We start from the raw sequence: 113,618 nt of genomic DNA, 5'->3' as shown, positions 1-113,618 counted from the left end.
CCGATCCTGGAGGTTCACGAGCTCACGTTCCGTTATGCGGCGCGGCCGCAGCCGGCCATCCATGACCTCTCGTTCGCCCTGGAGGAGGGGGAGATGGCCTTGATAGCCGGCCCGAGCGGCTGCGGGAAGAGCACCCTCCTGCGGGCGTTGAACGGGCTGATCCCCCGCAGCTACAAAGGGGAGCTGCGAGGCACCATCCGCATCGGGGGCCACGATCCCCGCGCATGGCCCATGGCCCGGCTCTCCCAGCAGGTGGGAACCCTGCTTCAGGATCCGGAGCGTCAGATTGTGGCCGCCGACGTGCTGCACGATGTGGCCTTCGGGCTGGAGAACCTGGGCTGGCCACGGGCGAAGATCCTGGAGCGGGTGGAGGAGGTCCTGCACGCCCTGGGGATCGCCCATCTGCGTGATCGTCCCACGTTCCAGCTCTCCGGGGGGGAGAAGCAGCGGGTGGCCCTGGCGGGGGTGCTGGCCATGGCCCCGCGCATCCTGTTGCTGGACGAGCCGCTCGCTTCCCTGGATCCCCAGAGCGCCCAGGAGGCCCTGGCGGTCTTCCGCCAGCTTCATCGGGAGGGTCATACCATCCTCCTGGTGGAGCATCGGGTGGAGGATGCCCTCCAGGCGGGCCCCAGGCGGGTGCTGTATTTGGAGGACGGACGCTTGGTCTTCGATGGGGATCCAGAGTCCTTCTTCGAACGTGTGGATCCGACCGCGGTGAAGGTTCCATTCCGGGTCTGGCTCCAGCGCTGGTCGACGCTGAAGGGGCGCCCGACGCCGGGGGTGGAGATCCCCCCGGCCTCTCCTAACGCGCCCCCGCTGGTGGTCTTCGAGGACGTGTCCTTCGGCTACGGCGATGGCCCGGACGTGTTGCGGGGGATCCAGGCGGAGATCCGGAAAGGGGACAGCCTGGCCATCCTCGGCCCCAATGGCGCGGGCAAGACGACATTGCTGAAGCTGGCCATGGGGCTGCTCAAGCCCCGAAGGGGCCGGGTCTGGGTCGGAGGAAAGGAGACGCGGGCGCAGACGGTGGCCAGCATCGCCCGCACCATCGGCTATGTGTTCCAGAGCCCCAGCCATATGCTCTTCGCCCCCACGGTGTGGGAGGAGGTGGCCTTCGGGCCCCGGAACCTGGGCCGCCCTCCCCATCAGGTCGAAGCCGACGTCCGCTGGGCCCTGGAACAGGTTGGGTTGCTGGACCAGGCCCGCTCCTCCCCATGGGCCCTGAGTTTCGGTCAGCAGAAGCGAGTGACCATCGCTTCGGTCCTCAGCATGCGGAGCCGGATCCTGGTGATGGACGAGCCCACGGCGGGCCAGGACTATCAGACCTGCATGCGCTTGATGAACGCCATCGCCGAGCTGGTCTTCGGGACGGCCCAGGCAGCGGACGCCCTGGTGTTCATCACCCATGATCTGGATCTGGCCCTCTCCTTCGCCAATCGCATCTGGGTGATGGCGGATGGTCAGCTGATCGCCGACGGCCCCCCGGAGGCCGTGTTGAGCGATCCGGAGGTGATGCGCCGGGGGCGGTTGGTCCCGACCTCTCTGCTGGAGGCGAACCGCCAGCATCTTCCCCGAACCGGCCGCTTCATGCGGGCCGATCGTCTGTGCGCCTGGCTCCAGGGTGTTGATTGAGTGTAAGGAGCGATTCTTTATAATTGAAGAGAAGCCAGCCCTCTTTCTTTGAGAAGGTGGAGCATCCTTATCTCAGGAGGCGGCCATGGCGCGCAAAGCTCTGACCTGGTTGATCTTATTGATCGTGGTCGTCCTGTTGATGGCGCTGGCCAGCCTGATGACCGGGCCGGAGGGAGTTCGGCTACAGGGCTTCGGCTGGCTGCTCTGGGTGGCCATCGGGGCCGTGATCGTCTACATCGTCTACTTCGCCACCGCGGATCATCCGGCCTGGCAGATCGGCACCCGTGAGGTGGTGTATATGGCCATCGGCGCTGCCCTCTACGGCGTCTTTTCGTATCTTTTCAACGGCACCGTCTTCGTGGTCCCCTCGGTGAGTCAGGTGGCGCTGCGCCCGGCCATCGTCTTCCCGGTCTTCTTCGGCTACGTCTTCGGGCCCGCTGTCGGCTTCTTCACCGGGGCCGTGGGCAACATCCTGGGGGACTTCCTTACCGGATGGGGGGTGTTCCCCGCCTGGGACATCGGGAACGGCCTGATCGGCCTGGTGGCCGGGCTGCCGGTGATCCTGGGGCGTGAGCGGGCTTTGAACATCCTCACCGGCCTCGTGGCGGTGGTGGGCGTCGCGCTGAGCCTGTGGGCGATGACCACCGAGATTGAGAGCCCCTTCTTCGGCGGACCCCTCAGCCCGCTGATGCGCTGGGTGCCGCTGATCGGGGCGGCGCTGGTGGTGGCCCTCCGGTTCGCGCTGGGGCGGAACATCGCCCTGGCCTCGGTGATCGTCTGGGGAGCGGTGGCCAACATCGTGGGCATCGGCTTCGCGGCCATCGCCGACATCTGGATCAATGGCTATCCGCCCGCGGTGGCCCTGCTCGGGGAGTTCGTGCCGGCAGCGGGACCGAACATCCTCCACGCGGCCATCCTCACCCCGTTGCTGGTGGGCGCCTACAACGCCCTGCAGCAGCAACTGGGCCGGGGCGCCGGGGTGGCATGAGCCAGGGTCCCCGCGTCTGGAGGAGGAGGGCCTGGTGCTGGTGACATGGCCCTATCGACGGCGGGGCAGCTTCCTGGAGGCCTTCGACCCGCGGGCCCGTCTGCTCGCCGCCCTCTCGTTGATGCTCTCCACCCTCTTCTTCTGGGACGTGCGGGTGCTGGCGGGCCTGTGGGGCCTGGCCCTCCTCTACTTCCGGCTGAACCGGCTGACCTGGCGGGAAACCCGTCGGGCTTGGCTGTTCACCGGCTTCGTGGCCTTCGTGTTCGTGTTCATCACTTTCCTGACCGGCCGTGGAGGCTTCGAAGTCTATCAGACGGAGCGGCTGCTGGCCCGCCTGACCCTGCCGATCTCCCTGTTCGGATGGACCCCGGCCATCCCCATCACGGTGGAGCGCCTCTTCTTCGCCCTCAGCCAGATGTGCCGGATGGGGACGGTGATCACCGCGGCCATCCTGATCCCCTACACCCTGGATCCCTCCCAGTATGGCGTGGTCTTCCGGGGCCTGGGTCTGCCGGACAAGATCGCTTACGCCATGGACCTGGCCTTCCGCTTCATCCCCACCCTGGGACGGGACGCCATGCAAACCATGGATGCCCAGCGGGCTCGGGGGTATGAGCTGGAGAACGTGCGCGGCGGCCCCATCGCCCAAATCCGGCGCCTCGCCCCCCTGGTGGTCCCGGTCACCCTGCACGCCCTGATGGCCGCCGAAGACATCATCGACGCGATGGACCTGCGGGCCTTCGGCGTGGGACGCCGCACCTGGCTGACGGAGCTGCGGTTCCGGCGCCACGATTTCCTCCTCCTGGGCCTCAGCGCCGCCCTGTTCTTCGGGTCCATGGCCGCCGCCGCCCTGGGCTTCGGCCGGTTCTGGACGCCGTGACCTCACGGATCCTCGTGGGAAAGGGCCTGTCGGAACCACCGGAAGTGCCCAGGCGTCTCTTTATCGGAACCATGGGCTGCCGCTGGCGGGAGGAGGCAAACAATGAGGAAAGCGATCCTGGCGGGTCTGCTCTGTGTTCTTGTTTCCTGCGCCCCGAGGCCACCGGTGTCTCCCTCGAACGGCACCATCATCCCCACACCGGCCTTCTGGGAGTCCGTCACCCCTATCGGCGAGATCCTCGCGGATCCCTCGGGCTACCAGGGGCGGGAGGTGACCATCCTCGCCTATTACCGGGGGTGGGATCTGCTGGGGGAAGCCGGGGTGGGGCCGCCCCTTACCCGCAGCGACGTCGCCGTCGCCGACCCGACCGGCTGCATCTACATCGTGCCCGCCGGGGAGGAGGCGCTGAAGGACATCCCCCTCCGCCCGTTCGACCGGGAGGCCACCGAAACGCTGCTCCGGCTGCGCGGACAGGTTCGGCGGAACCCCCGCGGTCAACCCTACATCCTGGTGACGAAAGGGGAAGTGTGGAACGGGTTGCCGGCCCGCGTCCTCCTGCGGGTCCGCCGAACCGGTGGCATCGCCGGGATGGACCACGAGCTGATGGCGATGGCGGACGGCACGCTCTATTTCCTGGATCGGAAAAACCGTCTTCATGTTCGCTGGAACACGACCCCGGATGCGGTCGCCCGGGCGGTGGAAGGCCTCCGCCCGTTCCGGGATCAGGAAGTGGGCACGCCGGTCCCGGACGGCTTCGCTTACGCGGTCACGATTCAGGAAGGGGAGCAGATCCGGAAGGCGATCTTCCACGAGGGGGCGCTCCCGGCAGCGGCGGATCCGGCGCTGGCCCCGATCCGGGAATGGCTGAGGGAAGCGATGGAGCGCGCGCCTGATCCCACCTCAACCCCTGCCACGCAGCCAGAAGCGGTGATGGCGGCGGTCCGGTTCCTGGCCATGCAGCTGGATCTCCCCCCCGAGGCGATCCGGGTCGTCGCATGGGAGCCGGTGGACTGGCCGGACGCCGCTCTGGGATGCCCGGAGCCGGGGAAGGTGTATGCGCAGATCCTCACGCCGGGCTACGTGGTCTTCCTGGAAGCCCGCGGGGAGACCTTCCGCGTCCACACCGACCGGACAGGGGAACGGGCCTGTCGCCCGTGAGCCGGCTCAGGGGAGCCGAGCCGCGAGCCATCCGAGAACCAGATGGGGGGTCAAATAGGCTTCGATCCAGGCCGCCAGCAGGAGCAGCGGGATCGCCAGCCCAAAGAGCTTGATCCAATCCGCCAGAGCCAGCAGCAGGCGATCCCGCAGGCTCCGGGGATGCGGCGGGGTGAGCAGCGTCAGGCTCAGGCGTAACGCGCCCGCGAACACCAGGCCGACGGCGGGCAGCTCGACGAGCCCGTGGGGGAGCACGGCCAGGATCCCCGCCATCCCCAGCGAGGGATCGATGGTGAAGAGCATGCGGAGCAGCATCCCGATGAACCCCATCAATCCCACCGGGTAGAAGGCCACCCACAGGCCCAGGCTGAGGGCCCCCAGGAGGGTGTTCACCAGCACCGCCCGCAGGTTGTGGATGAAGATCCCCCACGCCGTCAGCGGGAAGGCCAGCGAGCGCGAGAGGTTCTGCCCGCCGGGCCCCAGCCGTTCCAGGATCGCCTCCGCGGGGAGGGAGCCTATCCCGGGCGTCAAGGACCACCCGAGGGCGAACCCCATCAGCCCCAGGAGGGCCAGGGTCGCCAGCGCCCCTCCGGAGCGGCGGATCGGCCCCCAGAGCCCATCCCATCCGCTTCGCGGCAACCCCTCGGGATCTCCTATCCGTAGCGCCTGCCAGAACCCCCGCGCCATCCCCCGCAGATCCAGGGTGTCGAACTCCGCGCTGAGCAGCTGCTCCCGGTTGAACAGGGCGACTCCCATCCGGACCAGCAGGACGGCGTAGGCGAGCAGGATGCACAGGATGATCATCAGCATCCGGTAGCTGCCCCAGAAGAGAAGGGACGATTCGAAAACCAGCAGCATCGAGAGAGGGAGGATGATGAAGCTGGCCAGGAGGTTGGCTCCGCGCACGCTGTAGGATTGGGTGGAGATCACGATGGCCCCTGCCACCATCACCACCGCGTGCAGGCTCAGGATGCCGTAAAGGGAGAGGAGGAGCGCCGGATCCGGAGGAAGGGCGCGCCGCGCGATGAGGATGAGCAGATATAAGGTGACTCCGAGCAGCGAGGTGACGGTGGGGACGATGAGGGCGGCCAGCCCCTTGCCGACATAGAGCTGCAGGTCGCTCACGGGGGCCGCCAGCAGCGGCTCCAGGGTCCGCCGTTCCTTCTCCCCCACGAAGGTCTCCAGAGGGATGATGAGACAGACCGTCAGGGGCAGGAAGCCGGTCGCCAGGGCCAGGAACGGCAGCAGGCGTTCCGCCACCAGCTGGGCGCCGAACTGAGCCATGTAGCGGGTCGCGGCCTCCGCGGAGAGCAGGGCCAGCACCGGAAAGATCAACAGGAGCAGGACCAGGGGCGAGACCAGCCGCCAGTCCCGCAGGATGTCCAGCAGATCCCGCCGGAAGATCACCCACGCCCCCCGCAGCCAGCGTTGACCTCGCTTTCCCAGATCCCGGAGCCCCGTCCCCTCGTTCACGAGCGGCATGCGTGCTCTCCCTCGGATCGGGCCGCTGGATCCGGTGAAGCGGGCGGAGCGGCCCCGTTCAGGATGCGGAGGTAGAGGTCCTCCAGGGGGCGAGGGACTTCGGACAGGGAGACCACCGGCAGGCCGTGGGCCAGCAACGCTTGCAACACCCGCGGGTTCTCCCGCTCCGGATCCGAGGCCCGGTAGCGAACCCAGTGGCTTCCCCATTCCACAACGGCGAGGCCCTCCGGGAGGAGCTCCAGGACCTGCCCCGCCGGCGCGGCGAGACGCAGCTCGTAGACCGGCGGCCCCAGGAAGCGGTCCCGCAGCGCCTGAGGGGTGCCCTCCACGATGATCCGGCCGCGGCAGAGGATGGCGATGCGGTGGGCCAGGGCCTCGGCCTCGTAGAGATTATGGGTGCACAGCAGAACGGCATGACCTTCTTGCGCCAGGCTGCGGATCATCTCCCGGGCCACCTGGGCGCTCTGCGGATCCATCGCCGAGGTGGGCTCGTCCAGCAGGAAAACGGGCGGCAAGGGGAGGAACGCTCGCAACAGCGCCAGCTTCTGGCGCATCCCTTTGGAATACGTGGCGATGCGCTGGTGGAGGGCGCCGCGGAGCTCCAGGCGGTCCAGCCAGGCCTCCAGCCGTTGCTTCAGGAGCGGACGGGGGACCTCGTAGAGATCCGCGAAGAAAGCGAGATACTCGTAGCCGGTCATCCGCAGGTAGAGGCCGGGCAACTCGGTCAGCAGCCCGACCCGCCGGCGGACCTCCTCGGGCTGGCGCAGGACGTCGTAGCCGGCGACCAGGGCCCGGCCGGCCGTCGGCCGCAGCAACGCGGCCAGCATCCGGACGGTGGTGGTTTTGCCGGCGCCGTTGGGGCCCAGGAGGGCCACGATCTCCCCCGGGCGCACCTCCAGGGAGACCTCCTCCACGGCGGTGATGTCCCCAAAGGTCTTGCGAAGCCCTTCCGCCTGGATCACGGTGAACGCTCAGAAGGGGAGCGAGCGTGAAGCATCCGCAGCGCCCGTGCGGCCCGCTGCAAGGCGGCCAGGTGGGCCAGGAGGGCGAAAAGCAGCAGCAACGGCCCATACCAGCCGGTGAGGAGGGCCAGGAGGATCAGGAAGAAGCGCTCCAGCCGGGTGAAGAAGCCCTCCCGGAGGGAGAGGCCCAGCCCCTCCCCGCGGGCACGGGCGTAGCTGACCATCAGGGCGCCCAGGAGCGCGAACCCGGCCACCCATCCGCCCCACGGGGCGCCGGCCCGTTGCCAGGCCGCCCCGATGCCGAGCAGGATCGCCCCATCGCTGTAACGATCCAGCGTGGAATCCAGGAAAGCCCCCGCCGGGGAGGCCTTGCCGGAGAGGCGGGCCAGCGACCCATCCAGGGCGTCACAGAGCCCGCTGAGGGCCCAGAGCGCCGCGGCACCCCATCGGAGCCCCAGGCCGACCAGCAGCCCGGCTCCCAGGCTGAGCAGGAAACCCAGGACCGTCACCGCGTTCGGATGGATCCCCAGCGAATCCAGCCCGCGGGCCAGCCGGGCCAGGATCGGCTCCGCCCACGCCCGCCATCGCTCCGCACCCATTCTCCGTCCTCATTCGCAAGAGATCGATCTTTGTAGGAGGGACTCTGGCCCCGAACTTCGGTCTTCGATGAGGCAAGGGTCGCGGCGAAAGCCTCCTACAAAGCAAATTTTTCGTAGGAAGGGCTTTCGCCCCGAACCTTGGTCTTGGTTTCCGATCGCGCGGCTGGGCCCCGGCTCAGTAGGGCTTGGCCAGGAGCCGATAGCTGTTGGGCTGGCGGGCCTGGAGGACCTGAAGCTCTTCCCGCTGGCGACGGACCTCCTCCAGGTCGATGCGGGCCACCACGTAGCCCTCCATCGGCTCATCCAGGGAGGCGAAGACCTGACCCCGCGGCCCGAGGATCATGGAGTCGCCGACGAACTCGTAAGTCACCTCCTTGCCGACGCGGTTGGCCGCCACCAGGAAGAACGTGTTCTCCAGCGCCCGGGCCCGGGTCACAATCCGCCATTCCTCCCGCAAGGGCTGCTCCCAGGCCGCCGGGACCGCCAGGAGCTCCGCCCCGCTGAGGGCCAGCACCCGGGCGGCCTCCGGGAACAGGAGGTCCCACCCCAGCAACACCCCCAGCCATCCGAAACCGGTCTCGAAGACAGGGAACCGGTAGCCGCCCCGGAAGAGCAGCCGCTCCTCCCCCTTCAGGTGCACCTTATGGTAAACCCCCAGGGTTTCCCCATCCGGCCCGATCACCACCGCGGAGTTGTAGAGGATGGTCTCCACCCGTTCCCGGACGGCCATCCCGAACACCACGTGGACCCCGAACTCTCTTGCCCGCTGGGCGATGCGGTGGGTGGAGGGACCGGGGATCCGCTGGGCCCATTCGGTGAAGCGGGCGCCGCATTCGTAGCCCGTGGTCACCAGCTCAGGGAAGACGATCAGATCGACCCGCTGCTCGCTGGCGACCCGGGCGATCCATTCCGCCATGCGGGACAGGTTGTCTTCCATTTCGTTCAGACGCGCGTCCATTTGCACAGCTGCCACGGTGATTTCGCGCATGGATTCCTCCCGACGGGATGAGGGGCTCCGGTCCCCTTGGATCTTTATTATTATAATGAACTTGAGGGCTGGGGGCCTCACGGGGCGGATCCCCAGCCCGTTTGATCCTCCGCTCAACAACGGGGTGCCCAGCACGGGTTTCCGGCGGTTCCGGAACATGGCGACGCGCAAGCCGATGGTCGCCCTGGTGGGGCGGCCCAACGTGGGGAAGTCCTCCCTCTTCAACCGGCTGATCGGTCAGCGGCTGGCCCTGGTGGACGAACGCCCGGGGACGACGCGGGATCGCCTCCACGGGGAGGTGATCTGGAACGGCTTCGCCTTCACCCTGGTGGACACGGGCGGGCTGGAGGTGTTGCCTCCCAAGGCGGAGGCCGGCCTCCGGCCGGCCCAGCCTCTGGCGGAAGACTCCGCCGCCTTTATCCCTCAGATCCGCGCCCAGGCCGAGATCGCCATCGCCGAGGCTGACGTCCTGGTCATGGTGGTGGACGTCCAGGCCGGCCTCACCGCCGCCGACGAAGCCGTGGCGGAGGTCCTGCGGCGGACGCAGAAGCCGGTGCTGGTGGCCGCGAACAAGGCGGATAACCCCGAGTTACGGGAAGCGGCGGTGGAGTTCTACCGGCTGGGATTGGGGGAGGTCTACCCCATCTCCGCCCTCCATGGCACCGGCATCGGCGAGCTGCTGGACGCCATCGTGGCTGCCCTGCCGGGCCTGGCCGAAGCGGAGGAGGAAGAGGGCATCCGCATCGCCATCGTCGGGCGCCCCAACGTCGGGAAGTCCTCGTTGCTCAACGCCATCCTGGGGGAGGAGCGGGTGATCGTCAGCCCCATCCCCGGAACCACGCGGGACGCCATCGACACGCCTGTCGAGTGGGAGGGGAAGAGGATCATCCTCATCGACACGGCCGGGATCCGCCGGCGGGGCCAAATCCGGCCGGGGATCGAGCGCTACAGCGTCCTGCGGGCCCTGCGGGCCATCCAGCGCAGCGACGTCGTCCTCCTGGTGCTGGACGCGCAGGAGGGCGTCACCCATCAGGACGCGGTGATCGGCGGGATGGTGGTGGATGAGGCCCGCAGCGTGATCCTGGTGGTCAACAAGTGGGATCTTATGCTGGACGAGCGGGGACGGCCCCGGGTGAAGCCGGAGGAGTTCATCCAGCATATCCGGGGGACCCTGAAGTTCCTGGATTACGCGCCGGTGCATTTCGTGTCGGCGAAGACCGGCTACGGCGTCCCGGCCCTGCTCCCCCTGGCCCTGCAGGTCTACCGGGAGCGCCATGTGCGCCTGAGCACCTCCGAGCTGAACCGGCTCGTCCGCGAGGCGCTGGAGGCCCAGCCCCCTCCGACGCGGAAAGGGAAGCCTCTCAAGATCTATTACGTGACCCAGGCCCGGACCGATCCTCCGACCATCGTGTTCTTCGTCAACGACGCGGACCTGGTCCACTTCTCCTATGAGCGCTACTTGGAGAACCGAATCCGGGCGCGTTACCCGTTCACCGGAACCCCTCTGCGGCTGGTCTTCCGAGGGCACGAGCGGGAATCTTCATAGCCGCTGTCCGCCCGGCGGCTCATCGCAACCGGCGGGGCCGGTGGATGGCCCGGTAGACCCGGTAGTGCCGGTCGTCGAAGAGGATCTCCACGTTCCCGAAGGCCCGCTCGATGAGGGCGCGGTAGGGGAGCACCACGGCTCCCACCAGATACAGCCGCCCGCCCGGGCGCAGCACAGCGGGCGCATCGTGGACGAACTGCATGGCCACCTCTCGCTCCACCCCGAACCCCTGATGGATCGGCGGGTTGGTCACCACCACGTCGAAGCGCTCCCCTCGCACCCCGTCGATCACATCGCTCAGGCGCACCTCGACGTGGGGCAGCTCATAGAGGGAGAGGGTGCGCCGGCTGGCCTCCAGGGCCGCGGCGCTGATGTCCACCATCACCACCCGCCCCTCCCGGGCCTCGTGGCCGGCGATCACCCCCACGATGCCATACCCGCATCCCAGATCCAGCACGTGGTCCTGAGGGCGGATCTCCATCTGCTCGATGAGATGACGGGTGCCCTCGTCCAGGGCGGACCAGGAGAACAGGCCGGGTCGGGTGATGAAGCGCCAGGTTCGGCCCCGGACGGTGGCCTCCCGCTCGACGAAATCTTCCCCGGGGGATTCAAGGGGGAGGTCCGGCGGGCGGGTGGCCACGGCCACCCGGTAGCCTCCGCCGTAGGCCCACACGGGGGCCTTGCCGAACAGATCCGCGGCGTAGGCGATGATCCCTTCGATCCCCCCCCGCTTCGGCCCGGCCAGATAGAGGCGCCCGCCAGGCTTCAGGGCCCAGGCGGCGATGCGCACCAGGCGCTGGGCCACCTCCTTCCCCTTCGGGATGTTGAGGAAGACCACATCGAAGGTCCCGGGCTGGAGCCCGGGGATCCCATCGCCGTGGATCAGGAGGGCGCGGCCCTCCAGGCCGTTCATGGCCATGGTGCGCCGGGCGGCCTCCACCGCCAGGCCGTGGTCGCTGGCCAGGACGATGCGGCCGGCAGTGCGCCGGGCAGCCAGCACCCCCAGCCAGCCCACCCCGCAGTTGAGATCCAGCACGTGATCCTGGGGCCCGATCTCCATCACCTGGGCGATGAGCGCAACCCCCGGGTCCACATGGCTCCAGATCTCCAGGCCGGGCTTGCCTGCCCATCGGATCCACTCGTTCCCGATGCGATCCTCAAACTCTCGCCAGACGTAGTAATCGGTCACGCCCATGCGAGCGTCCAGATGAGGGAGAGATTCGCAACATGCGGCTCCAAAAAAACGGGCGAGGCCCCTCAGGCCCCGCCCGGCTTCAGTGGAGGCGGCGGGAATCGAACCCGCGTCCGGAGGATTCAACCGCCGGTGCCTACCGGTGTATCCGGTTCTTCCTCTCGCCGGCCGGTCCTCCAACCGGCAAGGTCTCCGGCCGGCCAGCCCCTTCGATCTTAGGCAGCCCTCCGGGGCGCCGGGCCGCCGCACGCCGACTTTGTCACACCCGAGCCGGCCCCGTCGGCGATGGGTCCGGTCGAGCGGGTCCCCTCATCGGGGGACCGTCCCCTCACGCTGGCTTAGGCGGCCAGCGGGAGAGCCGCGTAGTCGCGGTTGGCACTTGTTTTTTGCTCGGGTTGTTCACGGGGTCCGAGCGGCCCCGACCGGCCACCGACGATCTGCCTCCCCCGTCGAGCCCAGTTCGCCCCCATCTGCATTACATATTATAGCGCAAATCGCGTGTGGATGCGCGATGGGGCGTCTCCCTCCCGGAGGGGGCTTTTCCCCGGCGGGAAGCCCCCATGTCACCCCATGGAGACCGCCGGCATCTAAGAGAAGTGAAGGGCCCTTTTCCAGGGCCTGCACGTGCCCTGGATGGTCCGCGCCATCGGGCCCTCCGACGGGGGAGGATGGGGGGCGCAACGCCCCCCATCCGGTCTCCCTCAGAGGGCGGCGGGCCGGGGCCTGTATCTTACCCCGGAGGAGGTCCGTATGGCGTTGCTGGACGCGCGCACCCGGGAGGAAGTCCGCCGGCTGCTGGCCGATCTGCCCCATCCGGTGCGGTTGCGGGTTTTCATCCAGCATACGGATTGCATCTATTGCCGGGAGACCCGACAGCTGGTGGAGGAGGTGGCGGCCCTCTCCGATCGCATCTCCCTGGAGGTCCATAACCGGATCACGGACCGGGAGGTCGCGGAGCGTTACGGGATCGATAAGGTCCCGGCCGTGGTCATCGAGGGGGACCAGGACTATGGCATCCGCTACTTCGGGATCCCGTCCGGCTATGAGTTCGGCTCGCTGATCGAGGACATCCGGATGGTGGGGGCGCGGGATTCGGGGCTCTCGCCGGCGAGCCGCCAGCGCCTGGCCCGGATCCAGACGCCGGTCCACATCCAGGTCTTCGTCACGCCCACGTGCCCGTATTGTCCGCGGATGGTCCGGCTGGCCCATCAGGCGGCCTTCGAGAGCCCATGGATCCGCGCGGACATGATCGAGGCGATGGAGTTCCCCGAGCTGGCGGATTTCTACGGGGTCTATGGGGTGCCCCGCACGGTGATCAATGAGGTCATCCACATCGAGGGGGCCGTGCCGGAAGGCTACTTCATCAACGAGCTGATGAAGGTGACGGATCCGGAGGCGATGGCGAAGGCCACGGCGGCCTGGGAGCGGATGCGCCACGCCATCGCCGCGGGTCATGCCCACTCTCATCACCACGATGATGAGGACTGAACATCCTTGTGCGCAGGAGGTGGATCATGGCGGTGAACATGGCCGGCTGGGATCGCATTGTGCGCCTGATCGTGGCGGTCGCCTTCATCCTGGTCTCGGCCTTCGTCCTCCGCTTCAACACCCTGGGCATCATCCTGACCGTCATCGCCGTCGTCTTCATCCTCACCGCTCTGGTCGGCTGGTGCCCGCTCTACACGGTCTTGGGCTTCCGGACGAAGCGCTGAGACGCCGCGGAAACCGGGCGGGGCGGGGGCACGGCGAGGCCGTCCCCCGCCCGCGCGGGGGGATTTGACAGAACGGCAGGGACCGGCTAAATTCTTAAATAGAGAAAGCGGGCGGGCGTAGCTCAGGTGGTAGAGCGTTGGCTTCCCAAGCCAAAGGCCGCGGGTTCGAATCCCGTCGCCCGCTCTCCTGCAAGGAAACGGGGGCAGATCCTGGATCTGCCCCTTTTGTTTTGATGAGGGGTGCGCCTCCCGGATCCCGGGCAAGGCGAGCATCCGTTGAGGTATCACGCGAATCATTCGTTCTCGGATTCCGAAGGAGGATCCTCCCGGATGGGCATCCTGCGTAGCCGGATGGGACGCCTCTTGGAAAACCTCCCGGGATGGCGTCGGGAGCCCTCTCCGTCCCCCACCCGTTCGGATGAGGCGCCCTCCGGATCCACCGGGACGGTCCGGGAGGAAGGGGCGCCTCCCGCTTCCCCTGAAGACTCGCTCCGGCTCCTGGAGGAGCGCCTGGGCTGGTCGTTCCGGAACCCCGAGTGGCTTCGGGAGGCCCTGACCCACCGCTCCTACGTCAACGAGCACCCCGGGGAGGGGGTCCGAGATAACGAGCGGCTGGAGTTCCTGGGGGACGCGGTGCTGCAGCTGGTCGTCAGCGCGGAGCTGTTCCGCCGCTTCCCGGATTGGCCGGAGGGGCGCCTGACGGCCCTGCGGACTGCCCTCATTCGGGGCGAGCAGCTCACGGCCTGGGCCGAGGCCCTGGAGCTCGGCCGCTTCCTCCGGCTGGGAAAGGGAGAGGCGGAGGGAAGCCGGACCCGGCCCTCCATCCTGGCAGACGCCTTCGAAGCCCTCCTGGGGGCGTTGTATCTGGACGGCGGGCTGGCGGCGGCCGAGGCCCTGCTGCGCCGGCTGCTTCCGGAGGCCATCGCGCAGGCCCTGGAGAACCTGGAGCGGCACGATCCGAAGGGGCGCCTGCAGCAGTGGAGCCAGGCGGTGCGGGGCCAGACGCCGGTCTATGAGGTGGTGGCGGTGGAGGGCCCTCCCCACGCGGCGCGCTTCACCGTGCGGGTGCGGATCGGGGAGGAGGTGGTCGGGGAAGGCCAGGGGACCAGCAAACGGGAGGCCACCCGGGAGGCCGCCCGGGATGCCCTGCGGCGCCTGGGCCTGGAGGACGCGTAAGCGGGTTAGGAGCAGGCGCAGCGGCGTTGCGCCTCTACCGGCTGGCCGATCGAACATCCGGATGAAGAGGGGTGTATGGAGCGCCGATGGCTGGAGAAACTGGAGGCGGTGGAGCGGCGATATGAGGAGCTGACGGCCCTGCTGGCGGATCCGGCGGTGGCGGCCGACCTCGCCCGGCTTCGCGCCCTCAGCCAGGAGCGAGAGGAGCTGGAGCCCATCGTGGAGACTTTCCGGCGCTATCGAACGGTAAGCCGTCAGCGGGAGGAGGCCCGACAGCTGCTGGAGACCGCCGAGGAGGAGGAGCTGGCCGCCCTGGCCCGGGAGGAGCTGGAGCGGCTCACCGAGGAGCAGGAGCGCCTGGAGCAGGAGCTCCTGCGGCAGCTGCTCCCCCGCGATCCGAACGACGAGAAGAACGTGATCGTGGAGATCCGGGCGGGAGCGGGTGGGGAGGAGGCGGCCCTGTTCGCGGCCGATCTCTTCCGGATGTATACCCGCTACGCCGAGCGGAAGGGCTGGGAGGTGGAGCTCCTCAGCGCCAACGAAACCGGCCTGGGCGGCTTCAAGGAAGTGATCTTCATGATCCGCGGCCGCGGCGCCTACTCCCGCCTGAAATACGAGAGCGGCGTCCACCGGGTCCAGCGGATCCCCATCACGGAGGCCTCCGGCCGCATCCACACCAGCACCGCCACCGTCGCGGTGCTCCCCGAAATGGACGAGGTGGAGGTCCAGATCGATCCCAAGGACCTCATCATCGAGACCTTCCGGGCGGGGACGGCGGGGGGACAGCATATGCAGAAGAACGAGACCGCCGTGCGGATCACCCATGTCCCGACCGGCATCGTGGTCTCCTGTCAGGACGAGCGCTCCCAGTTCCAGAACAAGCAACGGGCCCTGGCCATCCTGCGGGCGCGGCTGTATGAGCTGGAGCGTCGCAAGCGGGAGGCGGAGGTCCGCGAGGCCCGACGCAGCCAGGTGGGGACCGCCGAGCGGGCGGAGAAGATCCGCACGTATAATTTCCCCCAGAACCGGGTCACCGATCATCGCATCCATCTCACCCTGTATCGCCTGCAAGAGGTTCTGGACGGGGATCTGGATCCGCTGATCGAGGCGCTGATCCTGGACGATCAGGCCCGTCGCCTGGCTGAGCTGCAAACGGCCGGATGAGGAGCTCCCCGGAAGGAGGGCGTCCGGGCATGGAAGAGACCGGGCAGGTGTTCCAGCGTTCCTCCCGCTGGCTGACGGCCACGCGGGTGCACCGGCACTCGTGGGTGCGCCGTTTCCTGACCTTCCTGCTGCACCTCGCCTATCGCCTGGTGTTGCGCCTGGAGGTGGTCGGGCTGGAGAACATCCCCGATCGCGGGCCGGTCATCCTGGCCATCAATCACATCAGTTTCCTGGATCCCGTGCTGGTGGTCAGCGTGCTCCGCCGCAAGGTCCTTCCCATGGCCAAGGCCGAGGTCTTCCGTGACGTGGTGCTGGGCCCCCTGGTCAGCGCCTTCGACGCCTTCCCGGTCCGGCGGGGGGAGATCGATCGCCGGGCTGTTCAGACGGCCCTGGAGGTGCTCCGGATGGGTGGGGTGTTGCTCATTGCCCCCGAGGGCACCCGGAGCCCCACCGGGGCTCTGATCCGGGGGAAGGAGGGGGCGGTCTACCTGGCCTGGCGCACCGGCGCCCTCATCGTGCCCGTGGGGGTGGATGGGACCGATCGCTTCAAGTTCAACATCCGCCGGCTCCGGCGCACATCCGTGCGGGTGGTCTTCGGCCCTCCCTTCCGGGTGGAGATCCCGGAGGAGCGCAGCCGGGAGGCCCTGCGGGAGGCCACGGACGAGCTGATGGTCCAGATCGCCGCGTTGTTGCCCCCGGAACGGCGCGGGGTTTACGCGAACTTCCCCGCTGCGACCCCGCGCTACCTTCGGCCTCTAACGGCTCTGGAGAACTTCATGGCCCTGCGGACGCAGGAGCTGGCTCCATCCGAATTCGTTGAGCGAGCGGAAACCCCTTGACCTCGAGGCGGGATCGATCGACGAAGGCGCGCGCCTTCGATCTCAATGCCGACCACCCGATCATACGCATCGAAATCCAGCACGATCCCGGGGGCCACTTCTTCCGATTGTTTTCCTCCGTAATCATCGATCTTTTGTAGGAGGGGCTTTCGCCCCGAACCTCCGTCCTCGATGACGCAAGGGTCGCAATGAAAGCCGCTCCGATAACTCCCAACCTCTGGTTCTCGATGACGCAAGGGTCGCGGCTAAAGCCGCTCCTACAAAAAGATGGTTTCTGTAGGAGGGGCTTTCGCCCCGAACTTTCCGTCTTCGATGGCGCAAGGGTTGCGGTGAAGATTGCTCCGGCAACCCCGAGACCCCGGTTCTCGATGACGCAAAGGGTCGCGGCTAAAGCCGTTCCTACAAAAATGGGCTTCTGTAGGAGGGGCTTTCGCCCCGAACCTCCCGTCTTCGATGACGCAGGGTTGCGGCGGAAGCCGCTTCGGCAACTCCCAGCCTCTGGTTTTTCGATAACGTAAAGGTCGCGGCTAAAGCCGCTCCTACAAAGGGCTCTGGCTCTAACGCCATGCCATGGCGGCGATGTCTCCCTGCGCGGTGAGGCGGTCGATCCGGCCGGAGAGGAGGTTGATCCGGTAGAGGTCCCCCTGATAGCGGACCAGGAGGCTCTGGCCGTCGGGGGCCCAGAGCATATCCGGTGGGCCGCCGAACCCGATCTCCCCCTCCAGCGGGAACAGCCGCCGCCGGTTGCTCCCGTCGTGGTCCATCCCGTAGAGATCGTAGCGGGAGGCGTCTCCCATCTCGGGCTGCCGCGCCTGCCCGAAGAAGATCCCCCGCGGGGTCCACAGGATGGCCGCCCACATCCCGATGTCCTCCAGAAGCGGGCGCGCCCAGCCACCCTCGACGGCCACGATCCACAGATCGAAGCGCGTCGATTGTTCCGGCGGCTCCTCTCCTCGAGGCGGGCCGTGGACCAGGGCAGCCAGATAGCGCCCGTCGGGCGACCAGGCCAGAGCGGGCGTCCAGGCCCAGGCGCCTCCCGTCTCGTAAACCGGGAAGGTGATCCGGAGGGTGGCCCGGAGGCTTTCCACGTCCAGGATGCCGATCCCGTCGGTTCGCCCGAAGGCCAGGCGCCGGCCGTCGGGGGACCAGGCCCAGCGCATCCCCCATCCGTTGGAAGGTCCTCCTGTGGGGGAGGTGAACACCCGGCGCGCCGTGATGCGCCCGCCGTCCCAGCGGCCGATCCACAGGTCGTTGTTCGCCCGCCATCCCGGCGGCCCGGGGCTGGGCTCCCCGGTGGTGAAGGCCAGGCGGTCTCCCCGGGGGGACCAGTCCAGCCAGAGGATGTTCTCCAGGCCGGCAGGCTGGGAACGGGGCGGGTCCGCCCGGAGATCCAGTCCCCACAGGGTGTTCAGCAGGCGGGAGGAGGCCGTGAGGGGCGCCCGGGAGAACAGCAGGATGGATGCGTCCGGAGAGAGGGCGAAGACCCGACCGTCCAGGTCACCGAAGCGGGTGAGCGGAAGGATCCGGGAGGTCTCCCCGGACATCCGCCATGCGTCCCGACGGGCCAGGAAGACCAGGGTGCCGGAGATGGGGAGGGAGGCCACCTCGCCGCCCAGGCCCACGGCGAGGATCTCGGGCACCGGCTCCCGGAGGCGCTCCCGATGCACCTCCTGGCGCTCCACCAGCCGGCCGTCCGCCCATGTGAGGCGGACGGTGACCCGTTCCATCCCGGGCTCCCCACGGCGGATCAGGCGGGTCTCTCCGGGGGCCAGCCGGGCGTCCTTCAGGATCTGCTGGGGGAAGGGCAGGGGGATCTCCTCGACCTCCAGCGTCTGGGTGATGCGGGTGACGGTGATCACCATCCCGGGCTGGATGGGGACGTTCTCCGGTGGCGTGACGCGGTCCAGGTCCCGCAGCGGGATGCCGGCCTGGGTCAGGGCCTCCCGGACCGTGGGGCCGCGGACGTAGACGGTGCGGCGCTGGCCGTCGGCGACCACAGTCACTGGAGCAGGCCGGGCGGTGCAGGCGGCCAGCGCCATCGCTCCCAGTCCGATGATCCAGCGTCCCCATCCGTTCGGCATCGCGATGTGCGACTCCGAGAGGTGGGGAGGCCTGAGAACCTCCCCCGCCTGCGTATTTTACCGGAGGGAGCGACCGCCTGCCGGGCGGCATGCCTTCCGGTGCCGAGGGATGGGTGGAAAGGCCTTTCGCCCGTCGCCTTCGCTTTCGAGGATAGCGGTCGGGTCGAAATGAATTTCGACTTACGATTCTCCATTCTGTGGACGGCCTCGCTCCCTTACCATCATCCGTTGCGGCGGAAGCGATCCCGACGAGCGTTGATCTTTGCAGGAGGGGCTTCAGCCCTGAACCTGGATCTTCGGTAGCAGAATGTTCAAAGCTGAAGCCGCCCCTACAACGGCAATGGGGAGGAGCGTTCGTTCCCTGCTTCCAATGCCATTTACAACCGATCTACGGTCCGCCTCGCAGGATCAGGGGGAGGAAGACGGTGGCCGGGCAGATGGCGGTGACGTTGTTGTCCTCCCGCGCCTCCCAGACCCGCCCGGTGAGCGGGCTCTCCCCGTAGGGATCGACGTCGAGGTTCAGGAAGAAGCACCGACCGGGTTGGAAGGACGCGGTCCCGGTGATGGGGATCTCCTGACCGGGGGCCAGCGGGGGAAGCCAGACGCCGGAGGGTCCTTCCATCCACGCCGCGAAGCCTTCGCCGTCCCACGGCCCGGCCGGAGGGTTGCCGGGCGCGCGCTGCTGCAGGGCGGCCAAGAAGCCGCCGACGCGGGGCGGGATGGGCGCGGCGCCCGCGTTCCGGACCCATGCGTTCACCTGGGCCATTCCCCCGACCAGCCGGAGCGTAGGGCTGAGGAGGATCAGATCCGGGAGCGTCTCCTCCAGATTGCCGCGCAGATCGCCCAGGCGGATGGTATAGGTCACCCACGCCCGGCCCTCTGGGGTGGCAGTGAAGCGGGCCAGCGGCCACAGGAGACCCTCCGGTGTGTAGAGCGGAAAAGGATCGAGCCCCTCCTGGCTGGTGGAGACGATCCGAGCATAGGTGATGGTATAAACCTCCGTCGGCACGTGCACGGCCATCCCCGTGGCGAACTCGAAGCCTGTCCCCCCGATGGTCCCCACAGTGATCTCATACTCCGGCGGGTTATGCTGCGCGTAGGCTGTGGTGACCCACGAAGCGAACAGGGTATGTGTGGGTTGGACGTTGATGAACAGCACGCCGGTGGGCTCCACCGTCCAGGTGATCTCGCCATCGAGAGGATCGGCCCAGGCCTCCACCCGGGTGATCCAATCTGGATAGGTAAGCCCCCCGAAGCCGATGCGCAGACGATCCACGGTGGCGTTCTCGATCCGGTTCTCCCGGGTGATGGGAAGGTTTGGATCCCCCGGGCTCGTGATGCCGATGGTGAGGGTCTGCCATCGGGTGTTTGGGAAAACCTCAGCCGCGCGCAGGGCCGGCGCGGGGCGCGGGGTGGGCCACGGGGGAGGCGGAGGGGGTGGCAGGGCCCGCGCGGTCCCATGCCAGACGAAACCTCCCAACAGGCCCAGGCCCGCCAGGAGGAGGCTGAGCAGACCGAGGATCCGTCTGGATCGCGAGCCCATTTTCTCCTGCCTGGTCATTGCTCCCTAACCATTGGCATGGAACGGAGAGGGGGGATTCAAGATCTACCCTCTCCGTTCCATGCGAGGATACGCGGGGAGATCGTCACCCATCCCACCCGCCTGGTGTGCGGGTCGGCGTGGGCGTGGGGGTCCGGGTGGGCGTGGGCGTCCACGCCGGCGTAGGCGTCGGGGTGCGCGTTGGCGTGGGCATGGGGGTGCGGGTGGGCGTGATAGTTGGCGTCTGCGTCGGTGTGCGGGTCGGCGTGCGCGTAGGCGTCCAGGTCGGCGTCGGGGTGCGGGTGGGCGTAGGCGTGCACACGGATGGCGGGCACACCGTCGGTGTGGGCGTGCGGGTAGGCGTCGACGTCGGCGTGCGCGTGGGGGTGCGGGTGGGCGTGATGGTTGGCGTCCGCGTCGGCGTGCGGGTCGGCGTGGGCGTGCACACGGACGGCGGGCAAGGTGTCGGCGTGCGGGTGGGTGTGCGCGTAGGAGTCCGGGTGCGCGTGGGGGTGCGGGTGGGCGTGCGCGTAGCGGTGGCCGTCGGGGTGGAGGTCGACGTCGGTGTCGGGGTGGCTGTCGCCGTCGGGGTGGGCGTCGGCGTGTCGGTGGGCGGCGGGGTGGGCGTAGGCGTGTCGGTGGGACCCGGGGTGAACGTCGGCGTGGGAGGTGGCGGCACCGTCGGGATCTGCGGCGGCAGCCCCAGCAGACGGACGGTCCGGAAGCGCTCGTTGATGATCTCACGGCGGGCGATCAGCGGGATGTGGGAGACGATGGGCCGGAGGAAAGGCGTAATAATCATATGGTTATGGCGCACCACCACCACCACCCGATCTCCGGGCCCTCCGGCGTCGTTCCCCGGCTCACAGCGCAGCGTGATCGGGTCGAACTCGAAGCCCGCCCGGCTGCTGCAGATGGTCACGCCGTAGAAGCCCGGCGCATCCGAGCCCGGCCCTCCCGCTTGCTCCCCAAACTGGGTGATGAGCAGCCCGTAGAGGATCTCCCGGGCCCGCATCAGGCCGGCCTGCAGCCGGGCCTGCTCCCGGTCGGCCTCGTCCGCGCAGCCGCTGAGACAGAAGGCCTCATCATACTGTCCGGTGGAGAGGTAGCGGGCCGCCGCCCGGGCGTTGTTTTCAATGGTCGCCCAGGCGTAGAACACCCGGGCCAGCTCGACAACCATGAAGACCAGCATCAGGAAGATGGGCAGGGCCACGGCGAACTCCAGCGTCCCCTGAGCCAATCGGCGCATGATCCCTCCTTTGTTGCCCAAGAGAAGCCGTCTATCGGTTCAGGCGGGTGAAGATCCGGCGGGCGATCTCCCGAAAGATCTGTTGCAGCGCGCTGGCGTCCGGGGCGTAGAAGTAATTGCTGCACGGCTGCCCCTGAGACTTCCAGACCGCTCCGGGGCTGAACCAGTCGCTCCCGCCCTGCAGGCAATCCGCCCGGTTATCCCCATCCGTGCTGTCGGCCAGGTAGCGCATGAACTTCTCCCCGACATCGGGATCCCGCCCTCCGCCGGGCCGGACGTTCAGGTTGTGCATCCCGCTGCCGTAGCCGATTGAGAAGATCACCACGTTGGCCTCTCGCAGCACGTCCACCATGTCCAGCGCGGCGTCCTCCGCATCGTAACGGGTGCTCACGCTGGGATGGCGCTCTTCAAAGTCCCCATCCTGACAGAAGGGGCGATAGGCGGGATCCCCCCAATACCAGGTGGGCTCCCCCCACCCCGGGGGCGGTGTATATTTCGGGCAGAGCCCGAAGTCCTTGGCCGCCGGGTCCGGCGAGCTGGGAGAGGGATCTGTGGCGTTGGCGGCGGCATCGCTCAAGATCACGATGGCCCAAAGGGCGCCGGTCTCCGCCGGACGTCCCTGGGTGGCCAGGACGTTGTAAGCCAGCAGAAGGGCTCCCTGGACGTTGCTGCTGGGGCACGGACGCGGATCGTTGCCGGCCCCTGGCTCGAAGACAGGCACCGGGACGCAGTTCCCCGAGGTGCAATCCATCCCTGCGCATTTCGTGGTCTGCGGGTTTTGGGAAGGATCGTAAACCTGGATGCTCCGGATGGCGCTCTCCACGGCCGCCAGGCTGGTCCCCCCGTTCAAATCCACCCACAGACGAGCCTGGCGATCAAAGGAGATCACCGCTACGCGGTCATAGGGGTAATGCATCCGGGCGGCGAACTCCAGCGCCGCCTCTCGCACAAAGCGGAAAGGCTCGCAGGTGTCCGTCGGATTGCAGAAGTGCGGCCGCTGGGGCCGAGGGCATGCCGGATTGGGATCGGGGGCGTCTGTGGGGATGCACACAATGGGGTTCGCGGAGGCGAGGACCATCCGGGTGTCGTAGGCCATGGACTCCGAGTTGTCGATGATCAGCACCAGGTCCACGGAGGCAGCCTCCCCCGTGGCGGACCCGGAGAGCCGCGCGCTCCCCCATCCCACCACGCGCAGGAAGGTCATCGGGACGGTCACCTCCGCTTCCACGCGCACCAGCTTGCGCCGGGGGGTGGTGCAGAGCTCCGCGGCATAGGGGCCCGGATCATCGCAGGTGTAGACCCGAATGGTGGCGACATCGAAGCCCTGGGCAGTCAGGAAATCCCGAGCGGCCTGCTGGATGTCCGTCAGGGTGCGGCCGACGCGGAACTGGTTGGAGCCGGCCAGGGCGGCCCCGTCCAGGGCATGCTGCAGGCGGTGCCGGGCGGCGTAAAGCCGGGCGCCGTCCATGGCCAGGCCGGTCAGGGCCAGCAGCCCTACCAGCATGAAGGCGAACAAAACGACAATCTGACCGCGGCCGCGCATCTTCCTCCCTCCGATTGGCAACCCTGGAAGGGGCCGATGGACCATGGGTCAGGCTCATTCCATCGGATCCACCGAAGGCAACGGCATCCAGGCCGACGCATACATCGGGATGATTTCAGGGAATATCCAGGTGAACAGGCCCAGACGCTGACGATAGTGATAATAGGCCTCCACGATCAGGATCCCCTTGCTCGGGGAATGGCCGACCTGCGCGGCGATGGCCTCGTTGGTGACTCGAGAGCTTTGATTGTTGAACCGTGACCAGCCGTTGGGGGCGTCTCGGGGGAGTCGCCAGGCCAGTGTGCCATCCTGCCGGATGCCGAAGGCGGAGATCACCAGATCGTCCCCCAGGCCGGAGTTCAGGGCATATGGCTGGAATGCCTCGTCAAATCGCTGGGAGATGGGGTTCAGGAACAGGTCGCTGCCGCACACGGCAGCGGGATCCCGCGGATCCTCTTGGCGATCTGCGTAGAGGCAGGGATCCCCATCAGCGCCGAAGCGGGCGGCTTCCCGCACGGCGTCCTGCAGGGAGAGATAGGCCGCGATGGCGAACCCGATCTCGGTGAGCCCAGCGATGAGGATCAGAAAGAGGGGGAGTAGAATCGCCAGCTCCACGATGCTCTGGGCCCGCCGTCCTCTCCGTCCCCGCTCGCTCATAGACCCCCCCGTATCCAAAAGCCCATCCAGAGCGGTTTAAATCTGATCGAACATCCACTGCACTCCCCTACGGGGGATTATATTAAAAAATCTCAAACCGTCAATAGCCCGAAAGTCCGGGGTGGGGCGGGGAGGGGCCGTAACCTCCCCGCCCTTTTGGGCGGTTTACCTCCACGGAGGTAAGAGACATATGACCTCACGGATCCGAGAGGTGGGGATGCGGGGGGCGTCCTTCCGTCGGGGTCAGGGGCTGGTGGAGTTCGCCCTGATCCTCCCGGTGTTGTTGCTGTTTATGCTGGGGATCATGGAGTTCGGCCGCGTCCTCTACATCTACACTGAGGTCTCCAACGCGGCCCGGGAGGCGTTGCGGGCGGGGGCGGCGACCCTCCACCGGGCCAACGACGCCGACCGGGGGAAGGTCACCGCCGTGGAGTGCAATGAGATCCTGAACCGGGCTTACGGGACCCTGGCCCTGACGCCCCGAAGCCAGGTGACGATCACGGTGGAATACCGGCGCCCCACCTCCGGCGGGGGCAGCACCTCCCTGGGGGTGTGCGCTTCCGATCCCGCGCAGACCCAGCTGCCGACGGCGGTCCTGGCTCTGAACGATCAGGTGTATGTGGAAGTGCAGTCCCGGGTGAGGGCAGCCACCCCTCTGATGCAGCCTTTCCTCCCCGGCCTGACGCTGCGCTTCGCCGGGATGCGCTCGGTGGTCCCGATCAGCGGCATCGCGATGCCGAAACCGTAGAGGGAGCCCGATGGGGATCATGGGACGAGGACGTGGTCAGAGCCTGGTGGAGTTCGCCCTGGCGGCCACCGTCTTGCTGATCCTGCTCACCGGGGTGCTGGATCTGGGGCGGATGTATATGGCCTGGGTGGCCATCCAGGACGCCGCCGGGGAGGGGGCGCTGTATGCGGCGATGAACCCCCGCTGCATCAGCGCGGCGAACGGCCCGGATTGTCAGACGCCCAACAACGCCTACGATCGCACCTTCATCGCCATCCGCTCCACGCCCGGGACCCCTCTGGATCCCTATCGGGTGACGATCGTGATCACGCCGAACGATCCGGGGCAGATCTGCTTCGGCACGCCGATCACGGTCTCCACGCGGTATTCGTTCACGATGATCACGCCGGTGATGCAGGCGATGTTCGGCCCGGAGGTGGCGCTGCAGGCTTACGCGGTGCAGCGCGCCCTCAACAACGGCTCAAGCGGATGCCCATAGACCGGGGCGTCCGGGGGAGGTGGAAAGATGCACGGACGAAACCGAGGACAAGCGCTGGTGTTGATCGCGCTGGCCTTTGTGGGCCTTCTGGCCCTCACGGCCCTGGCCCTGGATGGCAGCAACGCCTACGGCCAGCGCCGGCGGGCCCAGAACGGGGCCGACGCCGGGGCCCTGACCGGGGCGCGTTTCCTCTGGAACCCCAAGCCCTGGTGCGGCAACCCCCAGGGCTACGGCTGCCCGGAGGCAGCGCTGTTGCGGGCGGTGAACAGCGCCGTGGAGGCCCACGGCCTGCCGGATACGGATGGCCAGCCCGGGAACGCGTATAACGCCAACATCCAGGTCTTCTACACCGACGCCGACGGGAACGTCCTCGGTCCGGTCGGCGGCGGCTTCGTCCCGGCCAAGATCGGGACGAAGGACGTGAAGGGCGTCCGCGTGGTGGTCTGGAACCCCTTCTCCGCCTTCATCGCCCAGATCATCGGTCAGGCGAACCTGCGCGTGAGCGCGGAGGCGGTGGCGGTCTACCAGCCGCCGATCTCCTGCAACGGCTGGGCCATCTTCGGCGGGTGCACCGGCAACTGTGCGCCTAACGTCCTCAAGGCCACCGGCGGCGGCCAGGCCGGGGTCGTCAACGGCAACATCCACTCCAACGCCGACATCAACATCAGCCAGCAGATGTATATCAACGGCGTCTGCGACTATGTGACAGAGAAGAAAGGGAACGGAACCTGCCAGACCGCCCAGCAGGGCGGCTACATCCCGATGCCCCAGTTCTATCGATACGAAGACTTCCTCCCCGGCGGCTCCAAGTGGAACCAGGTGGATGCGAGCCGGCGCTATTACTTCAGCGGCCCGATCACCCTGAAATCCAGCGGCCTCTGCCCTTCCCCCGGGAACAACGGCGGCGGCTCCTATAAGCTCTGCGACGGGCTCTACGTGGTCAACGGCGACGTCACCATCCAGGGCGGGGGAACCGTCACGCTGACGATTGTGACCAACGGCGAGATCAAGTCCACCAGCTCGAACAACGATGACGCTTACTTCAAGGGGTTCTACCGGGAGCCGGACGGCAAGGGGCAGCTCCTGTTCTTCTCGACGTCCAACGACACCAACAACGGGGCGATCCAGCTCTCGTATGCTCGAATCTCCTGGGAGGGCCTGATCTACGCTCCGAACGGCCTGGTCAACCTCTCGGGCAGCCGGGGGTTCACCGGGAACGGCGCCATCTTCGGCTACGAGGTCGACGTCTCCGGCGCCAACTTCCAGCTGACCTATAACGATAACGCCTGCCCGACCTCGCCTCCCCAGCTCTTCCTGTTCAAGTGAGCCGATCCCCGTCCCGGGAGGCTCCCGTTAACGGGCCTCCCGGGACCCTCATCTTCCCACTCTCAGCGCTCGGGATCCGGAAATGCGGACGCACAAAGGTTGGCATCGAGTTGGGGCAACGCTTCTCATCGCGGGCGCCGGGTTCCTCGCCCTGCTGCTCCTCTTGAGCCGTCGGGCCGAGGCCGGCGTCCAGGTCCTTTCCCAGACCACGCTGGCGGATTTCAGCGCCGGGGAGTTCCTCCGCACCGGGCTGGCCGGCATGGGGGACGGCGCGGTCTCGCTGCTTCGGGCCGGCTTGAGCGGGGAGTGGATCACCACGGTGGTGACAGCGGGCCTGGTCCCCCGATGGGGCCACGCCGCGGTCTACACGAACGGGCGCATCTATGTGATCGGCGGGCTCCACGATGCCACCGTGGGCAGCGCCCTGACGCGCTCCATCGTGCAATCCGCCACGGTCCTGGGCGATCACAACCTCACGCCATGGGTCACCGTCACGACCAACCTCACCGGGATCTTCCCTCAGGGCACCGCCTATGGGGGAGCGGCGCAGGTCGGTTCTTTCCTGTATGTCATCGGCGGCAGGCGAGCGCCGAACCCGGACTTCGGAGTGGCCCAGCGTCAGGTGGCCTACGCCCGGGTGAACCCGGATGGCTCCCTCTCCCCGTTCACGGAGGCGGTCTCCCTGCCCGTCGGGCTGGAGAGCATGGCGACGGTGGCGTGGGCGGGATGGATCTACGTCCTGGGCGGGATCGATGAGAACCTCCAGGTGACCGACACCATCTACGTGGCCCGGCCGGATCCGACCACCGGCGCCATCACCGGCTGGACCCGCCTCACATGGACCCTGCCCTATCCCCTGTGGCGGCACGCCGCGGTGGCCGAGCAGGGCTATCTCTACGTGATCGGGGGGATGACGGGAACAAACAACGTGGAAAGCCCGCCCCTCTATGAGGTCTGGTTCGCGCCCCTGGGGGATGGGACGCTGCTGGGGCCCTTCACCCGCACCGAGCCCCTGGACAACAACCTGGTGGAGCTGGCGGCCATCGGCTACAACGGCCTGCTGCTCACCAGCGGGGGATTGCAAAGCAACCTCAGCGATGTCAGCCGCGACGTGCGGGCGGGAGCCCTGGCGGACAGCGGGGCAGTGATCACCTGGACGGCCACCAGCCTGATCACCCCACCCCGCAGCGCCCACGCCATGGTGGTGCTGCCGGACGGATGGGTGTATGTGATCGGAGGGCGCGGCCTGCAGGGCACCGACAGCATCCCCCTGACCCACATCAACGCCGGCCGCCTGAGCGCAGAGGGGGCAGGGCTCTTCCTCTCCAGCGGGCGCTACCTCGCCCCGCCTTTCCATCTGGACCGGCGGCGGCTGCTGCTGACCCTGGACCTTCAGTTCCTGCGCCCGCCCGGAACCGACGCCGCGGTCCGCATCCGATCCCAGGCCCAGGACGGCTTTCCGTGGAGCGACTGGAGCCCGTGGACGCCGCTCACCGGGACAGGAGAGGTCACCCTTTCCATCCCCCTCAATTTCTATGTCCAGTCCCTTCAGTATGAGGTGGCCCTCAGCACCACGAACCCTCTCACCGCGCCCTTCCTGCTCCGCGCCGATCTGCGCTACGAGGTCCCGGACAAGCCGCCTGCCTGGGTCAAGCAGGCGATCCCGCCAGAGGGCAGCGCGGTGCGACCCGGGGATCGGATCACTTACACGGTGATCCTGACCAACGACAGCGGGGCCACCCTCCACAACCTCCGGCTGACGGATGAGTTCCCCGCGGGGACCGCCTACGTGGCCGGGTCGGCCTCCGCCTCCGCAGGGCTCTCATGGACAGTCTCCGCCGGCGGGTGGGTGGGGGAAATGTCGGCCCTCGCCCCCGGGAGCGTCCTGACGTTCACTTTCGCGGTCACCGTGACCGCGGGGGGCGGCCAGATCCAGAACCAGGCCGTTTTGCAGACCGATGAGTTCGGGCTGCTCGCCGGCAACGTTGTCGTCCATCCGGTGACGGCGTTGACCGGCACCCTCACCGCCCTCCCGCCCGCCGGGAGCGTGGTCTTCCCGGGAGATCTGCTCACCTACACGCTGCGGGTGACCAACCCCGCGTCCGCTCCGCTGGGGGCGGTGCAGATCACCGGGCAGCTCCCCCTCGCCGTCGTTCCGCTTCCGAACAGCCTTCAGGTCACCGCGGGGTCGGTGTTCACGGGATCCTGGCCGGTCTTTCGCTGGGACCTGCCCGGCCTGGGCGCGGGGGAAACAGCCGCCCTGACATGGACGGTCCGGATCACGGACCCGATGTGGATCGAGGACGGGGCCTGGCTCACCGCCACGGCGGCCCTCTCCGGCGCCTCGTCCCTCCCGCTGGGGGCTGTCACCCACGTGGTGCGCCAGCCGTATGCCCTCCAGATCGTCAAGACCGACGATCGAAGCCAAGCGGACATCGAGGAGATCCTCCGCTACACCATTACCCTCACCAACACCGGCTGGGTGACGGTGACGGATCTTCGGATCACCGACACGCTGACCGGATGGCCGTGGATCACTTTTGTGGATCCGCCGGTGGAGGCCGGGCAGATGGTGATCACGCTCCCCGCCCTGGGACCCCGGGCGACGATCTCCTTCGTCCGGAGCGCTCAGATCAGCGTCTCCGCCAACCTCTCGGACGTGGTCGCCTTCACCAACACGGTCACCGCCCGAGCCTTCGGGGCAACGGGAGTGCCCCTGGCGGACCGCTTCGAGGCCTCCGACGTCACCGCCCTGGCCGGGCCCGACCTGGTGGCCGCCATCCTGCCGGGTTCCGTCGTTTTCGATGGGAGCACGGTCACCCTCACCGTGGTCGTCACCAATGTCGGTCCGGGAACCGCCCGCCCGCTGTCCAGCGTGAACCCGTTGTGCGCGCCCCACTGGGTGCTGGTGGGGTTCTGGGTGAACGACGCCGTTTACGCGGACTATCTCTCTCTGGGAGCGCATCGGCTGCCCCCGGGCGCCGCGGCCTCCCAGGTCTTCACGCTGCCGCTCACGAGGGCCGCCTCGATCCGCGCCATGGTAGATGCTTATGCGCTCGGCTTTGGCTTCCCCGGCCGGGGATGTGTGATGGAGACGCGGGAGGACAACAACGTCACCGCGCCGGTGATGGTGGGCGGATATCGGGTGTTCCTCCCTCTGATCCTGCGAGGTCCGTGAGCCGATCCGTGAATCCATCGGCTGCCTGGCGGTTCCGGACCAGGGCTTCCCAGCGTAGTCGGTTCGATGGTAAGATCCCCTCAGCCGGAGGCTGGCGGGATCGCATCCGGAGGGAGAAGGTCCATGGCGTGGGAAGGCGCTCGCGTTCAAAGAATGCATAGGTGGGCGCGCGGCGGGTTGCGAGCCGGGCTGAGCCTGGCGTTGGGGGTGGGTCTCGCCCTGGGGTGGGGCGATCGGGCCAGCGCCCAGTTCCCCACCCCGGGCCCGACGCCCACCCCGTTCCCGACGTGGACGCCCACCCCGGTGGCGACCCCGACGGAGACGCCGGTTCCTTCGCCCACGCCGACGCCTTCGCCCTCCCCCACGTTCACGCCGACGTCCACGCCCGTGCCTCCTACGCAGCCCCCTCCCACGGTAACCCCTATTCCCTCGCCGACGGTTTCTCCCATGCCCACCGCTACGGCAGTCCCAGCCCCCCCGCCTCCGCCCCCGGGTCCATCGGGGGGATCCGATACGGGGAGCCGCGGCGTGGCCACACCCGGTTTGGATGCCGCTCGGTTGCCGCGGACCGGCGGAGCGCTCTGGGGGCCGGTGGCAGGGGGCGGCCTGGCCTTGCTGGCGGCTTTGCTGGCGTGGCGCCGCCGGCGATCCCGGGGGCGGCAGTAGGTGCGAGGGCGCAACCGGGGGACAAAAGGCCTATACGGAAAATTGGAAAGGGCCTATAATATTCAGTAACCGGGTGGCTTTTGACGGCCCCACCCGCTCCCGAATCGGGGAGTAGTGGGGTGCCGGGTTGTGCAGAGGCTCGATGAGGGCGGGTTGCGATCCGGAGGAGGCGGTGTGCTGTGGAGGGTGGTAGGATCCTGAACCGGAGGCAGAGGGATGCGCCGGCGCAGAAATCGAACGTTGTTGCTGCTCATCCTGCTGATCCTGGTCCTGATGGGGGCCGCGCTGCTGCTCGTGCCCCGCTTCGCCGCGGGCCCGGCCCCGACGCCAACGCCCACACCCCCTTCGCTGAAGCCCATCGTCATCGCGGCCCAGAGCATCCCGCGCGGGGCGGTGATCACGGAGTCGGATGTCACCCTGCGGGGATGGCCGGTTGAGGTCCTGCCGGAGGGGGCTTTCGCGGATCCGAAGGAGGTGATCGGGAAGGTCGCCCGGGTGGACATCCCCCGGCAGAAGCCCATCGTGCCGGAGGACCTGACGGTGCGGCCCGCGGAGGCGGCGCGGCGGGGATCGGAGGCCAGTCTCTTCGTGCCGCCCGGGAAAGTGGCCTTCCCCATCCCGGCCGACGAGGCGGGGGCCGTCGCCTTCAACCTGGCGCCTGGGGATCGGGTGGACGTGCTGGTGACGTTCCGTCTGGTTCCAGTCAAGGCGACCGCCGATGGGGAGTTCCGCCCGCAGATCCTGGACGAAGATCTGTTCAATCGGTTGCGGGCCCTCGGGGTGGAGCCCGGCGCCGCGGCGCAGGCGGCCGTGGTGAAGCCGGAGCAGCAGGTGGAATTACGGGTCAGCCAGCTGGTCCTTCAGAACGTGGAGATCCTTTCCATCGGACCCTTTGAGCCTCCGCAGCCTCCGCCCCCGCCCGGGCCGACGCCGACGCCGGGTCCCGCGCCCACGCCCACTCCGATGCCGCGCCAGCGATATATCACGTTGCTGGTCGATCCGCAGGAGGCGTTGATCCTGCAGTGGCTGCGGGAATCCGGGGCGGTGGTGGACCTGGCCTTGCGCAACCCGACGGATAACCAGCTGGTGCGGACGGACCCGGTGACCCTGGGATGGCTGCTCCAGCGGATCGGGATCACTCTCCCGCCGCCCGGGCGCTTCGGCCTTGCCCTGGATACGATCCCGGGTTGTCCGGATGCGTTCGCCCGGGAGCCGTGCCGGTGAGCGGCGGGGGGACGGGAGTCTATATTGATTGAGGAGATCCGATGGCGGACGCGCGGATTCGCGTGCTGATTGTGGATGATGTCCCCGAGACGCGGGAGAACCTGAAGAAGCTCCTCATGTTCGAGCCGGACATCGAGGTGGTGGGGAGCGCAGCCACCGCGGAGGAAGGGATCCGGCTGGCGCGGGATCTGCAGCCGGACGTGGTTCTGCTGGACATCAACCTGCCCGGGATGAGCGGCATCGCCGCGGTGGAGCGAATCATGGAGGTCGCTCCCCTCACGCAGGTGGTCATGATGTCTGTGCAGAGCGACGCGGACTACCTGCGGCGGGCGATGCTGGCCGGAGCCCGGGACTTCCTCCCTAAGCCCTTCTCGGCGGACGAGCTGGTGGCCACGGTCCGTCGGGTGGTCCGGACCCGGCGGCCTCCGGCGGTGCTGCCGCCCGCAGGCCCGCTGGGGGTCGCGGCCGGGCCGGGCGGCGCGCGGGGGAAGGTGGTGGCCGTCTACAGCCCGAAGGGGGGCGTGGGGACCACGATGATCGCGGTGAACCTGGCGGTTGCCCTCCAGAAGCCGGATCGCAAGGTGGCCCTCATCGACGCTTCCCTGCCGTTCGGGGATGTGGGGGTGTTCTTGAACCTGCAGGGGCCTCGCCATCTGGCGGATCTGGCCCAGATGGATGAGGTGGATCCGGAGGCGTTGACCTTGACGATGCTCTCCCACGCCTCGGGGTTGAAGGTGCTGCTGGCCCCGCCCCGCCCGGAGCTGGCGGAGTATGTGACCGCGGAGGCGATGAAGCGCATCCTGGGGTTGGCCCGCGGTCTCTTCGACATCCTGGTCATCGACACAACGACCCAGCCCTCGGATCTCACGCTGCAGATCCTCGATGAGGCCGATCGGATCGTGCTGGTGGTGACGCCGGACGTGCCCACCATCAAGAACGCCCGTCTGTTCTTCGATGTGGCGGCCCAGCTGGAGTACCCGCCCCAGAAGACCCTGATGGTCCTCAACAAGGCCGACCGGCGCTTCGGGATCACGGCGGAGATGGTGGAGCAGGCCCTCAAGCACCCGGTGGTTGCCCAGATTCCCTGGGATGAGACGACGGTGTTGCAGTCGATCAACAAGGGCAGCCCGCTGGTCGCCCAGCGGGCCCGGCCCATCGCCCAGGCCCTCCTCCAGCTGGCCGGGCGGGTCGAGGAGGCGCTCTCCGCCGCTCCCGAGGTGGAGGAGGTCCGGCGGCGGACTGGCCGTTAGGAGGCTGTTCCCATTTGCTTTCCGGAGGTGAAGGATGTCGCTCCTGCGACGGATTCAGGGAAATCAGAGCTCTCCTGCAGCCGCGCCGAGCCCCGAGCCGGCGCGCCCGGGGCCGGCCCCGGAGCCTCCGCCGCCTTCCGCCCCCCGCCGGCCGTTGCCCACCACCACCGGCCTCCGGGACGCCTACGCGGATCTCAAAAGCCGGATCCAGAACAAGCTTCTCGCGGAGCTGGAGCCCACCCTGGATCTCTCCCGCACCGAAGAGCTGCGGGCGATGATCGAGGAGAAGTTCGACGCCGTCCTGGCGGAGGATCACATCGTCCTGAGCCGCCTAGAGCGCCAGCGGCTGTTCGAGCAAATCGTGGCCGAGATCCTGGGCTACGGCCCCCTGCAGCCTCTGCTCCAGGATGACACCATCACCGAGATCATGGTCAACGGCCCGAAGAAGGTCTACATCGAGCGCAACGGGAAGATCGAGCGGACGAACGTGGTCTTCGAGGACGACGAACATCTGATGCGGATCATCGAACGCATCGTCGCCCCCCTGGGCCGGCGGGTGGACGAGAGCATGCCCTACGTGGACGCCCGGCTGCCCGACGGCTCCCGCGTCAACATCGTGATCCCGCCGATCTCCCTGATCGGCCCGGTGGTGACCATCCGGAAGTTCTACCGCACCCCTCTCACGGTGGAGGATCTGATCCGCCTGGGCTCGGCCACGCCGGAGGTGATGGAGTTCCTGAAAGCCTGCGTCCAGGCGAAGATCAACATCGTGGTCTCCGGCGGGACGGGCTCAGGCAAGACCACCCTGCTCAACATCCTCTCCGGCTTCATCCCGGAGGGGGAGCGGATCATCACCATTGAGAACGCGGCGGAGCTGCAGCTGCGCCAGGAGCACGTGGTCACCCTGGAGACCCGTCCGCCGAACATCGAGGGGAAGGGCGAGATCACCATGCGGGATCTGGTGATCAACGCCCTGCGGATGCGCCCGGACCGGATCATCGTCGGGGAGTGCCGCGGGGGCGAGGCCTTTGACATGCTCCAGGCCATGAACACCGGCCACGAGGGCTCCATGACCACCATCCACGCCAACAGCCCCCGCGACGCCCTGGCCCGCCTGGAGAACATGGTGCTGATGGCCGGGACGGATCTCCCCCACCGGGCGATCCGGGAGCAGATCGCCATGGCCATCGACCTGATCGTCCAGACCGCCCGCATGCGGGACGGCTCCCGCAAGATCGTCTCCCTCACGGAGGTCCAGGGCCTGGAGGGAGAGGTGATCACCACTACCGAGCTTTTCAAGTTCGAGCAATACGGGATGGAAGGAGGGAAGATCGTCGGCCGGCTGGTGCCCACGGGGATCCGGCCGCGCTTCATTGACCGCCTGGAGGAGGCCGGCATCCGGCTGCCGCCCTCGATCTTCGGCATCGGGCGTCGATAGGGGGAAGGGGATGGCCTGGCAGACTTATGTGCTGATCGGCGGGGGCGCGCTGATCGTGATCCTCCTGCTCCTCTACATCTTCGGAGGGGAAGAGGAGGAGGTGGTCGAGCGGCTGGAACGCTACGCCGCTGCCCCGCCCGTGCGCCGGGGCGAGGGGCCATCCCGTCCGGCGCCCTCCCGCCGGGCCATTCCCCTCACCGAAAGCCTGAACCGGGCCATCGCCGGGCGGGGCTTCGCGGAGGACCTGCGCCTCCAGCTGGCCCGGGCGGATCTCAAGATCACCCCCGCGGAGTTCCTGGTCATGCAGATCCTCTCCGCGGGGCTCGGGCTCCTGCTGGCCCAGCTGATCTTCCGCTTCCTGCCGCTCACGCTGCTGGGGGCAGTGGCCGGCTTCTTCGCCCCCCGCTTGTATGTGGCCTGGCGCCAGCGGCGGCGGCTGCAGGCCTTCAACGCCCAGCTGGGGGACGCCATCAACCTGATGGTGAACGGCCTGCGGGCCGGCTACAGCGTCCTGCAGGCGATGGAGGCCGTGGCCCGGGAGCTCCCCCCGCCGATCTCCGTCGAGTTCGATCGCGTGGTCAAGGAGCAGCAGCTGGGCCTCTCCCTGGAACAGGCCCTCCAGAACATGCTCCGTCGGGTCCGCAGCGACGACCTGGAGATGCTGGTCACGGCGATCCTGATCCACCGCGAGGTGGGCGGGAACCTGGCTGAGATCCTGGACACCATCAGCTTCACCATCCGCGAGCGCGTTCGGATCCAGGGGGAGATCCGGGCGCTGACCGCCCAGCAAACCCTCAGCGGCTATGTCCTGATGTTCCTCCCCATCGCCCTGGGCCTGATCCTGTTCGGGATCAACCGCAACTACATGTTGAATTTCTTCAACAGCGGGATCCTGGGCTATTTTATGATCTCCTGCACCCTGGTCATGATGCTCATCGGTTACTTCGTGATCCGCCGGATTGTCCGGATCGAGGTGTAAGAGGATGTTGAGCCTGATCGTGGTTCTGGTCATCCTGGCCGTGGGGGTGATCGCGCTGGCCCTGGTGATCGGCCTGGGGGCTCCGCGGGAGGAGGAGGTGCTTCAGGCCCGGCTGGCGGAGTTCGCCGCCCGGGACGTGCCGGTGACCCTGGAGGACATCGAGCTTTCCATTCCTTTCACCCAGCGGGTCATCGTCCCCCTTCTCCGCCAGATCGCGGCCTTCATCACCCGGTTCACCCCGCAATCGATCATTGAGGACACCCGTCGCCGCCTGGAGCTGGCTGGCAATCCCACCCGCCTGGGGGCGGCGGAGTTCTTCGTGATGCGTCTGCTGGTCGGGCTGTTCCTCTTCGGCCTCCTCCAGGTGCTGCTGCTGCGGGCCCCGCCGCTCCAGCGGTGGGTTCTCAGCCTGGCCGTGGGCGGGCTGGGTTTTTACTTTCCCATGCTCTGGCTCAACCAGCAGATCGCCCGGCGCAAGCGGGAGATCCTCAAGACGTTGCCAGACGCCCTGGATCTCCTGGTGATCTGTGTGGAGGCCGGGTTGGGCTTCGACGCGGCGATGCAGAAGGTGGCGGAGCGCTGGAACAACGAGCTGGGGCGCGCCTTCGCCCGTGTCCTCCATGAGATCGCCCTGGGGCGCTCCCGCAAGGATGCCCTGCGGGATATGGCGGCGCGGGTGGATCTGCCGGAGATGACCACTTTCGTGGCCGCCATCATCCAGGCGGAGCAGCTGGGGGTGAGCATCGCCAAGGTGCTTCACATCCAGGCGGATCAGATGCGCCTGCGCCGCCGGCAGCGGGCGGAGGAGCTGGCCCGCCAAGCCCCGATCAAGATGCTGTTCCCGCTGGTCTTCCTGATCTTCCCCGCCATGTTCGTGGTCCTGCTCGGGCCGGCCCTGCTCATCGTGCTCAAGCAGTTCGGCGGCGGGTTCCTCCCTTAACGAAAAACCTCCGGGTTGATCTCTCGCTTTGGGGTAGGATGTGCGTCGGATCTCCTTCCCGGTCCGCCTGACCCTGCCCTTCCGCATCCTGGAGGAGGCGCTGGATCTCCTCTTCCCTCCGCGCTGTGCCGGTTGTGGGAGGCCGGGAGCCCTCTGGTGCGCCGCCTGCACGGCGGCGGTCATCCCGATTATGCCGCCGGTCTGCCCGGGCTGCGGGATCCCGTGGCCGGAGGGGGATCGCTGCCCCGCGTGCCGGACCGATCCGCTCCGGCTGGCGGGGATCCGCTCGGCCTGTCTCTATCAGGGACCCCTCCGCCGGGCGGTGCACCGGCTAAAATTCCATGGACGCTATGCGGTGGCCCGGGCCCTGGCCCCGCTGATGGCCGACGGCTGGGCCCGCTTCGCCCTGGAGGCCGACCTGCTGATCCCGGTCCCTGCCCACCGGGGGCGGGAGCGCCAGCGGGGGTATAATCAGGCCGCCCTGCTCGCGGAGGCCCTGGCCGAACACCTGAGCCTCCCCGTGCGCCCGGAGGCGCTGCGGCGCGTGCGGGCCACGCCCTCCCAGGTGGGGCTGGACCACCTCGCGCGACGGGCGAACGTGCAGGGGGCTTTCCAGGCCGATCCCCGCTGGATCGCGGGCAGGCGGGTGGCGGTGATCGACGATGTGTGCACCAGCGGGGCCACCCTGGAGGCCTGCGCAGCGGCCCTCTATCAGGCCGGCGCGGTCGCGGTATGGGGGTTCACCCTCGCGCGGGTGATCCGACAAAGATCCCTTTCGATCCCCTTAGGAGGAGCCTATGGAGCTGATCGTGCGGGGACGGAACATTGAGATCACGGAGGCCATCGAGGCCTACGCGCGCAAGCGGATCGCACGGCTGGAGCGCTTCCTGCCCACGATCTCGCAGGCCGAGCTGGAGCTGGCCCAGGAGAACACCCGTAGCCGGGATCAACGTCAAATCGCGCAGCTCACCCTGCGGATGACGCCGGGCCTCCTCCTCCGGGCCGAGGAGCGCCACGCGGATCTCCTGGCGGCCATCGACCTGGTGGTGGACAAGATGGAGCGGCGCATCGAGCGGTTTAAGGGGCGGCGGGAGGGGCGCGCGCGGGCCGGCGCGGAGGAGACCGCCCCAACCGCGATCGGGGAAACCGAAGAGGGCGGCCGGATCGTGAAGATCAAGCGGTTCGAGGTCACGGCGATGACGCCGGAGGAAGCCATCGAGCAGATGGAGCTGCTCGGCCACGACTTCTTCATCTTCTACAACCCGGAGACCGCCAGCATCAACGTGGTCTACCGCCGGCGGGACGGCCATTACGGCCTGATCCAGCCGGAGCTGGCGTGAGCGGGAGGAGACCCCCGATGCCGGGGAAGAAGAAGAAAACGAAGGGCTCACGGGAGACCAGCCGGAAGACCGCCGGGGGGTTTACCGCCGAGGAACGGGCCGCGATGAAGGAGCGCGCTCGGGAACGGAAGGTGCCTGACAAAGCAGAGGGAGAAGGTGCCGTCTTAGCGAAGATCGCGGAGATGCCTGAGCCGGATCGCACGATGGCGACGCGGCTTCATCCCATCATCCGGGCTCATGCGCCCGATCTCTCCCCGCGGCTCTGGTATGGCATGCCGGCCTATGCTCGCGGCGGCAAGGTGATCTGCTTCTTCCAGGGCGCCTCCAAATTCCAAACACGGTATGCGACCCTGGGTTTCACCGATGCGGCGCGCCTGGATGAGGGAGCGATGTGGCCCGTCGCGTTTGCGTTGAGGGGGATGTCCGAGGCGGAGGAGGCCCGCATCATAGCGCTCATCCGGAAGGCGGTCGGCCTGTAAAGGACCTGCTCAAGGAGCCTGCGCCCGGAACCCGCTTTTCTACGGCGAAGAGAGGGGCTCCGGGGCCAGATAGGGCTCCGCCACCCATCCTTCCATACCTCCCTCCTCCGTTCGCGCCCGATACCAGCGGAGGCCGTCCGCTTCCTGGGGCTCCGGGAAGACCCATAACCGGGTGCCCTCCGGGAGCACCGCGACGGTCGGATGGTTCAGCCCCGGGCCCTCCCGGAGCCGCAGCCCGAGCCCCCCCGTCCCCGCCACGCGCATCCACCGCCCCTCCGGTGTGGGGGTGAGGAGGAGGGAAGGAGCCGGCGTCCCGCCGGGCTGCGGCGTCCGGGTGATCAGGATCAGCCGGGCGGGCTGGGTAGGGGGAATGGATCGAGCGGCCGGGCGCACCCGGGCCAGCCCGATCCCTAAGCTGAGGAGGAAGAGCCCGACGAGCAGGATCGGAAGCCCGCGTCGCATCCGCAGCCCTCACCGCCTGGTGGGCGGCTCGAAGAAGGGGGGCTGCTCCAGGCGCCAGAGGGCCCACAGGGCGAAGCCCGCCACCAATCCCCCGATCAGGTAGCTCTCCAGCGCCCCCGCCATGGCGACGAACATCGCCAGCACCCCCAGGGTCACCTGAGCCAGATACAGCGTCAACACCGCCTCCCGATGGGTCAGCCCCGCCCGCACCAGCCGGTGGGAGAGATGATCCTTCCCCGGCGTGGTCAGCGGGTTGAGGCCCCGCCGGAGCCGCGAGAGCACCACCAGGGCGGTGTCGAAAATGGGGATCCCCAGGACCAGCACCGGGACCATCCAGGTGACGAAGGCGACGTTGTTGGGGAAGCGGAGCTTGATCCCCAGAACCGCCATCAGGAACCCCAGGAACAGGCTCCCGGCATCCCCCATGAAAATCGAGGCCGGGTTGAAGTTGTAGCGCAGGAAGCCGATGCAGGCCCCCAGGACGGCGGCGGCCAGGGCACCCACCAGATACTGGCCGTTCAGGGCGGCCAGGAGCAGGAAGAAGGCCGCGGCCACCGCACCGATCCCCCCCGACAGGCCGTCCATGTTGTCGATGAGGTTGAAGGCGTTGGTGATCCCGACCAGCCAGAGCAGCGTCACCAGGAGGTTCAGGATCGGCCAGGGGAAGAGGGAGACGGTCACGCCCGTCGCCATCACCGCGCCGGCGATGAGCACCTGGCCGGCCAGCTTGATCAACGGGCGCATCCCCCAGCGGTCATCCCAGATCCCCAGGAACGAGATGGCGGTGGCCCCCGCCAGGATCCCGGCCAGCTGGGGAAGGTTGTAGCGGCCCTCGAAGAGCAACAGGGCCAGCAGCACGGCCAGGTAAAGGGCGAGGCCGCCCAGCAGCGGGATGGGCCGCGTGTGCAGCTTGCGCGGGGCCGGACGATCCACCATCCCCACGCGGACGGCCACCGCGCGGGCCACCGGCGTCATCACTAGGGCGATGGCGAGGGCGCCGAGGAAGATCACCAGCCAGGCCGTCTGCGCACGCATCCCTTCCCGCCTCCCCTCCGGGGCATTACCGGCAGACCTGCAGGCTCACGGCGTCGATCACCGCCGCGCTGCCCGGACGGCTCCCATTATTGTAAACGCCGATGGTCAGGGTGAGGATCTGGCCTGCATAGGGCGTGAGGTCCAGGCTCACCGGCTCCCACGCTCCGGTGTTCGCCGAGTCGACCAGCAGCGGGATCCATTCATTTCGGGCGTTCCGGAAGCCAATGTAGAAGCGATCGCCACTCTCCCGGATCTGAGGCAGACGCCACAGGCTCAAGGTGGCCCGGCTTCCATCCAGGCTCACCCGTTGCCAGAGGGTGGCATAGGAGGGGGAGGTCGCCTGCAGGTCCCCCAGGCGGACCGCCCACTGTCCCTCGTAAACCGGGCTCTGGACCCGGGCGATGGGCGCCGTTGGGTTGAGGATCTGCCAGGTCCCTGTTAGATCCGTCTCGAAGCCTCCGTTGACCAGGCGTTCCCCACAGGTCGGAGGGGGTGGCGGCGGGGGAGCGGTCTCCGCCCCGCGCATCACCAGAGGCAGGAAGACCTGACCGGCAGGCGGCGTCCCCCCCGCCACATAGAACCGCACCGGCGGAGGGGTCCCGGAGAGATTACCTGCCGCGTCGAAGGCGGCGACCGTCCACTGATATTCCCCAGGAGCCAGGTTGGCCAGGAAGGGCGGCGCAGTTACCGTGAAGCGGGCGGTGTTGATCAGCACCACGTATCCGGCCGGCGTCTCGGCGCCCGTAGGCGTCCACTCCATCCGGACCGGCGGGGTGTAGGTCATCGTCACCGTGGGGGTGATCAGGACCGGTGTCCCCGGCGGCGTGCGGTCCAGGGTGAAGGTCACCGCAGCGGGGGTGGGATCCACGATGGTGCCCCGGACCGCCCGGGCCAGCACCCCATACGTTCCATCCGCCAGATCCGAAGGCGGGGACCAGGACCAGGTGAGGCGGCCGGTGGCGGTCAGCCAGACCGGCCCGGCCCCCCAGCCCGAACCGTTCCACCACTGCTGGTCGCTCGTCCGCTGGAGCGCGACCTGAACCGCCGTGACATCCGACGGCGAGGCCGTCCCGGCGATGATGGGGATCCGGTTCAGCAGCGCGTTGGGGGTCGGCGCGGTGATGGTCGTCTCCGGCGGGGCCCCGCAGGCCAGCATCGCGTTCAGGAGGCGGTCCAGCAGCGCGGCTCGGGCGCTTATGGGCCAGGCGCTCTCCAGCGGGAACCCGAAGACGGCCACCTGGGGGCAGGGCGCGCCGAAAAAGGTGGCCGCCGCCCGTCCGTCCGGATACTGCATCAGGATCTGGGCTTCGGGACCCGGCGTCAGCACGTCCGGCGTGGTCACCCGGTGGCTGCCCATCGTCCCGTCGTCCAGCGTGAGATCGCCGATGCCGTCCAGCAGCCCGCCCGAGACCGGGCGCGCGGTTCGGGTCCCTGCGTCGTCGGCGGAGAACCCGGCCCGCAGGACGTCCCGCAGGAAGCCCGGATCTCGCTGGCTCAGGTCCTGGCCGACGTTCGAGCCGCTGAGGATCAGGCGGCCTCCGTTGCTGAGATAGGTCCGCAGCCGGGCCCGCGCCGCGTCGTCCAGGGTGGGCTCCGAGAAGCCCTCCTCTCCGAGGGCCCAGATCACCGCGGCGTATCCCTCCAGGGGGAGCGCGCCGCTGGCGACGGCTTCATCGGTCGCGCCATCGAAAGGCAACGAGAGGGCGCGGCCGATCCCCGCCAGGGCGTCGAAGCCGTTCATCCGGGCGAGGGGCATCCGGGTCACGAGGCCCAGGCTGCCGCCCAGATCCTCCACGGGCCGCATGGCCGCGTCCAGCCGGTCGAACCCGTCCACGATCAGCAGGCGCGGGGCACCCCACGGCCCTACCCGGACCCCGACGGCCGGCGTGGGGAAGGACTCGCCGCCTGCGTTCACGCCCGTCACCCGGAAGAACACCGTCCTCCCCTCCGGCAGGCCGGAGAGGGTCCACGTGGTGCCGTTCACCAGCACTCCGTCGCTCCACGCGAACCCATCGGTGCTGGTGTAGACCTTGTAGGCCGTGGCCGGGTGCCCCAGGAGGACGCCGCCGTCGCTGGGGGAGGGCTGCCAGGAGAGGGTCACCTGGCCCGGCCCGGTCTGGCGGGCGACCGGGGCCTGGGGAGGCTCGGGGAGGAAGACCGGGGTGCGGCCGTCCCGCTGGGCGTAGTAGCGCACGATCCCCTTGTAGATCGCCCGGGCCACGATCTGCGCGAAACGAGGATCTTTCAGGGCCGCCGCGTCCTGAGGGTTGTCGTGGAACGCCACCTCCATCAGGACGCCCGGCATGGTGGAGAGCAGGCGCAGCTCCCCCAGGTTGGCCTGTTTCTTCCCCCGGTCGATCCAGTTCGGATCCCACGCCGCCCGCAGGTCCTGGATGACCTGGGTGTGCACGGCGTTCTGCAGCTCCAGGCTGCCCGGCGTGCGCCGGTAGTTCGGGTCGCTGTTGTCGTAAACGTAGGACTCCGTCCCGCGCAGCGTCCCGTTGTAGGCGTTGGTGTGGAAGGAGAAGTAAACCGGGTCGTCGAAGGGCTCCCGCTCCCACTCGGCGTAGCGAGGTCGGGCGGTGACGTCGTCGATGGCGTCGCCGCAGGCGCTGAAGGTGCTGCACTGGAAGGGGTCATAAACCGAAGGGGGGGCACCCTGATACTTGGCCCAGTAGCGGGCCGCCTCCTCCCACCGGGGCCGCCCGCTGGGCCCGGGGCTGGGCGGCGGTCCATCCCCCAGGACGGTGCCCATTCCCCCACCGATCCGGACCGCGTCGGCGATCACCACCCGGTTCAGGTTCTCCGGCCGGTCGGTGCGGTTGGTGAGGATGACCCGGGCGGGTTGCCCGCCCCGGAAGGGGAAGGTGCCCAGGTAGCGCCAGGTGTAGCCGTGGCCCTGCTGGTTGATGCGGACCTCGCTGCGCCCGCCCGCGTGCTCGATCAGGAACTGGGCGTCCGTGCTCCGATTGGAGCCGCTGGCATACCACGCGTAAACCGCGTAAAGGCCATCCCGGGGTGGGATGAGGGTCCACACGGCCATCGCCGTGGCCGTCCCCAGCGCGGTGAGAGCGGTGCGATAGGTGCCGCCGTTGTAGCCGGGAAGGGTGCCCGGAGACCACGGGCCCTGTTCCTGATACGTGGCGGGGTTGTCGTTGTCGGCGATCCCCTCCCATGTGTTCATGTCCCGTTCGCGCACCGGCCAGACGTCCGCGCCGGCGTTGTAGAGATACTGGATCAGGAACTGGTTGACGACCTCCGCGTTGTTGAGGTCCTCCACCAGCCCGTTGGTGTTGCCCCGTTGGGTCAGCCATCGGCCTCCGGGGGCATACCAATACCAGCCGTGCCCGGCGCTGAGGTAGATCGCCTTCCCGCTGAGGAAGCCGGAGGCCTGAGGGCGGCTGTAGGCCGGCGGGCCGGAGACGCTTAGCGGCTGCAGGGTCTCCCCGCTCGCCTTCGCCAGCTCTGTCGGTTTGTTCAGGGGCGGAGGCTCTCGGAGGAACCCGGAGAGGGCATAGAACCGCCCGTCGGCCGGGTTGCGGGCCATCACCTGCACGTTCTGCACCCCGAAGGGCTCCAGATGCCGCAGGAACAGGTAAAGGGCCTGGTCCACAGTCCACGGGCTGAGGACAGGATCCTGCGGAGCGGTTCGCTCCAGGTAAGCGGCAGGCAGCTCCAGATAGAGGGTGAGGATCGTTCCGGACCACTGGAAGCTGGCCAGGCGCGCCCCGGTCGGGAGCGGGGACCAGAGGCCGGCGGCCCGCTCCTCCGGGGTGGGGCCGGCGATCAGGGCCTGCAGGCGCAGGGAGAGGCGATCGGTGATCGAGGCGGCCGCCTGCGGGAACGCGCGGGAGACGCAGCGAACCCGGCTGTCCCATGGGTCCATATAGAAGCACACGGAGGCGCCTTCGGACTGCGGGCGGACGACGGCGGCCATCCCCCGCCAGGCCAGCCCCAGCAACAGGAGGCTCAGGAACCCCCCACCCAACAGAAGCGCCGCACCGACCCGCCGGAGGCCCGAAGCCCTTCTGGACCGCTGGACATCCCTGTCCATCCCACCTCCCGCCGGGCGACCCGATTGGATGCTTCTCAGTGAGTGTAGCCGAGCCGGGGCGTGCCTGCAACCGACGCGACGGCAGTATGCTTGGAGGGAAGGGGAGGTGGGAGCGATGGGGGAGATCGTGCTGATCTTCGATGGACGGTGTGGCTTCTGCACCCGCGCAGCCCGCTGGATCCGGCGCTGGGACCGACGGGGGCGGGTCCGGCTGGTGCCCTGCCAGCGGCCGGGCGCGCCGGAGCGCTACGGCTTGACCCGGGCGCAGTGCGAGGAGGCGGCCTGGGCGATCACCCCCGATGGGCGGCGCCATCGGGGCGCGGCGGCGGTCCTGGCCGCCCTGGGCGGTGCCCTCGGCTGGCCGGGGCTCCTTCGGCTCTATGCTTTCCCTCCGATCCGGTGGCTTGCGGACGGCCTATACGAGCAAATCGCCCGGCATCGAGGGCGATTGCCCGGCGTGCGCCCGTATTGCGAGGAGCATCCGGAGGAGTGCGGCGCGTAGCGGCGGGACGAATGGGCGGGGAGATCCAGGACGGTCTCCCCGCCCGTTTCCCGGCTTATCGAAGCTCTCCCACCACGTCCGCCAGCGGTTGGCCTTTGGTCTCGTAAGGCAGGGAGAGGGCGGCCAGCCCGGAGAGGACGTAGGCGGCGGCGAAAACCGTGAGGGCCAGCGGCATCGAGACCCCCAGCAGATATCCGCCGAGGGTGGGGGCCAGGGCGCCGGCGATGCGGGTCATCCCGCTGGCCGCGCCCATCCCCGTGGTGCGCAGCTGGGTGGGGTAGGCCTCCGGGGTGTAGGCGTAGAGGGCGCCCCAGGCTCCCAGGGCGAAGAAGGACATCCAGATCGCCGCCGCGACGTAGGCGGGCAGCGAGACCGCCACGGCGAAGAGATACGTGAAGATACCGCTGGCGATCAGATACAGCCCCAGGGTCATCCGCCGCCCGAGGCGCTCCACCAGATAGGCCGCCGAGAAATAGCCCGGCAGCTGGGCCAGGGTCAGGATGAAGATGTATTCATAGGACCGCAGGAAGGTCATCCCCCGCTGCACGAAGAGGCTGGGCAGCCAGGTGAACACCCCGTAGTATCCGAGGGAGATGCCGAACCAGATCAGCCAGAGCAGCGCGGTGGTGCGGGTGTAAGGTTGACGCCACAGATCGCCCACGCTCACCTGCGGCGCGGGCGGGACGACGAGGCGGATGTCCTCGGGCAGCGCGGCTCCGTTCTCCCGGGCCACCTGGCGCAGGATCGCCCGGGCCTCCTCCTCCCGGCCGTGCACCAGGAGGAAGCGAGGGGACTCGGGGACGTAGCGACGGATCCAGAAAACGATGAGGCCGGGCAGGGCGGAGATGGCCAGCAGCGGCCGCCAGCCCACCCGGGGCACGATCAGCCAGGCCAGGCCGGCCGCGACCAGGGCGCCCAGGGCCCAGAAGGCCTCCAGATACACCAGGTAGCGCCCACGCTGCTTGCGGGGGAGATACTCGGCGAAGATCGCATAGTCCACCGGCAACGTGCCGCCCACGCCGAAGCCGGTGAGGGCTCGCAGGAGGACCAGGGCGGCGAAGTTGGGGGAGAAGGCTGACAGCAGGCCGAAGCCGGAGTCGATGAGCACCGTGAGGATGAACCCCAGCTTCCGGCCGATGCGGTCGGAGAGGGTGCCCCAGAACCAGGCCCCGGCCAGCATCCCGAGGAAGATGGCGGTGCCCAGGAGGCCGGCCTGGGCGGTGGTCAGCTTCCACTCCTGTCGGATGGCCGGCAGGGCGAAGGAGATCAGCAACACCTCCATCGCGTCGGCCGCCCACCCTGCCCCGCAGATGGCCATCAGCTTGTATTGAAAGCGGCCGAGGCCTACCCGATCGATGGCCTCCTCGAAGGTCCAGGTTGCTGGAGCGGCGGTGGTCATGGGAAGACCTCCTGCCGAAGTTTCACGCTCCGAAAAGGTGGCGTTTGGGTTCGGCCCATCGGGCCTTCTTATTCGACCAGATAGCCGCGCTGACGGAGGGCCTCCCGGGCGCGGGCCAGCAGCTCCGGGCTTCGGGCCTCCAGGGTGTGCAGGTGGAGCCCCTCCGTGAGCTCGCTCAGCAAGCGGGCGCCGGTCCGGCGGACGGCCTCTATGAACTGGCGGACGTCCTCCCGGGAGGCCACGTGGAGGCTGCCCCGCAGCTCCCCGTAGATGGGGTGCTCCACGATGACGTCCACGACCTTCACCCCCAGGTCCACCAGCAGCGTGAGCTCGTCCTCGGTCTGCTCAGGGGTGTGGCGGACCGCCACCAGGGTGCGGTGGGCGGGATGGGCGCGTGGGAGGAGATACCCGCGGGGGGTGGCGAGGATCTCCACCCCGGCCGCCCGCAGCACCGCGATGTCCTGCACGATGAGCTGCCGGCTGGCTCCCAGCCGGCGGGCCAGCTCCGTCCCGGTGAGGGGACGGTCGGCCGCTTGCAGGAGCTCCAGGAGGCGGGCCCGGCGTGCTTCCGGGCCCGCCGGCCGCTCGGCGATGGGCTGCTTCCGGAGGGCCATGTCCTTCCTCTTCAGGCTGCCGCAGGCGCGCGCACCCGCAGGGCATCCACCGTGGTCAGGGTGCCCCGGAACAGGAAGGCCGTCTGGCGGTTGGCGGCCTCCATGTCGAAGGGGTGCAACGCTGAGGTGGCATCCACCGGGATGATGACGTGGAACCAGCGCAGGGCCGCGCTGGCCGCGGTGTAATGCACGCAGATGCTGGCCACCGTCCCGCAGATCACCAGATCCCGGATGCCCCGCAGCCGCAGCTCATGCTCCAGAGGCGTCCCGTAGAAGGCATCGTAGCGGCGCTTGGGCAGCACCAGCTCCCCTTCCTGAGGCTTCAGCTCCTCCACGATCTCCCATCCCCACGTCCCGGCTACGCAATGTTCCCCCCAGATGGGGAACTCAGGGTCCCCGGGATAGTGAGTGTCCTGGGTGAAGACGACGAACATGCCGCCGGAGCGGGCCATGTCCAGGAGCCGCCGGATGCGGGGGACCGTCGCCGGGGCGTCAGGGACGAAGAGCTTACCCTGAGGGTGGACGAAGTCGTTCTGCATATCCACCACGATCAGCGCGGTGGTTCGGGGATCCACCTCCACCGAGGGCGCCAGCGAATACTCGGGCACCTCCACCATCCGCCCCATGGGGTCCTCCTTTTGTCGAGACATTTGACAAGTCATCTGTCATGACAGATTTTAGGCCAGGGGGAAGGATCCGTCAAGCGGCCGGGGGATTCGGGACATGGTAGGGCAACTGCGAGCAGTTGCCCTACATTGCTGGGGTCCCGGGTTCAGGAGCGGAGGGCTGGGGAGGCCCTGGAGGGCCCTTCCCCGTGAGCCTGATACCATTCCCATGCCCGCCGGATGGCCTCGCGGACCGGGATCTCGGGGCGGTAGCCCAGCTCGGCCTCGGCCTTGCGTCCATCGCACCAGATGAAGTGGGCGCTCAGCCAGAGCTGGTCTGGACCCACGGGCAGGGGGAGCCCGAGGGCCGCGGCGAGGCGGGCGGCCTCCGCCAGGGCTTTCACGATCCGGCGCGGAAGCACGCGGGAGGGGGCCGGGACGCCCACCACCTCGGCGATCTGTTGGGCCAGATCCCGGTAGGTCAGGTTCTCGCCGCCCAGGATGTAGCGCTCCCCGGGCCGCCCGTATTGCAGGGCCAGGAGGTGCCCTCGGGCCACGTCCTCCACCGCCACCACGTTCACCCCGCCGGGGGGGAGGGCGGGCACACGTCCCCGGGCCATCTCCAGGATCAGGCTCCCGGAGATGCGGTGGTGGTCGCGAGGGCCCAGGATGACGGAGGGGTTCACGATGACCACGTCCAGCCCCTGGGCGACGAAGACCCGGGCGATGGCCTCGGCCATCGCCTTGCTGTATCCGTAGAGGAAGCGTCCCGGCGGCAGGTTGTAGGGATGGTCCTCGGTCAGCAGGGTTCCATCGGCCGGCACCCCCAGGGCGGCCAGGGAGCTGGTCAGCACCACCCGCCGGATGTTCATCTCCCGGGCGACGGCGAGGACGTTCCGCGTGCCCTCGATGTTGACCCGCAGGATCTGCTCCCCCGGGGTGCGCCAGTAAGCGGAGACCGCGGCGGTGTGGAAGACCACTTCACAGCCCACCATAGCCGGCCGCAGGCTCTCCGGCTCGAGCACATCCCCGATAGCGTGCTCCACATCCAGGTCCTCCACCGCCTTCAAGGAGGACGTGGCCCGCCGCAGGATCCGCACCGTCCATCCTTGCTGACGAAGATAGGCGGCCAGGTTCGCCCCGACAAAGCCCGTCCCCCCGGTGATCAGCGCCCGCATCGCTTAATCCTCCTCGCCGGCGGATCCCGCGGGCAGCCCCGCCCACGCGCGGTAGGCCAGGGTCCAGACGGTCTCCGCATAGGTGACGATGGGCGCCATCAGCGCCCGGCTGAGGAGGACCAGGCAGAGGGCCCCCGCGATCAGAGCGACGCCGAACCGGAACATTGTGGAGATCTCCACAGGCCCTCCGCGCCCGAAGAAGACGGCCAGCGCGGCGCCCGTGAAGAGCAGGAGGGGGATCGCGCTCAGGAAGCTGAGGAGGAACTCCGTCACCCCCAGTACGCCGACGTCCAGGACCAGCCAGGTCAGGAGGAGGGCCCCGATGCGGCGCAGGCCGAGCTGCAGCCCCCGGCGCAGGGCGGCGATCCACGGCAGGTCCTCCAGCAACGCCGCCCGCAGGGCCAGGCGGGACCACAGGTGCATGACCGCCGTTAGGATCAGCAGACAGCCCAGCGCGAGGAAGAAAACGAGGAAGGCCAGGACCAGGCCGGCGATCCGCGCGCCTTCCTGGCGGGCGAGGAAGAACAACAACGTCCCGCCCACCATCCCGAGGACCAGGATCAGGGTAAGGAGGAAGCCGGGGGCGCCCAGCACGATCATGATCCCGATCAGTCGCAGGAAGCGAGCCGCCGCCCGACGCCCCAGGGGTGCGAGTTGCGGGGAGCGCCCCGCAGCGGCCTCGCCGGCTCCCAGGATCAGCGCCCCCTGGGCCCAGAGGGCCAGCAGCTGAAGCAGGAGGGAGAAGGCGATCAGCCCCAGGATCGTGAGCAGCATGAGGGGCCAGTTCTGATCCAGCCACCGGCGCACGGCCTCCGGGAAGCCGGGGGGCCACGGCTGAGGCGGCATGGAGGTTCTGAACGAGAAGTTGAAGTTGCCCGAAAGGCGCGGCGCGCCCGTGCCCAGGGCGGTCAGGACGCCGAAGAGCCAGAGGGATTTATACCGCCATGTCAGCGAGAGCCCGCGGGACAGCCACTCGCCCAGCTCCATCGTGACCCTCCTCGCCGGGGATGGGAGCGTCTCCGATGCGACCGGATCCTCTACGCCTCTATGATAAGGCGATCTCCCCGGAGGTCCCAGACGCTTGAGCGGGCAGGGATCCTGCTTCAGGCCGGTGATCGTTTCGCAAAGGGGCGTGGACGGTGATAAGATAGAAATGCCGCTCCCATGGGCCGGTGGCGGAATCGGCAGACGCGGCAGACTTAAAATCTGCTGCCCCGGGAGGGGCGTGCGGGTTCGACTCCCGCCCGGCCCACCTGAGATGCAGCGAGCCCGGGATCGTTTCTTTATGGAACCGGTCGCGACCCACACCGGGGAGATCTGGGAGGCGGTGCTCCGCTTCCTCAGCCAGCGCTCCACCCTCACCCTGGCCACGGCCGACGAGGCGGGCCAGCCCTACGCGGCTTCTCTCTATTTCGTCCACGACGATGGGTTACGGCTGTATTTCTTTTCATCCCCCGAGAGCCGCCACACCCGTCATCTCCTGAACCGCCCGGAGGTCGCCGTCACGATCCACGGGGAGCCGTGGGACTGGCGGACCATCCAGGGCCTCCAGCTGACCGGACGGGCGGATCCGGTGGAGGACCCCGAGGAGCAGGCGCAGGTGATGGCCCGCTACCGGGCCAAGTTCCGCTTCGTTGAGGAGCTGCCCCAGGCCCTGGCCCACGCTCGCCTCTACCGCATCACCCCGCGCTGGGTCCGCTGGATCGACAACACCCGGGGCTTCGGCTATCGGGTGGAGTGGCGCCTGGGATGACCTACCTGCGGGTTCTCCTCCGTTTCTTTCAGGCGAACCTCATGGCGGCCATGGAATATCGGGCGGACTTCCTGGCCAATGCCCTGGTGGCGGTGGCGTCCTCCCTCTGGACCCTGGCCGCGCTGCAGGTGTTTTTCATGCACCGGCCGCGGCTGGGGGGCTGGCGCTACGAGGAGGCCCTCATCGTGGCCGGGCTCTTCATCGCCTTCGAGGGGATCATGGCCGCTCTCCTGCGCCCCAACCTGGAGGAGATCCCGGAGGCCATCCGCCAGGGGACGCTGGATTTCGTCCTGCTGCGCCCGCTGGACAGTCAGTTTCTGGTCTCCTTCCAGCGGATGCAGATCTGGCACCTCACGGATATCCTGCTGGGTCTGGGGGTGGTGGCCTGGGCCCTCGCCCGGCTGGGCTGGCCCCCGGCGGATCGGCTGCTCCTGTTCGGGGTGATGCTGCTCGCCGGCCTGGTGATCTTTTACTCCCTCTTGATGATCCTCATCACCCTCTCGTTCTGGTTCGTGGAGGTCGGCAACATCATGGAGCTCATCTACACCTTCTTCGAAGCCGGCCGCTTCCCGGTGACGGCGTTTCCCACCTGGGTCCGGATCGTCCTCACCTTCATCGTCCCCATCGCCTTCATCACCACGGTGCCCGCTCAGGCGGTGCTGGGCTGGTTGCGGCCGGCGGGGGTCGTGACGGGCCTGGCCATCGCCGCCGTCCTGTTTGCCGTCAGCCGGGCCTTCTGGCGCTACGCCCTGCGCCACTACACCAGCGCGGGGGGATGAAGGGAAAGGTCGCGGCGGAAGCTCCTACGGCATTGATCTTGTTGATCTTTTTGCAGGAGGGGCTTTAGCCCCGAACTTGGGGTCTTCGATGGCGCCAGGGTCGGGGCGAAAGCGGCTCCTGCAGGAAGAACCGTCGTCCTTCATGGCGCCGCCGGTCGCTTCTGACGGGAGGGCCTTCAACTCTGAACCCTCGTCTTCTTCGATCCTGCGAAGGTCGCGGCTGAAGCCGCTCCTACAGAGCATCGATCTTTTTGTAGGAGGGGCTTTAGCCCCGAACCTTCATTCTTGAGACTTTGTAGGAGGAGATTCCGCCCCGAACCCCGGTCTTCGCTGACACAAGAGGTCGCGGCTACAGTAATTGGATTTGATCTTCCTACTTAGGAGCAAGAAGCGGGGGGATGAACTTCCATGTTCTGGTTGCGCTCAAATGGAACGAGGAGCCAGATCCCGTTGGGAGGGTCCGCCGAAGTCCTCCATCACCTTGAAATGAGAATCTCCGAAATGCCACACCTCACAGCCATGGACCAGGGCGACGCCTGCGATGAGGAGGTCGGTAGTAGGCACGCGGCGGCCACCCCGTATGTATCGATCAGAATCCGAGCCATTAGCGTCCCTCCCGCATGCGGCGGAGATCTTCCTGAGTGAGCTCCAGCTCTACCGCTCCGGCGTGGCCCGCGATCTGCTTTCGCCGGAGACGGTGGATCAGCTCATGTAATGCCAGCTCGATGATCTCCTCCTTTGTTTTGGCACCGCTCAGCCGCTGCGCTTCCTCCAGCAGCCGTTCATCGATACGGACGATGACCTGTGTCATGGGTTTCTCTCCTCTGAAGGGTTTCAGAGATCATTCTAACCCGTCTCTTCGGAAGAGAGGAAAAGGTGGCGGCGGAAGTCGCTCCTGCAAGCATGGATGTCGCGATGAATTTCGGCTCACGATCGGAGAGGCTTCCGCCCCGAATTTCGCGTCCTCGATGGCGCCAGGGTCGGGGCGAAAGCGGCTCCTGCAGGAAGAACCGTCATCCTTCATGGCACCGCCGGTCGCTTCTGACGGGAGGGCCTTCAACTCTGAACCCTCGTCTTCTTCGATCCTGCGAAGGTCGCGGCTGAAGCCGCTCCTACAAAAATCGATCTTTGGTAGGAGGGGCTTTAGCCCCGAACCCGCGTCTTCGATGACGCAAGGGTCGCGGCTGAAGCCGCTGCTACAAGAAATGGCTTTCCTTCACAGGAAGCGGCGGAGCTGCTCCGGGGAGAGGTTGCCGCCGCTCAGGATCAGGGCGATGGTCTTCCCACGCACCTGTTCCCGGAGCCGCAGGGCGGCCATCAGCGGCGCAGCGCCTGCCGGCTCCGCCAGCGTCTTGGCCTTCTCCAGATAGATCCGCACGCCTTCCACCAGCTCTTCATCGTCTACCAGGATGAAATCGTCCAGCCCCTCCCACATGATCCGCTGGGGCAGCATAAACGGACGCCGCGTGGCCAGGCCCTCCGCCAGGGTCTCCATCGGCGCCTCGGTCCAGCGCCGGTGGCGCCAGGTGAGATAGGCCGCAGGGGCGCGGGCGCTCTGCACGCCGATGACCCGGATCGACGGGTTCAGGGTCTTGGCCACCAGGCACGCCCCCGCCGCTCCGCTGCCCCCGCCCACGGGAACGAAGATCATCTCGATGTCCGGCTGATCCTCCAGGATCTCCAGGGTTTCCGTGGCCACCCCGGCGATGAGATCCGGCTCATCCCCCGAGGAGATGTAGCGCAGACCCTCCTCGGAGGCCACGCGCTCGCAGTAGGAGCGGGCGTCGTCGAAATCCCGCCCGTGGACCCGGATCTCCGCGCCGTAGCTCCGGATGGCCTCCACTTTGACGGGATTGGCGTTCTCGGGGACCACAATCACCGCCCGGACCCCGAAGAGGGCGGCGGCGTAGGCAATGGACTGGCCGTGGTTGCCGGTGGAGGCGGTGATCACCCCTCGGGCCCGCTCCTCCGGCGAGAGACGGGACATCAGATAGATCCCCCCGCGCACTTTGAAGGCCCCGATGGGCTGATAGTTCTCGTGCTTGACGTAAACCCGGGCCCCCAGCAGCCGGTCCAGAGCCGGGTAGCGATGCAGGGGCGTGCGGGGCAGGAAGCGCCCCAGGACCTGCCGGGCCCGCAGCACGTCGGCGAAGGTGGGCATTTGATGTGCCTCCATTGGGCACCTCCGTTCCGGTGAGAGTCCTACTTGAAACAACCCGATGCAGGTCGAAATCGAATTTCGGCCTACGTTCACCGCGCCAGCCGCACGACGGTGGCGCCGTCGTCCGGGGTGGGCTCGAACGCCTCCACGTGAGGATGCCCTTTCAGGCGCTCCCGCACGGCCCGGCGCAGCGCCCCGGTGCCCTTGCCATGGATGATCCGCACGAAGGGCATGCCGGCCAGGAAGGCGTCGTCCAGGAATTTCTCAAGGACGGGGAGGGCGTCCTCCACCCGCATCCCCCGCAGGTCGAGGTCCAGGGCCACCCCGGCCGGCGGCGGAGGGGAGGGGGCGGCGGCCGGGGGCGGGGTGGGCCGTTCCCGGCGCTCCAGGTCTGCGAGGGGCATCCGCAGCCGCCAGCGGCCCACCTGCACGTCCGCCTCCTCGCCCTCGATGTGGAGGATCTCGCCTTCCGCCTGGAGGGGGCGCACCCATACGCGGTCGCCGATGGCGAAGGCGGGCCCCGCAGGGGCCTCCGGCGCCGCGGGCGGGGACGTGCGGAGGCTCCGGGCGCGGGCCCGCAGGGCCTCCAGGCGCTGCCGGGCGGCCTCCACCTCCGCCTGATGGATCCGCCGGACCTGCCGTCGGACGCGTTCCACCTCTTCTTGCGCTTCCCGGAGCAGCGCCTCGATCTGCTCCCGGGCCTCGCGGAGCAGCCGCTCCCGCTCCGCCTCGATGCGGGCGATGCGCTCGCGCCATTCGGCTTCCAGGGCGCGGGCGGCGGCCCGGGCCTGTTCAGCCTCCTCCCAGGCCCGGGCGGCCTCCGCTCGCAGCCGCTCGGCCTCCGTTAGCAGCGCCTCCAGGCGCAGGGCCTCCGGCGAAACATAGCGCTGCGCGCGGGCGATCAGGGCTTCGGGCATCCCCAGCCGGCGGGCGATGAGGAAGGCGTTGGAGCGCCCGGGAAGCCCGATGCGCACCCGATAGGTGGGGGCCAGGGTCTCCGGGTCGAACTCCACGCTGGCGTTGACCGCCCCCGGCGTGGTCTGGGCCCACAGCTTGAGCTCCGGGAAGTGGGTGGCCACCAGGGTGGTGGCCCTCCGCTCGTGGAAGTGCTCCAGCAGGGCGCGGGCCAGCGCCGCCCCCTCCATCGGATCCGTCCCCGCCCCCAGCTCGTCCAGGAGCACCAGGGAGCGGGCGGTGGCTTTCTCCAAAAAGCCCAGGATGTTGGTGAGGTGAGCGGAGAAGGTGGAGAGGTTCTGCTCGATACTCTGCTCGTCCCCGATGTCGGCGTAAATGCCGTCGAACACCGGCAGGCGGGAGCCCTCTGCCGCCGGGATGTGCAGGCCGCTCTGGGCCATGATCGCCAGGAGCCCTACGGTTTTCAGGGTCACCGTCTTGCCGCCGGTGTTGGGACCGGTGAGGATGAGCATGAACGTGGCGGGGTCCGGCGTGATGTCAATGGGCACCACCCGCTGGGGATCCAGCAGCGGGTGGCGGGCCTGGCGCAGCCAGAGGGGCGACTGGGTCCGTCGCTCGGGGGGCTCCTCCGGCCACGGGACGATCTCCGGGCGCTCCGCGCGCAGATCGATGGCGTAGCGGGCCTTGGCCAGCGCCAGGTCGAGATCCGCCACGGCCTCCAGGGTGGCGCGGATCTCCTCCGCCCGGGCGCCCACGGCGGCGCTTAAGGCGGCCAGGATGCGGGCGATCTCCTTCTCCTCCTGGGCCCGGGCCGCGCGAAGCCGATTCCCCAGCTCCACCACCGGCAACGGCTCGATGAACAGGGTGGCCCCGCTGGCGGAGACGTCGTGGACCAGGCCCGGGATCTTCCCCCGATGCTCGGCCTTCACCGGGATCACGAAGCGGTCCCCGCGCAGGGTGATCAGGGGCTCCTGCAGATACGGCGCGTAGCGGGGGTCCGCGAGGTAAGTCTGTAGCCGGCTCTGGATCTCCTGGGTCAGGCGGCGGATCTCGGCGCGCAGAGCCCGGAGGGCCGGGCTGGCCTCGTCCTTCACCTCCCCCGCCTCGTCCAGGCAGCGGGCGATCTCCTCCTCCAGTTCCGGGAACTCCTGCATGCGGGCGGCATAGCGGGCCAGATGGGGCCACTCCCCGGATCGCCGCAGCAGGGTCCGGCGGGCGCGCCGGGCCGTCTGCAGGGTCTCCCACAGGGCGAGGAGGTCGGCCGGGGAGAGGGTCGCCCCGTGCCGGGCTGCCTCCAGGTGGGGGCGGAGATCCCGGACCCCACCCAGGTCGAAGCCGGGCTCCCGGGCGAGGAGCTGGCGGGCCTCCTCCGTTTCGGCGAGCCGGGCAAGGACCTCAGCAGGGTCGGCGGAGGGGCGCAGGGCGCGGGCCTTCTCCGCGCTCCAGGGGAAGGCGGTGTAAGCCGCCAGCCGCTCCCGGATCTTGGGCCATTCCAGGGTGATCAGGTCGTGCTCGCGCACTACATCCTCTTCGCTTCGGGGATTCCACGGCATGATCATAACCCGAGTCTTAAAGGCAAGGGGCCCATGGGTATAATCGGGGCGGTGAACTTTGGGATGGGAGGCTGGCCATGCGGCCCCATCGGATCGAGCGGCTGATCGGCGCGGAGGAGCTGGCGGCGCGGGTGCGGGAGCTGGCGGCGCAGATCTCTGCGGATTACCGGGGGCAGGAGCTGCTGGTGGTGGGGGTCCTCAAGGGCGCCTTCGTGTTCTGCGCGGATCTCCTCCGGCACCTGGAGGGGGTGCGGGCTCAGGTGGATTTCATCGCCTGCTCCAGCTACGGGACGGCCACCGAGACCTCGGGGGTGGTCCGCATCCTGAAGGATCTCAACGCCCCGGTCACCGATCGGGATGTGTTGCTGGTGGAGGACATTGTGGACACGGGGTTGACGTTGCAGTATTTGCAGGCCCATTTGCGGAGCCAGGGCCCGCGCAGCCTGCGCACCGCCGTGCTCTTAGACAAGCCGTATCGCCGCCAGGTCCCCGTCCCCGTGGACTACCGGGGCTTTGAGATCCCGGATCTTTTCGTGGTGGGCTACGGGATCGACTGGGCGGAGCACTACCGCCACCTGCCCTACATCGGGGCGGTGCGTTTTCTGTGAAGCGGCGAGATTGGAAGGATTAGCGGAGGATCGCATCCTGGAGGTCCTGGACTTCATCCGTTTCCTGAAGTCCAGACAGGTGGAACATCCGCCGCTTCCGGGCTGCCGACCGACCCCTCAACCCGGAGCGCTCCGGATCCTGACCGAACTGGATCACATTCGGGCCCAGACCGAAGCCCGCTACGGCGTCTATCCGGGCGATCCGGTGCGGGAGGTTCGAGAAGCCCACGTGCGTTAGATCGAGGAAGCCTCGATCACCGGCCGGCCACCTGTTCGTAGACGCGGAGGGTGCGCCGGGCGGTCTCCTCCCAGGTGAACTGTCGGGCCCGGGCCGGCCCCTCCTCCTGCAGGCGCCGGCGAAGGGATGCGTCCTCCAGGACCCGGAGGAGGGCCGCCGCCCAGGCCTCGGGATCCCCCGGCGGGACCCGCAGGGCGGCGTCCCCCACGACCTCGGGCAGGCTGGCCGCGTCCGCGCACACCACGGGCGTCCCGCATGCCATCGCCTCCAGCGGCGGCAGCCCAAAACCCTCATACCGCGAGGGATACGCGAACACGTCCGCCAGGCGGTAGAGGGCGGGCAGGTCCTCCTCCGGGACGTATCCCAAAAGATGCACGCGCTCCGTCAGCCCCAGGGCCCGGATCTCCCGAAGCAGCCGATCGACCCACCAGCCGGGCTTTCCGGCCAGGACCAGATGATGGGGGATGCGACCGGCGATCCGCCCGAAGGCCGCCACCAGGGTGTCCAGCCCCTTGCGAGGCCCGAGGGTTCCCACGTAGAGGATCACCGGGAAGGCCAGGCCGTATTTCCGTCGGGCCGCTTCCCGGGCCTCCGGGGGGATCTCGGGATGGAAGCGCTCATCCACCCCCAGGGGGATCACGGTGATCCGCTCCGGGGGGATCCCCAGCCGGCGCTCCAGATCCCGGGCGGTGTGCGAAGAGTCGGCGATCAGGTGGTCCGCCCAGCACAGGCTGCGGGGCAGCCACCAGGCCCAGTAGAGGCGGGAGATGGGCGGGAGCTGCTCCGGGAACAGCAGGCCGATGAGGTCATGGACGGTCAGGACCACCGGGCAGGGCCGCCAGCGCGGGGCGTCGAACCCCGGCACGTGCAGCAGATCCACGCCGGCGGCGCGGGCCCGCCGGGGCAACAGCCACTGCTGCCAGCGCAGCCGCTGGTCGGTGCGCAGCTCCCCTTCCCGTTCCCAGGACAAAGGCACGTATTCGTGCTGGGGGGCCACCCGCAGCAGCGCCCGAAGCAGCCGGTCCGCGTATACACCGATGCCGGTCCTCTGCCCCCGTGTGGCCTGGACGTCGATGCCGATCCGCATCGCCCGGCTCAGCGAACGCCCACCTCGTCCAGGTGGCGCAGCAGGTCCGCGGGGTCCTCATACACCCGATACGCTCCTGCGCGCTCCAGTTCCTCTCGACCGTAGCCGCCTGACAGCAAGCCCACGCTGAGGGCGCCCGCCCGCCTTGCTGCCAGCATGTCCCAGACGCTGTCGCCCACCACCACGCACTCAGGGATCGGGACCCCCAGGCGGGCCGCCGCCGCGAGGAAGAGATCGGGGTCCGGCTTGGCGTATTGCACATCCTCCCGGGTGATCACCGGGATCCCCTCATCGACTCCCAATAGCTCCAGAAGGGGGCGGGCCACGTCGCGGCGGCCGCTGGTGGCGATGGCCCAGGGAATGCCGGCCCGGGTGAGGGCTTCGAGGAGCTCCCGGGCCCCCGGGAGCGGGCGCACCTGGGGGAGCAGCCGGGCGAAGGCCTCCGCGTGCTGCTCCTGGATCCGGTGGACCTCCTCCGGCGTCACCTCCCGCCCGGTCTCCCGCAGCAGGGCCCGCAACAGCAACCCCCCGCTCATGCCGATGCGGCGGTGGATCCGCCAGACGGAGAGGGAGATCCCCACCGCCTCCAGGGCCTCCCGCCACGCCAGCACGTGTTGATACACGCTGTCCACCAGGGTGCCATCCAGATCGAACAGGAAGGCCGGGCCCCGGCTCATCGTTCCCCCTTACCTTCCCCGTCGTTCGAAGAACATGACGTATTCGTGCTTGAAGATATAGAAGCGCCCCTTCAGGGCGCGATATCGCCACAGGTGATGCTGGCCTCGCTTGCCCCGGTTTTCCTGGATGTCTTTGACGCAAATGCTTTTGAGGCGGAACCCGTGGCGCAGCACGCGCTCCATCGTCCGGAAGCCCAGGGGGATCCACTCCCCCCGGGCGTATTTGTCCCCGATCACCAGCACCAGGAAGCGACCCGGTTCCAGCAGGGGGGCGAAGTTCGCCACCACCCGTTCGAAGGCCGCGTAGAACGCCTCCTCCGTGGGGGCGTTGGAGAGATCCCGCGGGTCCTCGCTGAACCGGATGATGTCGTGGTAGGGCGGATGCAGGATCAGGAGTTGAGCCCCTGAGAACCCCCAGCGCGCCATTATCTCCCGCACCCGCTCAGCCGTGGCGGGATCCGCACTGTCCCCAATCAGGATCTCGGTCTGGACCCCGTAAGGGTTGCTCTCCAGGCTGATCAGCCAGCGGGCCCGTTCCGCCACCCCGGGGACCAGCTCCACCCCGATGGCGTGGCGGCCCAGGCGCTTGGCCTCGATGAGGGTGGTGCCCAGGCCCATGAAGGGATCCAGGACCAGCTCCCCCCGCCGGGTGAAGCGGCGCATGGCCTGATAGGGGATCTGCGGGACGAAATTCCCCCAGTATTCTGGGGTGTGCATGCCGTGGTTCGCCCGGGGCCCCAGCAGCCACAGGCTGTCTGTGAGGATGTCCTCGTATTCCTCCCAGCGATCCAGGTCGAGGTCATGGATCGCTGCGCGAGCGGTCACGGTCCCCTCCCCGCTTGAGGATCTCGTCCGGGGATGGAGGCGACGCCCATCTTACACCACCTGCTCCCCGTGGATCCAGACGGCCCCGGGCGTTCCCCAGCGCTCCCACAGGACCAGGTCGGCGAAGGCGCCGCGGCGGAGCTGGCCCAGCCCTCGCAGCCCCAGGGCGCGGGCGGGGGTGAGGGTGGCGCTGCGCACCGCATCGAGGGGATCGATGCCCGCCTCCTCGATCAGCACCCGCAGGCCCTCGTTCATCAGGGCGGCCGAGCCCGCCAGGGTGCCCTCCGGGGTCTGGCAGCGCCCGTCGGCCACGATCACCTCGTAGCCCAGCCAGGTGTAACGCCCCGGCGGCAGGCCGGCTAAGGGGGCGGCGTCGCTGATCAGGGCCACCCCCGCGGCCCCCTTGACCCGGAACAGCAGCCGGAGGGCCGCCGGATGCACATGGTGCCCATCGGCGATCACCTGGGCGATCACTCCGGGCTCCAGGAGAGCGGCCGCGAACAGGCCCGGCTCCCGATGATGGAAGGGTCGCATGGCATTAAAGAAATGAGTCACCTGCCGGACGCCCCGGCGGATGGCCTCCATCGCCTGCTCGTAGGTGGCGTCGCTGTGCCCGATCACCGGGACGATCCCCCGGGCGAGCAGGGCCGGGATGGCGGCCATCGCTTCCCCCTCCTCCGGCGCGAAGGTCCAGAGGAGGATATGCCCGCCGGCCGCCTCCTGATAGCGGGCCACCGCCTCCGGGGTCAGCGGCCGAAACCAGGCCGGGTTGGCCATCCCCGGGCGCTTCGGCGAAAGGTGCGGGCCCTCGATGTGGATCCCGAGGATGCGGGCCCCGGGCGGCGGGGCCTGGATCACCCGGGCCATGGCCTGCAGCCGCTCCAGAACCTCCGCTTCGGGGAGGGTCAGGGTGGTGGGGACGAAGGCGGTGACGCCGTAGCGGGGGAGCCGCCGCGCGGCCTCCGCCAGCTCCGGCCCGAACATGTCCCGGCCCTCCACGCCGTGCACGTGGAGATCGATCAGACCGGGCGTGACCGGCCGACCCCCGGCGTCGATGCGGCGGGCCCCCGTCGGGATCTCCACCTCCCGCGTGGGGCCCAGGGCCAGGATCCGCCCATCCCCGAACACGATCGCCCCATCCGGGATGCGCCGGGTGGGGGTGTAAAGATCCGCGTGCAGGATGGCCACCACCGTCCCGTCCATCTCAACGACCTCGCATCGGCTCCGGGTTCACCCACACGCCCTCAGCGTCCACCCGAACCTCATAGACCGGGATGGGAACCACAGCGGGCAGCCGGAGGACCCGACCGGTCCGGATGTCAAAGCGGGCCCCGTGGCGCGGGCACTGGATGACATAGCCTTCCAGCTTCCCCTCCGCCAGGGGTCCGTCATCATGCGTGCACACATCCCCGAACGCGAACACTTGATCTCCCACCCGGGTCAGGGCGATCCGCCGACCCTCCACCGTGAACACCCTCGCCGTGCCCACCGGGATCTCCTCCAGAGCGGCCACACGGATCCACATCGCGTGCCTCCGGATACGAGGATCGCTCACGCCCACGGCAACATGCCCCGCGCCCGCAGAAGGCAGAGCACCGCCTCCAGCACCCCGCCCCCGACCGCCCACGCCTTGTCGGATACGGTGAAGCAATGCCGAACCTCCGCCCGGGGGTCGACGTCCCCCACTTTCATCCCAGGGACCACCTCCAGGCCGTCGGCCAGGATCCCCCGCAGCACCCCGGCGATGGCCGTCCGGACGGGTTCTTCCTCCACATAGGCCACGATCTCCCCCGCCTCCACGCGGTCTCCGATGCGACGGACCGCCCGGAAGCGCCCGGCCCGGGGGGCTCGCAGGACCCGCAGGACATCGTGGCCGCCGATGAGGCCGGGGATCCCGGTGTTGGGGAGGGCGCTCCCCTGGTAGTAAACCCGTCCCAGGTCGTGGCCGCGGGCCGTCTCGACCACAGCGTGGCAATCCACCCCGGCGGTGAAGCCCGGCCCCAGGGCCACCACCACCGGCGCATCGGTGATGGCGGTGCCGGTGTTGCGCTTGGCCATGATCGCGTCCACCACCACCTCCGGCCGAAGCCGCCGGATGCTGTCCCCCAGCGGATCCACCAGGACGGGGATCTCCCCCCGGGCCCAGAGGAGGGGGAACATCTCGGGATCTTCCACGCGCCGGGCGGTGTGGCCCTCAATGGAAATGGCACCCTCATAGACCGCGCTGGCCACCGCCACCGCCCGGCGGATGGCCAGGGGTTGCGGGAGCTCCGTGACCCAGACCCGGAAGCCGGCCCGGTGGAGCCGCAGGATGGCCCCCGTCCCCAGATCGCCTCCCCCTTTGACCGCCACCCGGATCTCCATCGAAGGGTTGCCCCTCAGCGCAGATGTTCCCGGAACCACTCGGCCACCAGCGGGACGGTTTGCTCGAGATACTCCAGCGGGAGCATGTGTCCTGCTCCTGGCAGGATCACCAGATCTTTACGACATCGCAGCCGTGCGGCGAAATCCCGATGGAGATCGGCGGAAAGGATCCGATCCCGCTCCCCGACCAGGATGCGGACCGGCGTGGCCATGGCCTCGATGGGAGGCTTGTCCGAAGGATCCAGGAAAACCGAAAGCCACGTCCGTAGCCGGTAAGCCCACACGCAGAGGGGGTCCGCCTGCCAGCGCCGGAGGTTCTCCGGCCGCTCGAAGACGTGGGAGGGCTCCAGGAACGCGCGCACCGGCACCGGCAGCCCACCCAGGATCCCCCGCAGCGGCCGCGCCGCTCGGGCCAGAGGCACCAGGACGAAATGGCGGCGCAGGTAAAGGGCAGGGCGGATGTCCCGCAGGTCCAGCACGTTGTGACACACGGCGGCGCGGATGCGAGGCTCCTCCAGGGCGGCGTAGAAGGCCAGGATACCGCCCATGCTCGAGCCGGTGATCCCCACCGGCCCGCCGAAATGCATGAGCGCGAAGTCCACCGCGCGACGGATGTTGCGGATGGCGTCCGCGTAGGTGAAATCCCCGCGTCGCCCTCCGCTCCGGCCGTGGCCCTGGAGATCCAGGCCGATGACGTGGAAGCCGGCCTCCGCCAGGGCGCGCAGGTAATCGCGCCCCGGGATCATCTCTGTGTAGAAACCGGCGTGGGCGGTCATCCCGTGGATGAAGATCAGGGTCGGCGCCCCCGGCTCCGCCTCGTAGAGGGTGAGGTGCAGGGGAAGCCCCCGATCCTCGATGAAGAGCCGGCGAGGGGCGATCATCGCAGCCTCCGGCGAGGAGATTCAGGAGGAGGCCCCGGAGGGCTCCGGCTCCAGGATCACCCGCAGGTGCTGGGCCAGCTCGGGCCCGATGATCACATCGTGTTGCGGAAGCCGGAGCCGCAGGGGGCCGTTGAACGGCGCCCGGGCGACCAGCTCGAAGGGAACGCCAGGGACCAGCCCGAGGGACCCCAGATAGCGTAGCTGTTCGGCATCTTCGGTTTTGACCCGCGTGATGCGCCCTCGGGCGCCGATGGGGATCTCGCTCAAGGGGACGTCCCCGAGGGGCGGGATCCATCCCTCCGGCGTGGGAATAGGATCCCCGTGGGGGCAGTGGGACGGGCGGCCGGCCACTTCATACATCCGCTCGCACAGCGCCTCGTCCACCGCCGGGTCCAGGCGATCCGCCAGGGCGTGCACTTCCTCCCATCCGATCCCCAGCACCCGGCTCAGGAAGGCTTCCAGGATGCGATGCCGGCGGATGCTTCGCAGCGCCTCCCGTTCCCCCGTCTCCGTCAACCGGATCCCGTGGCGGGTCCGCTGGATCCAGCCGTGGGACTCCAGGCGGTTGAGCATGCGGACGGCCGCGGTGAGGGTGACGTCCAGCCGGCGGGCCAGCTGGGTGGCCCGCACCGGCTCCCCCTCGCCGAGCCGGTAGATCTCGGCCAGATAAGCCCGCATCGCCGGGGTGGGCGACGGGGGCGGATGGTGGCGGTTCAGCGCATCCTCCATCGAACGGCGGTGACCTGCCTGGCTTTCGGAAGTTTCAGAGGAAGTGTAACACGGATCCCACGGGCTCTCAATGATGGGAAACAGGAGAGCCGCCTGCCGGAGGGCTCCGCTCAGCGCCGTCGGGCCACCACCAGCATCTGGGGGCTGTCCTCGCGGTAGGGGCTCAGGTCGTAGCTCCCGAACATCGCCTCCACCGTGAAGCCGCATCCTTCCAGCAGAAGCCGCAGCTCCCCGGGCCATACGAAGCGCATCGAGCTGGGGAAGGCCCAGCGTCGCCATGTCCCATCGGGGTTCAGGATCTCCACCAGGATCACCAGCTCCAGGCGCTGGGCGGCTGCGTCCACCCGCCGCGCTTCGAACCAGAGCAGGAGGGAGGAGCCTTCCTCCTGCCACCCGCGCAGGACCACCTGGCCGTGCTCGGCCAGGAACGCCGCGTCCGGGTTCAGGCAGTCCAGGAGCAGGAACCCTCCCGGCTCCAGGGCGCGGTGCAGATGGCGCAGGACCGCCTGCTGGGCCTCCAGGGAATCGAAGTGGAGAAAGGTGTTGAGGGGAATGAAGGCCATCGGATAAGGGCCGTCCGGGACGCCCCGGACCGCGTCGCCCTGGACCCAGCGGATGCGGTCGGCCACGCCGGCGGCCTCCGCCCGCGCCCGGGCCCGCTCCAGCATCGCCCCCGCGGCCTCCAGCCCCGTCAGGTGGAAGCCGGCGGCGGCCAGGGGCACGGTGAGCCGGCCGGTGCCGCAGCCCACCTCCAGCAACGGGGATCCGGCCCGCTCCGCGTAGCCCTGATAGAACGCGAGATCGTCCAGGAAATCCCCGAAGAACCGATCGTAGAACTCGGCGAAGGCTTCGTAGTTCACCGCTTCCGTCTCCTCGGGAGCAGGCCTTACGCGGTCTCCATCAGGGCCTGGCGCACCGCTTCCGCCGGCACATCCCCATAGGTGCGCACGAGGCCGGGCCGGTGAAGGAGCACGAAGCGCAAGCGCCCCGCCCGGCGCTTCTTGTCAGTCCCCATCGCCTCGATCACTTCCTCGGGTGTCGCCTGGATCCCGTAGCCGGACAGCCAGGCTTGCCAGCGGGTCGGCAATCCCAGTCCCTGGAGGAGCTTCTCCAGCTCCTGCGGGAGATCCGGCGTCTCCAGCAGGCCCAGCCGCGCCGAGAGGGCGGCGGCCGCTCGCATGCCGGTGGCCACCGCCTCCCCGTGGGGCACGCGGTAGCCGCTCAGGCGCTCGAAGGCGTGCCCGAAGGTGTGCCCCAGGTTCAGCTGCTCGCGCTCCCCCTGCGTCTCCCACGGATCCCGCTCCACGATCCGCGCCTTCACGGCGATGGCCCGCTCCAACAGCTCCAGCCGCTCCGGGCCTTCCGGCGGTTGCGCCCAGCGCGCAGGCGCCGCGCGCAATTGCTCCCACAGCTCGGGATCCCCGATGAGGGCGGCTTTCACCACCTCCGCCATCCCGTGGCGCCACTCCGATGTCGGGAGGGTGTCCAGCGCGGTGGGGTCAATCAGGAGCAGCCGGGGCGGGTAGAAGGCCCCCACCAGGTTCTTCCCCTCCGGGAGATCCACTCCCACCTTGCCCCCGATGGCCGCGTCCACCATCGCCAGGAGGGTGGTGGGCGCGCTGACGAAAGGGATCCCCCGCATATATGTGGCGGCGACGAAGCCCGCCAGGTCCAGGATCACGCCGCCGCCTGCGGCGAGGAGCGTTCCATCCCGCCCCAGGCCGGCCCGGACGAGCTGGCGGTAGAGATCGGCGGCGGTGGAGAGGGTTTTGGTCCCTTCCCCCGGCGGCAGGACGAGCTCCACGAAGGGGATCCCGGCTTGATGGAGGGCCTGTCGCACCCGCTCCCCCTGATGCGCCATCACCATCGCATCGCTGATCAGGGCGACCGGCCCTCCCAGCCCGGCCCTCACCAGGAGCTCTCCGCATCGATCCAGGAGGCCTGAGTCGATGAGGATCGGATGCGAGCGATCGGCTTCCGGGAAGCGCAGGTGAAGCGTCCGCATGGGGAGCCTGGGCCTTCAGGGGATCGCGAACGGCGAGGGGGCGGCCTCCGCGGGGGCGCCCTCCGTCGCCAGGGTTTCGCCGGATCGATACAGGCGAGGGACGCGAGGGGAGATCAGGGTCGTGATCTCATAGTTGATCGTGCCCGCCCATTCCGCCAGATCCTCCGCCCGGATCTCCTCGCTCCCCTGTCGTCCGAGGATCACCACCTCATCCCCCACGCGCACCTCGGGGATCCCGGTCACCTCCACCACGATCTGGTCCATGCTCACCCGGCCGCGGATCGGGGCGCGTTGCCCCCGGATGAGGACGGCCCCGCGGTTGGAGAGCGCGCGCAGGTAGCCGTCGCCGTAGCCGATGGGGACCAGCGCCATGCGGGCTTCCCGGTGCGCGACGAACGTCCGTCCGTAGCCCACCGATTCTCCGGGCGCCAGGGTCCACACCCGGATCACCCGGCTTTTGAGGGTCAGGGCGGGGCGCAAGGGGAAGGGGGGTTCCCACTCCGGAGAGGGGCGCATCCCGTAGAGAGCGAGGCCGGGGCGCACCGCCTCAAAGTGCGTGGCGCGGAAGCGCATCGTCGCCGCGCTGTTGGCGGCGTGGCGGAGCGGGATCCGGATCCCCGCCGCCTCCAGGGTCCCGATCACCTCCTCGAAGCGGCGCAGCTGGCGCATGGCGAACGAGGGGTCGCTTTCGTCCGCGGTGGCGAAGTGGGTGTAGAGCCCCTCGAGCGAAAGGCCCTCCATCCCCTGGAGCGCGCGCAGGAAGGGCAGCACCTCGGCGGGCAGCAACCCGGCCCGCCCCATCCCGGTGTCCACTTCGACGTGGACGGGGAGGATGCGCCCGGCGGCGCGGGCGGCCGCGCTGAGGGCCTGGGCGGCCTCCGGTGTGGAGAGCGTGGGAGTCAACCCCCAGCGGACGACCTCCGGCGCTTCCTCCGGGAGCAGCGGGGCCATCACCAGGATGGGGGCCTCGATGCCGGCCCGGCGCAGGGCGATCCCTTCCGCGATCCGGTGGACGGCCAGGCGGGAGGCGCCGGCGGAGAGGGCGGCCCGGGCGACCGGGACGGCGCCGTGGCCATAGGCGTTGGCCTTCACCACCGCGATCACCTCCACCCGATCCCCCACCCAGCGCTTCACCGCCCGCGTGTTCGCCGCAATGGCCTCCAGATCCACTTCCGCCCAGGTTGGGGACACTACCGTCATGGCTCCCCTGATGTGGTAGGCCGAAATTCATTTCGGCTTATAACCCCCGGCCTTCAAACAGGTGCTCCAGCTGGAGCACCTGTCTTCCCAACTCCTCAATGCGCATGTGGCCCTCCCGGGCGCGCCGGTGAAGGTCGCGATACGCCGCCGCGAAAGGCTCCTGCGCGGAGAGCGGAGGGACCGGGACCGGAAGCTCCCGCAGCAGGCGCTGCGGCACTGTGACCGTCCCGGTCCCTCGCCAGATCCGCTGCAGCGCCCGTCGGAAGAAGCCCGTCTGCGTCAGCAGGGCGAAGAACTCCGGCCGCATCCGGTCTGTTCGGAACCGGAGGATATAGAGGTAGTCGTCCGCAATTCCCTCCTCATCGTCCTCCAGCACCACGGCGGCCCGCCCGATGCATCCCACGCCGACGCGGACGAACAGCACATCTCCTTTTCGGGCCCGCGCCCCGGGGTGATCCATCGGGCTTCCCGGTCGAACCCTCCGCCCATCCCGGCGGAGGTCGATCCCCCATGGTGTCACGGTCTTCGCAGAGAGGAAGGGGATTCCGGACTCCGAGAAGACCCGTCGGGGCCCGTACTTCGCGTGCCCTCCCCGCATCTCATGCAGCAGCTCGCCGAGGGGGAGCAGCGGGAACGCTGCGGAAGGCGCGGGAGGCGTCAGATGATGCAGCGGGACCCAGGTATCCCCCATCGCTTCAAGGGGCTGACGGAACCCTTTCCCCTGACGGATCTCCTCGGAGATGTGGTCCAGGTCCTCCTCATCCTCCGCATGGGCCAGCCACACCGCCGATGGAATGCCGCCCTTGCGGGCGAACAGGATGCAGGTTTTCGCCGGGAAGAACCTTCGGGAGAGGCTGATGATGGCCAGCGGGCGAACGTGATGGAGCAGCCATTCCCGGACCCGTCGGCACGGCAGATTGGCGAAGAGGCCTTCCGGCAACACGATGGCTAAGACACCTCCCTCCCGAAGCGCCCGCACGCTGAGCTCCAGAAACAGCACCTCGATCGCTTCGCTTCGCCGCCCCGCCGCCAGCGCAAACCGTCCCAGCAACCAGGGGTCCTGCACGCGGCCGTACTTCGCAGAGAACGGCGGGTTGGTGGCCACCAGATCAAAGCGGTCCTCCAGCTCGCGCGCCCGCTCCAGGGCGTTGGCCCCGTGCAGGGAAACCTGAGGGAAAGCCCGGAGCCGCTCCCTCGCCGTCGCCAGGACCTCCGGATCCACCTCGATGCCGATCACCTCCGAGAACCCAAGACGGGCCGCCGGCTCCAGGAAGGCTCCATCGCCGCATGCGGGATCCAGCATGGAGACCGGGTGGGGAAGCCAGTCGAGGGCCATCTCCACCATCCACGCCGCCAGCCGCGGCGGGGTGAAAAACTGCCCAAGGACCTTCTCCCGGCGGCGGAAGTGCCGGTCGCGCTGCGTATCCACGGGCTCCCATCGCCAGGGTAACGGTTGCATCCGATCCTCTCCTGAAGAAGGCGCCGTCCGGGTCTCTCTTCCGAGGAAAGCGCGGAATGGGCCTCCTGTGCTATTATAGCCCGTGGCGGTGGGGATGCTTTTTCAAGGAGGCGAGATCGATGATCAGCCCGGAGCTCCTGGAGATCCTGCGTTGCCCTCACTGCGTGTCCGGCCCAACCCGGAAGGAGGGGCCCGATCCCGGGCGGCTGCAGCTGGTGCGGGATGCGTGGCTGGTGTGCCTGGAGCCGGATTGCGGGCGCAAGTATCCCATCCGCGACGGCATCCCGGTGATGCTGATCGAGGAAGGCGATAAGTGGCGCGACACCCCCGTCGACGCCCTCCCGGTCCCTCCCCCTGCGGCCTGAGGCGGAAGCCGCCGATGGACCTTCGCGCCTGGCGCCGGCGATGGCAGGAGGACCCTCAGGGCGCGGAGGCCCAGCTGTCCACCCTCCGGGAGGACCCGGAGGTCCTGGCGGCGTGGGTAGAGGATCTGCTCCGCGATCCGGATCCGGAGGCTCGGGCCTGGGCCTGCCGGCTCAGCGTGGAGCTCCCGGATGCGCGCGGGGAGGAGGCCCTGTTGCGGGCCCTTGAGGATCCGGAGCCCGAGGTGCGGGCGGCCGCCGCCTGGGCCCTGGGCGCGCGACCGCGGGAGGCGGAAGCCCCTCGCATCGCGCAGGCTCTCTGCGCCCGGCTCCAGGATCTCCCCTGGGTGGCCTGGGTGGCCGCGGAGGCCCTGGCCCGTTACGGGGAAGCGGCGCTGGATCCCCTGATCGAGGGCCTGCGCCACCCGAACCCCCAGGTCCGCATCCTCGCCGCCCGCGCCCTCGCCCGGATCGCCTCCCCCCGCAGCCTCCCGGCCCTGATGGCCGCCCGGGAGGATCCCAGCCTCCTGGTGCGTCATTTCGCCGAGGTGGGCCTCGACCGTCTCTTTCCCACCCAGTGGGTGTGGATGACCGGGTGAGGGACACACACGGGGCTCTCCGGGTCAGCTTCCGAACAGGACGAGGGCGCCTCCCAGGGCCAGGAAGGGGCCGTATGGAAAGGCCGTCTTCAGCGTCCCCCGCCGGGACAGCAGCAGCCCCAGGCTGAAGGCCCCGGCCAGCAGAACCCCCCACGACAGCGCCCGCAGACCCTGAGGGAAGCCGGTGATCAGCCCGATGAAGGCCGCCAGCGTCGCATCTCCGCCCCCGATCCCGCCCCGGCTGATGACCGCCAGCCCGAAAAAGAAGATGAAGGCGCCGACGCCCATTCCCCAGGCCCCGATGGCGCCCCCCTCCAGCCATGGGGAGACCGGGGCCGCCAGGGCCGCCAGGGCGATGGCCGGCAGCATCACCGCGTCGTAGATCCGCCGATGCTCCAGATCGGTGACGACCACGAGGGCCAGGATCGTCAGATACAGGGCGCAGAGGATCCCCCGGGGGGAGAGGCCGAAGCGTCCCAGGGCCAGCGCCCACAGCAGCGGCACCCCCGCCTCCAGGGCCAGCTCCCGGGCCCGCGGCCGCCGCCCGAAGCGAATCCACGCGGCCCAGGCGGACCGCAGCCGATGGGGAAGAACCCGGCGGGCCGGCAGGGCATCGGCCAGCCCGTTGGCCAGCATCCCGAGGGGCCATGCGAGGATCAAAAAGAGGGTCCAGAACGGCATATCCGGTTCGCTCCGGTGTGGATGCCCCATCAGGTGTGTCCCAATTTTGTCGGGCCTCGCCGCGTTGTAGGACAACTGCTCGCAGTTGTCCTACGATTTTGGGACACACCCTGCCCCATCGGCGGCCTTGTAGAAGCCATGGCCCCATGCTATAATGGAAGCGCCTGGCGAGAAACTGCCGGGCCCGGAACGATGGTTCCCATCGGATCCAAAGGGACATGGATATGGGCTCGCCTGGAGCGAAAGCAACCGGGAGCGCCTGGAACGGCGCTCTTCTTGTCTCTGGAGAGGGAGGCCCCCTTTCACCCCATTGATTTCGCAGATCAGAGAGGATCTATGAGCGAGCAGCCCATCTATCTGACTCGTGAAGGCTATCAGAAGTTGCTGGAGGAGCTGGAGTACCTGCGCACCGTTCGTCGTCAGGAAGTGGCCCGGCGGCTGAACCTGGCGATGGATGAGGGCAACTACGACGAGAACGCGGAATATGAGGCGGCCAAGAACGAGCAGGCCTTTGTGGAAGGCCGCATCATGATGCTGGAATCCATGCTCCGGCGCGCGGTGATCATCGAGGAGACCACCGGGCCCAAAACCTTCGTCACCCTGGGGAGCTGGGTGACCATCCAGGAGGAAGGGGGATCCACGCCGGAGCGTTATCAGGTGGTGGGCTCCGCCGAAGCCGATCCCTCCCAGGGGCGGATCTCCAACGAGTCCCCGCTGGGGCAGGCGCTCCTGGGCCACCGCGTGGGCGATGTGATCACCGTGAACGCCCCGGACGGCGTTCTCCGCTTCCGCATCCTCCGCATCGAGTAGGCGCCCGCCATGGCCCTCTTCCGGGATATCGTCCGCCGCCGTCTGGAGAAGGTCGCCCGGTTGCGCGCCCAGGGCATCGACCCTTATCCGCCCCGCTGCCGGCGCACCCATACCAGCGCCCAGGCCATCCAGGCCTTCCTGGCCGCAGGGGGGCAGGAGGACGCGGTGGCGGTGGTGGTGGCCGGCCGCCTCACCGCCATGCGGGTTATGGGGAAGATCACCTTCGCCGACATCCAGGATGGGGCGGGGCGCCTCCAGCTGTTCCTCCGCTACGATGACCTGGGAGAGGAGCGTTATCGTTTCTTCCAGGAGATGTTCGACCTGGGCGACTTCATCGAGGCGGAGGGGACGATGATGCGCACCCGGACCGGAGAGATCTCCCTGCGGGTCCGGGACTTCCGGATGCTGGCCAAGGCCGTCTATCCTCCGCCTTCCCGCTGGCACGGCCTCAAGGATGTGGAGACCCGTTACCGGCGGCGTTACCTGGACCTGATGATGAACCCGGAGGTCCGGGAGATCTTCCGGACCCGGGCGGCGCTGATCCGGGCTATCCGGACGTTCCTGGACCAGCGGGGGTTCCTGGAGGTGGAGACCCCGGTGTTGCAGCCGATCTACGGCGGGGCCTCGGCGCGGCCTTTCGTAACTTATCACAATGAGCTGAAGCAGCAGCTCTATCTGCGCATCAGCTTCGAGCTGTATCTCAAGCGCCTGCTGGTGGGGATGTTCGAGCGAGTTTATGAGATCGGCCGCGATTTCCGCAACGAGGGGATTTCCTTCAAACATAACCCCGAGTTCACCCAGATGGAGTGCTATATGGCCTACGCCGATTACCAGGACATGATGCGGCTGGCCGAGGAGATGATCGCCTTCGCCGCCGATCAGGTCCTGGGCCGTCGCACCCTGACCTACCAGGGCCATGAGATTGATCTCTCCCCGCCATGGCGCCGCATCCCCCTGCGGGACGCCCTGCTGGAGTTCGCCGGGATCGACATCGCGCAGCATCCCACCCGCGAATCCCTGGCGGAGGCCATGGCCGCCCGGGGCATCGAGGTGGATCCCCGGGCCAGCCGGGGCAAGCTGATCGACGACCTGATCTCGAAGTTCGTCGAGCCCAACCTCATCCAGCCCACCTTCGTCTACGATTACCCGCGGGACATCTCGCCCCTGGCCAAGGCCCGCCCGGACGACCCGGAGACGGTGGAGCGGTTCGAGGGGTTCATCGGAGGGATGGAGATCTGCAACGCCTTCACGGAGCTGAACGATCCCCTGGACCAGGAACAACGGTTCCTGGAGCAGGGGCGGGCCCGGGAGGCCGGGGACGAGGAGGCCCATCCCCTGGATGAGGATTACCTGGATGCCATGCGCTATGGGATGCCGCCGAACGGTGGGTTGGGGCTGGGGATCGATCGCCTGACCATGCTTTTCACCGATCGCCGCTCCATCCGTGAGGTCATCCTCTTCCCCCATCTCCGACCTCGGGAGCGCCGCCTGGATGAGGCGGAGCTGGAGGAGCTCACGGCCGCGCCGGAAACCGGAGGCGGCCAATAGGGATCCGGGCGCCTTCGCTGACCCGGCAAGGGGGACGCGATGCATGCCCACGGAAACAGCGGTTCCGCCCGCTTCGTGGCCGACACGATGCTCGGCCGCCTGGCCCGCTGGCTGCGGATCCTGGGGTATGACACCCATTATGACCCCGCTCTGGACGACGACGCGCTGCTGCGCATCGCCCAGGCGGAGGATCGGATCCTGCTCACCCGGGATCACGCCCTGGCCCGTCGGGGAGGCCCCTCGGCCTTCCTGATCGATCACGATGACCTGCTGGCCCAGCTCCAGGCCATCCGCCAGCGCTTCGGGGATCCCCCGGATGCGCCCTTCTCCCGCTGCCCGGTCTGCAACGCGCGGCTGGTCCCCGTGCCCCGGGAGGCGGTGGCCGCCTATGTCCCGGCCTTCGTCTGGCAGCAGCACGAGCGCTTCCACCGCTGTCCCAGTTGCGACCGGATCTACTGGCCGGGCACGCACTTCGAGCGAATGCAGGCTGTCCTGCGGGCGCTGCAGATCCGCTGCGCTCCCCTGGAGGACCATGAGGGCCTCAGATCCTCCCCCTGAGGGGCCGATGCGCGCGATCCGGCCGGGCTTTCCCATGTGGCTCCGGTTCGGGGAGTGGGAGATGACGCCGGTGCTGGCCGCGGCCTGGATCGGGAGCGGAGGGACCGCCCCCCTCCCCTGGATCCTGGGGGCCTGGCTGCTCGCCGAAGGGAGCTGGCAGGCGCTGCGCTGGCTGTTCCTCGCCGCTCCCTGGGAGCGTCTGCCGCGTCGCCCTCCGGAATCGCTTTCGATCTCTCTGCCCTATATGCAGCCGGGGAGCCCGGCCGAAGTCGTGATCCGGGAGGTAGCCCGGCTGGCCTGGGGGGTCGTCGGGCGCGCGCAGGAGGCGCCCGAGCTCCCAGCGGCCCTGATCACCGCCCTGGTCACAGGAGGGCTTGGGCTCCTCCTGACCGGATGGCCGGGAGGCTGGTTGACCCTCGGCACGGGCGCCGCGCTGGCCATGGCCCGACGTCTCCCCCGCTTCCGGGGAGGCTTCGAAGGGCTGGTGCGGGGAACCTTCCCCTGGTGGCTGGGGATGGCCGGGGGCCATTCAACGCTCCCCGCGTGGCTGGTGGGGCTCCCCATCGGCCTGCTGGCCGCAGACCTGAGGACCTCCCTCGCGCGGTGGGGCGCATGGGCCCTTTGGGTGGCATGGGCCGTGGCTCTCGGACACGCGCCCGGCGCCTATGGCCTGGCCCTGGTCGGCCTGCTTCTGGAGGAGCGACAAGGGGCGTGGTCCCCTCCCGCCCGCCGGCTCCTCTGGATCCTCGCCCTCGCCCTGGCGGCCTGGGTGTTGCGCGCCGCCTGAGCTTTCCCCAATGGAGGCGGGATGCGCTGGAAGATCCGGCCGGAGGATTTCCGGGTGGAGGAGCGGGTGGCGCTGCCGATCGAGCCCAGCGGCCCCTACACCCTCTACCGGGTTCGCAAGTGGGGACGGACCACCCTGGAGGTTCAGGCGGAGCTGGCGGCGCGGCTTGGGGTGCCTCAGCGCGCAGTGATCTTCCCCGCTCTCAAGGACCGATGGGCGATCGCTGTTCAGATCGCCGCGATCCGGGGTCAGGGGCCGGAGCGGATCCGGGGCCCCGGCTTTGAAGCGGTGCGCATCGGCTATGCGTCCCGTCCTCCCCGACCGCAGGACCTTCGAGGGAACCGCTTCTGGGTTCGGTTGCGGGCGCTGACCCGGGAGGAGCTCGAGGGGCTTCCCCAAGTGGCTGCGGAACTGGCCGCGGAGGGCTTCCCCAATTACTTCGATGACCAGCGGTTTGGCTCCTGGAGCCCGGAGATGGGGTTCGTCGGACGGGCGCTGCTCCGAGGCCAGGCCGAGGATGTCCTCCGAATGGTGCTCGCGGTTCCGATGGCGGGGGATCCTCCGGCGATACGGGCCTTCAAAGCGGAGGCCCGGGCGCGCTGGGGGGATTGGGCGGCGTTGTTCGCCCACGCCCCGCGTCCTTCTATGCAGCGGAGCCTGCTCACGTTCCTGAAAGATCATCCGACGGACCTGCGCGGGGCGGTGCGGCGGATCCCTCTGCGGCTGCGGCTCCTGTGGGTGGATGCGTATCGCGCATGGCTCTGGAACCGGGCGGTCGGTTATGGGCTGGGCCCGGAGGCCCGCCATCGGGTTCTCATCCGTGGGGAGGAATTCCCGCTTCCCGATCGCGCGCCTCCTGAAGCCCAGGGCCTTTTCGCGCTTCCGCACCGGCGGGCGCGCGATGCCCCGCCCTGGGCGGAGGCCATGGCCCGGGTACTGGAGGAGGAAGGGCTTTCCCTGGCGGATTTTCGACGGGGGCCGTTGCTGGAGGAGGTGCCTCCGCCGACCCGGCGCCCCATCTGGTGCCGCCCCGTCTTCCTGGAGCTCCGGCGTGAAGCGCCGGAGGCCGGCGAGGCGATCCTGTGCTTTGAGCTGCCGCCCGGCAGCTATGGCACCCTCCTGCTCAAAGCCCTGGCGGCGCGCCTGAGCCCCTGTCAACGGTGACCAGGGTCCTCTTTGTGGAGATGAACTTCGGATTTTCACATCAGAGCGGTTGACCGGCGGTGTTGCGCTGTGTTATAGTTTTAAGGCACATGCCCCTTCTGGTGAAGACAGCCCGGATTGTTCGTTCCGGCTGTGGCAACCGTGCGAATCCGGCAGGCTTTCCGCGTGAGGAGGCGCGTATGGCGGAGGCGCAGGCGATCCCGACGGCGGCGGCGCCGGGCATCACCCGGCGGGAGTTTTTGACCTACGTGTGGGCGGCCTCGATGGCCCTCTTTATGGCCGAGCTGGGCGGCGTCAGCGTCCTCTTCGCCCTGCCCCGCTTCAAGGTCGGCGAGTTCGGCGGCGTCTTCCCCTTCGGGCGGGCAGGGGAGGTGTTGCCGAAGGTCGGTGAGGGCCCCAAGGAGTTCCCCGAGGCCAAGATCTGGCTGGTGAACACCGAGAAGGGGATCCTGGCCATCTACAAGGTCTGCACCCATCTGGGCTGCCTCTACAAGTGGGTGCCGAGCAACTTCCGCTTCGAGTGCCCGTGCCACGGCTCCAAGTTCCAGCTGGACGGAACCTATATCGAGGGGCCCGCTCCGCGGAACTTGGATCGCTTCGTGATCTACCTGAAGGACGCCAGCGGCCGGGTTGTGGCCCAGACGGATCCCGAGGGGAACCCCCTGCCGGTGCCGGATCCGAACCTGACCATCGAAGTGGACACCGGCCGGAAGATCCTCGGGAAGCCGGCTGTGAAGGGCCGGGCATAAAAGGGTGGCGCGGGGAGATCCACGAAGTTCGGGTTGAAGGAGGAACACGATGGCGTTGCGCTGGCCGGAGCCGATCCCCACGTTGCAGAAGGAGGTCCAGCAATACGGGTGGCGCCGGGTCATCTTCATGCACCTGGACGAGCTGGTGACCCGGGTCACGGCGGGGATTCCCCTGACGGAGGTGCGGAACATCATCCGGGGCGAGCCCCCGCCCCGGCCTAACCCGCGGGTGAAGCCCCACACGGAGGGCTTCATCCTGCACATCAAGCCGTCCTTCTACCACGAGGCGGTGACCCGGCTCTACCCCACTTTCCGCCTGGGGCTGCTGAGCTTCTATCTCTTCCTCATCGAGACCATCACCGGCATCTTCCTGATGATCTTCTACACCCCCTCGCCCCTCGTGGCCTATGAAAACATGCTCCGCATCCTGAACAACGTCCCCTTCGGCCAGCTGATGCGGGACATCCATCGGCTGGGGGCGGAGGCGATGGTGGTGGCGGTGATGCTCCACATGCTGCGGACGTTCTTCACCGCCTCCTACAAGCGGCCCCGTCAGTTCACATGGGCGACGGGGGTGATCCTGCTGGTCTTCACGCTCTTCCTTTCCTTCAGCGGATATCTGCTGCCATGGGACCAGCTCTCTTACTGGGCGGTGACCATCGGGACGAGCATGGCGGAGGCCACGCCGCCGCCCGCCCTGGGCCGCATCGTCAACCTCATCCTGCGCGGGGCGCCGGACATCGGGGCGGCGGGATTGTTGCGTTTCTACCTGCTCCACGTGATCTTCCTCCCGCTGCTGTTGTTCTTCGTTTTCTTCGTGCACTACTACAAGGTGGTGCGGCACGGCCTCTCCCTCCCGCCGGAGATGGAGGCGGTGGGCGATGACACCGCCCGGAAGGTCCCGCCGGAGAAGCGGGTGCCCTACATCCCGGACATCGCCATCCAGGAGGCCCTCTGGGGCATCGCCCTGATCGCCTTCCTGGTGATCGGGTCGGCTTTCTTCTACGACGCGCCCCTGGAGCAGCACGCCGATCCGTTGAACACCCCTCTGCACACCACCGCCCCGTGGTATTTCCTGTGGCTCCAGGGCCTGCTGAAGGATCCCTTCCTGCTGGCGCTGGACCGGCTGGGGCTCCCCCGGCCGCCCGCCACGATCTACAACAGCAAGACGTTCATGGGGGTGATCCTCCCCGGGTTGATCCTGTTGTTCCTGCTGATCATGCCCTACCTGGACTTCAACATCAGCCGGCGTTACCGGGACCGGCGCAAGGCTCTGGTGGCCGGGCTGGTCGGGGTGGCGGCCTGGACCCTGCTCACCTACATGGGCACGCCGGCCTTCGCGGTCACCTCTTCCGCGGACGTGGAGGTCCTCCAGGAGTTCATGCCTCTGAACCCGGACCCCCTGTTCGGCGAAGGGCGGGTGCGGACCATCCCTTATGAGCAGCTGATCCCGGGCACCTACGACACCCGCAATCTCCAGCCGCCGGCGGACGCCCCGAAGCTGGCTCAGGTTCTGGAGGAGCTGAAGCATCGCATCGAGGGGGATCCCCAGCTCCCCCAGGGCTACGCCATCGTCCGCATCCAGGAGGTCCAGTCGGGGCTGAAGCGGTTCGAGATCGCGATCTACTGGACCAAGACGAAGAACGGCCAGCCGGTCCTGGATCCCGAGGGCAAGCCGGTCATCGAAGAGTCCAAACGGGCGATCTATCTCCACCGAGATAGCGGTCACGGGGGAGAGTAAGCGTCCGACCAGGGAGTTCGATCCCGATGCGCAGCTGACCCACCGGAGGGGACTCGATGTTCGATCTGGCCACCCGTCGGATCATCGGTGCGACGGTCTTGATGCTGGCTACGGTGATCACCATCGGCATGGTGTGGCTCACCGAGGAGCAGCGCATGGCCCGGTTCGAGGCCATGCACAAAGCCAAGGCCATCGAGAACGGGGCGCTGCTCTACGAGCAATACTGCGCCACCTGCCACGGCCCGGATGGGGAGGGCGTCCCCGGGAAGGGCCCCAGCCTCAACCCGGGAGTGTTCCAGCATTATGAGCAGCTCAAGGCCCAGGGCTACGCCAACTCCCTGCGCAACTTCATCAAGCTGACCATCGCCGCCGGCCGCCCCATCCGGAGCACCTATCGCGCCGAGGAGGTATATGCGGAGCCCATGCCCACCTGGTCCCAGGACTTCGGGGGGCCGATGCGGCCGGACCAGATCGAAAACCTGGTGGAGTTCATCCTGAACTGGCAGGCGGCCGGGGCTGCGCCCGCCCCCACGCCGTCCTTCACGGCCGTGGGCTCGGACCTCACCCAGCCGTTGCCGCCCGGGGACCCGAAGCGGGGTGAGGCGCTGTGGAACCAGGAGGTCAAGCAGGCCAGCGGCATAGCCGCCTCCTGCAAGGCGTGCCACAGCCTGAAGCCGGGCGAGGTCCTGGTCGGCCCCTCCCTGGCGGGCATCGCCACCCGGGCCGCGGAGCGGATCCGGGCGCCGGATTACAAGGGACAGGCGAAGACTCCCGAGGAATACATCCGCGAGTCCATCCAGCAGCCCAGCGCCTACATCGTGGAGCCGGACAAATACGCCGCCGCCCCCGGCGTCTCCAAGATGCCGGCCACTCTGGGCAACCAGATGTCCGCCCAGGACCTGGCCGACCTGATCGCCTTCCTGATGACCCTGAAGTGAGGGCCGTCGTGAAAAAGCCGGGCGGGCCTCTGAGAGGGTCCCGCCCGGCTTTTTCCCCGGGATCCGGAGCGTGCGCTTCAGCCGACTTCCTCCCTGGAAGCGGAAGCTTTCTCCAGGAGCCGCCGGTAGGTGGCCTGTAGCAGAAGGGCGTCTTCCTCCAGGTTAGGGCTTTCGCAGAGCACCCGGCCCTGCGCCCCCAGGTCGATCAAGGCCTGCAGCAGCTCCTCATACCGCAGGTCCGCCTCCTTCAGGTTCAGGTGATGGCGCTCGCCCTTGCGGGTGTAGGCGATGCCGGAGACATGGATGTGGAGGTCCTGGAGGCCCCGCGGGCCCAGACCGGCGGCCACCCGCTTCAGCGCCTCCACGAACTCCGCGTAGGAGTTGAAGGATCCGTCCCCGGCCCGGGCGTGCAGATGGGCGAAGTCCACGCACGGGAGCACGCCGGGCACCTCCCGGGAGAGCTGGATCACTTCATCCAGGGTGCCGAAAAGGGCGGACTTACCCATGGTCTCGGGGCGCAGGGTGACGTCCACTCCCTCCGCCCGAAGTTCCTCCACGATCTCCTGCAGGCGGCGGCGAACCGTCTCGTAGGCCCGCTCCGGCCGCGCTCCCTGATATGCGCCGGGATGGAACACGATGTCCCGCGCTCCCGCCCGGAAGCCGGCCCGGGCCGCGGCCATCAGGCGCTCCTTGCTGGCCCGATAGCCCGCTCGATCCCTGGCGTTCAGGTTGATGAAATAGGGAGCATGGACGCTGAGGGCGATCCCCAGGGCAGCGGCGGCCTCCCGGATGCGCTGGCAGGTCTCCTCGGAGACCCGCACGCTGCGCACCCAGGCCAGCTCCAGAGCCCCCAGCCCCAGCTCGTGGATCCGCTGGATCCCTCCCACCGTGCCCCCCGGCCGGGGCGGGGTGGAGAGGGGATTGCCCACCGTGCCGAAGCGCAACATGCTCATCGGGAGAATCCTCCTGGGCCGGGCTCGGTCCAATCCGGCGGCGCCGCAACGATCGATATGGCCACCCCCCATGATACGCCATGGGCTGGCGTCCGGTGCCGCAGCGACAAAGAGAAGCCCCCACGGTGGGAGCCGGGATCTTGTCCTCAACAGGTTGGGCGGAAAAAGGGGATCCCGCGGGAGCGGGGGCCTTCACTCGACGGAGAGGATGCGGAAGGTCAGGGTGCCCGCCGGCGCCTCTACAGTCACGACATCGCCGGGCGCCCGGCCGAGCAACGCCTGACCCAGAGGGGACTCGTAAGAGATCTTGCCCTGGGTGGGATCCGCCTCCGCGGGCCCCACCAGCACGTACACCTCCGGCGTGCCGCCGTCCTCCGCGATGGTCACCCGGGAGCCCAGACGCACCCGGCCATCCTCGGAAGGCTGGGGCTCGATGAGGATCGCGTTGTTGAGGATGGCCTCCAGGACGCGGATCCGGCCCTCGATGAAGGCCTGCTCCTCCTTGGCCGCGTGATAGTCCGCGTTCTCCGAGAGATCGCCCTGCTGGATGGCGAAGCGCAGACGCTCGGCGATCTCCCGGCGCTTGACCGTGCGCAGATACTCCAGTTCCTGCTCTAACTGGCGCTTGCCCTCGGGGGTCAGATACGTCGGCCCCACCGTCGCCATCGGGTTCCCTCCTGCAGCCTTCAGGCTCCTCCCTCGCCCCGGGTGGACTCAGGGGCGAGCGGGAACAAAAAGGGCAGGAAGTGCGGGGCACTTCCTGCCCCTGCGCCTTGAATTATACCCGCCCGAACGGGAGGGAACAAATCCTCCTGAGGCCTCCCCTCAGTCCGCCTCCACCGCGCTGCCGTCGCCCCCGGCGATGGCGGGGTGGGGCTCCGGGAGGGGTTCCCAGCGCCCGGCCAAGCGCTCGGCCACTTCCGGCAGGGTGGTGTATTCCATCTCCTCCATCGGCAGCCGATGGGGCTCGAAGGGGCCGTGGCGGCGGAAGTGGTCCGCGATCACGTTGCACAGCCGCCGGGCCTCATCGAAGGCCGGATCGTCGAACATGTCCCGCGGCCCGACCAGCCGGCCATCGGCCAGCTGGAAGCCCAGGGCCACCACCCGCGGCGGGCCGTCGAAACGGGTGCACTTGGCGTATTGCAGGGGCACCGGCATCAGCGGCCCGTAGTGGGAGCCCCGCATCCAGCCTTCTACGATGTGGGGCATGGTGAAGGGCTCCAGGATCTCCCCCACCGCCGGGAAGATCCCCTGGGCCCGCACGATGCACACCGGATCGTCCTTCCCCACGTAATGCCCGGCGATCAGGGAGAGCCGCTCGGTGGAGGAGACCGCGGCGATCTCCCCTTTCTTGGTGTAGACGGCCTTGATCATGTAGCGGCCCGGCGCCCCGATGAAGACCAGCAGGTCATACATCTCCTCGGGGCAGTTGAAGAAGATGCGCTTGTGGCCTTTCACATCGTGGACCTCGAAACGGAAGCCCTCGTGCAGGGCGGGGGAGATCACCAGGCCGGCCGTGTTGAAGGGATCCGCGAACATGCGGAACAAGGGGAGGTTCCAGGCGCCGGCCGAGGTCTTGTCGGCCATGAAGATGATGATCGGCTCCGAGGGGCGCTCGATGAAGGACATCTCCGCCACCCCCGGCCCCATCCCCCGCACGTTCCCCGAGAAGGCGTCGGCGATAAGATCCTGGCCGGCGCCGTAAAGCTTCATCTCCTTGGCCTTGACGGTGCAGCGCTCGAAGGTCTCCCAGGCCAGGCCGTGGACGATGGGGCTGTCGGTCCCGTGGCGGTGGGTCATGATGAGCTGCAGGTCGTCCCCGCACCAGGTCACGTAGTAATCGATGATCACACCCCGGCGCTGGGCCTCCTCCAGATGCTGTCGGGCCAGGGCCACCAGGTCCGTGTGGATCCCCGAGTGGCCCACCATGCCCCCGATATCGGCCTTGATCACGCTGATCGTGATCTCCTGGCTCATCGCGCACCCCCTGTTGAAATGTTAAGGAACCCATCGGGGCCCGCAGGCGGCCGCCTGCGTCCCCGGGGCTATCGCCTCCGATATCCTTTCTCCCGGAGCAGGGCGGCGGCCCATTCGGCGAAGGGGGGGTCGAGGGGCGGGACGGGCTCCTCTTCATAGCGAACCCGCAGATCGTAAGCCGCCCGTTCATAGATGGTTTGAAGCAGGCGCCCCAGGTCCACCTCCGGCTCCTTGTCGCCGGGGAGGAGGGGGAGGCGGAAGGTGGGGATGGGGTCGCGGACGGTGAAGACGTAGAGGAGGGCGCGGGGGCGCTGCTCCCAGCGGCTGATCAGGATGCGGTAATGGCCATCCCGTCCGTCCCCCATCACCGGCATCGGCTCCCCCGCCCGCAGCAAATCGATCTCCACCAGGTGGGTCCGGCTGCCCAGCAGGAGCGTTCGCTTCTGCTCATAGAGCCGGCGGGGCTCCCCCGGTCGCTTGTTGGTGGGCGAGAGGATCTCCACCACGGTGATGACCTCCCCGGTGCCGGCCGCCCGCACCTCCAGATAGGTCTCCCGCAGGGTCTCCGGGAGGGGGACTTCCACCACCCGCGCTCCCCGGACGAGGGGGCCAGGCCGTCCGGCCTCCGGGAGGGCTTCCGACGTGGGGGCGACGGCGACGTCGGCCCGAATCGGCCATCCTGCTCCCTCCGGGGTGATGAGGTAGAGGCGCTCCTCGATGGCCACAATGTAGCGCGGGCGCAGCCGCGGGGCCAACTCATCCCGCAGCGCTGCGATCAGGCTGTTGTGCACGTCCGGCCACAGGGCCGGATGCTCGAGATACGGGTCCATGCCCGGGAACGGCGAAGGCATCGTTCCATCCCCCTTCAGGCGTTTCCCGGCGGTCAGCGGGTCCGCAGTCCCCTCTCCCGGAGCAGGGCGGCGGCCCATTCGGCGAAGGGGGGGTCGAGGGGCGGGACGGGCTCCTCTTCATAGCGAACCCGCAGATCGTAAGCCGCCCGTTCATAGATGGTTTGAAGCAGGCGCCCTAGGTCCACCTCCGGCTCCTCGTCGCCGGGGAGGAGGGGGAGGCGGAAGGTGGGGATGGGGTCGCGGACGGTGAAGACGTAGAGGAGGGCGCGGGGGCGCTGCTCCCAGCGGCTGATCAGGATGCGGTAATGGCCGTCCCGTCCGTCCCCCATCACCGGCATCGGCTCCCCCGCCCGCAGCAAATCGATCTCCACCAGGTGGGTCCGGCTGCGAAGGATTTCCTCCCGCTTTTGGAGGTAAACCCGTCGGCCCTCCCCGGGGGCCTTGTTGGCCGGGGAGAGGATCTCCACCCAGGTCACCACCTGATGGGTTCCCGTCTCCCGCACCACGAGGTAGCGTTCGCGCACTTCCTCCGGCATCGGGAGCTCCACCACGCGGGCCCCGCCGGCCGGGATGGGGATCGACCCGGGGGAGGACGGTAAACCCGAGGGGGCCGCAACCGCCACATCAGGCCGGGCCGAGAAGGGGTGGGCGCCGCCTTCCGGGGTGAGGAGATACACCCGCTCCTCCACCTCCACGTAGTAACGGGGGCGCAGGATCGGCCCCAGATCATCGGCCAGCCCCACGATCAGCCGGCTGTGAAGCCCCGGCCACAGGGCCGGATGCTCGAGATACGGGTCCATGCCCGGGAACGGCGAAGGCATCCGACCGTCTCCTCAGCGGCTCATGAAACGGCTCACCACCTGAGCGGGGATCGGCACGGTCAACCGATCGCCGATCTTCGGCCGCTCGGGCAGGCTCCCGCTTCCCACAATGATCCCGATGGATGTCCCCTCCGCCTGATGGCTCCGCTCGATCCAGGCCATGCCGGTGAGGAGGCCCTCCGAGTCCATCGCGCAGCTGGTGACGTAGCCGATCACCCGCCCCCGCCGATCCACCACCGCGTCTCCCAGCTTCGGCAGCCGGACCCCCTTCTCGGAGATCCGGAAGCGCACCACCTCCATCGTCCGCTTCGCCTCACGGGCCATGTAGGCCTTCCGCCCGATGAAGAACGGCTTGTAGAGCTTGACGAAGGAGGCGAAGCCGGCGTCGCCGGGGGTGAGATCGAAGGGGCCGGCCAGCTCGTGCCCGTAGAGCGGGAGGCCGGCCTCGGTGCGAGTGCTGTCGCGAGCCCCCAGGCCGCACGGCCGAAGACCGAAGGGCTTGCCGGCGTCCAGCAAGCGCTCGAAGAGGGCCGGCGCCCGGTCCGGATGGACGAACAGCTCATAACCGATGCGCTCACCGGTGTAGCCGGTGCGGGAGATGATGAGGTCGAAGCCCTGGATCTCCGCGCGCAGGACCTGCCCCCGCTGCAGCGCCGCCAGGCGCTCCCCGGTCCGGCCATCGGCCAGGGACTGGAGGATCTTCAGGGACTGGGGGCCCTGAAGGGCGATGTCCACGCGACAATCCTCGCCCCAGCGGCGATCCCGGAGATCCCGCAGGATCACCTCATCGGTGAGCATCGCCCAGGGGCGCTCCCGATCGATCTGAACCTCCCCTCGCGCCACGGCGTTCAGCCAGGCCCAGTCTCGATCGTTGTTGGCCGCGTTGACCACCAGCATGTAGCGGTCCGGCGCCAGAGCGTAGATGATCAGATCGTCCAGCACGCGGCCCTCGGGGTCCAGCAGGTAGGTATACTGGGATTCCCCGACCCGCAGGGCCATCACGTCGTTGGTGGTCACCCGCTCCAGGAAAGCCCGGGCGCCGGGCCCCTGGACCTCCAGCACGCCCATGTGGGAGACGTCGAAGAGGCCGGCGGCGGTGCGGACCGCCCGGTGTTCCTCGCTCACGCTGGTATACCAGACCGGCATCTCCCAGCCGGCGAAGGGGATCATCTTCGCGCCCAGCTCCCGATGGAGCTCATAGAGGGTCGTTCGCTTGAGGGGCGCCCCCTCGGGCTCGGTGTAGGAGAACACCGGCAACGGCGTCAGGCGATGGCGGTGGGCCGCATCGACGGCCCGATGGCCGATGAAGAAGGGCTTGTGGATGGCCACGGCGGCCTCGTCGCTCAGGTCCGTCGGGAACCGGGCCTGGGCCCGGGCTGAGACGGCCCGGGGGTCCTCCGCCGGGATCTCCCGCACCCGCAGAGGGCCGGGGAGCTTGGCCCAGATGTCCTCATCGAAACGGACGTAGCCGTCCGAAAGATCCCGCAGCCATGCGGCAACGCGCCCGGCCCGCTCCTCGGGCACCACCAGCCGGAAATCGTCGGGCGCGTCGCGGATCACGTAGGCCGGGCTCATGATCCGGCCGTCGGCCTCCATCAGGAAAGTGGGCGCTCCCTCGCCGACCGGGAGCCCGACCGCCCGCTGGGTGAGGGCCGCGTCCAGGAACTCGGCCGCCCGGTCGCCCCGGATCTCCAGCACCGCCATCCCATCCGCGGCAGGGAGGCGATCGGTGATGAACCAGTAATGAGGGTAGCCGCTTCGGGGGAGCTCCACATCCGCCCCGGCCCGGGCGGCGAGCTCGGCGACTCGCAGTTTCGCCTCCTCCAGGACGTCGAACTCTACCTTGGTCCGGTAGACCAGGTCCCGGCCCACGTAGTAGCGGTGGGGCTTGCAGGCCCACAGCACGTCGGCGATGATGTCCGCCAGGGCCTCGACCTCCGGCTCCCGGAACCCCCGCTGGGTGATCCAGGGGGTCCCCAGGCGAATGCCGCTGGCGGCCCCCGCCCCCGTGTCGCCGGGGATGGTGTTGCGGTTGACCACGATCCCGGCCAGGTCCAGCACCCGGGCCGCCGGGTCGCCCATGAGCGGCGTCCCATCCGGGCCGCGCACCGACTTGCAGTCCACCAGGAGCAGGTGGGTGTTGGTGCCGCCGTAGGGGATGCGGAGGCCGCGCTCAGCCAGGCGCCGGGCCATGGCCTGGGCGTTGCGCACGATCTGATGCTGCAGCTCGCGGAACTGAGGGGTGCGGGCCAGCTTGAAGGCCACCGCCAGGGCGGCGAAGACGTTCACATGGGGTCCGCCCTGCTCCCCCGGGAAGACCGCGCGATCGATCTTCTTCGCCAGGTCCGGGTCCGTGGTCAGGATGCAGGCCCCGCGGGGGCCCATGATGGTCTTGTGGGTGGTGAAGGTGATCACGTGGGCATAACCCAGGGGGTTCGGATAGGCCCCGGCGATGACCATCCCGGCGGTGTGGGCGATGTCGGCCAGCAGATACGCCCCCACCTCATCGGCGATCTCCCGGAAGCGCTTCCAGTCCGGCGCCCAGGGGTAGGAGGTGTAGCCGGCGATGATCATCTTCGGCCGGTGTTGCCGGGCCAGCTCACGGATCTGATCGTAATCCAGGCGCTCCGTCTGGGGGTCCACCGTATACCAGACGATGCGGTAGTGCTTGCCCGAGCGGTTGACCGGCGAGCCGTGGGTGAGGTGGCCGCCGTGGACGAGGGACATGCCCATCACCGTATCCCCTGGCTGGAGGAGGGCTTCGTAGACGGCGTTGTTGGCCGGGGCGCCGGAGAGGGGCTGGACGTTGACGAAGATGCGCTCGGGAGGGATCTCCGGGGTGGCGAAGGCTTCGGCGCAGCGCCGCCGGGCCAGGGCCTCCACGATGTCCGCGTATTCCACGCCCTTGTAATACCGCTGGTCGCTGTATCGCCGGTAGAACCCCAGCTGGTCCTCGTAATCCAGCAGCTCGGCTTCCGTCTGGGTCCGAGTGCGCTCGTGGGGGTAGCCTTCGGCGTAGAGGTTCTGGAACACGGAGCCCAGGGCCTCGCGGACGGCCGCCGGAGCATAGGACTCGGAGGGGATGAGGATGAGCTTGCGGATCTGGCGCTCATGCTCGTAGCGGATCAGGGCGGCCACGTCCGGATCCACTTCCGCCAGTGAACCCCGGAACAGGAAATCCGACATGGGCTTCTCCTTCGCTGATCTCACAAGGGGTGGTTCGCTTTTATCTTAGTGAGGGGAAAAGGGCGCGTCAAGGCGGGCGGACAGAGGACTGGCCCCCCCACCTTTTGGGGGATGAGCGGGTATATCGAATGGGAAAAAACTTTCCCGGGAGGCGCCCCATGCCGGAACGGCTCAGCGGGCTCGTGAGTGGGCGATGGCTCCGGGGCCGCCCCCGCTCCGTCCGGGGAAGCGCAACTAACGTCCTTTCAGGTGATGGCGCAGAAGGCGGCGCAGCTCGCCGGGCCACGATCCGGAGGGGTGCTGGGATGGGCTTCGGACCACGCGGCGGATGGCGGCGCGGATCTCCTCGGGATCATAGCTTCGGAGGGAGGCCGCCAGGGCCTGGAGGAGCTCCCGCATCTCCGGGGACAGCGGGACGCCCGTCTCCTGATCCAGCTCCGCCAGGGCCAGCAACAGCGCCCGCTCGTCCTCCGAGAGCTCTCTCAACCGCTCCGCCAGACGCCGGAGCTCCTCCGGCGAAAGGGAGGATCCGGATTCGCTCACCGCATCTCCTCCTCAAGCGGATCGAAAGGTCCCTTCCATTTTGTCCTGATCCGCGCAAGCAGCCAACTCTCCCGGGCCCACAAAATCGTAGGACAACTGCTCGCAGTTGTCCTGCAAAGCGGCCAGGCCCGACCAGATTGGGACACACCCGGCCTCGCCCGGATCCATGGATGCGGAGAGACCGAAACTTCCATAAACGCTAAAATAGAGCCAGCAAACCGTGTGGAAAGCCTGTTTCACGGGAGGAGGGCCAAGATGGCGAGCTTCCGGACCGCGTGGTGGGGGCGCTTTCTCTTCATCCTCATCCTGCTTTCCGGTTGCAGGGCGCCGCCTTCGCCTCCTTCCCCATCCCTGACGGAGACCCGGACGCCTGAGCCGTCCCACACTCCTTCTCCGGTTCCCTCTCCTGCTCCTACGGTTCGGATCCGGTTCGGGGAACCTGTGTGGATCGGACGCGGCGGATTGCGGGCCGCGCGCTTCACCCCCGACGCTCAGTCTCTGATCCTGGGCTGGAGCGTGGGCGTCTCCCGCGTCCACATCCCGGATCTTCGGGAGGAATGGTTCGCGCCCCTCCCCGCCCCGCTGCGGGCCATGGGGATCGATCCGCGCGGGCGGTGGGCGGCTGCGGTGCTGGAGAGCGGAGCCGTCGTCCGGCTTTCCCTGGCCGATGGGAGCGCCCGCTTCCTCACCCCTCTGGCGCCGAACGCTCAGTGGTGCGGCCTGGACTGGTCGCCGGACGGAGAGTGGACCGCAGTCCAGTGCATCGGGCCCTATCGAGGGGATCCCATCACCCTGATCCACTGGGAGACCGGGACGGTCCGGGAGGTGCCGGATTCCCGGATCTCCCCCAGCATCCTCCCTTCACCCTACTGGTCCGGAGATGGACGGGGCGTGTTGCTCGCCGCACTACAGCCCCCCTGCCCACGCTTCCTCGACGTTCAGAGCGGCGCGGTCCGCTGGGCCCTGAGGGTCGGCGAGCAATGCCTCTCCGCCTGGACCCTCGCCTGGTCCCCGGACGGGCGACAGCTGGCGGTTCCAGCCTCTCAGGGGGTGCTACTTCTGGATGGCTCCAGCGGGCAGGTGGTGGCTCGCCTGCGAGGGGATCCGGTGAGCGGCTTTCCGGCCCTGGACGTCCCCCGCGAGGCCCTCTTCTATGACGCCTCGGGAGAGCGGCTGGCTGCTCTGGGCTCCCACGGGTTGGGAAGCGGCGCGCCCCCGCCGCCGATGCCCACTCAGGTTTGGGCGCTGGGCTCCGGTCGTCGCCTGGGGGCGCGGCCGGTGGGCCCCGGGGATCCAGAGCCCCTCGCCGGGGCCTTCGCAGACGATACGCTGCGCATCCTGTATGAAGACGGGATCCTCACGGCATGGCGCTACGCGCAGGGAGCGGAGGAAACCCTGGGACGGCTGTCCACGGAGGATGGGATGCCGCCGCTGATGATGTCCCTGGATGGGCGCTATGTGGCGGCGAATTTGCGCCACGGTGGCGCGGCGATCTGGGCAGTAGCCCCCTCCGCCACGCCGGTCCGTCGCCTGAACCCGCCGTGGCGTCACCCGGTCCTCAGCCCGGATGGCGCCCTGGTCCTGGTCGCCAACCCGGAGGAGGACATCAGCCATCTGCTGGAGCTCGAGACCGGCCAGCTCCGGCGTGTCCTGCCGGGCGGCCGACGGGGTCCGCAAGGGGCCGCCTTCTCTGCGGACGGGCGGATGCTCGCTTATGGGGACGGGGCACGGGTGCGCGTCGTGCGCCTCCCGGAGGGCACGGAGGAGGCGGTGCTGGAAGGCTTCCCATCGGGGCAGGAGATCCATCTCGTGGTCTGGGCCCCGGACGGCCAGGCCCTGGCCGCTGCCAGCGGGGTCGCCAGCGGAAGCTCGAGCCTGGAGCCCGGTCTGATCCAGATCTGGCGCCGGGGATCTGAGGGACGCTGGGAACCCGTGGGCCGGAGCGTTTCCGTTCGCACGACCTACGCCCGGCCGCTCGTCGCCTTCAGCCCGGATGGAGAACGGGTGGCGGTGGAGGAGATGCCGTCCCTAGAGGCAGGGGCCAGCGCGGTGCGGGTGATCGATCGGCGCAGCGGTGCCGAGACGCTCCGCCTGGCCGAGCACGAGCTGGTGGGATGGCTTGACGCCCGGCGCCTGGTGACCGTCCTGCCCGGGACCTCCGAGCTGTCGATCCGGGACGTCGAAACCGGGGAGCGAAGCTCCCGTCGCTTCCCCCGGACCGGCTCGGAGGTCTTCGATCTGAGCCGCATGCTCATCGTCCAGACCTCAGGAGCGCGAGGCGAGCCTGACATCGGACGCGCGGTGGAGGTGATCGATGGAAGGACCGGGGAGCGCCTCGCACACCTTCATCACGGCAGCGACATCGCCGAGATCCTGTGGTCCCCGGACGGCCGATGGTTGCTCTTGCTGGGAAGCGATGGTGCCCTCCGGGCTTGGCCGGTGATGGAGCCCGCCGGACGACCGGGCGGATGATGGGGGCGCGTGGCGCCCCGAGGTGACGGCACGCTTCCAATGCCGGGCGGCCAGGAAGCGAGTCGATGGGTTGAACGATGAGAGGAGGACCTCGATGTGGGCGAAGCGGGGCTTTTTCATCCTGCTGGTGACCCTGATCACCTGGGCCTGCCGGGGGAGGGCGGAGACGCCTCCGCCTTCCCCTTCTCCTTCCCCAAGCGTTCCACAAACGCCGGCGGCGGTGGCTTCGCCGGAGCCTGAGCTGCAACGGCATCGAGCGCCTACCCCGACGGCAACGTCCACCCCGACCCCGCCCCCCTTGCCGGCGGGATGGGCCTGCCGGGGGACCGAGGGGCCGGCCGGCCGGCTCGCCTTCGTCCGGGACGGGGATCTATGGATCCGGGAGCTCCCGGAGGGCGCTCCCCTCCGGCTGACCGCCGGCGGCGGGATGCGCATGCCCCGCTGGTCCCCCTCCGGTCGCTGGCTGGCCGCTCTGGCCCAGGAAGCCGAGATCCAGATCTTCGATGCGCAGGGACGCCTCCTCCAGCGCCTTCCCGGCACCGATTTCCGCTGGTCCCCGAAGGAGGATCGGCTGGCCGTGCGGACGGCGGACGGGGCCCTGATGGGGCTCTCCCCCGGGGGGACGCCGCGAACGCTGCTCCCCGCGGGAACGGGGGTGAGCCGGATCGCCTGGAGCCCGGACGGCCGGTGGATCGCCTATTCGGGGTTGAGGGTTCTGGAAGGGGAGAAAGATCTCTACACCGGGCAGCCCGGGGCGCGTTACGCTTTCCTGGGCCGCGTCCGAGCGGAGGGAGGACCTCCTCAGGAGCTCCTCCACGCCGGCCGTCCTTCCGCCTATGGCCTCCTCCTGGCCGGATGGACGCCCGACGGCCAGGCCCTGCTCTATTGGGTGGATCCCATGTTCTCCGGCTCAATCCTCGCGGATGGCGTTCCCTTGCGTCTCCTCCCGGCGCGAGGAGGGCCCTCCCGCTCGCTGACGGTGGAACCCATGCTGGCTTATGAGGATTTCCTCGCGCCCTCGCCCACAGGCGGGGATCGCATCGCGGTGGTGGTGGGAGGATATCGGGGCGCGTGGACCAACAAGCGGCTCCACCTGCTCTCCGCCCGCACCGGGGAGGGCCAGGCGCTGTCCCCCCCGCTCCTCGCCGTCTCTTCCCCCGCCTGGTCGGCGGATGGAACGCGGATCGCGTTCGTGGCCATGCCGGACCGGGGGGATCTGATGGGCGGCGAGGATGCCCGCCAGGGGCTGCTCCAGCGACGTCTATTTGTGGTGGATGTCGCCGATGAGCCGCAGTGGCGGCAGCTGACCGACGACCCAGCTTATCGGGACGAATATCCCCGCTGGGCCGGCGAGTGGATCCTGTTCGTCCGCCTGGACCGCTGGGATCGAGCCTCGCTGTGGGCGATCCCCGCGGCGGGCGGAACCCCGTGCGGGGTCGTGGAGGCGCTGGATCCCCGCGGGGACTGGTTCGGGTATTACGGCCATCTGGACTGGGGGAACTTCCTGGACGTGTGGTCCCCGCCCGCCTCCGGCCGATGAGGGCGGCGGGGGCGCTCAGCGGGGCAGGCGGGCGGAGGGAGGAACCGACTCCACGATGTAAACGGGCATCCCGCCGATCATGCAGGCGCCTCCCAGGCGCTGGGCGCATCGGGCCCCCGGCAGGAGAACCCGGTAGCCTGTCGGGAGCCCCTCGACCGGAACCGGGCGCCCCAGGCCGTCGACGGCCAGGCGGAGGCTCCCCCGCCGCGCTAAGATCACCGTTTGGGGAGCCGGGACGCGGGACCAGGCGACGCGGACTGAAGCGTCGGCCCGCTCCACCTCCACCACGGCCACCGTGTCGTGGCGGACCCGCGCCGCATCGCGGAGCCGGCCCAGGAGTCGGATGGCCACGCGGTAAGCCTGGAAGGCGGGCCGGGGCGTGCCATCCTCCCGGACCAGCCCGAAGGGCTCGGGGTTGGCGAAGTGATCCGTGGGGTTGTCGATCAGCTTGTAGACCGCCACCCGTTCGGCCCCGGCGGCGAAGGCCAGGGCGACGGCCTGGCCGATGAAGGCGGCCTGCTCCTCCAGGGTGACCCGGAACATCGGGCGGGTCACCGGCCACGTCGGGTCCTCCGAGGGCGCGGCGTTGGTCTCGGTGAGCCAGATGGGCTTGTCGAAGCCGTGGGCCTGCATCCGCTCGTGATGCCAGCGGATCAGGTCGTAGATGCTGTCCGGGTTGAAGTAAAGGTTCACGCACAGCCCATCGAAATACCGGTTGTAGCGGGGCGCCTCCGGATCCTGAGCCAGGGCCTCCAGGAACCGCTCGAAGTAAGGCCGGCGGCCGTAGACCGCGTCCCACCAGTAGGTGAAGGCGCCGAGCAGCACCCGGTTCTCCCGGTTCAGCCCCTTAAGGGTGCGGTAGGCCACCCGCACCAGGCGGACGAAGTCCGCCTCGCTGCCGCCCCAGGTGTAGCCAGGATAAGCGGGATCCCAGATGTCCGGCTCGTTCCAGATGATCCAGGTGCGGATGTAGGGATACGTAGTGGCCAGGCGCCGCAGGAAGGCAGCCCACAGGTTCTCCGGGCGGCTCTCCTCTTCGTAGAGGCCTCTCGGGACGCCCGGGATCTTCGGGTCGGCCTGGGCCCACCGGGGGGTCCCCAGCACCAGGGCGACGATCTCCCGCCCGGCCCGACGCTCCGCCTCCAGGCGCTCCGCCGGCCACGGTGGGTTCCAGTCCTGCGGGCCGTTCGGCTGGATCTCATGCCAGGCGAAGCGCACCCGGGTCCAGGCGACGCCCAGCTCCGCGGCCCGCTCCGGCGCCTCCGGCGACTCCACCACCCCGAACCGGGGATCCGGCGGCGCGGCGGCCAGCAGGAGAAGGGCGAGAAGGAAGCCGGCGCGGCCATGCCGGTTACAGCACATCCGTCACCTCATACAGGCGGCGGTATTCCTCCAGGGCGAAGCGGTCCGTCATCCCGGCGATGTAGTCGCAGACCACGCGGTGCAGATCCCCTTCCTCCCGGATGCGCTCCTGGACCCAGTAGGGGAGCTGTTCGGGCTCCTGGATATACGCCCGGAAGAGGGCTTCGAGGATCCGCTCCGCCTTGGCCTGCATGCGCACCACGTGGGGATGCCGGTAGAGGCGACGGTAGAGGAACGCCTTGAGCTCCCGGACCTTCGCGGCCATCTCGTCGGAGAAGCCGACGAGGGGATGCGGGTGATCGCGGACCTCGTCCGGGGAGCGGGGTTGAACGGCCTGCAGGCGCTGGTCGGTGGCGGTGATCACGTCGGTGACCATCAGGCCGATGAGGCGGCGCACCAGCCGGTAGCGGATCAGGTCGCTGAACCCCCGGCCGTCCCAGCCGATGGATCGCTTGAGCTCCTCCCAGAAGGCCAGGCCCTCCAGGTCCTCGGGCCGGATCAGCGCCGCCCGCAGCCCGTCGTCCAGGTCGTGGGCGGTGTAGGCCAGCTCGTCGGCGACGTTGGCGATCTGGCCCTCCAGGGTGGGGCGGCGGTGGGGCTCGAAGTCGCGGATCATGGGATGATCGTATTCCGTCTCGTGCTTGACCAGCCCCTCCAGCACCTCATAAGTGAGGTTCAGGCCGCGGAACTCGGGGTAGCGCCGTTCGAGGTGGGTCACGATGCGGTAGGACTGGGCGTTGTGCTCGAAGCCCCCGTGCTCCCGCATCAGGCGGTCCAGGGTCTGCTCCCCGGCGTGGCCGAAGGGAGGGTGGCCCAGATCGTGGGCCAGGCAGATGGCCTCCACCAGGTCCTCGTTGACCCCCAGGGCCCGGGCGATGGTGCGGCCGATCTGGGCCACCTCCAGGGTGTGGGTGAGGCGGGTGCGGTAGTAGTCGCCCTCGGTGACGATGAAGACCTGGGTTTTGTGCTTCAGCCGGCGGAAGGCGGTGGTGTGAAGGATACGGTCGCGATCCCGCTGGAAGGCGGTGCGGTAGGCGTGCTCGGGCTCCGGGTAGCGGCGCCCCCGGCTGAGCCGACTGCGCTGGCCGTAGGGGGCGAGGATCTGATCCTCCAGCGCTTCCAGATCCCTGCGGGTGCGCATCGCCGCGACCCTCCCCGAGCGCTCACAGCCCGCGCCGGCTGCGGATGACCTCCATGGCCCGGCCCAGGAAGGCCTCCAGGCCCATCGCCCCCAGATCCTCCCCGGTCCGCAGGCGCACGGCCACCGTGCCCGCTGCCTGCTCCCGATCCCCCACGATCAGCATGTAGGGGACCTTCTGAAGCTGGGCGTCGCGGATCTTGGCCTGCATCCGCTCGCTCCGGTCGTCCACCTCGACCCGCAGGCCGGCCGCCCGCAGCTTCGCCCCGACCTCCTGGGCGTAAGGGACGTGGCGGTCGGTGATGGGGATGACCACGGCCTGGACCGGGGCCAGCCAGACCGGGAAGGCGCCGGCGTAGTGCTCGGTGAGGATGCCGATGAAGCGCTCGAAGGAGCCGAAGATGGCCCGATGGATCATCACCGGCCGCTTGGGCGTCCCGTCCCGATCCATATACTCCAGCCCGAACCGCTCCGGCATCTGGAAGTCCAGCTGCACCGTGGCCAGCTGCCAGTCGCGGCCGATGGCGTCCTTCACCTGGACGTCGATCTTGGGCCCGTAGAAGGCGCCCTCGCCTTCCTTCAGGCCGTATTCGATGCCCCGGCGCTCCAGGGCCTGGCGCAGGGCCTCCTCGGCGATCTCCCACAGCTTCGGATCCCCCATGGCCTTGGGGGGCTTCGTGCTCAGGAAGAACTCCGGCTCGAAGTCGAAGATGCGGTAGAAGCTGTAGATCAGGTCCAGGACGCCGTCGATCTCCTCCAGGATCTGATCGGGCCGGCAGTAGATGTGGGCGTCGTCCATGGTGATCTGCCGCACCCGCAGCATCCCGTGGAGGGTCCCCGAGCGCTCGAAGCGGTGCAGCCGCCCGATCTCGTTCAGCCGCAGCGGCAGGTCCCGGTAGGAGCGCAGGCGGGAACGATAGATGATCGTGGACTCCGGGCAGTTCATGGGCTTGAGGGAGAACTCCTGCCCCTCCACCTCCAGCAGGAACATGTTCTCCTTGTAGTGCTCCCAGTGGCCGGACTGCTCCCAGAGCTTGCGGTGGACCAGGATGGGGGTGGAGATCTCCTGGTAGCCCCGGCGGTCGTGCTCCTCCCGCCAGAGGCGCTCCAGCTCGCGGAAGATCACCATCCCCTTCGGGTGCCAGAAGGGGGCGCCCGGCGCGATCTCGTGGAAGGAGAAGAGATCCAGCTCCCGGCCCAGGCGCCGGTGGTCGCGCTTTTTCGCCTCCTCCAGCCGCCAGAGATACTGCTCCAGCTGCTCCGGCGTCTCCCAGGCCGTCCCGTAGATGCGCTGGAGCATGGGCCGGCGCTCGTCGCCCCGCCAGTAGGCCCCGGCCACGTGGAGCAGCTTGAAGGCGCCGGGGTGGATCTGGCCGGTGCGCTCCACGTGCGGCCCCCGGCACAGGTCCTCAAAGGTGTCGTGCCGGTAGGTGGTGAGGACGGGCCGCTGGCCGGGCGGGAGCGGGTTGCCGTATTCGTCGGTGCCGCGCTGCAGGATGTCCTCGATGAGCTCCAGCTTGTAGGGCTGATCCTGGAACAGCGCGCGGGCCTCCTCCGGGGTGACCTCCCGGCGGATGAAGGGGTGGTCCCCGGCGATGATCTCCCGCATCCGCGCCTCGATCCGCTCCAGGTCCTCCGGCGTCAGGGGGCGGGGCAGATCGAAATCGTAGTAGAAGCCGTCCTCGATGGGCGGCCCGATCCCCAGCTTGCCCTCGGGGAACATCTCCAGGACCGCCTGGGCCATGATGTGGGCGCAGGAGTGGCGGATCCGATACAGCCATGTGTCCTGATAGGGCACGATCTTCTTCTGCGGCATCCGGTCCTCCTCTCTTCTCCGCCTGGCGCAGCGCGAAGGGCGGAGGGTCTGGAAACAAAACGCGCCTCCCGCCCCATCGGGACGAGAGGCGCGGGCCTCCCGCGGTTCCACCCCATTTCGGCCGCGCCCCCGGCGCGGCCGCCCTCCGGGCCCGTTAACGGGGGCCAGCCGTCCGCCCCTACCCCGGCCGCGCCGGATCGGGGCGGCCCCTCCGGGGTGGTATCCTCCCGGCCGCCACGACGGGCCCTCTCAGCCGGCGGGGCCCGCGCTCTGGCGTGACGGGATCGGAAGGACGTGTCCCCTTCGTCGGGTTGGTCGAGCGGGGGGCCACCCGAGCCTCCCCGCCTCGGAGAAGGCAAAGGCCCGCCCCCGAAGGGGCGGGCGCCCGGCGGATGGGCGGTAGAGGACTCGAACCTCTGACCTCCGCGTTGTCAACACGGCGCTCTCACCACCTGAGCTAACCGCCCACGCCTGCCCAAATTATAGCAGGAACTCTCCCCACTCACAAGAGCCCCGAGCTCGGCGTGGATCCTCCGGAACCCATCGGTGAGGGACCGATCCTCGTCCCCTGTGTCCGTCTCGCCTTCGAAAAACCGGGAAGCTCTGACCTGCCTGTACTACGGGGTGGGTGAGGGCAGAGGGCTGAGGGTCAGAGAGGAGGGGACGAAGCGACGTGTTGGTACGTCGAAATAGAACACGATGCCGGACGGCGTGTCCAGGATCAAGCGTTCGCCCACGGCGGTCCGGATTCGCAAAGGTCCTGCTGGAATTGGGGCCAGGAAGCGCTGCGCCTCGCGTGGTCGAATGCCCTCCGGTGTGCTTTCCCAAACCCAGACCTCCAGCACCCCCTGCGCAGTGGGCTCGCCTCCCGGGCCGGGGAGCGCTCCGGCCAGGACGTCCATTCGCACCCGTCCTCCCTCTAACCATTCCGACCATCCGTTCACCACCACCATGTCCTTCACCGGAGGTTGGGGGATATAGGGGAGAATACGACCGGCCCCCGCTGGGGTTCCCTCTGGAGTTGGGAATCGCAGAGGCCCCGGGGAGGGGGTCGGACGCTGCCACGGAGGGGTTTGCTCAGAGGGCGGAAGCGTCCCATGCCGATTGCCTGCTTCCTTGGTCAGGAATTGATGCCATGCGGCTTCTCGTGCCGTCTCAAAGGTGGCAGTCTGTGGAAAGGGCAACGGTGACTCACGAACCCCTTCCCATAGAATACAAGAAGAAAGCCCATAGCAAGCAACTATAAACACAAAAATACCGCGATAAAACCGGAATTTTATGCGATTCATTCACTTCTCCCAACTAATATCTGAAGACCATGGCATGGTTTGGGCCGTTCGGGTATCCTGATTCAGGGCTTGATAGAGTTGTAAGTATCCTACCTCCGGGCGGTTATCGGTTCGAACTCCATTCGGGAGAATACAGGCCTCAGGATCCCAGCGGCGGTTCTCCTCACAGGCGTTCCATTGAGTAAGGGTGCCTCGAAATCGGATTAAAACCCCATGCGCTTGGAGGCCGTGGAGCGCGATGCGATGCCATTGATCGGCGTTCACTCCGTCCGACCGATAGATCTCTGGCATAGGATAAGCAGGCGGTGCTCCCCATGAGATATACCAGATATCCTCCAATGTCCATCCATTGGATGGAGTACATGCAGGGCAACCTGCATAAGGGCAGCCATCGCATGAGCCAAAATTCAACAACAAAGAGTTAGGAGCATTCATTGCATCATAACCCTCTACCCATGCCCGTGTTGAGGAGGGATCTCCAAAGGCGGGTTCAGCATCGATCGATCCCCACACTATCAATTTAGAGGCCCAGCTTGGAGGGCTCTGAATCCAATTATTTAGTTCGTTGATCAGTTGTGCCCATTGAGAACCATGCTCTCTCGTAACTCCTGAACCGGAATTATTAATACCGATTGCAAGCGTCAAATGTGCATTATCAGGCGCACAAATATAGAAGCCGGTTAGAAAACCCTTAAATGTTTCATAAATCTGAGAAATAGATATAAATTCGTGACTAATTAGTAAACAAACCCCATAAACTCCTTGCAAATAAACTGGATATCCATAATCAATAATAACAATCAAATCTTGATTAGAAAAGATGGAGCGACCTCTTTGACAACCTAAATCATAAAAATAACTCCATTGAATGAAATTAGAAGATGTTGCAGAATCGCGAGCCCGGTGAAGACATGCACCTGTTCCTTCTCGATCTCCAGGAGCATCGGCTCTTAGCGCCCGGTGGGATTGGGCCTGGTCCCACTTCCGGGAAGTTATTTCCACTCCCCGCTGGGCGGGAAAATCTCTATCGAATCCAGGATTTTCTGTCCCAGGGGCACCAGGTGTTCCCCGTCCGGCTCGCAGAGAATGGGCCAGAATGTGATCTGCCGCACGATTTCCGGCGAGGGGATGTATACATCCAGACAGGTGTTGGGGAGATGCCAGACGGCCACCCCCTGCCATCCTTTCCCTTGAAGAGGCTTCACCACAAAGTTCTCGGCATGGAGGGTTCGCCAGTAAGGACCGATGGCCTCCTGGAACTCCGGCAACGTCCGGGGTAACTCCACGCAGCAGAAAGTCACCATAACCCGTTCTTCATAATACTCGCCTTCGCCGGTGACCACGACCCGGTAGGCGCCCGGCTGCCGAAAAACTTTCCATTCGCTTGGAACCTGAAGGCGGATCCCCGCCTCCGGTAACTCGTAAACCTGCCACGAGGTCCGTGGAGGGGGAAGCGTGAAGGTGGGAGGCGGCGTCCAGGGCTTCTTCCCTCCCGGTGGAGTGGGCTTCCCCTCAACGGCCACAGGAGGCGTAAAGGTAAAAGGCGGAGTGGGTGTCCCTTCTACGGCCTCTGAAGTCGTTGTGGCAGACGAAGAGGGCGTTATGGCCTGCGGGGCCCATCGGGTTTCGGCGCCTGGAGAGAAGGACGGGGAGGGGGTAATTCCCCTCCCTGGCGCGCACCCACTCGCACCGATGACCAGCAACAGGGTTGCAACACCCCATATAGGAGGCCTCATCATCCTCTCCTCCTACCAGCTCATCCACTGGTATCGCCCGATGGTCTCGTAATACCCTCCTCCGTTGCCGAAGTATCGCATGTGGCGGGGTTCTACGCTCTGGCCGCCGTAGATGCCGCCATACGGCCGATATAGTTGAGCGTTCAGGTAAAGGCCTTGATGGAGGTGATTGGAGGGCCAGTAGCCGTCCTGATAATTACCACTGCGGCCGGCAAAACCGATCACCGTGCTGATCCCCACATCCTGCCCAGCGGATACGTTGATGCTGCGCAGGTGGGCCGCCATACTCCAGTAGCCGTTCCCCAAATCCACAATGACCACACGCCCTAACGGGGCCCAGCCACCCCCGGCCCAGCCCGCATAGAGGACGCGTCCCGGTGCGGGGGGATAAACAATATCCCATTCCTTCAAAGGAAAATCCAGGGCGTGGTAGTCATTCAGGCCATTTGTCCGATTGCAGTATTGATGTAAGCCCTCCCCGTAGTAGGAGGGGCCTGCCTGGGACCATCCCTGAGGCCAGGGCGTGCCGGGCCCGTTAGCCGTGGAAGCCCAGGGCGTTTGGAGGAATTTCCAGGTCGGCCAATCGGCGCAACCCGGTGCGGCCAGAGGTTCCACGGAGAAGGCCCCATTTCCTCCGGAGTGGAGGACTTTTTCCTTTTCCTTCAGGATCTCAATCCCTATCGGACTCTTCGGTCGAGGAGATCCCAGAACCGGCGGCTTCTCGTAGAGGGCATCCTCAGCCCGGATCCGGTGAAGTTCTTCCAGCGAGCGGCTGGCTGGACCAAAGGCGATCAGGGACAGCAGGGTTTCACACCCCTGGCGATTCCCGTCCGGCTGGGGGCAAATGATTTCGTAGAGCCTGCCGTAGGCGGCCAGGTAGACATAAAGGCTGGGATCCATGCCTGGCGCATTGGCAACCATTACTCCCCGGTTAGGAATCCACAGAGACTGGCTGTGGGTGCAGATTCAGGCCTGGGAATCCTCGGGCCAGTTCCTGAGCTCGCTGCTCCATCCGGTCCGGTGGATCGCGATGGCGCCATGCCACCCGCAGGACCATCCGTCCATCCGGAGCCACGAGGGTGAAGCCGAAGGCGTCAGAGAGATACTGATCTTCCACGACGCGCGTTTCCGGCGGAAGGGCCCGCAGGGAGACGCCGAGCACCTCATTCTGATAGGCAGGGTTCTCCTTGCTCCCCACAAGGGGCTTCGCGTCCTGAGCCATCGCCCTGCTCACTCCAGCGTTGAGCGCGATGATCAGTAGGGCGCATAACAGTTGAGTGCTTCGCATGAGAACCTCCTGTGGGAAATCCTTAGGGCTGGGAAAAGTTTGCCACGTCTTATTCACTCTGTGGTTCCCTGCGATGGGGGACCAATCTGTCCCCATCATAGAGGGATGAGATGAAATAGCCCGAAGGGCGCCATGCGACAGGTATGAATGGGGGGTGAGCCGTAAAGTTTCTTATGAAGTTCATCCTGCGGTTGGGCTGAGGATGGGGGGTGATTCAATCCAGTCCGGCTCGATGGCTTCCAGAAGGGTGCGCTCATCGGGCATTGGCTCCAGATCCAGCAGGGCGGCGCAGCGCGGGTCCCGCAGACCGCCCCGGAACAGCCAGCGGGCCAGATCTACCCGGTCGGCTCGCCCCAAGCGCTCAAGGGCCCGGCTCAGGTGGGTGCGCACGGTTTCCTTCGAGCATCCCAGCCAGCGAGCGATTTCCTTATCGCTCAACCCGTGGGCGGCCGCCCAGGCGATCCGACGCTGACGTGGGCTGAGAGCGGCCCAGGGAGCTCCCCATGTGCGCCACCAGTCTTCAACACGGTAGACAGTCTCCAGCGTCCAGAGGGGGCGGCCCTTCAGGGCATGGGGAAGGGCGTGGAGCATCTGATCGCAGGACGATGCCCAACCCAGACAGCCAAGCGCCCCGGCGCGGTATGCCAGGGCTTCAACGGCAGGATGAGCGGTGTGGACGAGAAGGAGAGCGCGGAGGCTCGGAAGGGCAGGTCGGATCGAATGGAGGAGGCGGGCGCCGCTCTCGTCGGGGAGGTCGAAGCGGATCAGCAGGAAAGCGGTGGGATGGCCGTTCAGGGCGCGCCGGGCATCGGCAGCGGTAGAGGCGATCCAGGCGAGGGGGAAGCCATGGGCGGCGAACCATGACCGCCAGGCCATCTGATGAAGGGGGTCTGGATCCACCAGACCGATCATCTCTGCATCTCCCGTGGATGCCGTGCGATCCATTCTCACAGATCCAGGGGGGAGCCTGCCCGCTTCGCCCCTCGCTTTCAGGATAGCCGCCTTGGAGGACCTTGTCACTGTGGAAATTCCCGGTCCCCACCCTGTGGATTTCCACAGGGGGATGGGTGAGACAGCCGCTGGCCAGCGGACCCCCGGCCTGGAGGTCGGAGGGTCAAGCCGTTGAGCGACGGCCTGTGGGCGCCAGGCCGTGGGGAATCCTCGGCGCGTTTTGTCTCCGTATAGATATACCCGCCAACTCGCCCTGGGGTTGGGGGGCATCCGGGCAGATCGGGGCGAAGCCGCGAGGGGGAACGTTGCGAAAGACACAACCAGGGGGGGATTGCCGGTTCACGGATCCTGCGCCCGGATCGCGATCCGCTGCGAGCCGAATACGAAGGGGGCACGAACTTCCCGTTCCCGGATCGAACGGTAGGGATCGAACACATAAACGACCTGCATCTGGTAGATCCCAGGGGTGGAGGGAAGGATGACCTCCCCGGTCAGGATCGCTTCGGTATCCGGATCCAGATGGATCGTCCACGCCTGGAGGCCACGAAAGGGAATTTGCCGGAAATTGAAGAAAAGGATCATGGCGTAGTCCGCCCCCTTCTCTCCTTTCAGGTTAGATGCCCAGATGGCGATCGGCAGCGGCTTGCCCGTTTTTCCATCGACCACAGTCAGTTGTCCTCCAGGTCGAGAGGGATGATCCCAGGGCCATCGAGGGGGGCGAACGAGCGCGACGCCGAGGCTAAGGGTCACTTCTCGAGGGACGGGGGCCCCGTGGAGGATGGGGCGCATCTCCCGTGCAGGGCGGTTGCTCGAGCCCACACGGATTCGAGCTCGCCGGCCGACCAGCCTCGCATACATAGAAAGGCGCTCGACCGGATCGGTGGAGAAATCCAGGGGATCCAGGAAGGCGATGACGATCAGATCATGCAATCCTTCCCCGGGAACATCGATATGCATGGGCAGCTCCACATCTCCCCCCGGCAGCAAGGGAATCAGATGAAGCGCCCCATATTTTCCATTGAGCTCAAAGGGAATCTGCTGATAGTCCAGGATGGCGGTTACCAGCATGGTGATGGGTTGCCCCGCATGGAGGATCAGATACGGGGCGAAGGGCTGACCAGGGGATAGAAAGATCTCCTCGGTCTGCGGCCTTTGAAGCGGGGGCAGATGCCGATGCTCCGGCCAGACGAACCCCAAACCAGCTCCACGAGTCGGGATCCCCCAATCCACAATCGGCCGCTGCGTTTCGTGGACAATCATACCCGGGATCTCACCCGGAGGAAGCGGCCGATCCGCTGGCGAATGGCGACATCCGAGGCTTATAAATATAAATATGACGCTTCCCACCAGGATAGCCACTTGCTGCTTCAAGCGCATCTTCATCTCGGATCCTCTTATGCAGAATCCGGGCTTTCTTACCAGTCGCCGGGCTGATGGAAAAAGCCGCTAAAAGCCGCATCCAGTCGCCGTGTCGCTGGTTTTGAAATCATCATCGGCGTAACCATCTGTATGGAAATGATGGAAAGATTCGGCGTAGATGTTGCGACAAAAAACCGGATACCAGAAATACGTGGTGCAGGTGGCGCGATGCCCTGAACGATGATCCTGGCACTGCGACCACCAGCTGGACGGCTGGGAGAGCGGTCGGAGGAAGCCATCCACCCAAATTTGCTGCTCGAAGAGATCGGAATCGCTTGTATGTGAGCCATAATGCCCGAATCCCGCGGGTTCCCAGTGAATCCAGGCGTCCGTATATCCACTACGATAAAGGGCCATGGGGTCGATCGAGAGTGAGGCTGCTTCGGACGCCCTAAGCGCCCGAATCGGCATTCGCCGGATTGCTCCCGGTTCGAACACCTTATATCCACCTGCTCCGGGAACCATGCCGGGAAATGATGGGCCCAGTTGAGGATCCAGTACGGTTGTTGTATTGGATTCGGATTGGGGCGTGGCTTCAGCAGAGGGGGGCTCTGTTTGTGCATAGACAATCTCCGTCCACTTTCCGGTGGACGCACTCAAGAGAACAGCCAGAACGATTCGTCCAAGTATCTCCTGGATCCGCATTGCTCGCCGCCTGCGGGAGATCTGTCTCTATTTGAAGCTTATCCCATTGCGTCGTTCTCATGGTCCCCATCGATGAGGGATCGGTCTGTCCCGATCGTGGGGGGACAGGGGTCGGTGGCCCGGATAGATTGGAGCCAGCGGTGGATGGGGCCGGTGGAAGGGGCAAACCTTCCGGCGATTCTCCCTTTCCTTTGAGAATCGATTTCGATTCTGTCCCGCCGGCGCGGGCTGGGGTTCCCCTAAGGAGGGGCAAAGACAGATGGAACCCCCGGATCCACAGGGTGCAAGGTGCCCAGGGGCGGGGCACCGCTTCACCCGGTTCCGCCGGAGCTGGTTCTCGGGCCTCTGCATTACGGACAAGTATCTCTGGCGAATTCAACGCAGGGACCATAAGCGCACGGTTCCATCGATGGAGCCGGAAGCCAGGGTCTGTCCATCCGGTGAAAGCTTCAGGGCCACGATGGCATCTGTGTGTCCGTTCAGAGACTGAAGGAGCGCTCCATCCGGCACCCGCCAGATCCGTATCCCTCCATCCCCGGTGCCGGAGGCCAGCCAGGTGTTCCCCGGCCCGAAAGTCAGGCGAAGCACCGCCTCGGAGCCCGCTGGCCAGCAGGCAACCGGCTGTCCGGTGGCGGTTGCATATAAAGCGATCCAGGTGCCAGGAAGCCCGCGCTCCGCCACCGCCAGCCATTCACCCCCGTCTGACAGCGCGAGGGCTTCAACGGCCATCCCGGTCGTCGACCTCACGGGCGGCCGCCTGGCTCCCGTGGAGACCTGCCAGATCCCAATCTCCCGGCCATCGGAGGCAGCCACCCAGGTTCCATCCGGTGAGAAAGTCACCAAAACAGGGGGGTCGGAAAGCCATCCCAGATGACGGATGATCTGTTCATCGTTGTGGCGGATCAGCCGGAAGCCGCCCCCGAATCGCTCAGGGCGAGGATCTTCCCATCTGGCGAGAAGGCAGCCCCACCTCCTCCCCCGGGGATCCAGAGCGTGCGCGTTCCATCCGCCGTCCGCCAGATCCCCCATCCAGCCGCTCCCGTTGGGTGGGGATCGGGGGCCAGCGCCCAGCGGCCATCGGGAGAGAGGGACAGAGCGGCCATAGGCTCCGCAGATAGATTCAGGCGCTGCACGCGTTGGACCCCATGGCCGGTGACCCTCCAGAGGGATACAATCCACTGAGGGGTATCGATGGGTCGCTGGCTGTAGGTGGCGATCCACAGCTGATCCTTCCCAAAGGCCAGGTCCAGCACTGGCTCCAGATATCCCTCCCAGCGACCCTCCTGCGTCCCTTCTGGGAGGCGTCGGATCTCCACAGTGCCCCCCGAGGAAGCGATGGCCAGCCGCAAGCCCTCCGGATCGAAGGTTAGCCCGACGATAGCGCTTTCGGACACCTCACTTTGCCATCGGAGGTGGAAACGCATCCCAACCTGCTCCCAGACCTGCACGGTTCCCCCGTCGGTGCCCACGGCCAGCCACCGGCTGTCCGGCGAGAAGATCAGATGGCGGATGGCTCCTCGACCGCTGATGGAAAGCTGCCGCCCAAGCGATCCCTCGCCCCCGGAATAGAGATATACCTCCTTGGCGATCCCAACCGCGAGCCACGCGCCGTCCGGGGAAAGGGCGAAGGTCCGGGCAATCTCTCCGGGCGGGAGAGGCCATTCCGTCTGGTGAATCAGGGAGCCGTCCTGGATCCGCCGCCATTCTCCCCGGGTGGGACCTGCCAGGATCAGTGTCTTCCCATCCGGAGCGAAGGCGAGCCATCCGGCCTCATATGAGGGGATCGGCTCGAGCTCTTCACCTTCGGGGAGGCGGATCCGGCGCACTTCAGATTTCGAGGGAATCCAGGCCAGCTGGCGGCCGTCCGGTGAGAAGGCCAGGGTGGGGATTCGAAGCCGGGATCGATCGTCCTGGGGAGGACCCGGATTCGCTGGGGGTTTTCTTCCAGGTGGGCCCACAGCCACAGATCTCCTCCCACCAGGGCGGCCAGCCAGTGGCCATCCGGAGAAATGGCCAGGGCCTTCAGCCGAGCCGGGAGGGTCTGTCGCCATATCACGGCTCCGGTCTGGGGAGCGATGCCCTCCAGGCTAACGGTAGTCCCCACGATCAGCGGGGATCCCCTGGAGCTCCAGGCGATCTCCCGCAGGATGCCCTTTCCGATCACCTGTTCCAGGCCGAACCCCGGAAATACCGTGAGGGCCTCCCGGGTCGGGGAAGGAGGAGGCAGGGGGCTCTTCCCCAGCTCGGGAGTCCGGACTCCTCCCTGGGCCGGTAGGGAAGGAGAAGGCACGACCGGGGGGATAGCGCGGTATTCACAGGCAGCGATCCCCCATATACCGATCCCAATGAGCCCGAGAAGCATATTCCACATCCTGCGCATCGCTGTATCTTCTCCTCCTATGGGGCCCTTTGTGCATGGCAGGGTGTCGAATAATCGAATAAATAGGAGTCTGACCGCCGCTGACAATTTGCCCACAGTAAAGAGAAAGGCGAGCTCCACCTGTTCTTTCCATGTGCACATGAGGACCTGTATAACAGCAACCGGATGAGCAGCCACATGGAGCGCAACACTGTCCCAGGGTGGTTCGACCCAACGGAAGAGGGCCATTGATGGGGTTCCAGCCTTCCCGAACCTCTTTGGGCTTGTCTGGATCATCATATGGGAGGGGGTCCACATGCCCATACCAGACTGATCCCACGTAACACCCTTCTATTGAGTAAAGATCAACAATTATTGTTCTTCCATAAGAACTAGCGTAAGAGCAGCAACAGCGACTTTGAATATAAACATATACTCCAGATACTCGGCTTGGGTAAAGATATATCTTTAGCACACTCCCAGATGTCGCAATATCGACGGGTGATACCTGATAAGGTTGGGCGTTTCGACATGGATAGTGAGGGCTTCCATTACAGTAATTATCAAGACCCGTGATTCGTCCAGTAAACGGTGCATAGACATATACAGTAGGCATGGCCCCCTCCATTTCATGGATTAATAACATTCAATGATTTTGACAGTTTAATGATAGATTCTAGTTTGGAATCATGCTCGCCGATAAGAAGGTATAGGACATTTTGTTGAATCCAGAGCACTAGGTGTCCCTGGGCGCTGGGGAGCCGCAGCCCTGGCCGGGGGGTGAAGGACACCTTCTCCGGAAAGATGGGCTCCTCCGGCCGCTCCGGTCGATAGACCGGCCACACCGGATACGGACGGGGATAAAACGGCTGCGCCACCAGACGCACCCTGGGTTCGCCGCCCGGCTCCCCGAAAGCCAGCGAGACCGAAAAGATGGCACCTGATTTCCGGAACACCGTAGCCCAGGCCCCCTGGAACTCCAGGCCCGGGGGAGGCGGCGTGGGCCAATGAGAATAGAGGGGGAAATTCGGGCGGGGGAGCCAGGCCTCCAGGGGCTCCATTGGGTGGGTATCGCCGCGCAGTTCAGCCTCCGCCTGGGGGTCTGCGGTCTGGCACAAGATCGGCGCTGGCGTGTGCTGGACCCATCGAGGAATGGGGGTGCCGGGGGGCAGCAGCAGGAAGCCTTCCCACAGCTCCCCCTCGCTATCCGTGGGGGGTGTGGGGGAAGCCGCGGCCGCTGGGACGGGCCGGCCCAGGCCCCGGAGGGCGATCCATCCGGCCAGGGCGCCTGTGGCGCGACGGAGGAAATCGCGTCTCCCCCAATCCACGCCCAGCACCGGCCCGCCGTGCCGGGCGACGGCCTGGGCCACCCGTAACGCCCGCACCGGGCCCAGAACCTGCACCAGGCGCGCCCGCATCCCAAGGCCCGCGAAGACCCGCACCCGCTCCCTCTCGACCTCCAGGAGCATCGGCTCCCAGCGCCAGCCGGGGCGGACGCGGTCCAGCCGGGCCTGGATCTCAGGATCGTGCAAACTCCGTGCTCCCAGCTGCCCAGCGCAGCGGGCTTTCACCTCCCGGGCTACGGTGCGCGCCACCGCCGGGCTCGGCCCATATCCAACCGGCGCAGAGGACTTGCACGGCGATGACCGCTATGGGCTCCAGGGGGCCAGAGGATTGCTTCATCCACCCTACGATGAGCAGACTTCCATATCCCAGGAGCACGAGTCCCCCTCCCACCCATATCCCGGCCTGGATGGGAGTGAAAGCAGCGATGGCAGCTCCGAGGAGCGGACTTAAGAGAGTGTCTTAATATTTGACTGAAGCGAAGGCATCTGTTGAACTTTCAATTATGATGGCCCAAAGGACACGCAAACCCTATCCCACGGATCTCTCGGATGCGGAGTGGCGGATCATCGAGCCGCTCCTGCCCAGGCCCTCCACCCGGCGGGGAAGGCCTCGGGTGCATTCCTACCGCGAGATTCTGAATGCCATCTTCTACGTCCTGCGCACCGGCGGCGCGTGGCGGATGCTCCCCCACGACTTCCCCCCCTGGCAAACGGTTTATCACGATTTTCGGCAGTGGCGGCGGGATGGCACCTGGCAACGGATTCATGACGCCCTGCGGCGTCAGGTTCGGGTGGCATCAGGTCGCCAGGAAGAGCCGGAAGCTGCCATTGTGGATAGCCAATCGGTCAAGACGACGGAAAAAGGGGCCTCGAGGCGATGACGCCGGCAAGAAGGTGAAAGGACGGAAGCGGCATTTGCTGGTGGACACCCTGGGCCTGGTCCTGGTGGCGGTGGTGCATGCGGCGGATATTCCCGATCGGGAGGGTGCTCGGTGGGTTCTGAAGAAGGCCTGGGCGGCGTGGCCCCGGTTGCGCCGGATATGGGCCGATGGGGGCTACGCCGGCTCGCTGGTAAGATGGGTCCAGCCACACGCCGGCGGTTCGCTGGAAATTGTGCGGCGCCAGGGGAAAAGTAAAGGGTTCCATGTGCTTCCTTATCGCTGGATTGTTGAACGCACCTTCGCCTGGTTGGGGAAGTATCGCCGATTGAGCGCGGATATTGCACGCGGACCGCAATCCACTGTGAGTCAAAATCCGAAAGGAATACTAAGGAAGTGCGAACTCCCCGTTTCTGGATCGAACACATAAACGACCTGCATTTGGTAGATCCCTGGCGTGGGAAGAAGGGCGACCCCGCTGTCGGGATCGATTGGATTTCCTGCGCTGTCCTCGCCCCTTGCATCGCCAACCGATCCCCTTCATGGCCCCTTCGGATTTGACAGGGAGGCCGCCCGGGGATAAGATTCCCTTAGACCCCTCCCCCCGGGGGAGGGGATCCGGCCCGGAGGAGGCCATGGAGGCCAAGACGAAGGCGGAGGTCCTGCGGCGCCTGCGCAGCGTCGCCGGGCATGTGGAGGGGATCGCCCGGATGGTGGAGGAGGACGCCTACTGCATCGACATCATCCGCCAGATCCAGGCGGTCCAGCGGGCCCTGGCGAAGGTCAACGACCTGGTGCTGGCCCAGCACCTGCGCACCTGCGTCACCACCGCCATCCGCGGCGAGGACCCCGAGGAGCGGGAGCGGGTGCTGGAGGAGATCGTGGAGGTCTTCGAGGCCGCCCAGAAAATCTGATCCCGGAGGTGAACGATGGAGACCCGGACCTTCGTGGCGCCGAACATCTCCTGCCATCACTGCGTCCAGACCATCGCCCGTGAGCTGAAGGCCCTGGAGGGCGTGCGGGAGGTGCACGGGGACGTGGCCACGCGACAGGTGACGGTGTCCTTCGAGCCGCCGGCCACCTGGGACCGGATCGTGGCCGTCCTTCACGAGATCGGCTACCCGCCCGCCGGCGCCTGAGCCTGCTGAGGCCAGGAGGCGGAAGGAAGAGGGGACCCGGATGCGAAGGATCTGGCGATGGCTGTGGATGATCGGGGGGTTGGGGCTGGTCGGGTGCGCGGGCGGGATGGCGGGATCGCCCACTCCCGTCCCCACGCTCCCGCGGGAGACGCCGACCGCCGCCCCCGCCCCGACGGGGACGCCGACGCCCGCGCTGACGGAGACGCCGGCGCCCGCCCCGACCCCGACGGCGACGGGGACGCCGACGCCGCGCCCCCGGGCCGCGCTCTACAACTTCGTCCTGCCCGGCTGACCGGTGTGCGCCCGCAACACGCGCCTCGTGCAGGCGCTGCGACCGCATTGGGAAGGGGACGTGGAGTTCTTCGAGGTGCGGGCGGACACCCGGGAGGGCCAGGCGTTGCTGCGCCGCTTCGGGATGCCCGGCACCCACGGCCTGGTGGTCCTCGACCGCCAGGGGACCGTGATCTGGCGCAGCTTCGGGCACGACACGACACCGGAGCAGGTGGAGGAGATCCTGCGCCGGGCGACCCGCTGAAATCCATCGATGGCTTTCGATGGATCGAAGGGCGTGGCGCCGGGACGGCTCCCGGAGGGTGGGGCTTCGGACCAAGGCCCGGCACGGCGGGCGGGGGGCGTTTCGCTTGTCCCCCGGATGGGGGCTTCGCGCGACGACCCGCGCCGGTATTGGGAGACGCGGGCGTGTTGGGATGAATTCCGGCTTACATCCCGGCGGTTCGCCCAGATTTCCCTTCGAGGGATCCCGCAGGAAATGAGGAGGAACCCATGACGACTGCGCCCCGGGAGGTGGTGCTCCCGATCATCGGCATGACCTGCGCCAACTGCGCCCGGACGGTGGAGCGGGCCCTGAAGCGGGCGCCCGGGGTGGTGGAGGCCTCGGTGAACTTCGCCGCCGAGCAGGCGGTGGTGCTCCTTGACCCCTCCGCGGCGGACCTCCGCCAGGCGGTGGAGCGCGTCCGGGCCGCCGGCTACGAGGTCGCCACCGCCACGGTGGAGCTGCCCATCCGGGGGATGGCCGACGCGAACGACGCCCGGGCCATCGAGCGGATCCTCCACCGCATCCCCGGCGTGCTGGAGGCGGCCGTCAACCTGGCGACGGAAAGCGCCCGCGTCACCATGATCGTCGGCGTGGCCTCGGTCCGCGACCTGATCCGGGCGGTCCGGGACGCCGGTTATGAGGTGACGGAAGCGGCGGAGGCGCTGGAGGGAGCCGGCGAGGACGCCGAGCAGGCGGCCCGGGAAGCGGAGATGGCCCGCCAGCGCCGCCGCCTCCTCTGGGGGCTCGTCTTCACCCTGCCCACCTTCTGGTTGAGCATGCAGTTCGACCTGCTCCACAACGTCATGCCCGGGATGACCCGGCCCATGGGTCTGGATGTGCTGTTGCTGCTCCTCAGCACCCCGGTGCAGTTCGGCGTGGGATGGGATTTCTACCGCGGGGCCTACCGGGCGTTGCGGATGGGCACGGCCAACATGGACGTGCTGGTGGCCCTGGGCACCTCCGCGGCCTACTTCTACAGCCTGGCCGTGACGGTCGCCCTCCTTCTGGGGAGCACCGCCCTCGGCCGCTACACCTACTTCGAGACCGCCGCGGTCATCATCACCCTGATCGTCCTGGGGAAGTATCTCGAGGCCCGGGCCAAGGGGCGGGCGGGCGAGGCCATCCGCGCCCTGATGGCCCTGCAACCGGAACGCGCCCGCGTCCTGCGGGACGGCCGGGAAATCGAGATCCCCGCCGCCGAGGTCCGGGTGGGGGATCTCCTCCTCGTGCGCCCCGGCGAGCGCATCCCGGCCGACGGGATCGTCCTGGAGGGCCGCTCCGCGGTGGATGAATCCATGATGACCGGGGAGTCCATCCCCGTGGAGAAGAAGCCGGGGGACCGGGTGCTGGGGGGCACGGTCAACACATATGGCCTGCTGAAGATCGAGGCCACCCGGGTCGGGCGGGACACGGTGCTGGCCGGGATCATCCGGCTGGTCCGGGAGGCGCAGGGGAGCAAAGCGCCCATCCAGCGGCTGGCGGACCAGGTCTCGGCGGTTTTCGTCCCTACGGTCATCGCCATCGCCGCGCTGGCTTTCCTGGGCTGGCTGCTGATCGGCGGGGCCGGCTTCACCCGGGCGATGGTCAACGCCATCGCCGTGCTGGTGGTCGCCTGCCCGTGCGCGATGGGCCTGGCCACCCCCACGGCGATCATGGTGGGCACCGGCCGGGGGGCGACGATGGGGATCCTCTTCCGCAACGCCCAGGCCCTGGAGCAGCTGGGGAAGATCACCCTGATCGCCCTGGATAAGACCGGCACCCTCACCCGGGGACGCCCGATGGTCACCCGGGTGATCCCGGGCCCGGGATGGACCGTGGAGGAGGTCCTGCGGCTGGCCGCCAGCGTGGAGCAGGGGAGCGAGCACCCGCTGGCCCAGGCCGTGGTGGAGGCGGCCCGGTCCCAGGGGCTCCCGCTGGAGAAGCCGGTCGGCTTCTCCGCCCTGCCCGGTCGCGGCGTGCTGGCCCACCTGAACGGCACCACCATCCGGGTGGGCGGGATCGCCTGGGTGCAGGCGGAGGGGGTGCGCCTCAACGGGCTGGAGGAGGCGGTCCGGGCGCTTCAGGAGCAGGGCCAGACCACGATGCTCGTGGCCCGGGATGGGGAGGCCATCGGGGTGATCGCCCTGGCCGACGCCTTAAAGCCCGAGGCGGCGGAGGCCGTCGCCGCCCTCCACCGGCTGGGGGTTCAGACGGCGATGATCACCGGCGACAACCGGCGCACCGCGGAGGCCATCGCCCGGCAGGCCGGCATCGACCGGGTCTTCGCCGAGGTCCTGCCCGGCGACAAGGCGGAGATCGTCCGCCGCCTGCAGGCGGAAGGACATCGGGTGGCCATGGTGGGGGACGGCATCAACGACGCTCCCGCTCTGGCCCAGGCCGATGTGGGGATCGCCATGGGGACCGGCACGGCGGTGGCGATGGAGACGGCCGACGTCACGTTGATGCGAGGGGACCTGCGCCTGCTGCCCCAGGCCGTCCGTCTCTCCCGGGCCACCATGCGCACTATCCGCCAGAACCTGTTCTGGGCTTTCTTCTACAACGTGATCCTGATCCCGGTGGCGGCCCTCGGTTTGCTCCATCCGATGATGGCCGCAGGGGCCATGGCGTTCTCCTTCATCTTCGTGGTGACCAACTCCCTGCGCTTGCGGGGATTTCGGAGCTGAGGGGCGGCGGATGGCGAACCTCTTGCGGAGGTGCACCATGTCCATTCGGGGGATCGGCGGACGCGGCCGGACGATCGGGATCCTCGGGATCCTGCTCCTCACCGGATGCGGCGCCTCCGCCCCGGCGCGCCCGCCGGGCGGGCTGGGTGGGGAGGTGATCACCGTCTACAAGACCCCCACCTGTGGCTGCTGTGCGGAATACGTCCGGTATCTCCGTGGCCATGGCCTCCTGGTCCACGTGGTGGACCGGGATGATCTGGCGCCCCTGAAGCGGCAGTGGGGGATCCCGGAGGCGATGTGGAGCTGCCACACGGCCCGGATCGGCCCTTATGTCGTGGAAGGCCATGTGCCGGTGGAGGCCATCGCCCGCCTGTGGGCGGAACGCCCCTCGGCCCTCGGGATCGCCCTCCCCGGCATGCCGCCGGGCTCCCCCGGGATGGGCGGCGCCCGGACCGGGCCGCTGACCATTTATCTCATCGCCCCGGACGGGGCCGCTCACCCCTGGATGCAGTGGTGAACGCCCGCTTTCCGGGCCTCGCCGCCTTGTAGGACAACTGCTCGCAGTTGTCCTGCTTGGGTTTAAAATGAAGGGAGAGCGCGGGCGTCTCTCTCATGCTTTCCCTCAGGCCTGGAAGCCTTTCCTCCCGAGGGAAGGGGCGCTCGGAGAAAGGGGTGGGCGATGGCGGAGGTTCGGACGCTGGCGGAGGTGCTGGATGCGTTGACCCGGCCCGGAGAGCTCTATGAGCGGCTCCCGGACGGCTCGGTGCGCTGTTACGCCTGTGGCCACCGTTGTTTGATCCGTCCCGGCCGGCGGGGGATCTGCCAGGTCCGCTTCAACCGGGACGGCACCCTCTACGTCCCCTGGGGATATGTGGCCGCCCTCCAGGTGGATCCCACGGAGAAGAAGCCGTTCTTTCATGTCCTCCCCGGCTCTTACACGCTGACTTTCGGGATGTTAGGCTGCGATCTGCATTGTAGTTATTGTCAAAATTGGCTTTCATCCCAGGCCCTTCGCGATCCGGCCGCGGGGGTGATGCCGGAGGAGGTCACGCCCCAGCAGCTGGTGGCCCTGGCGAAGCGGTATGGCGCGCAGCTGGTGGGGAGCTCGTATAACGAGCCGCTGATCACCTCGGAGTGGGCGGTGGCCATCTTCAAGGAGGCGGTCGCCCAGGGCCTGCGGTGCGTCTATGTCTCCAACGGCAACCTCACCCGGGAGGTGCTGGAGTATCTCCGCCCTTACCTGGTCGGCTACAAGATCGACCTGAAGAGCATGCGCGACAAAAACTACCGGGCCCTGGGGATGCCCTTGAAGAACGTCCTGGAAGGCATCCGCATGGTCTATGAGAGCGGCCTGTGGCTGGAGGTGGTCACCCTGGTGGTGCCGGGCTTCAACGACTCCGACGAGGAGCTGCGGGACGCGGCGGAGTTCCTGGCCTCCATCTCGCCGGACATCCCATGGCATGTGACGGCCTTCCATCCGGATTACAAGATGACCGACCGGGACTGGACGCCGGCGAAGACGTTGATCCGGGCGGCGGAGATCGGGAAGGCCGCTGGCCTGCGCTACGTCTACGCGGGCAACCTGCCGGGCCGGGTGGGGCCTTTCGAGAACACGTATTGCCCGAACTGTGACGCCCTGCTCATCGCCCGCCACGGCTTCCGGATCCTGGTGGATCACCTCAGCGGGCGGGGGACCTGCTATCGCTGTGGGACGCCCATCCCGGGGATCTGGAAGTGAGCGCCCCGGATCCCCAGCGGCCGGTTCCGCGAGTTGCGGATTCCCTCCCCAGGGGTGAGACCCGCATTCCGATCCTGGATCTGAGCGGGAGGAAGGTGTTTTGGCCCGTCTTCGAAAGCAGACCGCCCCCGAACGACGACGCGCGAAGGCTGGCGGGAAGACCCGGGAGAAGGCCGGTGGCGCCCGCAAGCCGGCGTCCGCCCGTCCGTTCCGGCCCGCATGGCCGTTCTCTCTCACCCTGGATCAGCAGCTGGACCTGCTGGGCCTGATCCTTTTCCTGGGGGGGATCCTCCTGGGCCTCGGCCTGCTGAGCCTGGGTCCGAAGCCGGTGGTGGACGCGTTGACCGCTCTCCTCGGCGGAGGGGTCTTCGTCCTCCCCCTCGGGATGACGGCCAGCGGGGCGTGGCTCCTGATCCGGCGCTTCGAACAGGCTCCTCGTCCCCATCGCTCCCTGGTCCCGGGCTTGCTCATTCTCTACGGATGGCTTCTGCTGACGTTTCATCTCCTCGGCGGGGCGGGGGGCGCGGCCGGAGCCACCCTCGCCCGCCTCCTGCAAGAGAACCTGGGTCCCGCCGGGACCTGGCTGGTCGGCTTCGGCATGCTCTGGGCGGGCCTGATGCTGACCTTCCGTCTCCCGCCGGAGCGCCCGCTGGAGTGGGTGATCCGGGGAGTTCGCTCCCTCCGGGCGATCCGGCCATCGGCGCGCGCGGTTCGGATCCACCGCCCGACCCCTGCGCCTCCCCCGCCGGCTTCACCTCCCGCCCCGCCGAACCCCCCGCCGCGGATCCTGGGGGAGGGCGCGCCGGAGGCCCTTCCCCCGGTGGGGCCTGAAGCCCGGGAGGAGCCGGAGGAGGAGCGCCTCGAGGCGCCGCTGCCCATCGCCCCGGTGGGGCCGAAGTGGACCCTCCCCCGGCTGGAGGAGATCCTGGATCCCGGGGAGGAGGTGGAGATCGATGAAGGGGAGCTCCGGGAGAAGGCGCGGATCATCGAGGAGACGTTGCGCAGCCTGGGGGTGGAGGCCCGGGTGGTGGAGGTCCAGCGTGGGCCGACGGTGACCCTGTTCGGCCTGGAGCCGGGCCAGATCTCCCGGGGCGGGCGGGCCACCCGCGTGAAAGTGGCCCAGATCGCCGCCCTGGCCGACGATCTCGCCCTGGCCCTGTCCGCGCGCACGGTCCGCGTGCTGGCGCCCATCCCCGGGCGGGGCCTGGTGGGCATCGAGATCCCCAACGAGCGCCCCGCCCTCGTCCGCCTGCGGGACGTGATGGAGAGCGAGGCGTATCGCGCGCTGTCCTCTCCCCTGCGCCTCCCTCTGGGACAGACGGTGTCCGGGGAGCCTCTGGTCGCCGACCTCACGGCGATGCCCCATCTGCTGATCGCCGGGGCGACGGGCTCGGGGAAGTCGGTGGCCCTGAACGCCATCCTGGTTTCGTTGCTGTGCACCTGCACGCCCGAGGACCTGCGGCTGATCCTCATCGACCCGAAGCGCGTGGAGCTGACGCCCTATAACGGCATCCCCCATCTGTGGACGCCGGTGGTGGTGGAGATCGAGGAGGTCCCCCGGGTGCTCCAGGAGGCCATGCGGGAGATGGAGCGGCGCTACCGCCAGTTCGCCGCCGTCGGCGTCCGGCACATCGCCGACTACAACCGGCGGATGGCGGAGCGGGGCGAGCCCCGCATCCCCTACCTGGTCATCGTGGTGGACGAGCTGGCCGATCTCATGATCACCGCGCCGGAGGAGACCGAGCGGCGGATCACGCGGCTGGCGCAGATGGCGCGGGCGACGGGGATTCATCTGGTGATCGCCACGCAGCGGCCGAGCGTGGACGTGGTGACGGGGCTGATCAAGGCGAACTTTCCGGCGCGGATTGCGTTTGCGGTGGCTTCGTCGGTGGACTCGCGGGTGATCCTGGACATGCCGGGGGCGGAGACGTTGCTGGGGCGGGGCGATATGCTCTTCCTGCCGCCCGACCAGGGCCAGCCCATCCGCGCCCAGGGATGCTTCGTCTCCGACGAGGAGATCCGACGCGTCGTGACTTACTGGAAGGGCATCCGGGGCCTCGCCCGACCGGTCCCGGAGCGTCGGGCGTCCCCGGTGCGCGTCCCCCGACCGGCCCCGGAGCCCGTCCCCGAACCCCCGGTGCGCGAGCCGGATGAGGAAGGGGATCACGAAAGCGATGAGGTCCTGTTGCAGCGGGCCATCGAGATCGTGCGGCTTCACCGGCGGGCCTCGATCTCGCTGCTCCAGCGCAAGCTGCGCATCGGCTACAACCGGGCAGCCCGCCTGATCGACCTGATGGAAGCTCGCGGATGGATCGGCCCGCCGGAGGAGGGCAGCCGCTGGCGAGGCCTGGAGGGACTGGAACCTCCTTCGGATCCGGGCGAGGGCTCGTGAGGGGAGCCCTCCCCTTCAAGATCCGGCCGATGGGATGGGCGGCGTGAGGCGGTGGGAGGGATTCCGCAGGCTCGGGATCCGGCGGGGGATCTGGGGAGCGGGGGGGCTC

The 113,618-nt window shown here is 68.0% G+C and carries 104 protein-coding genes, 3 tRNA genes, 1 other RNA gene and 1 pseudogene (2 of these 109 cut by a window edge); 52 read left to right on the top strand and 57 right to left on the bottom strand.

Annotated features, from left to right (window positions below; translation table 11 throughout):
* From KNN16_RS12060 to KNN16_RS12045, 4 genes are all read left to right on the top strand, one after another.
* Window positions 1-1,632, top strand: partial view of an ABC transporter ATP-binding protein gene (locus KNN16_RS12060; protein WP_303897174.1) — the 3' portion only. Its footprint begins 6 nt before the window's first position; the window shows 1,632 of its 1,638 coding nt (coding positions 7-1,638); its start codon lies off the left edge, out of view; it ends in the stop codon at window positions 1,630-1,632.
* A gap of 85 nt (window positions 1,633-1,717) precedes the next feature.
* Window positions 1,718-2,620 (top strand): ECF transporter S component, encoded by a 903-nt coding sequence (locus tag KNN16_RS12055; protein ID WP_303897173.1) that lies wholly within the window; start codon window positions 1,718-1,720, stop codon window positions 2,618-2,620.
* Between the two features lie 34 nt (window positions 2,621-2,654).
* A complete protein-coding gene (locus KNN16_RS12050; RefSeq protein WP_303897172.1) occupies window positions 2,655-3,500 on the top strand; it encodes an energy-coupling factor transporter transmembrane protein EcfT in 846 nt (281 codons plus the stop codon).
* A 102-nt stretch (window positions 3,501-3,602) separates the two neighbouring features.
* Window positions 3,603-4,658: a hypothetical protein gene (locus tag KNN16_RS12045; RefSeq protein ID WP_303897171.1), complete on the top strand. Its 1,056-nt coding sequence runs from the start codon at window positions 3,603-3,605 to the stop codon at window positions 4,656-4,658.
* 6 nt (window positions 4,659-4,664) lie between these two features.
* Here KNN16_RS12045 and KNN16_RS12040 read toward each other — a convergent pair whose 3' ends face one another.
* The 4 genes from KNN16_RS12040 to KNN16_RS12025 form a co-directional block, all read right to left on the bottom strand.
* Window positions 4,665-6,137 carry a stage II sporulation protein M gene (locus KNN16_RS12040; protein WP_303897170.1) on the bottom strand — a complete coding sequence of 491 codons (1,473 nt, stop codon included), beginning with the start codon at window positions 6,135-6,137 and terminating at the stop codon, window positions 4,665-4,667.
* Entirely contained in the window at window positions 6,125-7,099 is a 975-nt protein-coding gene (locus KNN16_RS12035) for an ABC transporter ATP-binding protein (protein ID WP_303897169.1), read from the bottom strand. Before KNN16_RS12035 ends, KNN16_RS12040 begins: the two co-directional genes overlap by 13 nt.
* Window positions 7,096-7,698, bottom strand: a complete 603-nt coding sequence (locus tag KNN16_RS12030) for a CDP-alcohol phosphatidyltransferase family protein (RefSeq protein ID WP_299283601.1) — start codon at window positions 7,696-7,698, stop codon at window positions 7,096-7,098. Before KNN16_RS12030 ends, KNN16_RS12035 begins: the two co-directional genes overlap by 4 nt.
* 175 nt (window positions 7,699-7,873) lie before the next feature.
* Entirely contained in the window at window positions 7,874-8,686 is an 813-nt protein-coding gene (locus KNN16_RS12025) for a carbon-nitrogen hydrolase family protein (RefSeq protein WP_303897167.1), read from the bottom strand.
* Window positions 8,687-8,843: 157 nt separating this feature from the next.
* Between KNN16_RS12025 and der the strand changes: the two genes are divergently transcribed.
* A complete protein-coding gene (gene der, locus KNN16_RS12020; RefSeq protein ID WP_299283596.1) occupies window positions 8,844-10,232 on the top strand; it encodes a ribosome biogenesis GTPase Der in 1,389 nt (462 codons plus the stop codon).
* A gap of 19 nt (window positions 10,233-10,251) precedes the next feature.
* On the opposite strand, the gene KNN16_RS12015 is transcribed toward der, so the two are convergent.
* Window positions 10,252-11,427, bottom strand: a complete 1,176-nt coding sequence (locus KNN16_RS12015; RefSeq protein WP_303897165.1) for a methyltransferase — start codon at window positions 11,425-11,427, stop codon at window positions 10,252-10,254.
* Between the two features lie 80 nt (window positions 11,428-11,507).
* Window positions 11,508-11,892: a transfer-messenger RNA gene (gene ssrA, locus KNN16_RS12010) on the bottom strand.
* A gap of 282 nt (window positions 11,893-12,174) precedes the next feature.
* Here ssrA and KNN16_RS12005 point away from each other — a divergent pair.
* The 6 genes from KNN16_RS12005 to KNN16_RS11980 all read left to right on the top strand — a co-directional run bounded on the left by KNN16_RS12005 (window position 12,175) and on the right by KNN16_RS11980 (window position 16,315).
* A complete protein-coding gene (locus tag KNN16_RS12005; protein WP_299283592.1) occupies window positions 12,175-12,912 on the top strand; it encodes a thioredoxin family protein in 738 nt (245 codons plus the stop codon).
* A 26-nt stretch (window positions 12,913-12,938) separates the two neighbouring features.
* Window positions 12,939-13,136: a DUF2892 domain-containing protein gene (locus KNN16_RS12000; protein ID WP_303897163.1), complete on the top strand. Its 198-nt coding sequence runs from the start codon at window positions 12,939-12,941 to the stop codon at window positions 13,134-13,136.
* A gap of 111 nt (window positions 13,137-13,247) precedes the next feature.
* Window positions 13,248-13,320, top strand: a tRNA-Gly gene (locus tag KNN16_RS11995).
* Between the two features lie 146 nt (window positions 13,321-13,466).
* Window positions 13,467-14,312, top strand: coding sequence for a ribonuclease III (gene rnc, locus KNN16_RS11990; protein ID WP_299283588.1), 846 nt, complete (start codon window positions 13,467-13,469; stop codon window positions 14,310-14,312).
* A gap of 75 nt (window positions 14,313-14,387) precedes the next feature.
* Window positions 14,388-15,476, top strand: coding sequence for a peptide chain release factor 1 (prfA, locus tag KNN16_RS11985; protein ID WP_303897161.1), 1,089 nt, complete (start codon window positions 14,388-14,390; stop codon window positions 15,474-15,476).
* 29 nt (window positions 15,477-15,505) lie between these two features.
* Window positions 15,506-16,315, top strand: coding sequence for a 1-acyl-sn-glycerol-3-phosphate acyltransferase (locus KNN16_RS11980; protein WP_303897160.1), 810 nt, complete (start codon window positions 15,506-15,508; stop codon window positions 16,313-16,315).
* A gap of 557 nt (window positions 16,316-16,872) precedes the next feature.
* Here KNN16_RS11980 and KNN16_RS11975 read toward each other — a convergent pair.
* The 5 genes from KNN16_RS11975 to KNN16_RS11955 all read right to left on the bottom strand — a co-directional run bounded on the left by KNN16_RS11975 (window position 16,873) and on the right by KNN16_RS11955 (window position 23,385).
* Complete coding sequence (locus KNN16_RS11975; RefSeq protein WP_303897159.1) at window positions 16,873-18,396, bottom strand: G5 domain-containing protein; 1,524 nt, start codon at window positions 18,394-18,396, stop codon at window positions 16,873-16,875.
* A gap of 388 nt (window positions 18,397-18,784) precedes the next feature.
* Entirely contained in the window at window positions 18,785-19,939 is a 1,155-nt protein-coding gene (locus tag KNN16_RS11970; RefSeq protein ID WP_303897156.1) for a hypothetical protein, read from the bottom strand.
* Window positions 19,940-20,042: 103 nt separating this feature from the next.
* Window positions 20,043-21,185: a TadE family protein gene (locus KNN16_RS11965; protein WP_303897154.1), complete on the bottom strand. Its 1,143-nt coding sequence runs from the start codon at window positions 21,183-21,185 to the stop codon at window positions 20,043-20,045.
* A 31-nt stretch (window positions 21,186-21,216) separates the two neighbouring features.
* Complete coding sequence (locus tag KNN16_RS11960) at window positions 21,217-22,728, bottom strand: pilus assembly protein TadG-related protein (protein ID WP_303897153.1); 1,512 nt, start codon at window positions 22,726-22,728, stop codon at window positions 21,217-21,219.
* 54 nt (window positions 22,729-22,782) lie between these two features.
* Window positions 22,783-23,385, bottom strand: a complete 603-nt coding sequence (locus tag KNN16_RS11955) for a TadE/TadG family type IV pilus assembly protein (RefSeq protein WP_303897152.1) — start codon at window positions 23,383-23,385, stop codon at window positions 22,783-22,785.
* Between the two features lie 190 nt (window positions 23,386-23,575).
* Between KNN16_RS11955 and KNN16_RS11950 the strand changes: the two genes are divergently transcribed.
* From KNN16_RS11950 to KNN16_RS15210, 13 genes are all read left to right on the top strand, one after another.
* Complete coding sequence (locus KNN16_RS11950) at window positions 23,576-24,133, top strand: TadE/TadG family type IV pilus assembly protein (RefSeq protein WP_303897151.1); 558 nt, start codon at window positions 23,576-23,578, stop codon at window positions 24,131-24,133.
* Between the two features lie 19 nt (window positions 24,134-24,152).
* On the top strand, window positions 24,153-24,611 hold the full coding sequence (locus KNN16_RS11945; protein ID WP_303897150.1) for a TadE/TadG family type IV pilus assembly protein: 459 nt from the start codon (window positions 24,153-24,155) through the stop codon (window positions 24,609-24,611).
* 27 nt (window positions 24,612-24,638) lie between these two features.
* Entirely contained in the window at window positions 24,639-25,937 is a 1,299-nt protein-coding gene (locus tag KNN16_RS11940) for a Tad domain-containing protein (RefSeq protein ID WP_303897149.1), read from the top strand.
* Between the two features lie 82 nt (window positions 25,938-26,019).
* Window positions 26,020-29,115 (top strand): hypothetical protein, encoded by a 3,096-nt coding sequence (locus tag KNN16_RS11935; protein WP_303897148.1) that lies wholly within the window; start codon window positions 26,020-26,022, stop codon window positions 29,113-29,115.
* 123 nt (window positions 29,116-29,238) lie between these two features.
* Window positions 29,239-29,781, top strand: coding sequence for an LPXTG cell wall anchor domain-containing protein (locus KNN16_RS11930; RefSeq protein WP_303897147.1), 543 nt, complete (start codon window positions 29,239-29,241; stop codon window positions 29,779-29,781).
* Between the two features lie 216 nt (window positions 29,782-29,997).
* On the top strand, window positions 29,998-31,005 hold the full coding sequence (gene cpaB, locus KNN16_RS11925) for a Flp pilus assembly protein CpaB (protein WP_303897146.1): 1,008 nt from the start codon (window positions 29,998-30,000) through the stop codon (window positions 31,003-31,005).
* Between the two features lie 41 nt (window positions 31,006-31,046).
* Window positions 31,047-32,255, top strand: a complete 1,209-nt coding sequence (locus tag KNN16_RS11920) for a CpaE family protein (protein WP_303897145.1) — start codon at window positions 31,047-31,049, stop codon at window positions 32,253-32,255.
* 34 nt (window positions 32,256-32,289) lie between these two features.
* Window positions 32,290-33,693: a CpaF family protein gene (locus KNN16_RS11915; RefSeq protein WP_303897144.1), complete on the top strand. Its 1,404-nt coding sequence runs from the start codon at window positions 32,290-32,292 to the stop codon at window positions 33,691-33,693.
* A 10-nt stretch (window positions 33,694-33,703) separates the two neighbouring features.
* Window positions 33,704-34,672 carry a type II secretion system F family protein gene (locus KNN16_RS11910; RefSeq protein ID WP_303897143.1) on the top strand — a complete coding sequence of 323 codons (969 nt, stop codon included), beginning with the start codon at window positions 33,704-33,706 and terminating at the stop codon, window positions 34,670-34,672.
* A gap of 4 nt (window positions 34,673-34,676) precedes the next feature.
* Window positions 34,677-35,612 carry a type II secretion system F family protein gene (locus KNN16_RS11905; protein WP_303897142.1) on the top strand — a complete coding sequence of 312 codons (936 nt, stop codon included), beginning with the start codon at window positions 34,677-34,679 and terminating at the stop codon, window positions 35,610-35,612.
* 40 nt (window positions 35,613-35,652) lie between these two features.
* Window positions 35,653-36,441 (top strand): ComF family protein, encoded by a 789-nt coding sequence (locus KNN16_RS11900; RefSeq protein WP_299285867.1) that lies wholly within the window; start codon window positions 35,653-35,655, stop codon window positions 36,439-36,441.
* Entirely contained in the window at window positions 36,410-36,952 is a 543-nt protein-coding gene (gene raiA, locus KNN16_RS11895) for a ribosome-associated translation inhibitor RaiA (protein ID WP_299285864.1), read from the top strand. Before KNN16_RS11900 ends, raiA begins: the two co-directional genes overlap by 32 nt.
* A gap of 17 nt (window positions 36,953-36,969) precedes the next feature.
* Window positions 36,970-37,431: an iron chaperone gene (locus KNN16_RS15210; protein ID WP_369685861.1), complete on the top strand. Its 462-nt coding sequence runs from the start codon at window positions 36,970-36,972 to the stop codon at window positions 37,429-37,431.
* A 39-nt stretch (window positions 37,432-37,470) separates the two neighbouring features.
* On the opposite strand, the gene KNN16_RS11885 is transcribed toward KNN16_RS15210, so the two are convergent.
* From KNN16_RS11885 to KNN16_RS11875, 3 genes are read right to left on the bottom strand one after another with little or no spacing between them, the layout of a single operon-like run.
* Window positions 37,471-37,893 (bottom strand): SH3 domain-containing protein, encoded by a 423-nt coding sequence (locus tag KNN16_RS11885; protein WP_303897140.1) that lies wholly within the window; start codon window positions 37,891-37,893, stop codon window positions 37,471-37,473.
* A 9-nt stretch (window positions 37,894-37,902) separates the two neighbouring features.
* On the bottom strand, window positions 37,903-38,928 hold the full coding sequence (locus KNN16_RS11880) for an MraY family glycosyltransferase (RefSeq protein ID WP_303897139.1): 1,026 nt from the start codon (window positions 38,926-38,928) through the stop codon (window positions 37,903-37,905).
* Between the two features lie 25 nt (window positions 38,929-38,953).
* On the bottom strand, window positions 38,954-42,982 hold the full coding sequence (locus KNN16_RS11875) for an N-acetylmuramoyl-L-alanine amidase (protein WP_303897138.1): 4,029 nt from the start codon (window positions 42,980-42,982) through the stop codon (window positions 38,954-38,956).
* 115 nt (window positions 42,983-43,097) lie between these two features.
* Between KNN16_RS11875 and KNN16_RS11870 the strand changes: the two genes are divergently transcribed.
* On the top strand, window positions 43,098-43,484 hold the full coding sequence (locus KNN16_RS11870; protein ID WP_299285850.1) for a thiol-disulfide oxidoreductase DCC family protein: 387 nt from the start codon (window positions 43,098-43,100) through the stop codon (window positions 43,482-43,484).
* Window positions 43,485-43,539: 55 nt separating this feature from the next.
* Here KNN16_RS11870 and KNN16_RS11865 read toward each other — a convergent pair whose 3' ends face one another.
* The 5 genes from KNN16_RS11865 to KNN16_RS11845 form a co-directional block, all read right to left on the bottom strand.
* Window positions 43,540-44,883, bottom strand: a complete 1,344-nt coding sequence (locus tag KNN16_RS11865; RefSeq protein WP_299285847.1) for an MFS transporter — start codon at window positions 44,881-44,883, stop codon at window positions 43,540-43,542.
* A 68-nt stretch (window positions 44,884-44,951) separates the two neighbouring features.
* Window positions 44,952-45,497, bottom strand: coding sequence for a transcription repressor NadR (locus KNN16_RS11860; protein ID WP_303897137.1), 546 nt, complete (start codon window positions 45,495-45,497; stop codon window positions 44,952-44,954).
* A gap of 11 nt (window positions 45,498-45,508) precedes the next feature.
* Window positions 45,509-46,114 carry a cysteine hydrolase family protein gene (locus KNN16_RS11855; protein WP_369685902.1) on the bottom strand — a complete coding sequence of 202 codons (606 nt, stop codon included), beginning with the start codon at window positions 46,112-46,114 and terminating at the stop codon, window positions 45,509-45,511.
* 155 nt (window positions 46,115-46,269) lie between these two features.
* Entirely contained in the window at window positions 46,270-47,280 is a 1,011-nt protein-coding gene (locus KNN16_RS11850) for an NAD-dependent epimerase/dehydratase family protein (protein ID WP_299285838.1), read from the bottom strand.
* Between the two features lie 3 nt (window positions 47,281-47,283).
* Entirely contained in the window at window positions 47,284-48,267 is a 984-nt protein-coding gene (locus tag KNN16_RS11845) for a hypothetical protein (protein ID WP_303897135.1), read from the bottom strand.
* Between the two features lie 179 nt (window positions 48,268-48,446).
* On the opposite strand from KNN16_RS11845, the gene KNN16_RS11840 reads away from it, so the two are divergent.
* From KNN16_RS11840 to KNN16_RS11830, 3 genes are all read left to right on the top strand, one after another.
* A tRNA-Leu gene (locus KNN16_RS11840) sits at window positions 48,447-48,532 on the top strand.
* A 33-nt stretch (window positions 48,533-48,565) separates the two neighbouring features.
* Entirely contained in the window at window positions 48,566-49,033 is a 468-nt protein-coding gene (locus KNN16_RS11835; protein WP_299285832.1) for a pyridoxamine 5'-phosphate oxidase family protein, read from the top strand.
* Complete coding sequence (locus tag KNN16_RS11830; protein ID WP_303897134.1) at window positions 49,030-49,812, top strand: ABC transporter permease; 783 nt, start codon at window positions 49,030-49,032, stop codon at window positions 49,810-49,812. Before KNN16_RS11835 ends, KNN16_RS11830 begins: the two co-directional genes overlap by 4 nt.
* 604 nt (window positions 49,813-50,416) lie before the next feature.
* On the opposite strand, the gene KNN16_RS11825 is transcribed toward KNN16_RS11830, so the two are convergent.
* The 3 genes from KNN16_RS11825 to KNN16_RS11815 form a co-directional block, all read right to left on the bottom strand.
* Entirely contained in the window at window positions 50,417-50,623 is a 207-nt protein-coding gene (locus KNN16_RS11825; RefSeq protein ID WP_303897133.1) for a type II toxin-antitoxin system VapB family antitoxin, read from the bottom strand.
* A 405-nt stretch (window positions 50,624-51,028) separates the two neighbouring features.
* A complete protein-coding gene (locus KNN16_RS11820) occupies window positions 51,029-51,988 on the bottom strand; it encodes a threonine/serine dehydratase (RefSeq protein ID WP_303897132.1) in 960 nt (319 codons plus the stop codon).
* 74 nt (window positions 51,989-52,062) lie between these two features.
* Complete coding sequence (locus KNN16_RS11815; RefSeq protein ID WP_303897131.1) at window positions 52,063-54,408, bottom strand: endonuclease MutS2; 2,346 nt, start codon at window positions 54,406-54,408, stop codon at window positions 52,063-52,065.
* 110 nt (window positions 54,409-54,518) lie between these two features.
* On the opposite strand from KNN16_RS11815, the gene hpt reads away from it, so the two are divergent.
* The gene (hpt, locus tag KNN16_RS11810; protein WP_299282990.1) at window positions 54,519-55,049 is read left to right on the top strand and encodes a hypoxanthine phosphoribosyltransferase; all 531 of its coding nucleotides are present in this window, start codon (window positions 54,519-54,521) and stop codon (window positions 55,047-55,049) included.
* 10 nt (window positions 55,050-55,059) lie between these two features.
* On the top strand, window positions 55,060-55,287 hold the full coding sequence (locus KNN16_RS11805) for a hypothetical protein (protein ID WP_303897129.1): 228 nt from the start codon (window positions 55,060-55,062) through the stop codon (window positions 55,285-55,287).
* Between the two features lie 16 nt (window positions 55,288-55,303).
* Here the strand turns inward: KNN16_RS11805 and KNN16_RS11800 are convergent, their stop codons facing one another.
* The 12 genes from KNN16_RS11800 to KNN16_RS11745 all read right to left on the bottom strand — a co-directional run bounded on the left by KNN16_RS11800 (window position 55,304) and on the right by KNN16_RS11745 (window position 66,514).
* Window positions 55,304-56,374: a glycosyltransferase family 1 protein gene (locus KNN16_RS11800; RefSeq protein WP_303897128.1), complete on the bottom strand. Its 1,071-nt coding sequence runs from the start codon at window positions 56,372-56,374 to the stop codon at window positions 55,304-55,306.
* A gap of 8 nt (window positions 56,375-56,382) precedes the next feature.
* Window positions 56,383-57,051, bottom strand: coding sequence for an HAD family phosphatase (locus tag KNN16_RS11795; RefSeq protein WP_299282982.1), 669 nt, complete (start codon window positions 57,049-57,051; stop codon window positions 56,383-56,385).
* Window positions 57,052-57,060: 9 nt separating this feature from the next.
* Complete coding sequence (locus KNN16_RS11790; RefSeq protein ID WP_299282980.1) at window positions 57,061-57,876, bottom strand: DNA methyltransferase; 816 nt, start codon at window positions 57,874-57,876, stop codon at window positions 57,061-57,063.
* Between the two features lie 51 nt (window positions 57,877-57,927).
* Window positions 57,928-59,079, bottom strand: a complete 1,152-nt coding sequence (gene nagA, locus KNN16_RS11785) for an N-acetylglucosamine-6-phosphate deacetylase (protein ID WP_303897127.1) — start codon at window positions 59,077-59,079, stop codon at window positions 57,928-57,930.
* 1 nt (window position 59,080) lies between these two features.
* On the bottom strand, window positions 59,081-59,401 hold the full coding sequence (locus KNN16_RS11780) for a non-heme iron oxygenase ferredoxin subunit (protein WP_303897126.1): 321 nt from the start codon (window positions 59,399-59,401) through the stop codon (window positions 59,081-59,083).
* Window positions 59,402-59,427: 26 nt separating this feature from the next.
* Complete coding sequence (yqeB, locus tag KNN16_RS11775) at window positions 59,428-60,240, bottom strand: selenium-dependent molybdenum cofactor biosynthesis protein YqeB (protein WP_299282972.1); 813 nt, start codon at window positions 60,238-60,240, stop codon at window positions 59,428-59,430.
* Between the two features lie 14 nt (window positions 60,241-60,254).
* Window positions 60,255-61,121, bottom strand: a complete 867-nt coding sequence (locus KNN16_RS11770; RefSeq protein ID WP_303897125.1) for an alpha/beta hydrolase — start codon at window positions 61,119-61,121, stop codon at window positions 60,255-60,257.
* Between the two features lie 21 nt (window positions 61,122-61,142).
* On the bottom strand, window positions 61,143-61,850 hold the full coding sequence (locus KNN16_RS11765; RefSeq protein WP_299282968.1) for a metal-dependent transcriptional regulator: 708 nt from the start codon (window positions 61,848-61,850) through the stop codon (window positions 61,143-61,145).
* Window positions 61,851-61,960: 110 nt separating this feature from the next.
* Complete coding sequence (locus KNN16_RS11760) at window positions 61,961-62,710, bottom strand: class I SAM-dependent methyltransferase (RefSeq protein ID WP_299282965.1); 750 nt, start codon at window positions 62,708-62,710, stop codon at window positions 61,961-61,963.
* Between the two features lie 26 nt (window positions 62,711-62,736).
* A complete protein-coding gene (gene aroB / locus KNN16_RS11755; RefSeq protein ID WP_303897123.1) occupies window positions 62,737-63,855 on the bottom strand; it encodes a 3-dehydroquinate synthase in 1,119 nt (372 codons plus the stop codon).
* Window positions 63,856-63,870: 15 nt separating this feature from the next.
* Window positions 63,871-65,055, bottom strand: coding sequence for an alanine racemase (gene alr / locus KNN16_RS11750; RefSeq protein ID WP_303897122.1), 1,185 nt, complete (start codon window positions 65,053-65,055; stop codon window positions 63,871-63,873).
* A gap of 37 nt (window positions 65,056-65,092) precedes the next feature.
* Entirely contained in the window at window positions 65,093-66,514 is a 1,422-nt protein-coding gene (locus KNN16_RS11745; RefSeq protein WP_303897120.1) for an N-6 DNA methylase, read from the bottom strand.
* 119 nt (window positions 66,515-66,633) lie between these two features.
* Between KNN16_RS11745 and KNN16_RS11740 the strand changes: the two genes are divergently transcribed.
* Together KNN16_RS11740 and KNN16_RS11735 are read left to right on the top strand one after the other, a co-directional pair.
* Window positions 66,634-66,879 (top strand): Trm112 family protein, encoded by a 246-nt coding sequence (locus KNN16_RS11740; protein ID WP_299282954.1) that lies wholly within the window; start codon window positions 66,634-66,636, stop codon window positions 66,877-66,879.
* A gap of 14 nt (window positions 66,880-66,893) precedes the next feature.
* On the top strand, window positions 66,894-67,475 hold the full coding sequence (locus KNN16_RS11735) for a HEAT repeat domain-containing protein (protein WP_299282951.1): 582 nt from the start codon (window positions 66,894-66,896) through the stop codon (window positions 67,473-67,475).
* A gap of 24 nt (window positions 67,476-67,499) precedes the next feature.
* Here the strand turns inward: KNN16_RS11735 and KNN16_RS11730 are convergent, their stop codons facing one another.
* Window positions 67,500-68,156 (bottom strand): prepilin peptidase, encoded by a 657-nt coding sequence (locus tag KNN16_RS11730; protein WP_299282948.1) that lies wholly within the window; start codon window positions 68,154-68,156, stop codon window positions 67,500-67,502.
* 336 nt (window positions 68,157-68,492) lie between these two features.
* Between KNN16_RS11730 and greA (KNN16_RS11725) the strand changes: the two genes are divergently transcribed.
* From greA (KNN16_RS11725) to KNN16_RS11690, 8 genes are all read left to right on the top strand, one after another.
* Entirely contained in the window at window positions 68,493-68,966 is a 474-nt protein-coding gene (gene greA, locus KNN16_RS11725; protein ID WP_088571724.1) for a transcription elongation factor GreA, read from the top strand.
* Between the two features lie 9 nt (window positions 68,967-68,975).
* Window positions 68,976-70,514, top strand: coding sequence for a lysine--tRNA ligase (gene lysS / locus KNN16_RS11720; RefSeq protein WP_299282941.1), 1,539 nt, complete (start codon window positions 68,976-68,978; stop codon window positions 70,512-70,514).
* A gap of 39 nt (window positions 70,515-70,553) precedes the next feature.
* A complete protein-coding gene (locus KNN16_RS11715; protein ID WP_299282939.1) occupies window positions 70,554-71,072 on the top strand; it encodes a Mut7-C RNAse domain-containing protein in 519 nt (172 codons plus the stop codon).
* 7 nt (window positions 71,073-71,079) lie between these two features.
* Window positions 71,080-71,859, top strand: a complete 780-nt coding sequence (locus tag KNN16_RS11710) for a hypothetical protein (protein WP_303897116.1) — start codon at window positions 71,080-71,082, stop codon at window positions 71,857-71,859.
* Between the two features lie 21 nt (window positions 71,860-71,880).
* Window positions 71,881-73,023: a tRNA pseudouridine(13) synthase TruD gene (truD, locus tag KNN16_RS11705; protein ID WP_303897115.1), complete on the top strand. Its 1,143-nt coding sequence runs from the start codon at window positions 71,881-71,883 to the stop codon at window positions 73,021-73,023.
* Window positions 73,024-73,202: 179 nt separating this feature from the next.
* On the top strand, window positions 73,203-73,772 hold the full coding sequence (locus KNN16_RS11700) for a ubiquinol-cytochrome c reductase iron-sulfur subunit (protein ID WP_303897114.1): 570 nt from the start codon (window positions 73,203-73,205) through the stop codon (window positions 73,770-73,772).
* Between the two features lie 49 nt (window positions 73,773-73,821).
* Window positions 73,822-75,513 (top strand): cytochrome b N-terminal domain-containing protein, encoded by a 1,692-nt coding sequence (locus KNN16_RS11695; RefSeq protein WP_303897112.1) that lies wholly within the window; start codon window positions 73,822-73,824, stop codon window positions 75,511-75,513.
* Between the two features lie 56 nt (window positions 75,514-75,569).
* Entirely contained in the window at window positions 75,570-76,451 is an 882-nt protein-coding gene (locus tag KNN16_RS11690; protein WP_303897110.1) for a c-type cytochrome, read from the top strand.
* 77 nt (window positions 76,452-76,528) lie between these two features.
* Here KNN16_RS11690 and KNN16_RS11685 read toward each other — a convergent pair whose 3' ends face one another.
* The 7 genes from KNN16_RS11685 to KNN16_RS11655 form a co-directional block, all read right to left on the bottom strand.
* On the bottom strand, window positions 76,529-77,404 hold the full coding sequence (locus tag KNN16_RS11685) for a TIM barrel protein (protein ID WP_303897108.1): 876 nt from the start codon (window positions 77,402-77,404) through the stop codon (window positions 76,529-76,531).
* Between the two features lie 192 nt (window positions 77,405-77,596).
* Window positions 77,597-78,070, bottom strand: a complete 474-nt coding sequence (gene greA, locus KNN16_RS11680) for a transcription elongation factor GreA (RefSeq protein ID WP_273089003.1) — start codon at window positions 78,068-78,070, stop codon at window positions 77,597-77,599.
* Between the two features lie 159 nt (window positions 78,071-78,229).
* The gene (gene fbp / locus KNN16_RS11675) at window positions 78,230-79,381 is read right to left on the bottom strand and encodes a fructose-1,6-bisphosphate aldolase/phosphatase (protein WP_303897105.1); all 1,152 of its coding nucleotides are present in this window, start codon (window positions 79,379-79,381) and stop codon (window positions 78,230-78,232) included.
* Between the two features lie 68 nt (window positions 79,382-79,449).
* Window positions 79,450-80,232 carry a DUF4058 family protein gene (locus KNN16_RS11670; protein WP_303897103.1) on the bottom strand — a complete coding sequence of 261 codons (783 nt, stop codon included), beginning with the start codon at window positions 80,230-80,232 and terminating at the stop codon, window positions 79,450-79,452.
* A gap of 32 nt (window positions 80,233-80,264) precedes the next feature.
* Window positions 80,265-81,053, bottom strand: coding sequence for a DUF4058 family protein (locus KNN16_RS11665; protein WP_303897101.1), 789 nt, complete (start codon window positions 81,051-81,053; stop codon window positions 80,265-80,267).
* Between the two features lie 12 nt (window positions 81,054-81,065).
* The gene (gene gcvT, locus KNN16_RS11660; protein WP_303897099.1) at window positions 81,066-84,239 is read right to left on the bottom strand and encodes a glycine cleavage system aminomethyltransferase GcvT; all 3,174 of its coding nucleotides are present in this window, start codon (window positions 84,237-84,239) and stop codon (window positions 81,066-81,068) included.
* Window positions 84,240-84,473: 234 nt separating this feature from the next.
* Complete coding sequence (locus KNN16_RS11655) at window positions 84,474-84,782, bottom strand: HrpJ domain-containing protein (RefSeq protein ID WP_299282915.1); 309 nt, start codon at window positions 84,780-84,782, stop codon at window positions 84,474-84,476.
* 255 nt (window positions 84,783-85,037) lie between these two features.
* Here KNN16_RS11655 and KNN16_RS11650 point away from each other — a divergent pair, with 255 nt between their 5' ends.
* Together KNN16_RS11650 and KNN16_RS11645 are read left to right on the top strand one after the other, a co-directional pair.
* Window positions 85,038-87,254: a WD40 repeat domain-containing protein gene (locus tag KNN16_RS11650; protein ID WP_303897096.1), complete on the top strand. Its 2,217-nt coding sequence runs from the start codon at window positions 85,038-85,040 to the stop codon at window positions 87,252-87,254.
* A gap of 94 nt (window positions 87,255-87,348) precedes the next feature.
* Window positions 87,349-88,794, top strand: coding sequence for a hypothetical protein (locus KNN16_RS11645; RefSeq protein ID WP_303897094.1), 1,446 nt, complete (start codon window positions 87,349-87,351; stop codon window positions 88,792-88,794).
* Window positions 88,795-88,809: 15 nt separating this feature from the next.
* On the opposite strand, the gene KNN16_RS11640 is transcribed toward KNN16_RS11645, so the two are convergent.
* From KNN16_RS11640 to KNN16_RS11570, 15 genes are all read right to left on the bottom strand, one after another.
* The gene (locus KNN16_RS11640) at window positions 88,810-90,156 is read right to left on the bottom strand and encodes a hypothetical protein (protein ID WP_303897092.1); all 1,347 of its coding nucleotides are present in this window, start codon (window positions 90,154-90,156) and stop codon (window positions 88,810-88,812) included.
* Window positions 90,146-91,297 (bottom strand): deoxyguanosinetriphosphate triphosphohydrolase, encoded by a 1,152-nt coding sequence (locus tag KNN16_RS11635; RefSeq protein ID WP_299282905.1) that lies wholly within the window; start codon window positions 91,295-91,297, stop codon window positions 90,146-90,148. Before KNN16_RS11635 ends, KNN16_RS11640 begins: the two co-directional genes overlap by 11 nt.
* Before the next feature lie 22 nt (window positions 91,298-91,319).
* Entirely contained in the window at window positions 91,320-93,110 is a 1,791-nt protein-coding gene (thrS, locus tag KNN16_RS11630) for a threonine--tRNA ligase (protein WP_303897089.1), read from the bottom strand.
* A gap of 393 nt (window positions 93,111-93,503) precedes the next feature.
* Window positions 93,504-93,577, bottom strand: a tRNA-Val gene (locus KNN16_RS11625).
* 150 nt (window positions 93,578-93,727) lie between these two features.
* Entirely contained in the window at window positions 93,728-94,063 is a 336-nt protein-coding gene (locus tag KNN16_RS11620; protein WP_303897087.1) for a hypothetical protein, read from the bottom strand.
* Window positions 94,064-94,399: 336 nt separating this feature from the next.
* Window positions 94,400-95,401, bottom strand: a complete 1,002-nt coding sequence (locus KNN16_RS11615; RefSeq protein ID WP_303897085.1) for a hypothetical protein — start codon at window positions 95,399-95,401, stop codon at window positions 94,400-94,402.
* Window positions 95,392-95,703 (bottom strand): hypothetical protein, encoded by a 312-nt coding sequence (locus KNN16_RS11610; protein WP_303897083.1) that lies wholly within the window; start codon window positions 95,701-95,703, stop codon window positions 95,392-95,394. The genes KNN16_RS11615 and KNN16_RS11610 overlap by 10 nt, the downstream gene beginning before the upstream one ends.
* A gap of 444 nt (window positions 95,704-96,147) precedes the next feature.
* Complete coding sequence (locus KNN16_RS11605) at window positions 96,148-97,056, bottom strand: M23 family metallopeptidase (protein ID WP_303897081.1); 909 nt, start codon at window positions 97,054-97,056, stop codon at window positions 96,148-96,150.
* A gap of 10 nt (window positions 97,057-97,066) precedes the next feature.
* Window positions 97,067-97,423, bottom strand: coding sequence for a hypothetical protein (locus KNN16_RS11600; RefSeq protein WP_303897079.1), 357 nt, complete (start codon window positions 97,421-97,423; stop codon window positions 97,067-97,069).
* A gap of 180 nt (window positions 97,424-97,603) precedes the next feature.
* A complete protein-coding gene (locus tag KNN16_RS11595; RefSeq protein ID WP_303897077.1) occupies window positions 97,604-98,335 on the bottom strand; it encodes a response regulator transcription factor in 732 nt (243 codons plus the stop codon).
* 378 nt (window positions 98,336-98,713) lie between these two features.
* Window positions 98,714-99,571, bottom strand: coding sequence for a hypothetical protein (locus KNN16_RS11590; RefSeq protein ID WP_303897076.1), 858 nt, complete (start codon window positions 99,569-99,571; stop codon window positions 98,714-98,716).
* A gap of 249 nt (window positions 99,572-99,820) precedes the next feature.
* Window positions 99,821-100,438, bottom strand: coding sequence for a hypothetical protein (locus tag KNN16_RS11585; RefSeq protein ID WP_303897074.1), 618 nt, complete (start codon window positions 100,436-100,438; stop codon window positions 99,821-99,823).
* A 375-nt stretch (window positions 100,439-100,813) separates the two neighbouring features.
* Complete coding sequence (locus KNN16_RS11580; RefSeq protein WP_303897072.1) at window positions 100,814-101,185, bottom strand: WD40 repeat domain-containing protein; 372 nt, start codon at window positions 101,183-101,185, stop codon at window positions 100,814-100,816.
* A 155-nt stretch (window positions 101,186-101,340) separates the two neighbouring features.
* On the bottom strand, window positions 101,341-102,264 hold the full coding sequence (locus KNN16_RS11575) for a WD40 repeat domain-containing protein (protein WP_303897070.1): 924 nt from the start codon (window positions 102,262-102,264) through the stop codon (window positions 101,341-101,343).
* 1,162 nt (window positions 102,265-103,426) lie between these two features.
* Window positions 103,427-104,392, bottom strand: coding sequence for a hypothetical protein (locus KNN16_RS11570; RefSeq protein WP_303897068.1), 966 nt, complete (start codon window positions 104,390-104,392; stop codon window positions 103,427-103,429).
* Window positions 104,393-104,646: 254 nt separating this feature from the next.
* Between KNN16_RS11570 and KNN16_RS11565 the strand changes: the two are divergent.
* The 10 genes and pseudogenes from KNN16_RS11565 to KNN16_RS11520 all read left to right on the top strand — a co-directional run.
* A pseudogene (locus KNN16_RS11565) lies at window positions 104,647-105,361 on the top strand (IS5 family transposase); the annotation flags it as partial.
* A gap of 295 nt (window positions 105,362-105,656) precedes the next feature.
* Window positions 105,657-105,935: a metal-sensitive transcriptional regulator gene (locus KNN16_RS11560; protein ID WP_299284399.1), complete on the top strand. Its 279-nt coding sequence runs from the start codon at window positions 105,657-105,659 to the stop codon at window positions 105,933-105,935.
* 15 nt (window positions 105,936-105,950) lie between these two features.
* Entirely contained in the window at window positions 105,951-106,160 is a 210-nt protein-coding gene (locus tag KNN16_RS11555) for a heavy-metal-associated domain-containing protein (RefSeq protein WP_088570272.1), read from the top strand.
* 40 nt (window positions 106,161-106,200) lie between these two features.
* Complete coding sequence (locus tag KNN16_RS11550) at window positions 106,201-106,452, top strand: hypothetical protein (RefSeq protein WP_303897065.1); 252 nt, start codon at window positions 106,201-106,203, stop codon at window positions 106,450-106,452.
* 60 nt (window positions 106,453-106,512) lie between these two features.
* Entirely contained in the window at window positions 106,513-106,695 is a 183-nt protein-coding gene (locus KNN16_RS11545; RefSeq protein WP_299284392.1) for a hypothetical protein, read from the top strand.
* 248 nt (window positions 106,696-106,943) lie between these two features.
* Window positions 106,944-109,379 (top strand): heavy metal translocating P-type ATPase, encoded by a 2,436-nt coding sequence (locus KNN16_RS11540; protein ID WP_303897063.1) that lies wholly within the window; start codon window positions 106,944-106,946, stop codon window positions 109,377-109,379.
* Window positions 109,380-109,416: 37 nt separating this feature from the next.
* Window positions 109,417-109,896, top strand: coding sequence for a DUF411 domain-containing protein (locus KNN16_RS11535; RefSeq protein WP_303897061.1), 480 nt, complete (start codon window positions 109,417-109,419; stop codon window positions 109,894-109,896).
* 162 nt (window positions 109,897-110,058) lie between these two features.
* Entirely contained in the window at window positions 110,059-111,117 is a 1,059-nt protein-coding gene (gene amrS, locus KNN16_RS11530) for an AmmeMemoRadiSam system radical SAM enzyme (protein ID WP_299284383.1), read from the top strand.
* 100 nt (window positions 111,118-111,217) lie between these two features.
* Entirely contained in the window at window positions 111,218-113,509 is a 2,292-nt protein-coding gene (locus tag KNN16_RS11525) for a DNA translocase FtsK (protein ID WP_303897059.1), read from the top strand.
* Between the two features lie 43 nt (window positions 113,510-113,552).
* Window positions 113,553-113,618, top strand: the beginning of a protein-coding gene (locus KNN16_RS11520) for a hypothetical protein (RefSeq protein WP_303897057.1). Its footprint extends 1,035 nt past the window's final position; only the first 66 of its 1,101 coding nucleotides appear in the window; its start codon is at window positions 113,553-113,555; the stop codon falls past the right edge of the window.

It is taken from the genome of Thermoflexus hugenholtzii, from assembly GCF_018771565.1.
In the GTDB taxonomy this organism is placed as follows: domain Bacteria; phylum Chloroflexota; class Anaerolineae; order Thermoflexales; family Thermoflexaceae; genus Thermoflexus; species Thermoflexus hugenholtzii_A.
The sequence above is the reverse complement of the archived record's forward strand: the minus strand, read 5'-3'. Positions and strand labels throughout refer to the sequence as shown.

Coding starts and splice junctions, on each gene's coding strand:
- KNN16_RS11740 (WP_299282954.1), top strand. CDS start 66,634: ATGATCAGCCCGGAGCTCCTGGAGATCCTGCGTTGCCCTCACTGCGTG.
- KNN16_RS12045 (WP_303897171.1), top strand. CDS start 3,603: ATGAGGAAAGCGATCCTGGCGGGTCTGCTCTGTGTTCTTGTTTCCTGC.
- KNN16_RS11975 (WP_303897159.1), bottom strand. CDS start 18,396: ATGCCGAACGGATGGGGACGCTGGATCATCGGACTGGGAGCGATGGCG.
- KNN16_RS11960 (WP_303897153.1), bottom strand. CDS start 22,728: ATGCGCGGCCGCGGTCAGATTGTCGTTTTGTTCGCCTTCATGCTGGTA.
- KNN16_RS12000 (WP_303897163.1), top strand. CDS start 12,939: ATGGCGGTGAACATGGCCGGCTGGGATCGCATTGTGCGCCTGATCGTG.
- KNN16_RS11915 (WP_303897144.1), top strand. CDS start 32,290: ATGTCGCTCCTGCGACGGATTCAGGGAAATCAGAGCTCTCCTGCAGCC.
- KNN16_RS12055 (WP_303897173.1), top strand. CDS start 1,718: ATGGCGCGCAAAGCTCTGACCTGGTTGATCTTATTGATCGTGGTCGTC.
- cpaB (WP_303897146.1), top strand. CDS start 29,998: ATGCGCCGGCGCAGAAATCGAACGTTGTTGCTGCTCATCCTGCTGATC.
- KNN16_RS11905 (WP_303897142.1), top strand. CDS start 34,677: ATGTTGAGCCTGATCGTGGTTCTGGTCATCCTGGCCGTGGGGGTGATC.
- KNN16_RS11850 (WP_299285838.1), bottom strand. CDS start 47,280: ATGCGGGCGCTGATCACCGGGGGGACGGGCTTTGTCGGGGCGAACCTG.
- KNN16_RS11735 (WP_299282951.1), top strand. CDS start 66,894: ATGGACCTTCGCGCCTGGCGCCGGCGATGGCAGGAGGACCCTCAGGGC.
- KNN16_RS11780 (WP_303897126.1), bottom strand. CDS start 59,401: ATGTGGATCCGTGTGGCCGCTCTGGAGGAGATCCCGGTGGGCACGGCG.
- KNN16_RS11965 (WP_303897154.1), bottom strand. CDS start 21,185: ATGCGCCGATTGGCTCAGGGGACGCTGGAGTTCGCCGTGGCCCTGCCC.
- KNN16_RS11950 (WP_303897151.1), top strand. CDS start 23,576: ATGACCTCACGGATCCGAGAGGTGGGGATGCGGGGGGCGTCCTTCCGT.
- truD (WP_303897115.1), top strand. CDS start 71,881: ATGCGCTGGAAGATCCGGCCGGAGGATTTCCGGGTGGAGGAGCGGGTG.
- yqeB (WP_299282972.1), bottom strand. CDS start 60,240: ATGGAGATCCGGGTGGCGGTCAAAGGGGGAGGCGATCTGGGGACGGGG.
- aroB (WP_303897123.1), bottom strand. CDS start 63,855: ATGCGGACGCTTCACCTGCGCTTCCCGGAAGCCGATCGCTCGCATCCG.
- der (WP_299283596.1), top strand. CDS start 8,844: ATGGCGACGCGCAAGCCGATGGTCGCCCTGGTGGGGCGGCCCAACGTG.
- greA (WP_273089003.1), bottom strand. CDS start 78,070: ATGGCGACGGTGGGGCCGACGTATCTGACCCCCGAGGGCAAGCGCCAG.
- KNN16_RS11875 (WP_303897138.1), bottom strand. CDS start 42,982: ATGGACAGGGATGTCCAGCGGTCCAGAAGGGCTTCGGGCCTCCGGCGG.
- rnc (WP_299283588.1), top strand. CDS start 13,467: ATGGGCATCCTGCGTAGCCGGATGGGACGCCTCTTGGAAAACCTCCCG.
- fbp (WP_303897105.1), bottom strand. CDS start 79,381: ATGAGCCAGGAGATCACGATCAGCGTGATCAAGGCCGATATCGGGGGC.
- KNN16_RS11695 (WP_303897112.1), top strand. CDS start 73,822: ATGGCGTTGCGCTGGCCGGAGCCGATCCCCACGTTGCAGAAGGAGGTC.
- KNN16_RS15210 (WP_369685861.1), top strand. CDS start 36,970: ATGCCGGGGAAGAAGAAGAAAACGAAGGGCTCACGGGAGACCAGCCGG.
- KNN16_RS11940 (WP_303897149.1), top strand. CDS start 24,639: ATGCACGGACGAAACCGAGGACAAGCGCTGGTGTTGATCGCGCTGGCC.
- KNN16_RS11820 (WP_303897132.1), bottom strand. CDS start 51,988: ATGGAGGCACATCAAATGCCCACCTTCGCCGACGTGCTGCGGGCCCGG.
- KNN16_RS11825 (WP_303897133.1), bottom strand. CDS start 50,623: ATGACACAGGTCATCGTCCGTATCGATGAACGGCTGCTGGAGGAAGCG.
- KNN16_RS11690 (WP_303897110.1), top strand. CDS start 75,570: ATGTTCGATCTGGCCACCCGTCGGATCATCGGTGCGACGGTCTTGATG.
- KNN16_RS11830 (WP_303897134.1), top strand. CDS start 49,030: ATGACCTACCTGCGGGTTCTCCTCCGTTTCTTTCAGGCGAACCTCATG.
- KNN16_RS11600 (WP_303897079.1), bottom strand. CDS start 97,423: ATGCGAAGCACTCAACTGTTATGCGCCCTACTGATCATCGCGCTCAAC.
- KNN16_RS11585 (WP_303897074.1), bottom strand. CDS start 100,438: ATGCGGATCCAGGAGATACTTGGACGAATCGTTCTGGCTGTTCTCTTG.
- KNN16_RS11605 (WP_303897081.1), bottom strand. CDS start 97,056: ATGGTTGCCAATGCGCCAGGCATGGATCCCAGCCTTTATGTCTACCTG.
- KNN16_RS11670 (WP_303897103.1), bottom strand. CDS start 80,232: ATGCCTTCGCCGTTCCCGGGCATGGACCCGTATCTCGAGCATCCGGCC.
- KNN16_RS11845 (WP_303897135.1), bottom strand. CDS start 48,267: ATGGAGCTGGGCGAGTGGCTGTCCCGCGGGCTCTCGCTGACATGGCGG.
- gcvT (WP_303897099.1), bottom strand. CDS start 84,239: ATGTCGGATTTCCTGTTCCGGGGTTCACTGGCGGAAGTGGATCCGGAC.
- KNN16_RS11555 (WP_088570272.1), top strand. CDS start 105,951: ATGGAGACCCGGACCTTCGTGGCGCCGAACATCTCCTGCCATCACTGC.
- KNN16_RS11635 (WP_299282905.1), bottom strand. CDS start 91,297: ATGCGCACCCGCAGGGATCTGGAAGCGCTGGAGGATCAGATCCTCGCC.
- nagA (WP_303897127.1), bottom strand. CDS start 59,079: ATGGACGGGACGGTGGTGGCCATCCTGCACGCGGATCTTTACACCCCC.
- KNN16_RS11970 (WP_303897156.1), bottom strand. CDS start 19,939: ATGGGCTCGCGATCCAGACGGATCCTCGGTCTGCTCAGCCTCCTCCTG.
- KNN16_RS11835 (WP_299285832.1), top strand. CDS start 48,566: ATGGAACCGGTCGCGACCCACACCGGGGAGATCTGGGAGGCGGTGCTC.
- KNN16_RS11540 (WP_303897063.1), top strand. CDS start 106,944: ATGACGACTGCGCCCCGGGAGGTGGTGCTCCCGATCATCGGCATGACC.
- KNN16_RS11955 (WP_303897152.1), bottom strand. CDS start 23,385: ATGAGCGAGCGGGGACGGAGAGGACGGCGGGCCCAGAGCATCGTGGAG.
- KNN16_RS11730 (WP_299282948.1), bottom strand. CDS start 68,156: ATGCCGTTCTGGACCCTCTTTTTGATCCTCGCATGGCCCCTCGGGATG.
- KNN16_RS11800 (WP_303897128.1), bottom strand. CDS start 56,374: ATGCGGATCGGCATCGACGTCCAGGCCACACGGGGGCAGAGGACCGGC.
- KNN16_RS12005 (WP_299283592.1), top strand. CDS start 12,175: ATGGCGTTGCTGGACGCGCGCACCCGGGAGGAAGTCCGCCGGCTGCTG.
- KNN16_RS11610 (WP_303897083.1), bottom strand. CDS start 95,703: ATGGTGACTTTCTGCTGCGTGGAGTTACCCCGGACGTTGCCGGAGTTC.
- KNN16_RS11910 (WP_303897143.1), top strand. CDS start 33,704: ATGGCCTGGCAGACTTATGTGCTGATCGGCGGGGGCGCGCTGATCGTG.
- KNN16_RS11935 (WP_303897148.1), top strand. CDS start 26,020: ATGCGGACGCACAAAGGTTGGCATCGAGTTGGGGCAACGCTTCTCATC.
- prfA (WP_303897161.1), top strand. CDS start 14,388: ATGGAGCGCCGATGGCTGGAGAAACTGGAGGCGGTGGAGCGGCGATAT.
- KNN16_RS11640 (WP_303897092.1), bottom strand. CDS start 90,156: ATGTGCTGTAACCGGCATGGCCGCGCCGGCTTCCTTCTCGCCCTTCTC.
- KNN16_RS11550 (WP_303897065.1), top strand. CDS start 106,201: ATGCGAAGGATCTGGCGATGGCTGTGGATGATCGGGGGGTTGGGGCTG.
- KNN16_RS11855 (WP_369685902.1), bottom strand. CDS start 46,114: ATGGTGGAGGTGCCCGAGTATTCGCTGGCGCCCTCGGTGGAGGTGGAT.
- greA (WP_088571724.1), top strand. CDS start 68,493: ATGAGCGAGCAGCCCATCTATCTGACTCGTGAAGGCTATCAGAAGTTG.
- amrS (WP_299284383.1), top strand. CDS start 110,059: ATGGCGGAGGTTCGGACGCTGGCGGAGGTGCTGGATGCGTTGACCCGG.
- KNN16_RS11765 (WP_299282968.1), bottom strand. CDS start 61,850: ATGGAGGATGCGCTGAACCGCCACCATCCGCCCCCGTCGCCCACCCCG.
- KNN16_RS11685 (WP_303897108.1), bottom strand. CDS start 77,404: ATGAGCATGTTGCGCTTCGGCACGGTGGGCAATCCCCTCTCCACCCCG.
- KNN16_RS11535 (WP_303897061.1), top strand. CDS start 109,417: ATGTCCATTCGGGGGATCGGCGGACGCGGCCGGACGATCGGGATCCTC.
- KNN16_RS11885 (WP_303897140.1), bottom strand. CDS start 37,893: ATGCGACGCGGGCTTCCGATCCTGCTCGTCGGGCTCTTCCTCCTCAGC.
- KNN16_RS11770 (WP_303897125.1), bottom strand. CDS start 61,121: ATGATCGCCCCTCGCCGGCTCTTCATCGAGGATCGGGGGCTTCCCCTG.
- KNN16_RS11870 (WP_299285850.1), top strand. CDS start 43,098: ATGGGGGAGATCGTGCTGATCTTCGATGGACGGTGTGGCTTCTGCACC.
- KNN16_RS12040 (WP_303897170.1), bottom strand. CDS start 6,137: ATGCCGCTCGTGAACGAGGGGACGGGGCTCCGGGATCTGGGAAAGCGA.
- KNN16_RS11620 (WP_303897087.1), bottom strand. CDS start 94,063: ATGGTGGTGGTGAACGGATGGTCGGAATGGTTAGAGGGAGGACGGGTG.
- KNN16_RS11745 (WP_303897120.1), bottom strand. CDS start 66,514: ATGCAACCGTTACCCTGGCGATGGGAGCCCGTGGATACGCAGCGCGAC.
- alr (WP_303897122.1), bottom strand. CDS start 65,055: ATGACGGTAGTGTCCCCAACCTGGGCGGAAGTGGATCTGGAGGCCATT.
- lysS (WP_299282941.1), top strand. CDS start 68,976: ATGGCCCTCTTCCGGGATATCGTCCGCCGCCGTCTGGAGAAGGTCGCC.
- KNN16_RS11930 (WP_303897147.1), top strand. CDS start 29,239: ATGGCGTGGGAAGGCGCTCGCGTTCAAAGAATGCATAGGTGGGCGCGC.
- KNN16_RS11595 (WP_303897077.1), bottom strand. CDS start 98,335: ATGATCGGTCTGGTGGATCCAGACCCCCTTCATCAGATGGCCTGGCGG.
- KNN16_RS11700 (WP_303897114.1), top strand. CDS start 73,203: ATGGCGGAGGCGCAGGCGATCCCGACGGCGGCGGCGCCGGGCATCACC.
- KNN16_RS11880 (WP_303897139.1), bottom strand. CDS start 38,928: ATGCGTGCGCAGACGGCCTGGCTGGTGATCTTCCTCGGCGCCCTCGCC.
- KNN16_RS12015 (WP_303897165.1), bottom strand. CDS start 11,427: ATGGGCGTGACCGATTACTACGTCTGGCGAGAGTTTGAGGATCGCATC.
- KNN16_RS11665 (WP_303897101.1), bottom strand. CDS start 81,053: ATGCCTTCGCCGTTCCCGGGCATGGACCCGTATCTCGAGCATCCGGCC.
- KNN16_RS11645 (WP_303897094.1), top strand. CDS start 87,349: ATGTGGGCGAAGCGGGGCTTTTTCATCCTGCTGGTGACCCTGATCACC.
- KNN16_RS12025 (WP_303897167.1), bottom strand. CDS start 8,686: ATGCGCGAAATCACCGTGGCAGCTGTGCAAATGGACGCGCGTCTGAAC.
- KNN16_RS11945 (WP_303897150.1), top strand. CDS start 24,153: ATGGGACGAGGACGTGGTCAGAGCCTGGTGGAGTTCGCCCTGGCGGCC.
- KNN16_RS11980 (WP_303897160.1), top strand. CDS start 15,506: ATGGAAGAGACCGGGCAGGTGTTCCAGCGTTCCTCCCGCTGGCTGACG.
- KNN16_RS11795 (WP_299282982.1), bottom strand. CDS start 57,051: ATGAGCCGGGGCCCGGCCTTCCTGTTCGATCTGGATGGCACCCTGGTG.
- KNN16_RS12030 (WP_299283601.1), bottom strand. CDS start 7,698: ATGGGTGCGGAGCGATGGCGGGCGTGGGCGGAGCCGATCCTGGCCCGG.
- hpt (WP_299282990.1), top strand. CDS start 54,519: ATGCGGCCCCATCGGATCGAGCGGCTGATCGGCGCGGAGGAGCTGGCG.
- KNN16_RS11860 (WP_303897137.1), bottom strand. CDS start 45,497: ATGGCCCTCCGGAAGCAGCCCATCGCCGAGCGGCCGGCGGGCCCGGAA.
- KNN16_RS11650 (WP_303897096.1), top strand. CDS start 85,038: ATGGCGAGCTTCCGGACCGCGTGGTGGGGGCGCTTTCTCTTCATCCTC.
- KNN16_RS11865 (WP_299285847.1), bottom strand. CDS start 44,883: ATGACCACCGCCGCTCCAGCAACCTGGACCTTCGAGGAGGCCATCGAT.
- raiA (WP_299285864.1), top strand. CDS start 36,410: ATGGAGCTGATCGTGCGGGGACGGAACATTGAGATCACGGAGGCCATC.
- KNN16_RS11715 (WP_299282939.1), top strand. CDS start 70,554: ATGCATGCCCACGGAAACAGCGGTTCCGCCCGCTTCGTGGCCGACACG.
- thrS (WP_303897089.1), bottom strand. CDS start 93,110: ATGCCGCAGAAGAAGATCGTGCCCTATCAGGACACATGGCTGTATCGG.
- KNN16_RS11920 (WP_303897145.1), top strand. CDS start 31,047: ATGGCGGACGCGCGGATTCGCGTGCTGATTGTGGATGATGTCCCCGAG.
- KNN16_RS11710 (WP_303897116.1), top strand. CDS start 71,080: ATGCGCGCGATCCGGCCGGGCTTTCCCATGTGGCTCCGGTTCGGGGAG.
- KNN16_RS11560 (WP_299284399.1), top strand. CDS start 105,657: ATGGAGGCCAAGACGAAGGCGGAGGTCCTGCGGCGCCTGCGCAGCGTC.